Origin of the sequence: Rhizobium sp. IY2, assembly GCF_047532935.1 — a bacterium.
In the GTDB taxonomy this organism is placed as follows: Bacteria; Pseudomonadota; Alphaproteobacteria; order Rhizobiales; family Rhizobiaceae; genus Rhizobium; species Rhizobium anhuiense.
This window is the reverse complement of the sequence record NZ_JBLKNU010000004.1, coordinates 228,260-341,154: the sequence shown is the minus strand read 5'-3', so window position 1 is coordinate 341,154 and position 112,895 is coordinate 228,260. Positions and strand designations below refer to the sequence as shown.

General features: G+C 61.8%; 111 protein-coding genes, 1 tRNA gene and 2 pseudogenes (2 of these 114 running past the window's edge). 61 read left to right on the top strand and 53 right to left on the bottom strand.

Going from position 1 to position 112,895, the window contains the following annotated elements:
• The 10 genes and pseudogenes from ACMUVN_RS17410 to ACMUVN_RS17365 all read left to right on the top strand — a co-directional run.
• Positions 1-199: the 3' end of a GntR family transcriptional regulator gene (locus tag ACMUVN_RS17410; RefSeq protein WP_176707326.1), read on the top strand. 455 nt of this gene lie to the left of the window's left edge; 199 of the gene's 654 nt are visible here — the last part of the coding sequence; its start codon lies off the left edge, out of view; it ends in the stop codon at positions 197-199.
• A 115-nt stretch (positions 200-314) separates the two neighbouring features.
• Positions 315-1,151 (top strand): ABC transporter substrate-binding protein, encoded by an 837-nt coding sequence (locus ACMUVN_RS17405; RefSeq protein WP_414815331.1) that lies wholly within the window; start codon positions 315-317, stop codon positions 1,149-1,151.
• Positions 1,152-1,228: 77 nt separating this feature from the next.
• The gene (locus ACMUVN_RS17400; RefSeq protein ID WP_414815330.1) at positions 1,229-1,921 is read left to right on the top strand and encodes an amino acid ABC transporter permease; all 693 of its coding nucleotides are present in this window, start codon (positions 1,229-1,231) and stop codon (positions 1,919-1,921) included.
• Positions 1,922-1,936: 15 nt separating this feature from the next.
• Complete coding sequence (gene dapA, locus ACMUVN_RS17395; protein WP_414815329.1) at positions 1,937-2,827, top strand: 4-hydroxy-tetrahydrodipicolinate synthase; 891 nt, start codon at positions 1,937-1,939, stop codon at positions 2,825-2,827.
• Between the two features lie 11 nt (positions 2,828-2,838).
• On the top strand, positions 2,839-5,772 hold the full coding sequence (locus ACMUVN_RS17390; protein ID WP_414815328.1) for an FAD-dependent oxidoreductase: 2,934 nt from the start codon (positions 2,839-2,841) through the stop codon (positions 5,770-5,772).
• Positions 5,769-6,497: an amino acid ABC transporter ATP-binding protein gene (locus ACMUVN_RS17385; RefSeq protein ID WP_063473796.1), complete on the top strand. Its 729-nt coding sequence runs from the start codon at positions 5,769-5,771 to the stop codon at positions 6,495-6,497. Before ACMUVN_RS17390 ends, ACMUVN_RS17385 begins: the two co-directional genes overlap by 4 nt.
• A gap of 11 nt (positions 6,498-6,508) precedes the next feature.
• A complete protein-coding gene (gene hydA, locus ACMUVN_RS17380; protein WP_063473797.1) occupies positions 6,509-7,942 on the top strand; it encodes a dihydropyrimidinase in 1,434 nt (477 codons plus the stop codon).
• Positions 7,939-8,352 (top strand): DUF3830 family protein, encoded by a 414-nt coding sequence (locus ACMUVN_RS17375; protein WP_063473798.1) that lies wholly within the window; start codon positions 7,939-7,941, stop codon positions 8,350-8,352. Before hydA ends, ACMUVN_RS17375 begins: the two co-directional genes overlap by 4 nt.
• A 476-nt stretch (positions 8,353-8,828) precedes the next feature.
• Positions 8,829-8,999: pseudogene (locus tag ACMUVN_RS17370) on the top strand (ornithine cyclodeaminase family protein); the annotation flags it as partial.
• Positions 9,000-9,162: 163 nt separating this feature from the next.
• The gene (locus ACMUVN_RS17365) at positions 9,163-10,965 is read left to right on the top strand and encodes an adenine deaminase (RefSeq protein WP_414815327.1); all 1,803 of its coding nucleotides are present in this window, start codon (positions 9,163-9,165) and stop codon (positions 10,963-10,965) included.
• Positions 10,966-11,048: 83 nt separating this feature from the next.
• On the opposite strand, the gene ACMUVN_RS17360 is transcribed toward ACMUVN_RS17365, so the two are convergent.
• From ACMUVN_RS17360 to tsaD, 5 genes are read right to left on the bottom strand one after another with little or no spacing between them, the layout of a single operon-like run.
• Positions 11,049-11,696 (bottom strand): class I SAM-dependent methyltransferase, encoded by a 648-nt coding sequence (locus tag ACMUVN_RS17360; RefSeq protein WP_183905951.1) that lies wholly within the window; start codon positions 11,694-11,696, stop codon positions 11,049-11,051.
• Positions 11,693-12,124 (bottom strand): EVE domain-containing protein, encoded by a 432-nt coding sequence (locus ACMUVN_RS17355; RefSeq protein ID WP_047615609.1) that lies wholly within the window; start codon positions 12,122-12,124, stop codon positions 11,693-11,695. The genes ACMUVN_RS17360 and ACMUVN_RS17355 overlap by 4 nt, the downstream gene beginning before the upstream one ends.
• Before the next feature lie 2 nt (positions 12,125-12,126).
• Entirely contained in the window at positions 12,127-12,420 is a 294-nt protein-coding gene (locus tag ACMUVN_RS17350; RefSeq protein ID WP_132574315.1) for a YciI-like protein, read from the bottom strand.
• A gap of 9 nt (positions 12,421-12,429) precedes the next feature.
• Positions 12,430-13,413, bottom strand: a complete 984-nt coding sequence (locus ACMUVN_RS17345) for an NAD(P)H-dependent glycerol-3-phosphate dehydrogenase (RefSeq protein WP_127431294.1) — start codon at positions 13,411-13,413, stop codon at positions 12,430-12,432.
• The gene (gene tsaD, locus ACMUVN_RS17340; protein ID WP_127431295.1) at positions 13,410-14,507 is read right to left on the bottom strand and encodes a tRNA (adenosine(37)-N6)-threonylcarbamoyltransferase complex transferase subunit TsaD; all 1,098 of its coding nucleotides are present in this window, start codon (positions 14,505-14,507) and stop codon (positions 13,410-13,412) included. The genes ACMUVN_RS17345 and tsaD overlap by 4 nt, the downstream gene beginning before the upstream one ends.
• 72 nt (positions 14,508-14,579) lie before the next feature.
• On the opposite strand from tsaD, the gene hemC reads away from it, so the two are divergent.
• The 6 genes from hemC to ACMUVN_RS17310 all read left to right on the top strand — a co-directional run bounded on the left by hemC (position 14,580) and on the right by ACMUVN_RS17310 (position 20,431).
• Complete coding sequence (hemC, locus tag ACMUVN_RS17335; protein ID WP_097543595.1) at positions 14,580-15,509, top strand: hydroxymethylbilane synthase; 930 nt, start codon at positions 14,580-14,582, stop codon at positions 15,507-15,509.
• Positions 15,510-15,517: 8 nt separating this feature from the next.
• Complete coding sequence (locus ACMUVN_RS17330) at positions 15,518-16,225, top strand: uroporphyrinogen-III synthase (protein ID WP_063473805.1); 708 nt, start codon at positions 15,518-15,520, stop codon at positions 16,223-16,225.
• A 68-nt stretch (positions 16,226-16,293) separates the two neighbouring features.
• Positions 16,294-17,565, top strand: a complete 1,272-nt coding sequence (locus tag ACMUVN_RS17325; RefSeq protein ID WP_414815326.1) for a hypothetical protein — start codon at positions 16,294-16,296, stop codon at positions 17,563-17,565.
• Positions 17,566-17,569: 4 nt separating this feature from the next.
• Positions 17,570-19,186 (top strand): heme biosynthesis protein HemY, encoded by a 1,617-nt coding sequence (locus ACMUVN_RS17320; protein WP_414815325.1) that lies wholly within the window; start codon positions 17,570-17,572, stop codon positions 19,184-19,186.
• A 17-nt stretch (positions 19,187-19,203) separates the two neighbouring features.
• A complete protein-coding gene (locus ACMUVN_RS17315; protein WP_028757788.1) occupies positions 19,204-19,689 on the top strand; it encodes a TerB family tellurite resistance protein in 486 nt (161 codons plus the stop codon).
• Entirely contained in the window at positions 19,658-20,431 is a 774-nt protein-coding gene (locus ACMUVN_RS17310; RefSeq protein ID WP_047615617.1) for a glutamine amidotransferase, read from the top strand. Before ACMUVN_RS17315 ends, ACMUVN_RS17310 begins: the two co-directional genes overlap by 32 nt.
• A gap of 22 nt (positions 20,432-20,453) precedes the next feature.
• Here the strand turns inward: ACMUVN_RS17310 and ACMUVN_RS17305 are convergent, their stop codons facing one another.
• Positions 20,454-21,689: an MFS transporter gene (locus ACMUVN_RS17305; protein WP_097543593.1), complete on the bottom strand. Its 1,236-nt coding sequence runs from the start codon at positions 21,687-21,689 to the stop codon at positions 20,454-20,456.
• 140 nt (positions 21,690-21,829) lie between these two features.
• Here ACMUVN_RS17305 and ACMUVN_RS17300 point away from each other — a divergent pair, with 140 nt between their 5' ends.
• Positions 21,830-22,120, top strand: coding sequence for a YggT family protein (locus ACMUVN_RS17300; RefSeq protein WP_028757791.1), 291 nt, complete (start codon positions 21,830-21,832; stop codon positions 22,118-22,120).
• Positions 22,117-22,428 carry a DUF167 domain-containing protein gene (locus tag ACMUVN_RS17295; RefSeq protein ID WP_028757792.1) on the top strand — a complete coding sequence of 104 codons (312 nt, stop codon included), beginning with the start codon at positions 22,117-22,119 and terminating at the stop codon, positions 22,426-22,428. Before ACMUVN_RS17300 ends, ACMUVN_RS17295 begins: the two co-directional genes overlap by 4 nt.
• Before the next feature lie 4 nt (positions 22,429-22,432).
• Here the strand turns inward: ACMUVN_RS17295 and ppa are convergent, their stop codons facing one another.
• From ppa to ACMUVN_RS17275, 4 genes are all read right to left on the bottom strand, one after another.
• Positions 22,433-22,969, bottom strand: coding sequence for an inorganic diphosphatase (ppa, locus tag ACMUVN_RS17290; RefSeq protein WP_028757793.1), 537 nt, complete (start codon positions 22,967-22,969; stop codon positions 22,433-22,435).
• 182 nt (positions 22,970-23,151) lie between these two features.
• Positions 23,152-23,658 carry a GNAT family N-acetyltransferase gene (locus ACMUVN_RS17285; RefSeq protein WP_047615619.1) on the bottom strand — a complete coding sequence of 169 codons (507 nt, stop codon included), beginning with the start codon at positions 23,656-23,658 and terminating at the stop codon, positions 23,152-23,154.
• A 205-nt stretch (positions 23,659-23,863) separates the two neighbouring features.
• The gene (typA, locus tag ACMUVN_RS17280; RefSeq protein ID WP_018243938.1) at positions 23,864-25,684 is read right to left on the bottom strand and encodes a translational GTPase TypA; all 1,821 of its coding nucleotides are present in this window, start codon (positions 25,682-25,684) and stop codon (positions 23,864-23,866) included.
• Between the two features lie 157 nt (positions 25,685-25,841).
• Entirely contained in the window at positions 25,842-27,929 is a 2,088-nt protein-coding gene (locus tag ACMUVN_RS17275) for a M3 family metallopeptidase (protein ID WP_047615622.1), read from the bottom strand.
• Positions 27,930-28,158: 229 nt separating this feature from the next.
• Between ACMUVN_RS17275 and ACMUVN_RS17270 the strand changes: the two genes are divergently transcribed.
• Complete coding sequence (locus tag ACMUVN_RS17270) at positions 28,159-28,590, top strand: hypothetical protein (protein WP_028757796.1); 432 nt, start codon at positions 28,159-28,161, stop codon at positions 28,588-28,590.
• A gap of 126 nt (positions 28,591-28,716) precedes the next feature.
• Here the strand turns inward: ACMUVN_RS17270 and ACMUVN_RS17265 are convergent, their stop codons facing one another.
• The 3 genes from ACMUVN_RS17265 to ACMUVN_RS17255 form a co-directional block, all read right to left on the bottom strand.
• Positions 28,717-29,358 carry a LysE family translocator gene (locus ACMUVN_RS17265; RefSeq protein WP_028756608.1) on the bottom strand — a complete coding sequence of 214 codons (642 nt, stop codon included), beginning with the start codon at positions 29,356-29,358 and terminating at the stop codon, positions 28,717-28,719.
• A gap of 236 nt (positions 29,359-29,594) precedes the next feature.
• Complete coding sequence (locus ACMUVN_RS17260; RefSeq protein WP_028756607.1) at positions 29,595-30,098, bottom strand: SRPBCC family protein; 504 nt, start codon at positions 30,096-30,098, stop codon at positions 29,595-29,597.
• Positions 30,082-30,438 (bottom strand): ArsR/SmtB family transcription factor, encoded by a 357-nt coding sequence (locus ACMUVN_RS17255; RefSeq protein ID WP_063473810.1) that lies wholly within the window; start codon positions 30,436-30,438, stop codon positions 30,082-30,084. The genes ACMUVN_RS17260 and ACMUVN_RS17255 overlap by 17 nt, the downstream gene beginning before the upstream one ends.
• 315 nt (positions 30,439-30,753) lie before the next feature.
• Here ACMUVN_RS17255 and ACMUVN_RS17250 point away from each other — a divergent pair.
• Positions 30,754-30,831, top strand: a pseudogene (locus ACMUVN_RS17250) (IS3 family transposase); the annotation flags it as partial.
• 67 nt (positions 30,832-30,898) lie between these two features.
• Here ACMUVN_RS17250 and ACMUVN_RS17245 read toward each other — a convergent pair.
• Positions 30,899-32,122 (bottom strand): argininosuccinate synthase, encoded by a 1,224-nt coding sequence (locus tag ACMUVN_RS17245; protein WP_127431305.1) that lies wholly within the window; start codon positions 32,120-32,122, stop codon positions 30,899-30,901.
• A gap of 177 nt (positions 32,123-32,299) precedes the next feature.
• Here ACMUVN_RS17245 and ACMUVN_RS17240 point away from each other — a divergent pair, with 177 nt between their 5' ends.
• A complete protein-coding gene (locus ACMUVN_RS17240; RefSeq protein WP_414815324.1) occupies positions 32,300-33,151 on the top strand; it encodes an SDR family NAD(P)-dependent oxidoreductase in 852 nt (283 codons plus the stop codon).
• Positions 33,152-33,236: 85 nt separating this feature from the next.
• Positions 33,237-33,878, top strand: a complete 642-nt coding sequence (locus ACMUVN_RS17235; protein WP_028756603.1) for a LysE family translocator — start codon at positions 33,237-33,239, stop codon at positions 33,876-33,878.
• 58 nt (positions 33,879-33,936) lie between these two features.
• On the opposite strand, the gene ACMUVN_RS17230 is transcribed toward ACMUVN_RS17235, so the two are convergent.
• The 5 genes from ACMUVN_RS17230 to ACMUVN_RS17210 all read right to left on the bottom strand — a co-directional run bounded on the left by ACMUVN_RS17230 (position 33,937) and on the right by ACMUVN_RS17210 (position 38,860).
• Entirely contained in the window at positions 33,937-34,731 is a 795-nt protein-coding gene (locus ACMUVN_RS17230; RefSeq protein ID WP_028756602.1) for an ABC transporter ATP-binding protein, read from the bottom strand.
• Positions 34,728-35,606: an ABC transporter permease gene (locus ACMUVN_RS17225; protein WP_028756601.1), complete on the bottom strand. Its 879-nt coding sequence runs from the start codon at positions 35,604-35,606 to the stop codon at positions 34,728-34,730. Before ACMUVN_RS17225 ends, ACMUVN_RS17230 begins: the two co-directional genes overlap by 4 nt.
• A 122-nt stretch (positions 35,607-35,728) precedes the next feature.
• Positions 35,729-36,682 (bottom strand): ABC transporter substrate-binding protein, encoded by a 954-nt coding sequence (locus ACMUVN_RS17220; protein ID WP_414815323.1) that lies wholly within the window; start codon positions 36,680-36,682, stop codon positions 35,729-35,731.
• A 93-nt stretch (positions 36,683-36,775) separates the two neighbouring features.
• Positions 36,776-38,002, bottom strand: coding sequence for a 23S rRNA (adenine(2503)-C(2))-methyltransferase RlmN (rlmN, locus tag ACMUVN_RS17215; protein WP_028756599.1), 1,227 nt, complete (start codon positions 38,000-38,002; stop codon positions 36,776-36,778).
• Positions 38,003-38,350: 348 nt separating this feature from the next.
• Entirely contained in the window at positions 38,351-38,860 is a 510-nt protein-coding gene (locus tag ACMUVN_RS17210) for an invasion associated locus B family protein (protein ID WP_414815322.1), read from the bottom strand.
• 336 nt (positions 38,861-39,196) lie between these two features.
• Between ACMUVN_RS17210 and ACMUVN_RS17205 the strand changes: the two genes are divergently transcribed.
• Positions 39,197-39,757 carry a sigma-70 family RNA polymerase sigma factor gene (locus ACMUVN_RS17205; RefSeq protein WP_028756597.1) on the top strand — a complete coding sequence of 187 codons (561 nt, stop codon included), beginning with the start codon at positions 39,197-39,199 and terminating at the stop codon, positions 39,755-39,757.
• A 21-nt stretch (positions 39,758-39,778) separates the two neighbouring features.
• On the opposite strand, the gene ACMUVN_RS17200 is transcribed toward ACMUVN_RS17205, so the two are convergent.
• Together ACMUVN_RS17200 and ACMUVN_RS17195 are read right to left on the bottom strand one after the other, a co-directional pair.
• The gene (locus ACMUVN_RS17200) at positions 39,779-40,171 is read right to left on the bottom strand and encodes a YkvA family protein (protein ID WP_018072065.1); all 393 of its coding nucleotides are present in this window, start codon (positions 40,169-40,171) and stop codon (positions 39,779-39,781) included.
• A 66-nt stretch (positions 40,172-40,237) separates the two neighbouring features.
• Complete coding sequence (locus tag ACMUVN_RS17195) at positions 40,238-40,543, bottom strand: 4a-hydroxytetrahydrobiopterin dehydratase (protein ID WP_028756595.1); 306 nt, start codon at positions 40,541-40,543, stop codon at positions 40,238-40,240.
• A 35-nt stretch (positions 40,544-40,578) separates the two neighbouring features.
• Here ACMUVN_RS17195 and ACMUVN_RS17190 point away from each other — a divergent pair, with 35 nt between their 5' ends.
• A complete protein-coding gene (locus ACMUVN_RS17190; protein ID WP_080759901.1) occupies positions 40,579-41,079 on the top strand; it encodes a low molecular weight protein-tyrosine-phosphatase in 501 nt (166 codons plus the stop codon).
• Here the strand turns inward: ACMUVN_RS17190 and thpR are convergent.
• On the bottom strand, positions 40,986-41,579 hold the full coding sequence (gene thpR / locus ACMUVN_RS17185; protein ID WP_028756593.1) for an RNA 2',3'-cyclic phosphodiesterase: 594 nt from the start codon (positions 41,577-41,579) through the stop codon (positions 40,986-40,988). The two genes, ACMUVN_RS17190 and thpR, sit on opposite strands and share 94 nt — an antisense overlap.
• Positions 41,580-41,647: 68 nt before the next feature.
• Positions 41,648-42,292, bottom strand: a complete 645-nt coding sequence (locus ACMUVN_RS17180; RefSeq protein ID WP_132574341.1) for an arylesterase — start codon at positions 42,290-42,292, stop codon at positions 41,648-41,650.
• A gap of 72 nt (positions 42,293-42,364) precedes the next feature.
• Here ACMUVN_RS17180 and ACMUVN_RS17175 point away from each other — a divergent pair, with 72 nt between their 5' ends.
• From ACMUVN_RS17175 to ACMUVN_RS17160, 4 genes are all read left to right on the top strand, one after another.
• A complete protein-coding gene (locus ACMUVN_RS17175) occupies positions 42,365-43,072 on the top strand; it encodes an ABC transporter ATP-binding protein (RefSeq protein WP_047615632.1) in 708 nt (235 codons plus the stop codon).
• Positions 43,069-45,612 carry an ABC transporter permease gene (locus tag ACMUVN_RS17170; protein ID WP_414815321.1) on the top strand — a complete coding sequence of 848 codons (2,544 nt, stop codon included), beginning with the start codon at positions 43,069-43,071 and terminating at the stop codon, positions 45,610-45,612. The genes ACMUVN_RS17175 and ACMUVN_RS17170 overlap by 4 nt, the downstream gene beginning before the upstream one ends.
• Before the next feature lie 180 nt (positions 45,613-45,792).
• Positions 45,793-46,521, top strand: a complete 729-nt coding sequence (locus ACMUVN_RS17165) for a Bax inhibitor-1/YccA family protein (RefSeq protein WP_028758043.1) — start codon at positions 45,793-45,795, stop codon at positions 46,519-46,521.
• Between the two features lie 107 nt (positions 46,522-46,628).
• Entirely contained in the window at positions 46,629-47,186 is a 558-nt protein-coding gene (locus ACMUVN_RS17160) for an N-acetyltransferase family protein (RefSeq protein WP_414815320.1), read from the top strand.
• 6 nt (positions 47,187-47,192) lie between these two features.
• Here ACMUVN_RS17160 and ACMUVN_RS17155 read toward each other — a convergent pair whose 3' ends face one another.
• The 3 genes from ACMUVN_RS17155 to acnA form a co-directional block, all read right to left on the bottom strand.
• Positions 47,193-47,594, bottom strand: coding sequence for a DUF2794 domain-containing protein (locus ACMUVN_RS17155; RefSeq protein ID WP_003582910.1), 402 nt, complete (start codon positions 47,592-47,594; stop codon positions 47,193-47,195).
• Positions 47,595-47,977: 383 nt separating this feature from the next.
• Positions 47,978-48,718 (bottom strand): DUF1223 domain-containing protein, encoded by a 741-nt coding sequence (locus tag ACMUVN_RS17150; RefSeq protein WP_028756587.1) that lies wholly within the window; start codon positions 48,716-48,718, stop codon positions 47,978-47,980.
• Between the two features lie 324 nt (positions 48,719-49,042).
• A complete protein-coding gene (gene acnA / locus ACMUVN_RS17145) occupies positions 49,043-51,733 on the bottom strand; it encodes an aconitate hydratase AcnA (RefSeq protein WP_168333362.1) in 2,691 nt (896 codons plus the stop codon).
• Between the two features lie 262 nt (positions 51,734-51,995).
• Here acnA and ccmA point away from each other — a divergent pair, with 262 nt between their 5' ends.
• From ccmA to ACMUVN_RS17120, 5 genes are read left to right on the top strand one after another with little or no spacing between them, the layout of a single operon-like run.
• Complete coding sequence (gene ccmA, locus ACMUVN_RS17140) at positions 51,996-52,643, top strand: heme ABC exporter ATP-binding protein CcmA (RefSeq protein ID WP_028756585.1); 648 nt, start codon at positions 51,996-51,998, stop codon at positions 52,641-52,643.
• 52 nt (positions 52,644-52,695) lie between these two features.
• Positions 52,696-53,355: a heme exporter protein CcmB gene (ccmB, locus tag ACMUVN_RS17135; protein ID WP_028756584.1), complete on the top strand. Its 660-nt coding sequence runs from the start codon at positions 52,696-52,698 to the stop codon at positions 53,353-53,355.
• 48 nt (positions 53,356-53,403) lie between these two features.
• Complete coding sequence (locus tag ACMUVN_RS17130; protein WP_028756583.1) at positions 53,404-54,165, top strand: heme ABC transporter permease; 762 nt, start codon at positions 53,404-53,406, stop codon at positions 54,163-54,165.
• Positions 54,166-54,168: 3 nt separating this feature from the next.
• Positions 54,169-54,336 (top strand): heme exporter protein CcmD, encoded by a 168-nt coding sequence (gene ccmD / locus ACMUVN_RS17125; protein ID WP_414815319.1) that lies wholly within the window; start codon positions 54,169-54,171, stop codon positions 54,334-54,336.
• Entirely contained in the window at positions 54,333-54,941 is a 609-nt protein-coding gene (locus ACMUVN_RS17120; RefSeq protein ID WP_028758039.1) for a DsbE family thiol:disulfide interchange protein, read from the top strand. The genes ccmD and ACMUVN_RS17120 overlap by 4 nt, the downstream gene beginning before the upstream one ends.
• Before the next feature lie 12 nt (positions 54,942-54,953).
• Here ACMUVN_RS17120 and ACMUVN_RS17115 read toward each other — a convergent pair whose 3' ends face one another.
• The 6 genes from ACMUVN_RS17115 to ACMUVN_RS17090 all read right to left on the bottom strand — a co-directional run bounded on the left by ACMUVN_RS17115 (position 54,954) and on the right by ACMUVN_RS17090 (position 60,322).
• Entirely contained in the window at positions 54,954-55,541 is a 588-nt protein-coding gene (locus tag ACMUVN_RS17115) for a DUF2585 domain-containing protein (protein ID WP_028756580.1), read from the bottom strand.
• On the bottom strand, positions 55,538-56,182 hold the full coding sequence (locus ACMUVN_RS17110; protein WP_028756579.1) for a septation protein A: 645 nt from the start codon (positions 56,180-56,182) through the stop codon (positions 55,538-55,540). Before ACMUVN_RS17110 ends, ACMUVN_RS17115 begins: the two co-directional genes overlap by 4 nt.
• 78 nt (positions 56,183-56,260) lie before the next feature.
• Positions 56,261-57,826 carry a signal recognition particle-docking protein FtsY gene (ftsY, locus tag ACMUVN_RS17105; RefSeq protein WP_168333363.1) on the bottom strand — a complete coding sequence of 522 codons (1,566 nt, stop codon included), beginning with the start codon at positions 57,824-57,826 and terminating at the stop codon, positions 56,261-56,263.
• Between the two features lie 16 nt (positions 57,827-57,842).
• Positions 57,843-59,117 (bottom strand): tRNA (N(6)-L-threonylcarbamoyladenosine(37)-C(2))-methylthiotransferase MtaB, encoded by a 1,275-nt coding sequence (mtaB, locus tag ACMUVN_RS17100; RefSeq protein WP_414815318.1) that lies wholly within the window; start codon positions 59,115-59,117, stop codon positions 57,843-57,845.
• Positions 59,114-60,019: a diaminopimelate epimerase gene (gene dapF / locus ACMUVN_RS17095; RefSeq protein ID WP_097543581.1), complete on the bottom strand. Its 906-nt coding sequence runs from the start codon at positions 60,017-60,019 to the stop codon at positions 59,114-59,116. The genes mtaB and dapF overlap by 4 nt, the downstream gene beginning before the upstream one ends.
• Positions 60,020-60,097: 78 nt before the next feature.
• The gene (locus ACMUVN_RS17090) at positions 60,098-60,322 is read right to left on the bottom strand and encodes a hypothetical protein (protein ID WP_028756611.1); all 225 of its coding nucleotides are present in this window, start codon (positions 60,320-60,322) and stop codon (positions 60,098-60,100) included.
• Between the two features lie 492 nt (positions 60,323-60,814).
• Here ACMUVN_RS17090 and ffh point away from each other — a divergent pair, with 492 nt between their 5' ends.
• From ffh to ACMUVN_RS17035, 11 genes are all read left to right on the top strand, one after another.
• Positions 60,815-62,398 (top strand): signal recognition particle protein, encoded by a 1,584-nt coding sequence (ffh, locus tag ACMUVN_RS17085; RefSeq protein ID WP_047616053.1) that lies wholly within the window; start codon positions 60,815-60,817, stop codon positions 62,396-62,398.
• Between the two features lie 16 nt (positions 62,399-62,414).
• Positions 62,415-62,735 (top strand): chorismate mutase, encoded by a 321-nt coding sequence (locus ACMUVN_RS17080; protein ID WP_027682490.1) that lies wholly within the window; start codon positions 62,415-62,417, stop codon positions 62,733-62,735.
• A gap of 49 nt (positions 62,736-62,784) precedes the next feature.
• Positions 62,785-63,156, top strand: coding sequence for a 30S ribosomal protein S16 (gene rpsP / locus ACMUVN_RS17075; RefSeq protein ID WP_028756609.1), 372 nt, complete (start codon positions 62,785-62,787; stop codon positions 63,154-63,156).
• A 115-nt stretch (positions 63,157-63,271) separates the two neighbouring features.
• Positions 63,272-63,841 carry a ribosome maturation factor RimM gene (gene rimM, locus ACMUVN_RS17070; RefSeq protein WP_028758033.1) on the top strand — a complete coding sequence of 190 codons (570 nt, stop codon included), beginning with the start codon at positions 63,272-63,274 and terminating at the stop codon, positions 63,839-63,841.
• A 4-nt stretch (positions 63,842-63,845) separates the two neighbouring features.
• Positions 63,846-64,547: a tRNA (guanosine(37)-N1)-methyltransferase TrmD gene (gene trmD, locus ACMUVN_RS17065; RefSeq protein WP_047616055.1), complete on the top strand. Its 702-nt coding sequence runs from the start codon at positions 63,846-63,848 to the stop codon at positions 64,545-64,547.
• Positions 64,548-64,761: 214 nt separating this feature from the next.
• A complete protein-coding gene (gene rplS, locus ACMUVN_RS17060) occupies positions 64,762-65,316 on the top strand; it encodes a 50S ribosomal protein L19 (protein WP_028758031.1) in 555 nt (184 codons plus the stop codon).
• A 163-nt stretch (positions 65,317-65,479) separates the two neighbouring features.
• Positions 65,480-66,277 (top strand): basic amino acid ABC transporter substrate-binding protein, encoded by a 798-nt coding sequence (locus ACMUVN_RS17055; protein ID WP_414815317.1) that lies wholly within the window; start codon positions 65,480-65,482, stop codon positions 66,275-66,277.
• 21 nt (positions 66,278-66,298) lie between these two features.
• Positions 66,299-67,111: an amino acid ABC transporter permease gene (locus tag ACMUVN_RS17050; protein ID WP_414815316.1), complete on the top strand. Its 813-nt coding sequence runs from the start codon at positions 66,299-66,301 to the stop codon at positions 67,109-67,111.
• Complete coding sequence (locus ACMUVN_RS17045) at positions 67,093-67,320, top strand: hypothetical protein (RefSeq protein ID WP_168333341.1); 228 nt, start codon at positions 67,093-67,095, stop codon at positions 67,318-67,320. The genes ACMUVN_RS17050 and ACMUVN_RS17045 overlap by 19 nt, the downstream gene beginning before the upstream one ends.
• 75 nt (positions 67,321-67,395) lie before the next feature.
• Positions 67,396-68,805, top strand: coding sequence for a 3-isopropylmalate dehydratase large subunit (gene leuC, locus ACMUVN_RS17040; RefSeq protein WP_028757783.1), 1,410 nt, complete (start codon positions 67,396-67,398; stop codon positions 68,803-68,805).
• A 312-nt stretch (positions 68,806-69,117) separates the two neighbouring features.
• On the top strand, positions 69,118-69,471 hold the full coding sequence (locus tag ACMUVN_RS17035) for a cell surface protein (protein WP_414815315.1): 354 nt from the start codon (positions 69,118-69,120) through the stop codon (positions 69,469-69,471).
• 81 nt (positions 69,472-69,552) lie between these two features.
• On the opposite strand, the gene ACMUVN_RS17030 is transcribed toward ACMUVN_RS17035, so the two are convergent.
• Positions 69,553-70,383, bottom strand: a complete 831-nt coding sequence (locus tag ACMUVN_RS17030; RefSeq protein ID WP_414815314.1) for an aldo/keto reductase — start codon at positions 70,381-70,383, stop codon at positions 69,553-69,555.
• Between the two features lie 131 nt (positions 70,384-70,514).
• Positions 70,515-71,036: a L,D-transpeptidase family protein gene (locus ACMUVN_RS17025; protein ID WP_047616059.1), complete on the bottom strand. Its 522-nt coding sequence runs from the start codon at positions 71,034-71,036 to the stop codon at positions 70,515-70,517.
• A 166-nt stretch (positions 71,037-71,202) separates the two neighbouring features.
• On the opposite strand from ACMUVN_RS17025, the gene ACMUVN_RS17020 reads away from it, so the two are divergent.
• Entirely contained in the window at positions 71,203-71,886 is a 684-nt protein-coding gene (locus tag ACMUVN_RS17020; RefSeq protein ID WP_003582964.1) for a response regulator transcription factor, read from the top strand.
• Positions 71,887-71,983: 97 nt separating this feature from the next.
• Positions 71,984-72,439: a cyclic nucleotide-binding domain-containing protein gene (locus ACMUVN_RS17015; RefSeq protein WP_028757779.1), complete on the top strand. Its 456-nt coding sequence runs from the start codon at positions 71,984-71,986 to the stop codon at positions 72,437-72,439.
• 33 nt (positions 72,440-72,472) lie between these two features.
• Here the strand turns inward: ACMUVN_RS17015 and ACMUVN_RS17010 are convergent, their stop codons facing one another.
• From ACMUVN_RS17010 to tesB, 6 genes are all read right to left on the bottom strand, one after another.
• A complete protein-coding gene (locus tag ACMUVN_RS17010; RefSeq protein ID WP_028757778.1) occupies positions 72,473-73,276 on the bottom strand; it encodes an exodeoxyribonuclease III in 804 nt (267 codons plus the stop codon).
• A 133-nt stretch (positions 73,277-73,409) separates the two neighbouring features.
• Positions 73,410-74,078: an outer membrane lipoprotein carrier protein LolA gene (locus tag ACMUVN_RS17005; RefSeq protein ID WP_028757777.1), complete on the bottom strand. Its 669-nt coding sequence runs from the start codon at positions 74,076-74,078 to the stop codon at positions 73,410-73,412.
• Positions 74,079-74,217: 139 nt separating this feature from the next.
• Entirely contained in the window at positions 74,218-76,908 is a 2,691-nt protein-coding gene (locus ACMUVN_RS17000; RefSeq protein WP_414815313.1) for a DNA translocase FtsK, read from the bottom strand.
• Positions 76,909-77,188: 280 nt separating this feature from the next.
• The gene (locus tag ACMUVN_RS16995; protein WP_028757775.1) at positions 77,189-78,616 is read right to left on the bottom strand and encodes an ammonium transporter; all 1,428 of its coding nucleotides are present in this window, start codon (positions 78,614-78,616) and stop codon (positions 77,189-77,191) included.
• Positions 78,617-78,643: 27 nt separating this feature from the next.
• A complete protein-coding gene (locus ACMUVN_RS16990) occupies positions 78,644-78,994 on the bottom strand; it encodes a P-II family nitrogen regulator (protein WP_003543684.1) in 351 nt (116 codons plus the stop codon).
• A gap of 210 nt (positions 78,995-79,204) precedes the next feature.
• The gene (gene tesB, locus ACMUVN_RS16985) at positions 79,205-80,089 is read right to left on the bottom strand and encodes an acyl-CoA thioesterase II (RefSeq protein ID WP_097543577.1); all 885 of its coding nucleotides are present in this window, start codon (positions 80,087-80,089) and stop codon (positions 79,205-79,207) included.
• Positions 80,090-80,173: 84 nt separating this feature from the next.
• On the opposite strand from tesB, the gene ACMUVN_RS16980 reads away from it, so the two are divergent.
• Positions 80,174-81,388, top strand: coding sequence for a ubiquinone biosynthesis hydroxylase (locus tag ACMUVN_RS16980; protein WP_097543576.1), 1,215 nt, complete (start codon positions 80,174-80,176; stop codon positions 81,386-81,388).
• 81 nt (positions 81,389-81,469) lie between these two features.
• Here ACMUVN_RS16980 and ACMUVN_RS16975 read toward each other — a convergent pair whose 3' ends face one another.
• The 4 genes from ACMUVN_RS16975 to ACMUVN_RS16960 form a co-directional block, all read right to left on the bottom strand.
• Positions 81,470-81,658, bottom strand: a complete 189-nt coding sequence (locus ACMUVN_RS16975; protein ID WP_003589705.1) for a Trm112 family protein — start codon at positions 81,656-81,658, stop codon at positions 81,470-81,472.
• A 9-nt stretch (positions 81,659-81,667) separates the two neighbouring features.
• The gene (locus tag ACMUVN_RS16970; protein ID WP_025554693.1) at positions 81,668-82,354 is read right to left on the bottom strand and encodes an LON peptidase substrate-binding domain-containing protein; all 687 of its coding nucleotides are present in this window, start codon (positions 82,352-82,354) and stop codon (positions 81,668-81,670) included.
• A gap of 169 nt (positions 82,355-82,523) precedes the next feature.
• On the bottom strand, positions 82,524-83,498 hold the full coding sequence (gene trxA / locus ACMUVN_RS16965; RefSeq protein ID WP_025554691.1) for a thioredoxin: 975 nt from the start codon (positions 83,496-83,498) through the stop codon (positions 82,524-82,526).
• A 160-nt stretch (positions 83,499-83,658) separates the two neighbouring features.
• On the bottom strand, positions 83,659-84,168 hold the full coding sequence (locus ACMUVN_RS16960) for a prolyl-tRNA synthetase associated domain-containing protein (protein WP_414815312.1): 510 nt from the start codon (positions 84,166-84,168) through the stop codon (positions 83,659-83,661).
• Between the two features lie 256 nt (positions 84,169-84,424).
• Between ACMUVN_RS16960 and ACMUVN_RS16955 the strand changes: the two genes are divergently transcribed.
• Positions 84,425-84,499, top strand: a tRNA-Gly gene (locus ACMUVN_RS16955).
• 96 nt (positions 84,500-84,595) lie between these two features.
• Here ACMUVN_RS16955 and ACMUVN_RS16950 read toward each other — a convergent pair.
• The gene (locus ACMUVN_RS16950) at positions 84,596-85,210 is read right to left on the bottom strand and encodes a TetR/AcrR family transcriptional regulator (RefSeq protein WP_414815311.1); all 615 of its coding nucleotides are present in this window, start codon (positions 85,208-85,210) and stop codon (positions 84,596-84,598) included.
• A 96-nt stretch (positions 85,211-85,306) separates the two neighbouring features.
• On the opposite strand from ACMUVN_RS16950, the gene ACMUVN_RS16945 reads away from it, so the two are divergent.
• From ACMUVN_RS16945 to ACMUVN_RS16900, 10 genes are all read left to right on the top strand, one after another.
• Positions 85,307-86,035, top strand: a complete 729-nt coding sequence (locus ACMUVN_RS16945; RefSeq protein ID WP_127431326.1) for an NIPSNAP family protein — start codon at positions 85,307-85,309, stop codon at positions 86,033-86,035.
• A 272-nt stretch (positions 86,036-86,307) separates the two neighbouring features.
• Positions 86,308-87,750, top strand: a complete 1,443-nt coding sequence (locus ACMUVN_RS16940) for a M81 family metallopeptidase (protein WP_414815310.1) — start codon at positions 86,308-86,310, stop codon at positions 87,748-87,750.
• A 210-nt stretch (positions 87,751-87,960) separates the two neighbouring features.
• Positions 87,961-88,692, top strand: a complete 732-nt coding sequence (locus ACMUVN_RS16935; protein WP_414815309.1) for a FadR/GntR family transcriptional regulator — start codon at positions 87,961-87,963, stop codon at positions 88,690-88,692.
• Positions 88,693-88,781: 89 nt separating this feature from the next.
• Positions 88,782-90,290, top strand: a complete 1,509-nt coding sequence (locus ACMUVN_RS16930; RefSeq protein ID WP_414815308.1) for an ABC transporter substrate-binding protein — start codon at positions 88,782-88,784, stop codon at positions 90,288-90,290.
• A 63-nt stretch (positions 90,291-90,353) separates the two neighbouring features.
• The gene (locus tag ACMUVN_RS16925; RefSeq protein WP_047615673.1) at positions 90,354-91,301 is read left to right on the top strand and encodes an ABC transporter permease; all 948 of its coding nucleotides are present in this window, start codon (positions 90,354-90,356) and stop codon (positions 91,299-91,301) included.
• Positions 91,298-92,173 carry an ABC transporter permease gene (locus ACMUVN_RS16920; RefSeq protein ID WP_028757763.1) on the top strand — a complete coding sequence of 292 codons (876 nt, stop codon included), beginning with the start codon at positions 91,298-91,300 and terminating at the stop codon, positions 92,171-92,173. The genes ACMUVN_RS16925 and ACMUVN_RS16920 overlap by 4 nt, the downstream gene beginning before the upstream one ends.
• Positions 92,174-92,194: 21 nt before the next feature.
• Positions 92,195-93,979: a gamma-glutamyltransferase family protein gene (locus ACMUVN_RS16915; protein WP_414815307.1), complete on the top strand. Its 1,785-nt coding sequence runs from the start codon at positions 92,195-92,197 to the stop codon at positions 93,977-93,979.
• A 2-nt stretch (positions 93,980-93,981) separates the two neighbouring features.
• On the top strand, positions 93,982-94,737 hold the full coding sequence (locus tag ACMUVN_RS16910) for a DUF1028 domain-containing protein (protein ID WP_414815306.1): 756 nt from the start codon (positions 93,982-93,984) through the stop codon (positions 94,735-94,737).
• A gap of 24 nt (positions 94,738-94,761) precedes the next feature.
• Complete coding sequence (locus ACMUVN_RS16905; protein WP_063473827.1) at positions 94,762-96,600, top strand: ABC transporter ATP-binding protein; 1,839 nt, start codon at positions 94,762-94,764, stop codon at positions 96,598-96,600.
• A gap of 254 nt (positions 96,601-96,854) precedes the next feature.
• Positions 96,855-98,189, top strand: a complete 1,335-nt coding sequence (locus tag ACMUVN_RS16900) for a glucoamylase family protein (RefSeq protein WP_028757759.1) — start codon at positions 96,855-96,857, stop codon at positions 98,187-98,189.
• 99 nt (positions 98,190-98,288) lie between these two features.
• Here the strand turns inward: ACMUVN_RS16900 and ACMUVN_RS16895 are convergent, their stop codons facing one another.
• From ACMUVN_RS16895 to ACMUVN_RS16870, 6 genes are all read right to left on the bottom strand, one after another.
• Positions 98,289-99,326 carry an ABC transporter ATP-binding protein gene (locus tag ACMUVN_RS16895; RefSeq protein WP_028757758.1) on the bottom strand — a complete coding sequence of 346 codons (1,038 nt, stop codon included), beginning with the start codon at positions 99,324-99,326 and terminating at the stop codon, positions 98,289-98,291.
• Complete coding sequence (locus ACMUVN_RS16890) at positions 99,323-100,990, bottom strand: ABC transporter permease (protein WP_097543571.1); 1,668 nt, start codon at positions 100,988-100,990, stop codon at positions 99,323-99,325. Before ACMUVN_RS16890 ends, ACMUVN_RS16895 begins: the two co-directional genes overlap by 4 nt.
• A 63-nt stretch (positions 100,991-101,053) precedes the next feature.
• Positions 101,054-102,070 carry an iron ABC transporter substrate-binding protein gene (locus ACMUVN_RS16885; protein WP_028757756.1) on the bottom strand — a complete coding sequence of 339 codons (1,017 nt, stop codon included), beginning with the start codon at positions 102,068-102,070 and terminating at the stop codon, positions 101,054-101,056.
• A gap of 202 nt (positions 102,071-102,272) precedes the next feature.
• Positions 102,273-103,811 (bottom strand): aldehyde dehydrogenase family protein, encoded by a 1,539-nt coding sequence (locus ACMUVN_RS16880; RefSeq protein WP_028757755.1) that lies wholly within the window; start codon positions 103,809-103,811, stop codon positions 102,273-102,275.
• Positions 103,812-103,836: 25 nt separating this feature from the next.
• Positions 103,837-105,120 (bottom strand): NAD(P)/FAD-dependent oxidoreductase, encoded by a 1,284-nt coding sequence (locus ACMUVN_RS16875; protein ID WP_063473830.1) that lies wholly within the window; start codon positions 105,118-105,120, stop codon positions 103,837-103,839.
• A gap of 67 nt (positions 105,121-105,187) precedes the next feature.
• Positions 105,188-106,621 carry a VOC family protein gene (locus tag ACMUVN_RS16870; protein WP_168333633.1) on the bottom strand — a complete coding sequence of 478 codons (1,434 nt, stop codon included), beginning with the start codon at positions 106,619-106,621 and terminating at the stop codon, positions 105,188-105,190.
• A gap of 84 nt (positions 106,622-106,705) precedes the next feature.
• Between ACMUVN_RS16870 and ACMUVN_RS16865 the strand changes: the two genes are divergently transcribed.
• The 3 genes from ACMUVN_RS16865 to ACMUVN_RS16855 all read left to right on the top strand — a co-directional run bounded on the left by ACMUVN_RS16865 (position 106,706) and on the right by ACMUVN_RS16855 (position 109,243).
• The gene (locus ACMUVN_RS16865) at positions 106,706-107,614 is read left to right on the top strand and encodes a LysR family transcriptional regulator (protein ID WP_063473832.1); all 909 of its coding nucleotides are present in this window, start codon (positions 106,706-106,708) and stop codon (positions 107,612-107,614) included.
• A gap of 68 nt (positions 107,615-107,682) precedes the next feature.
• Positions 107,683-107,919: an Lrp/AsnC ligand binding domain-containing protein gene (locus tag ACMUVN_RS16860; protein ID WP_003543721.1), complete on the top strand. Its 237-nt coding sequence runs from the start codon at positions 107,683-107,685 to the stop codon at positions 107,917-107,919.
• A gap of 145 nt (positions 107,920-108,064) precedes the next feature.
• A complete protein-coding gene (locus ACMUVN_RS16855; protein ID WP_047616077.1) occupies positions 108,065-109,243 on the top strand; it encodes a glycosyltransferase family 4 protein in 1,179 nt (392 codons plus the stop codon).
• 13 nt (positions 109,244-109,256) lie between these two features.
• Here ACMUVN_RS16855 and ACMUVN_RS16850 read toward each other — a convergent pair whose 3' ends face one another.
• On the bottom strand, positions 109,257-112,568 hold the full coding sequence (locus ACMUVN_RS16850) for an oligosaccharide flippase family protein (RefSeq protein WP_063473909.1): 3,312 nt from the start codon (positions 112,566-112,568) through the stop codon (positions 109,257-109,259).
• A gap of 190 nt (positions 112,569-112,758) precedes the next feature.
• On the bottom strand, positions 112,759-112,895 hold the 3' end of the coding sequence (locus tag ACMUVN_RS16845) for a glycosyltransferase family 4 protein (RefSeq protein ID WP_414815305.1). It continues 1,042 nt past the right edge of the window; 137 of the gene's 1,179 nt are visible here — the last part of the coding sequence; its start codon lies off the right edge, out of view — the gene reads right to left on this strand; it ends in the stop codon at positions 112,759-112,761.

Here is a 112,895-nt window from a genome sequence, read left to right as displayed (position 1 = left end):
TATGGCAACCACGATCGCGGAGATGCGGCGCTACACAACGATCTTCGAGCGACAGCTGCCTGTCGTACGCGCGAAGCCGGGCGTGCGAGAACATCGAGCGATCCTGCTTGCCTTGGCCTCCAGCGATGCCGAGGCGGCTCGCCAAGCCATGACCGATCATCTCGAAGTCGTACGTCAGGGCGTCCTAGCAAACTACTGAATCGATGAATTGAGAATGCACTTGCATCAACGGTGAACTTTTGTATAAAAGTGGGATCCCACTTGAATGCAAGGTTGGGATCCAACGATAAAGAACCGAACTCCAGAGGCTCTCCATGCTCCGTTCACACTTCTCTCGCAGCATTCTTTCCGCGTCCTTCCTGTCGATCACAGCGTCTTTTGCCTTCGCTCAATCCTGCGAACCAAAAGTGGCGGCAGGCGAGTTGATCAAGCCCGGCACGCTCGTCATGTCGACCAATCCAACGCTTCCGCCGCTCCAATTCATCGACTCCACGGGTGATCTGAAGGGCATGCGCATCGACCTCGGCAAAGAGATCGCCAAGCGCCTTTGCCTTGAGCCCGAATATGTCCGCATCGAATTCTCCGCGATGGTTCCGGGCCTGCAGGCTGCCCGCTGGGACATGATCAATACGGGCATTTTCTTCACCGAAGAACGCGCCAAGATCATGCAGATGATCCCCTATGAAGATCAGGCCATCAGCATCTCCGTGGCACCAGATTCGAAGAAAAACGTCGCCGCAAAAGATGATCTTGCCGGCATGACGATCGGTGTCGAAATTGGTGGTTTCGAGGAAACAAAGACACGCCTTCTCGACAAGGAACTGCGTGACGCTGGCAAAGAAGGCTTGACCATCCAGACGTTCGATAATTTCGCCCTGGCCTACCAGGCTCTGCGGGCGGGCCAGGTGCAGGGTGTCGTGTCGATCGACGCCGTCGCCAAGGAGTACGATTCTCGCGGGGACTTCAAACGGGCAATCAGTGGCCTCTACCCCGCTCCGGTTTCTGTCGCATTCAAAAGCCCGGCTTTGGCTGATGCCGTGTCTGCGACGTTGAAAGACATGAAGGCGGATGGATCTCTGAAGGCGCTCTTTGACAAATACGGTCTGCCGATGGTCGCGGGTGACTATTCGGTCAAAGGCCCCGGTCGCTGAACTGATTTCACAGATCGTTTAGAGATGAGGCGGGACGCGACCACGTCGCGCCAAACCTCTCGCAGAAAGTCGTCTTCATGTCGCTTTGGAACTGGTCTGGTTTTTTCGGGTATCTGTTCAACCCCTTTATACTTGGCGGGGTGTTCACGACCGTTTGGCTCACCATCGTCTCGTTGGTTGCGGGGCTTATTCTGGGCTTTGTTCTTGCATTGATGCGGCGATCGTCGCGGCGGGTGCCATACTACATTGCCAAGGCGTATATCTGGCTTTTTCGCGGCACGCCGCTTCTCGTACAGTTGATTGCGATCTATACGGCGCTTCCGCTGTTCGGCATCAAGTTCACCGTCATAGAAGCGGCGTTGCTCGGATTGGCTCTCAACGAGGCAGCTTATCTCGCGGAGATCATTCGCGCCGGTATCGAAGCCGTGCCGGAAGGCCAGACCAGGGCAGCGCGCGCGCTCGGCATGACGGAGCGTCAGATCATGCGCTACATCGTGATGCCGCAAGCCTTCAAAGTGATTGTTCCGCCTCTCGGCAATTCGGTGAACGGTCTCTTGAAAACGACTTCTGTCACCTCCGTCATCTCGGTCGAAGAACTCCTTCGCCGGACTCAGGTTCTCATCCAGGAGCGGTTCATGGTGCTCGAACTGTTTGCTGTCGCGGCGATTTATTACCTCCTCCTCACAACACTCTGGGACTTCTTCCAGAGCCACATCGAAAAGCGTCTCGGTCAAGCCGGATCTCGGCTTTCCATTAACGAGAAGCGCTAGAACCAGGATTTTCAAATGCAGAAGACGTTCCGCGGTGTCTACACCGTGATGATTACGCCCTTGGATCCCAGCGGCGCGGTAGATTTGAAGGGGCTGGCTGCCTTTACCGACTGGCAGGTCAAGGAAGGTATCCATGGCCTGATCCCTCTTGGATCGACGGGTGAGTTTCTATCGCTCAGCGAGGATGAGCGCGATAGTGTGGCGAGGATCGTCATAGAAACTGTCGCGGGACGAGTGCCTGTTCTGATCGGCACGGGAGCGGAAGATACGCGGGAGTCCATTCGCCTTAGCGTCAAGGCCGAGGCAATGGGAGCTGACGGTGTCATGATTATTCCGCCGTTCTATTCCACCCCAACGGATGACGAACTCGTTCATCACTACAAGAGCATTGCGTCTGCCGTGGCCATCCCGATTATGGTCTACAACAATCCCGCGACCGCAAACGTCGACCTGACGCCGGAGTTGGTCAAGCGCATCGCCGAAATCGACGGCTGCGACTATATCAAGGAGTCCACCCTCGAAGTGACACGCGTGCGCGATATCATCCGGCTGGCTGGCGACGATATGACTGTGTTTGGCGGTATTCTCGGGTTTGAGTCTTTCGTTATGGGTGCGCAGGGCTGGGTGGCAGTGGCTTCAAATGTTGCGCCAGGACCGATGGCGCGGATCTTCGAACTTGTTGCAAATGAGAAAAAGTTCGATGAGGCAAGAGAGCTTTACCTCAAATGGTTGCCCGTCATTCAGGCGGTCGGCGGCCAGGCCTATGTCGCAGGAACGAAGTCACTGCTGACCCACATGGGATTTGGCGCAGGCCTGCCGCGGCCGCCGCGCCTACCGTTGCCGCCCGCGCAGGACGCCGCCATGAAGACGCTGGTGGCCGATTTCGGTCTGAGGTTCGGCGCCTGAGGAATTCCATGATGCCCGTCGCTTCCATAAACCAGAGCTTGAGACCCGACGATGCGCGGGTCAGGCTCTCAGTCGACGGTCTGCAGATATTTGCCGAAAAGGGCATGTCTGTTGCCGCTGCCATCGAGGCGACGGGGCGGCATGAATTTTCCCGAGGCATCAAAGGCGAAGGCCGTGGCCTCTTCTGCGGAATGGGTGTCTGTCACGATTGCCTCGTGACGATCGACGGGAAAGTCAGCCAGCGGGCCTGCATGACCATCGTCGGCGAGGACATGCAGGTCCTGCGTCCTGCTGCGCGGCCCGACCTTGCCACTGGTCAGATTGCCGATCTCTGCAGTGTGCCGCATTCCTTAGCGACAAAGACGATGGACGTTCTCATTGTCGGAGCGGGGCCTGCGGGACTGGCCGCAGCTAAGGTCCTTGCTGCGGCCGGCGCCAAGGTGACTGTCATTGATGAACGGCCGTCTGCCGGCGGGCAGTATTTCAAGCAACCCTCGACACGCAGCGCTGCCGAGCGATTGAGTGGCGACGAGCAGGCTTTATCCGGCGCAGCGCTTATAGGGGAAGTGCGCGACCATGGCGTGACATTTCTAACCGCTACAGTGGTGTGGGGTGCCGCACGTGACGACGACGGTTCGCCTATTATCGCCTGCTATGGGTCCGGCCATGCGTTTTACTGCAAGCCGAAAATACTCATCATCGCGACGGGGGCCTACGAACGCCCAACGCCAGTGAGGGGTTGGACACTTCCTGGTGCGATGACAACAGGGGCCGCCCAGACGTTGCTGAGGAGCTATGGAACCGTTCCCGGCCGAAGGATCATCATCGCCGGAAACGGTCCTTTGAATATGCAGGTCGCAAACGAACTTCGAAAGGCGGGAGCCTCCATAGTCGCTTTGCTGGAAGCAGCACCGCCACCGTGGTCTCGGCCTGTCGCAGCCCTCGGCCTTCTGACAACGGATCCCGCTCTCGCCCGTCACGGATTGCGCCAGATATCAACGCTCAGGTCCGCGGGCGTCAAGATAGGCTGGAATAGCGTGCTTACCTCGATCAACGGTTCTCAGTGTGTGGAGAGCGTCACCTTCGCCGGACCAAGCGGTGAGACCAATCTCGAAGCTGACACGGTCCTTATCGGCGGCAATTTCGCATCCTCCAATGAGCTGTCCCGGCTGCTCGGCTGCGGCCATGAGGTCGTCGGCGGCGATCTGCGGGCAGTGCGAGATCTCGACGGTCAGACAACGCTTGCAAACGTGCATGTTGTCGGTGAAGCGGCGCATTTCGGCGGCGCGCATGTTGCGATGGCAGAAGGGCAGATCGCCGCCGCGGCGATTGCGCGAAAACTGGGCCTCCTTGTCCAAACTGACGAAAGCGTGGTGAAAAGGCTTGCCCGCCATCGACGGTTTCAAGAAGCCCTTTGGCAGGTCTTTGCGCCGAAGGACGATGCAGAGACAAAGACGGCAATTCTGCCAGACGATGCATTGATCTGCCGTTGCGAAGGGGTGACTTACGGTGTCTTGAGGACGCTCAGCGCAAATAGTGCGCAGGACATTTCGACATTAAAGCGCCTGTCGCGTGCGGGCATGGGGCGATGTCAGAGCCGCTACTGCGGCAAAGCGATCGCTGACGTCACGAAAGAACGGCACCTCACTGGCGAAACAAGCGGTTTTCTGGCTCCGCAAATGCCACTTCGACCTATTCCGCTGGCGGCGCTTGCGGTCGAAAAGCCGGAATGGGGCGGCCACAAGCGCGCACTTTTGCCGGAAAAACCCCCAGTGGCGAATTCTCAAGCTTTGCCGGTGACGGAACCGTCCACGCTGGTAATCGGCGCAGGCATTGCGGGCCTTTCGACGGCGCTCTTCCTTGCCAGGGAAGGCGAGGACGTTGTGGTGGTGGAGCGCGCTTTTGCGAACTCGCTGGCATCTGGAGGTAATGCAGGAAGCCTTCATGCCCAGTTGCTTTCCTTCGACCACGGTGCCCGTGCCGAAGGTGGCGGCGGAGCGGCCGCTCAAACACTTCCCCTCCAGCGTGATTCAATCGCTCTTTGGGCCGCGCTGCAAAGCGAGCTCGGACAGGATTTCGAGATGAAGGTTACAGGCGGCCTCATGGTGGCCGAAACCAATGACCACATGCGTTTTCTGGCGGAAAAGGTCAGGGTGGAGTGCGCGGCCGGGATCGATTGCCGCTTGATCGGGCAAGAGGAACTGCGCTGCCTGGAGCCTGCTCTGTCTTCTCATTTCGTCGGCGCTGCCTACTGCTCCCAGGAGGGCAAGATCAATCCTCTCGTCGCTACGCAATATATATTGGAGGCGGCACGGCGAGACGGCGCGCAAGTCTTCGAAAATTGCGAGGTCACCGGAATAAGAACCTCGGACGACGGGTTCGAGGTCAAGACATCGAGGGGCATCTTGCGGACAAGACGCATCGTCAATGCAGCCGGAGCCTTCGCTTCAAGGATCGGCGCGATGCTCGGTGTCGACGTGCCGGTCTTTGGTGCTCCGCTGCAGATGGTGGTTACCGAGGCCGCAGCACCTTTGATCTCGTGTCTCGTCGCCCATGCCGACCGCCATTTGACCCTGAAGCAGGCGGCAAACGGGAACTTCATCATCGGCGGTGGCTGGACCGCAGGCCTCGATCCCGTCCATCAACATCCACGCCCGCTGCTGTCGAGCCTTGAGGGGAACCTTTGGGTTGCCCAGCACGTCGTTCCTGCTCTGCGCAAACTTCACGTCATCCGAAGCTGGGCGGCGATGAACATCAACATCGACGGTGCGCCGATCCTCGGCGAACATCCGTCAATGCCGGGGTTCTTCAACGCCGTCACTTCAAACGGCTATACGCTCGGCCCGATCGTCGGCCAGTTAACATCTCGGCTCGTTCTCGGTCGCGAGACCGATAGAGCCTTGCAACCCTTTTCCATCGCGCGTTTCCAGAAAGGCCGGGCATGATTGAGATCACTGGCGTTACCAAATATTATGGACAGTTCGCTGTCCTTAAGAACTGCTCGGTGAACGTCGAACGCGGTGAGGTCGTGGTTGTCTGCGGTCCCTCGGGGTCGGGCAAATCGACATTGATCAAATGCGTCAATGGGCTCGAGCAGTTTCAGGAAGGTTCGATCCGGGTGCATGGTATCGAAGTCGGCGACCCGAAGACCGACCTGCCGAACCTTCGCACGCGGGTAGGTATGGTCTTCCAGAACTTCGAGTTGTTTCCTCATCTGACGATCATCGACAATATCATGCTGGCGCAGAAGATTGTCATTGGCCGCAGCGAAACGGCAGCTCACACCAAGGCCATGGCGCTTCTTGATCGCGTCGGGCTGACGGACCACGCGAAAAAATATCCAAGCCAACTCTCCGGCGGGCAGCAGCAGCGCGTGGCGATCGCGCGGGCGCTCGCGATGGATCCGCTCGCCATGCTCTTCGACGAGCCGACCTCCGCGCTTGATCCAGAGATGATTTCCGAAGTGCTCGACGTCATGACCGGACTGGCAAAGGACGGCATGACGATGATGGTCGTCACCCATGAGATGGGATTTGCCCGCCGGGTGGCGACACGCGTGATTTTCATCGATCAGGGCGAGATCGTCGAGGATCGTCCGAGCGAGGAGTTTTTCGCGGGAAAACACAACCCACGAACCGAAGCCTTCCTTGGCAAAATCCTGCAACACTGAAGGTCAGGCTTGTGAGCAACTACGATCTCATCATTCAGAACGGCACGGTGGCGACTGCTGCGGATGTTTTCCAGGCGGATATCGGCATTAAAGACGGCAAGATTGTCCAGATCGGGCAAAGCCTGTCGGGCGCTGCGCACACGATCGACGCCTCGGGCAAATATGTCCTTCCAGGCGGCATCGACAGCCATGTCCATATCTCCCAGCCTTCGGGCGACGGGATCGAGATGGCGGACGACTTCGAGAGCGGAACGCTGTCGGCGGTGTTCGGCGGCAATACGACCGTCATGCCGTTCTGCCTTCAGGAAAAGGGCAAGTCGCTGCGAGAGGTGCTAACGGCCTATCATGCGCTCGCAGAGGGCCAGTGTTATACCGACGTCAGTTTTCATCTGATCATATCCGACCCGAGCGACGCCGTGCTGGGGCAGGAGTTGCCAGCGCTTGTGGCCGACGGCTATCCGTCGCTGAAGGTTTTCATGACCTATGAGAGCCTGCGCCTTGATGACGCACAGATCCTGAAGACGCTCGATGTCGCGCGACGGACGGGCGCCACCGTCATGGTCCATTGTGAAAACGAGGACGCAATCAGGTTCCTGATCGAAAAACACGAACTGGCGGGCGACGTTGCCCCACGCGCTCATGCCTCCACCCGTCCGGTCGCCGTCGAACGCGAAGCTACGCACCGCGCCCTGACGCTGGCCGAAATCGTGGACGTTCCCGTTGTCATTGTGCATGTCTCGAACGGCGAGGCCATGGAAGAGATCGCTCGCGCAAGGATGAGAGGCGTCAAAGTCGTCGGGGAAACCTGCCCGCAATATCTGACGCTCACCGCCAAGGACCTCGACGGCATGGATTGGGAGGGCGCCAAACTTGTCTGCTCTCCGCCGCCGCGCGATGAAGATGCCCAGAAGGAATGCTGGCGCGGGATCGAGACCGGGGCATTCGAACTCTTTTCATCCGATCATTGTCCATTCCGTTACGACGACCAGCACGGGAAGCTTAATCCCAAAGGTCGCATGAATTTCAGGCACATCCCCAATGGCATTCCAGGCGTCGAAACCCGCCTTCCCATCCTATTTTCGCAAGGGTTCATGGCCGGGCGCATCGATCTGCCGCGCTTTGTCGCCCTGACATCAACGAACCATGCAAAGACCTATGGCCTCTATCCACAAAAGGGAACGATTGCCGTAGGGGCGGATGCAGACATCGCGATCTGGGATCCAACCATCGAGCGGACCATCCGTCATGCGGAACTGCATGATGGCGCAGACTATTCGCCCTACGAGGGGATCGAGATCACCGGCTGGCCGATAACGACAATTGTCGCCGGAAAGCCTGTCGTCGAAAACGGCGTCCTAGTGGGTACTAAGGGCCACGGGCAATATCGGAAAGCCGCGGCGAGACAAATCAACAAACGGTCAAATCTAACAAGAGCGACATCATGAAACTGAAAATTACAGCAGGGCCATTCATCTTCGACGCTGTCCTGGAAACTGCCAGAGCGCCCAAAACCTGTGACGCATTCATCAAGCAGATGCCGTTCGATGGTAAAATCGTGCACGTTCGCTGGTCTGGCGAGGGCGTTTGGATTCCGCTTGGCGACCATGATTTCGGCGTCGGTTATGAGAACCATACGAGCCATCCGGCCCCCGGTCATATCATCCTTTACCCAGGAGGCATTAGCGAAACGGAAATCCTGCTTGCCTATGGAGGTGTCGATTTTTCATCGAAAATGGGCCAACTGGCTGGCAATCATTTCATCACAATCACATCCAATCTCGACCAACTCGCCGAAATAGGGCGCCTCACGCTGTGGGAAGGCGCGCAATCCATTCGATTTGAGGCCGTATCCTAGAGCATGATGCCGAAAAGTGTGGGCGGTTTTCGGATGACATCATGCTCTAACTATCTAATTTAGAACAGGATTCAGATTTTAGGCCGACGCGGCCTAAAATCATCCTGTTCTAGGCGCAATAGCGCGAGACGACAGGGTTGACGCCGGGGTGCCAGCACCGCCTAACGTAGCGGTTGGCACGTTTCCTGCATTCTAGTCTTCGAGATTTCCAAATGGTGGACGAGGCCCGAAATGTCTTTTGATTTTGACTTCGAACTTGCGAAAAGAGCGGCGCAAGAACTGCCTCCGCCGCAGAAGCAGCCAAAACCGCGTAAGATGTCTCTTCTACAGAGACTCATGGCTTCGCCGCCAAGTCCTCCTCGTCCGTCTCTCAGCATTCCGCGCCCATATAGAGGTGGTGATGCGCGATGACGCTGTGATACCCCTGTTGAGCAGATAAGGCGGTGCTGTGCACACGGTTCTATTCCCGTCAAGGCGGTGTCCTTTCCACAGATGTGGTGCGTGCAACACTTGACGAGCTGTGTCGCCGGGATGTTCCAGCGCGGACGTCCAACGACGAGATCACTCTCTACAAGGCAGTCGGAACGGCGTTGGCTGATCTTGCCGCCGCGACGATGGTCTATGAAGCCGCCTTGATTGCCGGCTGACGCCTTCTGGCCCGGGCGATCGCGCATGATCGGAACGCGCCTGTTGCCCGGTTCCAGCAGCCAGGGACCCGCGCCAGAAGCAAGAACTATTCGTGCTTCCCTCCCCCGACGGCGTTCCCTACACTCTGGCCTGTCCTCCCCGAGTCCTGGAAATGAGGTTTTCATGAGCACGCTTACCCGCTTCTCCGTTCAGCCGCTCTCGACCATGACCCGCCGTCTTGCGGATGTCGCCTCAGCTCGTCGCGAACCCGACCTGGTCATCCAGGGCGCGCGCGTCCTGTCTACCTATTCGGAGCGCTTTCTCGACGGACGCGAAATCTGGATTTCGGGGGGCCGCATTGCAGCCGTCAAGCCGGCCGGCAGCTACAGAGGCGGGAGCGCCAAGCTCTACGACGCCAGAGGCGGCATCATCGCCCCCGGCCTGGTCGATCCGCATATCCATATCGAATCCTCGATGGTCACGGCCTGCGCCTATGCGGAAGCGGCACTCCTCAACGGCACGACGACGATCTTCTGCGACAGCCACGAGATCGGCAACGTCATGGACGTCGCCGGCGTCGAGGCCATGCTCGAGGATGCGCGGCAGGCGCCGCTGTCGATCTTCCTGACCGTGCCGAGCACCGTGCCGGCGACGACGCCGGATCTGGAAACAGCCGGCGGCGACCTGACGCCGGACAAGATCGCCGCCCTGTTCGACAAGTGGCCGGAAGCCGTGGCTCTCGGTGAGAAGATGGATTTCGTCCCCGTTGCGATGGGCGACGAGCGCAGCCATGCGATCCTGGCTGCGGCGCTCGAGCGCGGCAGGCCGGTGTCGGGCCATGTCTACGGACGAGAGTTCGTTGCCGCCTATGCCGCATCCGGCGTCACCGACACGCATGAAGCCATCGACCGCGATATTGCCGACGACCTGCTGGAAGCCGGCGTATGGATCTTCCTGCGCGGCGGCCCGCCGACGACTCCCTGGCATTCGCTGCCGCAGGCGATCAAGACGATCACCGAGCTCGGCGCCTCCCACAAGCGCGTCGCCGTCTGCACCGACGACCGTGATGCGGAAGATCTGCTCGCCTTCGGCCTGGACTGGGTGACGCGCGAAGCCGTGAAATACGGCATGAGGCCGGAAGAGGCCTGGGCGATGGGTTCGCTGCACGGCGCGACGCGGTTCGGCATGGAAGGCGAAATCGGCGGTCTGGGCGGCGGGCGCCGGGCCGATCTGGTGCTTCTCAGCGACGACCTTACGCCGGTCAGCACCTGGTATGGTGGCGAACTCGTCGTCGACGGCAAGAAGATCACGCCGATCCTCGATGACGCCCTGTCGAAACCGTACCGCTACCCGGATGCCGCCTACCACACGGTCAAGCTGCCCAAAAATCTCAAGCTGACACCGGACCTGCCGACGGAGACGGTCGTCGCTCATACGATCAAGACGGAGCTGCCCGGCATTACCCTTGGCCATGTCACCGTCACGCTGGAGCCGGCCAATGACTGGCAGGTGCATTTCGACAGGCACGACCTCTGCTTCGTGACGGTGGTGGAGCGCCACGGCAAGTCAGCCGGCAATGTCGCCCACGGACTGCTCAACGGCTTCGGCCTCAGACAAGGCGCGGTCGCATCCTCGGTCGGCCACGACAGCCACAACATCATCGTCGCCGGCACCAATGCCGCCGACATGCAGGTGGCGCTGGACGCGATCGAAGAAAGGCAGGGTGGCGTCTGTGTCGTCATGGACGGCAAGGTGACGGCCATGGTGCCGCTGCCGATCGCCGGGCTTTTGTCCGACCAGCGCGTGCACCAGGTCGCGGACGAAGTAAAGGCCTTGAAGCTCGAATGGGAAAAGGCAGGCTGCACCATCGCCTATATGGGCTTCAACCTCATCCCGTTGTCGGTCATCCCGGAAATCCGGATAACCGACAAGGGCCTGGTGCTGGTGCCGGACATGGTGATTTCGCCGCTCTTCGAAAAGGCTTGACCGGCAAAAACCAGCCGGCGAGTGCTTGCTGGAATGCCAACATAGAATAGCCCGCGTGATCGAAACCTGAATGTCGGCCCGACCTAGGGAGCGAAGCGCCACACCGTCGTCCTCTTGATTTCGCTGTCCTCTAGCGCCCGCGTCACCGGCACCTCGTAAACCGCGCAAAATTCCAGCCGATCCCGCGGCAGGTAACTGCGTCCGGGATCGCCGACCAGCACCGCCTTGCCCTCGGCCGCCAGCATCGCGAACCAGGGAACGAGCGCATCGGCGAAAGCGCGGTCGTAGAAGACGTCGCCGGCAAGCACGATATCCGCATCGACGGCCTGGCCGATCAGATCGGCGCCGGTAAATCCGAGCAAAACGCGATTGGCCTCGGCATTCATCCGGACTGCGGCTTGCGCCCAGGGATCGATATCGCAGGCGGTGACCTTGCGGGCACCGGCCATCACAGCCGCAATGCCGACAAGGCCGGAACCGCTGGCGAAATCGAGCACGCGCTTGCCGCGCACCGTTTCCGGTTGGTCGAGGATGTAGCGCGCCAGTCCCTGACCGCCCGCCCAGGCAAAAGCCCAGAAGGGTGGCGGCAGACCGATCGCCTCCAGCTCCTCCTCCGTCTTCAGCCAGAGTTCATGCGCCTCGCTCGCCAGATAGAGCGAAATCTCCGGCACATGCGGCGGCGGCATCAGGCTGGTATTGGCGCGGATGAAGGCTTCGGGATCGGTCTTCAACGCGGCGGATTGTCCAGCCCGCCCATGCGGCAGACTTCGAGATATTCTTCTTCCGTCACCGGCTGCACCGACAGCCGCATCGAGGTGACGAGCGCCATCTTGGCAAGCTTCTCGCTCGCCTTGACATCCTTCAGCGTCACCGGCTTCGGCATGTCCATGACGGCGCGGATATCGACGCAATCCCACTTCGGATCGCCCTTGGCGGAAGAATCGGGATGGGAGAGGGCGCAGACTTCGACGATGCCGACAATCTCCAGCCCGTCATTGGAATGGTAGAAGAAGCCTTTGTCGCCGATCTGCATCGCTCGCATATTGTTGCGCGCCAGATAGTTGCGGACGCCGGTCCATTCCGTGCCCTTTTCGCCGGCAGCCTTCTGCTGCTCCCAGGACCAGGAGGCGGGTTCGGATTTATAGAGCCAGTGCGCCATGCTCACGCCTCCGGTTTGTTGAAGACCCAGTTGTAGGCCTGGACCTCGACGCTTTCGAACAGTCCGGCCTTGGCGTAAGGGTCGGCATCGGCAAGCGCCCGCGCCGCCTCTTTCGATTCCGCCTCGACGATGATCAGGCTGCCGCAGGGCTTGCCGTCATCGTCGAGAAATGGGCCGGCGATCTTCAGCGTGCCCTCGGCATTCAGCTTGTTCAGATGCTCGATATGCGTCGGACGCGTATCCATGCGCACGTTCAGATGTCCCGGTTTGTCCTTGCAGAGAAGGGCGAAAAGCATGTCTGTCTCCTATTCGGTGGTGATCGGACGCGTCATCAGCTGCTCGATCGCCTCTGATATATCGAGCCTGCCGTCGATGATGGCGGAAACGGCATCGGTGATCGGCATGCTGACCTTCAATTCCGCCGCAAGCCGCGAGGCGACGGAGGCGGCAAACGCGCCTTCCACCAGCGCACCATGCAGGGGATCGGTTTTGTCGCCGCGCCCGAGTGCGATGCCGAAGCGCAGGTTGCGCGATTGATGGCTGGTCGCCGTCAGCACCAGATCGCCGAGGCCGGAAAGCCCGCGCACCGTATCCGCCTGCCCGCCCTTGGCGACGACGAAACGCGACATTTCCGCAAGCCCGCGCGCAATCAGCGCCGCACGCGCGGAATCGCCGATGCCGCGGCCTTCGACGATGCCGCAAGCGATCGCCAGCACGTTCTTGAGCGCGCCGCCGAGCTGCACGCCGATCCGGTCGCTGGAGGCATAGAGCCGGAAGGTCCGGCCTGATATCGCCTGCGCCAGCCGCTCCGCTGTCTCCATGTCGGCTGCCGCAATCGCCATCGCCGTCGGCAGGCCCTTGGCGATATCGGCGGCAAAACCCGGGCCTGAGAGCACGGCGACGGAATGGTCCGGCAGTTCCCGTTCCAGCATGTCGGTCAGAAGATTGCCCGTCGCCCGCTCGATGCCCTTGGCGCAGGTGACGACGACGGCATCTTTGGCAAGATAGGGGCCATATTGCCGCGCCGCATCGGCCTGCGCCTGCGATGGCATCGCAAAAAGCACAATGGAGGCGCCGGTGATTGCATCCGCCTCGGCGGAAAATTCCAGCGTGTCAGGCAGAGAAATGCCGGGCAGCACCGCATCATGCAGCCGCTCGCTCTTCAGATCTTCCATCAGCGCCGGATTGCGCCCGACAAGCGTCACCGCACTGCGCCCGGCAAGGGCGATGACGGCGGCAAGCGCCGTGCCGAAAGCCCCCGATCCAACGACGGCGATGGTCTCGCTCATGCCTTGGCTCCTCTTTTTCCGAAACCGACCAGCCTTTCCGCGTTGGAATCGAGCGGCCAGCGCGACCGCGGCTGTACGTCGAGCGCATCCGGCGCGGCACCCGCTGCCATCCGCTCCAGTCCCGCCCAGGCGATCATCACGGCATTGTCGGTGCAGAGGTGCAGCGGCGGTGCAATAAAACGGAAGCCATTCTTGTCGCACAGCGCCTGCAGCGTGCCGCGCAGTTCGAGATTGGCGGCGACGCCGCCGGCAACGACGAGCGCCGGCTTTTCGCTTGCAGCAGGGAATTCCGTCTTGAACCGCTGCAGGCCGCGGCCGATGCGATCCTTCAGCGTCCGCGAAATCGCCTTCTGGAACGAGGCGCAGATATCCGCCACGTCCTGATCGCTGAGCGGCGCGATATCCTGTGCCGCCTGCCGCACGGCCGTCTTCAAACCGGAGAAGGAGAAATCGAGCCTTGCCTCACCGACCAGCGGCCGCGGAAAATTGAAACGATCGGGATTGCCGTCCCGCGCCATGCGCTCCACCGCCGGTCCGCCGGGATAGGACAGGCCGAGCAGCTTTGCCGTCTTGTCGAAGGCTTCGCCGAGCGCATCGTCGATCGTCGTGCCCCAGCGCTCGTATTGCCCGACGCCGCGCACCAGGATGAGCTGGGTATGGCCGCCGGAGACGAGCAGCATCAGATAGGGAAAGGTGAGCCCGTCCGTCAGCCGCGCCGTCAGCGCATGGCCTTCGAGATGGTTGACCGCATAGAGCGGCTTGCCGGCGGCTCTGGCGATCGCCTTGCCGGTCATCAGCCCCACAAGCAGCCCGCCGATCAGCCCCGGCCCCGAGGTGGCGGCAATGGCGTCGACATCGCCCAGCGACACATTGGCGCGCTTCAGCGCCTCTTCGATCAGCTCGTCCAGCGCCTCGACATGGGCGCGCGCGGCGATCTCCGGCACCACGCCGCCATAGGCGCTGTGCTCGTCGAGCTGCGACAGCACCACGTCCGACAGCACGTTGGAATGCCCCTCCGCATCGCGCTCGACGACGGCGGCGGCGGTCTCGTCGCAGCTTGTTTCGATGCCAAGGATGCGTAGAAAGGGAACCATGAAGCCTGTTCGTTGATTGCGATGGGATGGAAACCCGTTTACGAGAACTCCGGTAACAACGGAATTGAGCGGATGCAAACAAAACCTTTCCGGATCGGCACGCGGGGTAGCCCGCTGGCGCTTGCCCAGGCGCATGAGGCCCGCGACAGGCTGATGGCGGCGCATCATCTGCCCGAAGAAATGTTCGAGATCGTCGTGCTGACGACCAAGGGCGACCGCATCACCGACCGGTCGCTTTCCGAGATTGGCGGCAAGGGCCTCTTCACCGAAGAGCTCGAACAGAAGCTTGCCGCTGGCGAGCTGGATTTCGCCGTGCACTCCGCCAAGGACATGCCGACGCACCTGCCCGAGGGCCTTCATCTTTCCGCCTATCTGCCGCGCGAGGATATCCGCGACGCCGTCATCGGTCGCACCGCGCGCAAACTGATCGACCTGCCGCATGGCGCCACCGTTGGTTCCTCGTCGCTGCGCCGCCAGGCGCTGATCCGCCGCATGCGGCCTGACATTAACGTCATCACCTTCCGCGGCCTAGTGGAAACGCGCCTGCGCAAGCTCGAGGAGGGCCAGGTGGACGCGACCCTGCTGGCACTGGCCGGCCTGAAGCGTCTCGGCAAGGTCGATGTGCTGACCGATATCCTCGATCCCGACACCTTCCCGCCCGCCCCGGCGCAGGGGGCGATCTGCATCGAAAGCCGCATCGGCGATGCCAGGGTCGACGATCTGCTGGCACCGGTCAACGATATCACGACTTTCGACACCGTCTCCTGCGAACGCGCCTTCCTCGCCGCACTCGACGGCTCCTGCCGCACGCCGATCGGTGGTTATGCCATCTGCGAAGGCGACCTGATCCGCTTCTCCGGCCTCATCATCACCCCCGACGGCCGCAGCCAGCATGCCGTGACGACCGACGGCCACCGCCGCGACGCGGCGGCACTCGGCACCCGCGCCGGCCAGGACGTGCGCGCAAGGGCCGGCAGCGCCTTTTTCGACGATTGGCACTGAGGCCGCTGATGCGCGTGCTCGTCACCCGCCCCGCCCATTCGGCGACGAGAACCGCACAACGTTTGCGCGATATGGGCCACGAGCCCTTGCTGCTGCCGCTGCGCCAGCCGGTCCACGACAACACCGCCGCCGTAGCCGCGCTGGCGACCACCAGCGGCGCAATCGCGGTGACCAGCGCCGAAGCGATCAGGGTCGTTTCCGCCCTCGGTGAGCAGCTTCGTCCGCATCTTACCCGCCCGTTTTTCGCGGTCGGGGAGACGACGGCGGGAGAGGCGCGCAGCCTTGGCTTCCGATATGTCGCCGCATCCGCGGGCAACGGCCGCGATCTTGCCGATCTCATCGCGGTGCAGGGAGCCGACGGGTTGCTCTATCTTGCCGGCACCCCGCGCGCCGAAACTTTCGAAGGAAGATTGCGCGAGCTTGGCATCCAATTTTCCGTCGCCGAATGTTATCGCATGCAATCGGCCGTCCCCGATTCTGCCGAGGTCGACGCGATCTTCGCTGACGGTGGCCCGGACGTCATCCTCTTCTATTCCCGCCAGACGGCTGAGGATTTCTTTCGCCTGCCGGAGCCGCGGTCCGCCCTACTGAAGCGCAGCACAATTCGCCTCCTTTGCCTGAGCGAGGCGGTGGCGGGAGCCGTTCCGGCAGTACTTCGAAAAAACGTGACGATTGCGCCGATGCCGGATGAGAGAAGCCTTTTGTCGCTGCTTTGAAGGCTCTAACTGCCCAAATTTGATCTAACCTCTTCCCTTAACTGGGATCACTGTCTAGTTTCGTTGCAATGCAGGATAAAGAGGACCTCATGGTATCGGGAAACCCGCCACGCCATTCGAAGAGCGCCGACGAGCCGGTCACGATCGACCTCGATGCACAGGAATTCGCCTCCGCAGCCGATACCGAAAAGCCGGTAGAGAGCCCAGCCGGTGATGCCGACACTACCGCCGCCACGGACGACGGCCTGACGCCCGAAACCGAAGTTGCCTCGCATGCCGAATATGAAGAAAAGCCTGCGGCGGAGGCGCTTGAGGAGGAACCGGTAGCTTCGGAACCGTCCTACACCCCTCCTCCCGAACAGCCCGCGCCGAAGAGCGCCGGCACCTCCGGTCTCATTGCCGCCGGCATCTTCGGCGGCCTCGTGGCGCTGCTCGGCGCCGGCGCCATCCAGTATGCCGGTTACCTCCCGAGCTCGTCTGCGCCACAGGCGACCTCGCCGGAGACCGCCGAGCTTTCCGGCGAGATCGACGGCCTGAAACAGGCCGTCGCCAACCTTGCCGCCAACCCGGCGAGCACGGATGACGGCGCGCTCGAGAAGCGCGTCGCTGCGCTGGAATCGGCGGCGAAGGCTCCCGCAGCCGGTGCACCGGCCGATTCGGCAAATGTCGAGGCGCTCAACCAGAAGATTGCGGAACTGACCGGCCAGGTCGATCAGCTGCGCGCCACACTTGCCCAGTCTTCCGAACAGCAGACGACGAACGGCGCCGATATATCCAAGCGCCTCGAAGAGGCCGAAAAGAAGCTGAACGAGCCGCGCGAGGACGTCGCCGTCGCCCGGGCGATCGCGGCCGCCGCCCTTAAGGCGGCGATCGATCGCGGCGGTCCGTTTGTGGCCGAACTCGACACTTTCGCCGGCGTCGCGCCCGACGATCCTGCTGTCGCCGACCTCCGCGCCTTTGCCGAGACCGGCATTCCCTCACGCGCCGAACTGGTGGCAGCGGTTCCCGATGTCGCCACCGCGATCGTCGAAGCCGTCAACCAGCCGGATCCGAACCAGAGCTGGTCGGACCGGCTGATGTCGAGCGCCAAGTCGCTGGTGAGCGTTCGCCCCGTCGGCAATATAGAGGGTGAAAGCGTCGAAGCCATTGCTGCCCGCATGGAGGACAAAGTGAAGAGCGGTGACCTGCCCGGCGCTTCCGCCGAATGGAACAATCTGCCCGCCCTCGGCAAGCAGGCGTCGACCGCCTTCAAGCAATCACTCGAAGCGCGCATCCGCGTCGAGGAACTGGTCGGGGGCGCGCTGTCGAAAGCCGTTTCCGGCACCGGCAAGGAAGGATAAGACCATGCTGATCCGCCTTGTCGCCTTCGCCCTCTTCGTGCTGCTTCTCGCCTATGGCTTCTCCTGGCTTGCCGATCGCCCCGGCGATCTCTCGCTGATCTGGGAGGGCCAGATCTACCAGACGAAGCTGATCGTTGCCGCAAGCGCCATCATCGCTCTCATCGCCGCCGTGATGATCGCATGGTGGTTCGTCCGCCTGGTCTGGACTTCGCCGCATTCGGTGACGCGATATTTCCGCGCCCGCAAGCGCGACCGCGGTTATCAGGCGCTGTCCACCGGCCTGATCGCCGCCGGCGCCGGCAATGCCCTGCTTGCCCGCAAGATGGCCGCCCGCTCGCGCGGCCTCATCCGCGCCGATCAGGAACCGCTGATCAACCTGCTCGAAGCTCAGGCCGCCCTGATCGAGGGCCGCCATGACGAGGCGCGCGCCAAGTTCGAGGCCATGGCCAACGATCCCGAGACGCGCGAACTCGGCCTGCGCGGCCTTTATCTCGAAGCCCGCCGTCTCGGGGCCAACGAGGCGGCCCGCCAATATGCTGAAAAGGCGGCCGACAACGCGCCCTATCTGCCTTGGGCCGCCCAGGCGACGCTCGAATATCGCAGCCAGGCCGGCCGCTGGGACGATGCGATCCGCCTGCTCGAACAGCAGAAGGCTGCCCGCGTCGTCGAAAAGGCCGAAGCCAACCGTTTGCACGCCGTCCTGCTGACGGCGCGCGCCGGCGAGAAGCTGGAAAGCAACCCGGCCGGTGCCCGCGACGACGCCCAGCAGGCGCTGAAGCTCGCCGCCGATTTCATTCCGGCAGCTCTCGTCGCTGCAAAGGCGCTGTTCCGCGAAGGCGGCGTGCGCAAAGCCGCCTCGATCCTCGAACAGGCATGGAAATCGGCACCGCATCCGGAGATCGGCCAGGCCTATGTCAGGGCTCGCAGCGGCGATTCCACGCTCGACCGGCTGAAGCGTGCCGAACGGCTGGAAGGGCTGCGCCCGAACAATGTCGAATCCCTTCTCGTCGTCGCGCAGGCGGCACTCGACGCGCAGGAATTCGCCAAGGCGCGCGCCAAGGCGGAAGCGGCGGCACGCATGCAGCCGCGTGAAGCCGCCTTCCTGCTCTTGGCCGACATCGAAGAGGCCGAGACCGGCGACCAGGGCCGCGTGCGCCACTGGCTGGCCCAGGCGCTCAAGGCGCCGCGCGATCCGGCCTGGGTGGCGGATGGTTTCGTCTCCGACAAATGGCTGCCGATATCGCCGGTGACCGGCCGTCTCGACGCCTTCGAATGGAAGGCGCCTTTCGGCCAGATCGAAGGTCCGCTCGAAGACGGTTCGACGCCGGCCTCGATCGAAACAGCTCTGAAGACGCTGCCGCCGCTGCGTGACGTCAGGCCGGAAAGCCCCGTCAACGACCATCGCATCATCGAGCTGGAACGCGCTGCGACGATTGCCGAGGCTGTGCGCCCCACGCCGGCACCAGCGCCGGCAAAATCGAAACCCGTCGAACCGGCCGTGAGCGATAAAGCGCCGGCGCCGAATGAGGCAAAACCTTTCTTTGGCGGGTTGCCGGATGATCCCGGCGTTCGCGATCCCAGGGTGGAACCGGAACCCAAGACACGGCTCCGCCTTTTCTGAAATGGAACGAAAACCGCATGTTCGAACGCTTTCAGGCATTCTTCCAAAAGCTCACCGCCGACCACCCGAAGAAAGGATTTGCCCCTGATGATCCGCGCATCGCAGTGGCAGCGCTCTGCATGCAGGTCATGGAGGCCGACGGTCAGATCAAAGCCAGCGAGAAAAAGCGGCTGCGCAAGCTCCTGAAGGAGCAGTATGCCCTCGACGGCAAGCAGCTCGATGCTCTGATGGCCGCTGGTCTGGAGGCGGAAAGCACCGCCGTCGACTATTATCGCTTCACCGCCGACCTGAAACGCCATCTCAATACCGAGCAACGGCTGGAGCTGATCGGCATCCTCTGGGACATCGTCTATGCCGATGGCGAACGCAGCGAGATGGAAGACCATGTGATCTGGCGTATCGCCGATCTGCTCGGCGTCTCCTCGCGCGAGCGCATCCAGAAGCGGCAAGAGGCCGCCGCCAGGGTGACGGATGTCCAGGTTGCGCAAGATGATGCCGACTGAGCAGAACCCGAACCGCGACGGGCGCCCGATCCTCATCGTCCTGCATCAGGAGCGATCGAGCCCCGGCCGTGTCGGCCAATTGCTCGTCGAAAAGGGCTACCGCCTCGATATTCGTCGCCCGGTTCTCGGCGAGCCGCTTCCGACGACGCTCGAAGACCATGCCGGCGCCGTGGTCTTCGGCGGGCCGATGAGCGCCAATGATCCCGATGACTTCATCAAGAAGGAGATCGACTGGATCGATATTCCGCTGCGGGAAAAACGCCCCTATCTCGGCATCTGCCTCGGCGCGCAGATGCTGGTGCATCATCTCGGCGGCAAGGTGCAGCCGAATGCCGACGGCTCGACGGAGATCGGCTGGTATCCGCTGCACCCGACCGAGAAGGGCCGGTTGCTGATGCACTGGCCGAAGATGGTCTATCATTTCCATCGCGAGGGTTTCGAACTGCCGCGCGGCGCCGACCTGCTGGCCGAAGGCGATGCCTATCCGAACCAGGCCTTCCGCTACGACGGCAACGCCTGGGGCCTGCAGTTCCATGCCGAGCTAACCCGGGTGATGATGCATCGCTGGGTCGTGCATGGCGCCCATCGCTTCATCCTGCCGAACGCCCAGCAGGGCCGCGAACATCTCGAAGGCCGCATGCTGTTCGACGCGCCGCTGAGAGCCTGGCTGACCGAATTCCTCGACATCGTCTTCGAGGGAAAGGCGGCGAAGGCGACGTCTTCTATCGCTCTTCGCGCATAATCGGTTTCGAAATCGATCCCGACTATGCGGTGGGCGCGTCGAGCGTATCGATCTGCCGCAATTTCGGGAAACTCGAAGCCCAGATCGCCGCCACAGCAAGCGTTCCGATCCCGCCGATAACAACCGCCGGCACCGCACCGAAGATCGATGCCATCGTTCCTGCCCTGAATTCCCCGAGTTCGTTTGAAGCACCGACGAAGACCATGTTGACGGCGTTGACCCGGCCGCGCAGATGATCCGGCGTCCAGAGCGCAATCAGGCTCTCGCGCACATAGACCGACACCATGTCGGCCGCCCCCATCAGCGCCAGCGCCGCGATCGAGACCTCGGTGTTGGTCGACACGCCGAAAATGATCGTTCCAAGGCCGAACAGGGCGACGCCGATGAACATGTAGATGCCGGCGCGGTGTTTGAGCGGGTAGGCGGCCAGGAAGATCGCCATGACGATGGCGCCAAGGCCGGGTGCGGCACGCAACAGCCCGAGCCCCCAGGGACCGAGTGTCAGAATATCACGCGCAAAAATCGGCATCAGCGCCGTCGCGCCGCCGAGCAATACGGCGAAGAGATCGAGTGAGATCGCCCCGAGCACCACCCTTTCGGCGCGGATGAAGCTGAAGCCACCGAGGATCATCGCCCAGCTCTTGGTTTCGCCCGTCGTCTTCTGTTCCGGCTTCGGGATCATGTAGAGAAGGGCTGCACCGAGCACGGAAAAGATCACCGCCACACTATAGGCGGTCGTCGCGCTGACGCCGTAGAGCAGGCCGCCGAGCACCGGCCCGGTGATCGCCGCAAGCTGCCAGGACGACGAATTCCAGGCGATCGCATTGGAAAGAGCCTGCTCCGGCACGAGATTGGGCGCCAGCGACTGCACCGCCGGCGACATGAAGGCACGTTCGATGCCGAAGATCAAAAGGACGGCGAAAACAGGCAGAGGTGTAAAGGTGCCCATGATAGTCATGACCAGCAGCGCCAGTGTGCAGAGCGCGCTCACCAGCGAGCAGAGCGCGGCGATCGCCCGGCGATTGTACCGGTCGGCCACCGAGCCGGTGACGAGCATGAGCAGCAGCGACGGCAGGAATTGCACGAGACCGATCAGGCCGAGATAGATCGCCTTGCCTGTCTGGTCGTACATCTGCCAGCCGACGGCAACGCTGACGATCTGCTGCGAGAAGGAAAGCAGGAAGCGCGCGAAGAAAAACCGCGTGTAGGACGAATGCCGAAACGCGGCAAAACGGTCTCCGGTGGGCGCAAACGACATGGATGTTTTCCGAGGAGACGGGCGCCGCAATAGCTGCAGAGCCGCCCGTTAAACATGATTCACCGCGCGTCTCCACACGGCACTTGCTCGTTTAGTCGCCAATGTCTACATGTCTGTCAACAACGAATTTGGAGATGACGATGTTTGCGCTGTTTCAAACCATTGATTTGGCTTTGAATATTTACACCTGGATCCTGATTGGCAGTGCCATTTTTTCCTGGCTCTATGCCTTTAACGTCATCAACTCCAGCAATCAGTTCGTCAATTCGGTCGGCACTTTTCTCTATAACGTCACCGAACCGGCGCTGAAGCCGATCCGCCGCTTTCTGCCGAACCTTGGCGGCATCGACATTTCGCCGATCATCCTGCTGCTGATCATCTTCTTCCTGCGCACCTTGCTGTGGACCACGCTGTACCCGCTGGTCGCTTGAGCCGTCCCTGGCGCCTTTTCGATGACCATCTGCGCCTCGCCGTCCGGCTGACGCCGAATGGCGGGCGTGACGCAATCGATGGCATCGAGGCCGACGGCGAGGGTGAAGCCCTCCTGAAGGCGCGCGTCACATCGGTCCCGGAAAAGGGCAAGGCAAACAAGGCCCTCATCCTGCTGATCGCGCAATCGCTGCGCATTCCCAAATCCAGCGTCAGCTTTGTCTCCGGCGAGACCGCACGCAAAAAAATCCTCCGGATCGACGGCGACCCGGAGGATTTGGCAAGAAAGCTCGAAGCGTTTCTTCGCTGAACGATCAGCCCTTCGTCGTCTTGGCGCGCTCGACGGCTTCGAGGATCAGTTCACCGGCTTCCTTGGAGTCGCCCCAGCCGAAGATTTTCACCCACTTGCCGGGCTCCAGATCCTTGTAGTGCTCGAAGAAGTGCTCGATCTGCTTCAGCGTGATCTCGGGAAGATCGGTGTAGTCCTTCACCTTCTCGTAGCGCAGCGTCAGCTTCGGCGACGGCACGGCGATGATCTTCTCGTCCTTGCCGGAATTGTCTTCCATCTTCAGGACGCCGATCGGGCGGACATTGATGACGCAGCCGGGAACCAGCGGGCGGGTGCTGGCGATCAGCACATCGATCGGGTCGCCGTCTTCCGACAGTGTGTGCGGCACGAAACCATAATTGCCGGGATAGGTCATCGGCGTATAGAGGAAACGATCGACCACCAGCGTGCCGGCTTCCTTGTCCATCTCATACTTGATGGGATGACCGCCGACCGGAACCTCGACGATAACGTTGACGTCCTCAGGTGGATTATTACCGATGGAAATAGCGTCGATGCGCATAGGAAACTCCCGCGAGGTTGAATTTGTTCGCAGCCAGATAATCAGTTTCATGTGGCAACGCAACATCGCACAGCGCCAATGCTTGACTGCAGCGGCGCACATTCACATCAAAAACTTCCGGTAGGAGATAGGCGAAGGCCGACTCTAGCGCCGTGCGTCTTTTCAGACACGCTAGGGATCGATCAGCTCCAGATGAAGCCGATCTTCTTCAATTGCCTGTGGTCGAAACTTTCCATGCCTTCGCAGAAATCGACACCGCCGTGATGGCGGTAGAAGCGGCCGGCAGTCTCGTTTTCCTCGAGGCACCAGACCACCAGCCCGTTGCAGCCCAGCGACTTCAACAGCCGGCGCGCCTCGCCGAACAGCATCCTGCCGAGGCCGATGCCCTGATATTCGGGCCGAAGGTAAAGCTCGTAGATTTCGCCTTCCTGCGGTAAAGCGCGGGCGCGGTTCAGGCCAAGCGTCGCATAGCCGGCGACGGTGCCGGCAACATCGAGAACCAGCAGCGTTGCCGGCCCGCGCGTCGCCTTGCGCCACCAGCTTTCGCCGCGCCGCTCGATCATCTGCGTCAGCGCACGATGCGGAATGATACCCGCATAGGTATGCTGCCAGGCGAGCCTGTGTGTTTCCGATATAGCGCGGGCATCATGCGGCTCGGCCCGCCGGACATCGATCGACAACGTCTTCATAACGTTTACTCTGGTCCCGCCAGAGGCAATTAACCATATGCGATACCGCATTCCGGTCCATTGCCCACAGACTTAACATGTGGACGATGGTCAAAAGTTAACGCTTTTTTAACGATTGTCACAAGATGGAATCGACGCGGCGCACAACAAAAACCCCGGCGCGAGGGCCGGGGTTTTAAGGACTTCTCTAAACTGCGCCAGGCTCTCAGAGGGCCGCCTTCGACTTTTCGAAACGCTTGCGATCGTTTGCGTCGAGATACATCTTGCGCAGACGAATATTCTTCGGCGTCACTTCCATCAGCTCGTCGTCCTGGATCCAGGAGAGTGCGCGATCAAGCGTCATGCGGATCGGCGGCGTCAGCTTCACCGCTTCGTCCTTGCCGGCGGCGCGGATGTTGGTGAGCTGCTTGCCCTTCAGGACGTTGACTTCAAGGTCGTTGTCGCGCGAATGGATGCCGATGATCATGCCGGCATAGACCTTTTCGCCCGGCTCGATGATCATCGGGCCGCGATCTTCCAGGTTGAACATCGCATAGGCGACGGCTTCGCCGGGAGCGTTGGCGAGCAGCACGCCGTTGACGCGGCCACCGATCACACCCTTGTAGGGCTGGTAGTCGTGGAACAGGCGGTTCATGATCGCCGTGCCGCGCGTATCCGTCAGCAGCTCCGACTGGTAGCCGATCAGGCCGCGGGTCGGTGCGTAGAAACGCAGGCGGAGACGGTTGCCGCCCGACGGACGCAACTCGACCATTTCGGCCTTGCGCTCGGACATCTTCTGCACGACGACGCCGGAATGTTCTTCGTCGACGTCGATGACGACCTCTTCGACCGGCTCCAGAAGCTGGCCGCTTTCATCCTTGTGCATCACGACACGCGGACGCGACACGGCAAGCTCGAAGCCTTCGCGACGCATGGTTTCGATGAGGACGGCGAGCTGAAGTTCGCCGCGGCCGGACACGTAGAACGAATCCTTGCCTTCGGCTTCTTCGATCTTCAGGGCGACGTTGCCCTCCGCTTCCTTGAAGAGGCGGTCGCGGATGACGCGGCTCGTCACCTTGTCGCCTTCGGTGCCCGCCAGCGGGCTATCGTTGACGATGAAGGACATGGTGACGGTCGGCGGATCGATCGGCTGCGCCGGCAGCGGTGCTGTGATCGAAGGATCGCAGAAGGTGTCGGCGACCGTGCCCTTGGAAAGGCCGGCGATCGCAATGATATCACCTTGATGCGCTTCTTCGATCGGCTGGCGTTCGATGCCGCGGAAGGCGAGGATCTTGGAAATGCGGCCGGTTTCAATCGTCTTGCCGTCGGCGTGGAGAACCTTCACCGCCTGGTTCGGCTTGATGGAACCGGAATTGATGCGGCCGGTGATGATGCGACCGAGGAAGGGGTTGGCTTCGAGGATCGTGCCGATCATCGTAAACGGACCTTCGTGGACGGTCGGCTCCGGAACATGCTTGAGCACCAGGTCGAGAAGCGGGGTAAGACCCTGATCCTTCGGACCTTCTGGATTGACGTTCATCCAGCCGTCGCGGCCCGAACCGTAGAGGATCGGAAAGTCGAGCTGCTCGTCGGTCGCGTCGAGGTTTGCAAAGAGGTCGAAGACTTCGTTGATGACTTCTTCGTGGCGGCCGTCCGGACGGTCGATCTTGTTGATCGCGACGATCGGGCGAAGGCCGACCTTCAGCGCCTTGCCGACGACGAATTTCGTTTGCGGCATCGGGCCTTCCGAGGCATCGACGAGAACGATCGCGCCATCCACCATCGAGAGAATGCGCTCGACTTCACCGCCGAAGTCGGCGTGGCCGGGGGTGTCGACGATGTTGATGCGGACACCCTTCCATTCCACCGAGGTCGCCTTGGCGAGAATGGTGATGCCGCGTTCCTTTTCGAGATCGTTCGAGTCCATCACGCGTTCAGCGACACGCTGATTTTCGCGGAACGAGCCGGACTGCTTGAGAAGCTCATCCACCAGGGTCGTTTTGCCATGGTCAACGTGCGCGATGATCGCGATATTGCGAAGTGCCATATGTGAAATCTCTGAGGCTGGGGCGCACGCTCTAGAGGACGCGCCTATTAGTTTGGGGCGTCCATACAGTTTTTTTTGCGTTTGCGAAAGGGGGGAACGCGCAAAAGCTGCGGCAAGGCTTTCGCCCCGCCGCATCACAGCGTGTCATCAAATTGTCTTAGGCGTCGCTGCCTGTCAATTCCTCGAAGGTCGAAAGTCCTTTTTTCAGAAGCATCGCATCCGGGCTCGGCAGCTTGCCGCGGAAGGCCTTATAGGCATCCTCTGGATCGACCGAGCCGCCGACGGAATAGATATTCTCCTTGAGCTTGCGCGCCATCTCGCCGTTGAAGGCGTCGCCCGTCTCCTCGAAGGCGGCGAAGGCGTCGGCGTCGAGCACCTCCGACCACATGTAGGAGTAATAGCCGGCCGAATACCCGCCGGAGAAGATGTGCTGGAAGTGCGGCGTTGCGTGGCGCATGACGATAGACTTCGGCATGCCGATCTCGGCCAGCACCTCCGCCTGCACCGCCATCGGGTCCTCGACGGTCGTTCTCGTGTGAAACGCCATATCGACCAACGCCGACGAGGTGAATTCCACGGTATTGAAACCGGCATTGAAGGTTCGCGCGGCCAGCACCTTGTCGAGCAGGGCCTGCGGCATCGGCTCGCCGGTCTCGAAATGCACGGCATAGCGCTTCAGGATAGCGGGCACCGTCAGCCAGTGCTCATAAAGCTGCGACGGCAGCTCGACGAAATCGCGCGAAACACTGGTGCCGGAAACGGAAGGGTAGGTAACATTCGACAGCATGCCGTGCAGCGCGTGGCCGAATTCGTGGAACAGTGTGCGCGCGTCGTCGAGCGACAGCAGCGCCGGCTTGCCTTCCGCCGGCTTGGCGAAGTTGCAGACATTATAGATGATCGGCAATTCGCCGTGGCGGCCGTTCTTCAGCTCAAGCCGGTGCTGCGATTGCAATGAGCTCATCCAGGCGCCGGAACGTTTCGAGCTGCGGGCGAAATAATCGCCGAGGAACAGGGCGACCAGCCGGTCCTCGCGGTCCCTGATTTCGAACACCCTGACGTCAGGATGATAGGCGGCCACACCCTTCTTCTCGACGGCGCGGATGCCGAACAGCCGCCCGGCCACATCGAAGCAGGCCTCGATGATCTTCTCGAGCTGCAGATAGGGCTTGAGTTCGGCCTCGGAGAAATCGAACTTTTGCGTCCGGATCTTTTCGGCATAGTGGCGCCAGTCCCAGGGCATCACCTCATGGTTCCGGCCCTCGTCTGATATCAGCGCCGCGATATCGGCCTCCTCCTCGCCGGCGCGTTTCACCGCCCGCGCCCAGACGGCTTTGAGCAGGCCGTTCACCGCCTCCGCCGTCTTCGCCATCGTGTTGTCGAGCTTCAGCTCGGCGAAATTGCCGTAGCCGAGCAGCGTCGCCACCTGATGGCGCAGCGCCAGCGTTTCCTTGATGACGGCGCGGTTGTCCGTCTCCCCGTCATTTTCGCCGCGCGCCACCCACGCCTTGAAAGCCTGCTCGCGCAGATCGCGGCGCTCCGAAAAGGTGAGGAACGGCTCGATGATCGAGCGTGACAGCGTCACCGCATATTTGCCCTCTTCGCCGCGTTCGCGCGCGGCCGCCGCCATCGCGTCGCGAAGGAATTCCGGCAGCCCGGCGAGCTCGGCGCCGTCGGAAAGCAGCAGTGCCCAGGCCTTCTCGTCGGCCAGCACGTTCTGGCCGAATTGCGTCCCGAGGCCGGCAAGCTTTTCGTTGATCGCGGCGAGCTTCTCCTGCTCGGCCTTGTCAAGCTTGGCGCCCGACTTGACGAAGCCTTTCCAATGGCGTTCCAGCACGCGCGTCTGTTCGAGCGTCAGGCCAAGGCTCTCGCGTCTCTCCCAGAGCGTATCGATGCGGGCAAAAAGCGCAGCATTCATCCCGATCTTGGAATAGTGGCGCGACATTTTCGGCGAGATCTCCCGCTCCAGCGCCTGGATCACATCATTGGTATGGGCGCCCGCCTTGTTCCAGAACAACGCCGAAACGCGCGACAGTGCGTCGCCGGCAATCTCCAGCGCCACGACTGTATTGTCGAATGTCGGCGCATCGCCGTTTCCGGCGATCTCGTCGATCTCCCTTTCATGCGCAGCAAGGGCGGCTTCGAAGGCGGCGGCAAAGTCGCCGTCATCAACGGCATCGAAGCGCGGCAGGCCGTGAAGACCGTCCCAGCTTACCAGCGCCGGATTGAAATCATGTGGAGAAGGCATTGGAAAATTCCTTTTTGGCATGCAGGTGGATCGTCAACATAGGAGAGCAACCATGGAATTGGTATGTTGGCGGGGAAGACCTTTTGCCTCGTCCACCAAATCTGGCGAACGCCTGCCAAATCCGGTGGACAAAAGTTGACGCGTGACAATTAACCAATCGTTAACGATTGACGCGAATCACGCGCAAGCGCTAGTTTTCAGGTGTTCTTCTTGTAAGGGGACATGCGCCATGGAAATTTTTTCTGTGCGGTCTTCTCAGAGTTTGCTATTTAAAAACAATCCTAATAACGCAAAAAGTTCGAAGACCTCTGATATTCAAATCGAGACCAAAGCTCCGGCCCCGGCCTCGTTCCAGATCGAAGACAATGTTGACGAAGGGCCTGATTTTACCGCGGTCAGCCCTGGAGAGTTGCGCAACTACGCGCGCCAGAGTTTCGACAGCGGCCTGATCGATCAGAACACCTATGCCGCGATCTCCGAGCCGCTGCCGATGCATGCGATCGATCCGCTCGGCAACGTCATCGATCTCTCCAGCGTCACCGACGGCACCAGCTTCAATTTCCTCGATTATTACAAGAACCAGCTCCAGGTCGCCATGTCGATCGGTGATCCCAACGAGGTTCAGACGCTGAAATCGATCGTCAATTTCCTGGACGGCTGATCAGAGCATGATGCCTGTTCTAGAGCAATTCCAGGAAAAGTCCGAAGCGGTTTTCCGTCCGGAATTGCGTAAAAACAAAAGGATAGAGCGGTTCTGCGTTTCCGTTAAAAGCTGAACCGCTCTAGGTCAGGCCTTGCGCCAGCCGAGCAGGCCGGGTGTGGCATGCCAGAGCGCCTGGGCTGCAAATCCCATGAAGAGTACGCCGGAGCAGCGCACGATCAGCCGCTCATGGGCGCGGTAGAAGCGGCGGACCGCGCCTGCGCCGATGACGCCGATCAGGATGATATCGGCAGTCACGAAACCGACGAACGATACGCCGAGAAGCACCGGCAACGCCTCGAAATCGAGCGCGCCGGCCGAGCCTGCGACCAGCGCCGTGAAGGTCGCGAGCGCCACCGGATAACCCTTCGGATTGGTGACGCCGAAGATCAGACCGCGGCGAAACGGCCGCTCGACCACAACAAGCGCCTGCCCCTCCGCTTTCGGCTTGGCATTGATGGCGCTCCAGCCGATCCAGGCGAGGTAGAAACCGCAGGCAAGTCCGAGCAGGTCGAAGACGAAGGTTCCGATCGTCTTGGCCCCGACGATCGCGATCAGCGCCAGCGACGACCAGATGAGATCCCCGACCAGATGCCCCATCATGAAGAAGGCGCCGGCCTTCCGGCCCTGCCCGGCGCCGATGCCGAGCAGTTGCAGGAAAGCCGGTCCCGGAATGAGCACGTAGAAGAGCGCCGCCAGAAAGGCGCCGAAGAGCAAGGACTGCGTCATGGAAATGCTCCGGAGGATGATAACGGCAGACTAAGCGATCACAGCCATCCGTCAAGGGTGGTGCACCGCCGTGAAAAATGGATCAGGTAGCAAAGGCGACCAGAGGCGGCTTTCGACACGAAGCGGACATCTCATCGTTGAAGGATGCGGCTGCTTTGCGCCCTGCTCCCGCCGGAAAGGCCGGTGGAGTCACTTCCCAAGAGCAGAGTCCCGCGAGGCGAGTTTCCCGACCCGCGCTACTCGCCCAAGCTGGAAAGCAATTCGTCGAGCTGCTCCAACTGCTCCGGCAATGCGACCGCCGAGCCCTGTAGTGCCTCCTCTAGCGCCTCCTTGGACGGGTAGACTTCGTGGAAAATCAGCAGCGTCTTCCCGCCCTGGTCCTCGAAGGTCACGGTCGTGACCGCGCCCTCTTCGCCTTCGTCGTTGGTCCAGACGATGCGCTCGTTCGGCACCACCTCAAGATACTTGCCGTAGAAGGCCATGGTGTCCGCACCGCCGGCGCCGAATTCCAGCCGATATTTGCCGCCGGTACGGACGTCCATATCGCACGATACGAGCGAAACGCCGGATGCCGATTTTGGCACCCACCAGCGCTGGAACAGCTCGGGCTGGCTCCACGCCCTGTAAACCGTGCTTGGCGGCGCATTGAATGTCCGCGTTACGACGAGTTCGCGATCCCCTCTGCGCTCGACTGACGTGCGGTTCTGTGCACCACCTTCACCGTCAACTTGCTGATTCATCGCTTCCATCCTGTTTCATTTCGCTGATGATTTCGTCCAATGCTTCGAAGCGGGCCTCGAAGAGCTTGCGATGCGCCTCGATCCAATCGGCCTCCGCCTTGAGACCGCGTTTCCCAAGCTTGCAGGTTCTCACCCGTCCGACCTTCTGCGTGACGACGAGCCCCGCCCGCTCGAGGACCTGGATGTGCTTTTTCATGCCGGTCAGCGTCATCTGGAACTTATCCGCGAGACTGGTGATCGACTCGTCCGCTCGGCCAAGCTGATGGATGATCCCGCGGCGGGTCGCATCGGACAGCGCCGCAAACGAGCGATCGAGGCAATGACTTGGATACTGAACCATGTAGTTCAGTATATAACCTGCTCGCGCAGGAAGCGCAAGCCTCCCGAACTCTTCCCTGCCGTCGACCGGTCATTCGAGGTCATGCACCGCGGCGGCGGCAGCAATAATCGTCTGCTGCGGCTCGATACCGTTGAAGAAGGCTCTCATCCCGCGCGTCGTCGGATGAAAAACGGCCGGAGGCCTGCGCCTCCTCAGCGACGGGCAGGGGCGCTGGCCGGATCAGCTTAGCGAGTTTACGCAGGCTCTTCCGCTGACGCCGTGAGGGCACGTAGGTGTCGGTTTTTGCGATGTCGCGGGCCACGTCCCGGCGGCTTCGAGCGCATCAAGTTGAAACTCAAAGGGCTGAGCCCTGTCCAGTACAGAACTCAGCCCTTAAATCTAACCAGCCCTTAATCCGTCCAACTTATTGGGATCAGTTCAATGACGGCTGACTCGTATCCGGCTCGAAAATGAACCTTGATCACTTCATGAGATTGCGCTTGCCGAGCGTGCGCAGGCGCAGCGCATTGAGCTTGATGAAACCGGCCGCATCCTTCTGGTCGTAGGCACCCTGATCGTCCTCGAACGTGACAAGCTTGTCGGAATAGAGCGACTTCGGGCTCTCGCGGCCGATGACCATGACATTGCCCTTGTAGAGCTTCAGCGTCACTTCGCCTTCGACATGCTCCTGGCTCTTGTCGATCAGCGCCTGCAGCATTTCGCGCTCCGGCGAGAACCAGAAGCCGTAATAGATCAGCTCGGCGTAGCGCGGCATGATCTCGTCCTTGAGATGGGCAGCACCCCGGTCGAGCGTGATCGATTCGATGGCGCGATGCGCCGAGAGCAGGATCGTGCCACCTGGCGTTTCGTAGACGCCGCGCGACTTCATGCCGACGAAGCGGTTCTCGACGAGGTCGAGACGGCCGATGCCGTTGTCGCGGCCGTAATTGTTGAGCGTCGCGAGCAGCGTTGCCGGCGACATCTCGACACCGTTGATCGAGACCGCATCGCCCTTGCGGAATCCGACCTTGATGGTGGTCGCCTTGTCGGGCGCAGCCTCAGGCGAGATCGTGCGCATATGCACATATTCCGGCGCCTCCTGGGCGGGGTCCTCGAGAACCTTGCCCTCGGAAGAGGAATGCAGAAGGTTGGCGTCGACGGAGAACGGCGCTTCGCCCTTCTTGTCCTTGGCAACCGGGATCTGATGCTGTTCGGCAAAGGCCAGCAGGTCGGTGCGGCTCTTGAAGGCCCAGTCGCGCCACGGCGCGATGATCTTGATGTCGGGGTTCAGGGCATAGGCGGACAGTTCGAAACGAACCTGGTCGTTGCCCTTGCCGGTGGCGCCGTGGGCGATCGCATCCGCGCCCGTCTTGCGGGCGATGTCGATCAGATGCTTGGAAATCAAAGGACGGGCGATCGAGGTGCCGAGCAGATAGACGCCCTCATAGACGGCATTGGCGCGGAACATCGGGAAGACGAAATCGCGCACGAATTCCTCGCGCACGTCCTCGATGTAGATCTCCTTGATGCCGAGCATCTCGGCCTTCTTGCGCGCCGGCTCCAGCTCTTCGCCCTGGCCGAGATCGGCGGTGAAGGTGACGACTTCGGCGCCGAGTTCCGTCTGCAGCCACTTCAGGATGATCGAGGTGTCGAGGCCGCCGGAATAGGCGAGCACGACTTTCTTCACGTCTTTGTATGATGCCATGATGATGAGGTCCGTTGCATAATAGGCCGGCGAAAACCCGGTATCGCGGCACTTTTAGCGAGATTGGCGCGTGACGCAAGGCCAAGTGCGACAGCGACCGTGCCGATACCGTTTGACAGCGCGAAAGCGGAGCCCATATTCGCCAGCGTCCGCAAATGCTCGAGGAGAGGCTGCCCCGTGACGAATATTCAAGACATTTTCAAGAAGTCCAATGTTGCCGTCATCACCGGCGGCGCTTCCGGCATCGGCCTTGCCGCGGCGAAATATTTCGCCGCACGCGGCATGAGCGTCGCCATCGCCGATCTCGGCGGCGACCGGCTGGCCGCCGCCGCCGACGAACTCAAGGCCATTGCCGGCGAGGAAAATGTGATGGCGGTCGAGACCGACGTCGCCGTCAAGGAATCCCTGGAAGCGCTCGAACGCGCCGTGCTCCAGCGTTTCGGCCGTGTGCATGTGCTGATGAACAATGCCGGCATCGGCCCGGAAACCTCGATCTTCAGCCCGCAGGCGAACTGGGACCATATCTTCGCCGTCAACCTGATGGGCGTGATCAACGGTACTCGCACCTTTGGCCCGAAGATGCTGTCGCATGGCGAGCCCGGCCTCATCATCAACACCGGCTCCAAGCAGGGCATCACCACGCCGCCCGGCAACCCCGCCTACAACATCTCCAAGGCGGGTGTGAAGGTCTTCACCGAAGCATTGCAGCATGAGCTTCGCAATACCGAAGGCGGAAAGATCTCCGCCCATCTTCTGATCCCCGGCTTCGTCTTCACCGGCCTCACCAAGGGCGACCGCGCGGAAAAACCGGCCGCCGCCTGGACACCGGAGCAGACGGTCGATTTCATGGTCGAAAGCCTCGAACGCGGTGATTTCTATATTCTCTGCCCCGACAATGACGTGGCGCGTCCGCTCGACGAACGCCGGATGGCCTGGGCCGCCGGCGACATCATCGAGAACCGTCCGCCGCTGTCGCGCTGGCACAAGGACTACGCCGACAAATTCAAAGCCTTCCTCGAACAGAAGTGATCGGCGCCATCATCAGGTTTGATTGGTAATTTTCCGAAAGCCGGGTAAGAGATCGTCAGGTCTTTCCCGGCTTTCAGAGAGTGCCATGGATTTCCTGCCCAGCCTACCGACCCTTCTCGCCTTTGCCGCCGCGACGCTGCTGCTCGCGGCGACCCCGGGCCCCGACATGACGCTGTCGATCAGCCGTGCGCTCGCCCAGGGCAAGAAGGCAGCCCTCTTCGTCGTCGTCGGGACCAGCCTCGGCATCGTCGTCCACACCATGCTCGTGGCTTTCGGCATTTCGGCGCTGATCACCGCCTCGCCGACCGCTTTCCTGATCCTGAAGACCGGCGGCGCCGCCTATCTGTTCTGGCTGGCGGTGCAGGCGATCCGCTTCGGCTCCAAGCTTACGGTCGCCAAGGTCGAGGAGCAGAAGGGTACGGCACTTTCCAACATCTCGTCGGGCTTCTGGGTCAATCTCCTGAACCCCAAGGTCATCATCTTCTTCATGACCTTCCTGCCGCAATTCGTCAGCGCCGGCGATCCGGCCGTCACGCACAAGCTGCTTTTCCTCGGGCTTTGCTTCATCCTGATCGGCATGCCGGTCAATGCCAGCGTGGTCTTTGCCGCCGACTGGCTGGCCTCATGGCTGCAGAGCAACAAGAAAGTGCTGCGTGGCATGGACTATACCTTCGCGGGCGTCTTCTCGATCTTCGCCGCCAAGATCCTGCTCACCCAGGCGAAATAATCAGCGGTCGGGTACCGAACCGCCGCTGTCGCCTCAGCCGATCTGCACGCTGTCAGTGTTAGCCGATCAGCAGCGCATCGTCATCCAACGTCTGGCCGCGCATCTTGCGGAACATGGCGATCAGGTCCTCGACCTGCAGGTTCTTCCTGTTGTCGCCCGCGACATCGAGAACGATCTCGCCGCCATGCAGCATGATCGTGCGGTGGCCGTAATCCAGCGCCTGGCGCATGGAATGCGTCACCATCATCGTCGTCAGCTTGCGTTCGGCGACGATCTTCTGCGTGAGGTTCATCACGAACTCAGCCATGCCGGGGTCGAGTGCCGCCGTATGTTCGTCGAGCAGCAGCACTTCCGATCCCGCAAGCGTCGCCATGACGAGCGAAACGGCCTGCCGTTGGCCACCGGAGAGAAGATCCATGCGGTCCTTCAGCCGGTTCTCCAGCCCAAGATTGAGCTCGGCGATCCGTTCCTTGAAATAGTCGCGCCTGTTTCCGCCGAGCGCCGATGCCAGCCCGCGCTTCTCGCCGCGCCGGGCAGCCAGAGCAAGGTTCTCCTCGATCGACAATGCGCCGCAGCTTCCCGTCAGCGGATCCTGGAAGACACGCGCCACCAGGCCGGCGCGCGCCGCCGTCGACTTGCGCGTCACGTCGCTCTTGCCGATCAGCACCTGCCCTTCGCTCGGAATGACGTCGCCGGCGAGCACGCCGAGCAGCGTCGATTTGCCGGCGCCGTTCGAACCGATGACGGTGACGAAGGAGCCTTGCTCGATGGTCAGGCTGACGCCGTTCAGCGCCTGTTTCTGCAGCGGCGTGCCGCGTCCGAAAACGACTTTGATGTCCTTGACGCTGATCACGATGCGGCACCTCCGCGAAGACGGGGAAGGATGAGCGCCACGGTCACCAGCACGGCGGTCACGAAATTGAGATCGGACGCCTGCAGACCGATGACGTCGCTGGAAAGCGCCAACTGAATCGCGATGCGATAGAGGATCGAACCGAGCACGCAGCCGACGAGCGCGATCAGCAACCCGCGCCGCCCAAGCAGCGTCTCGCCGATGATGACGGCGGCAAGCCCGACGACGATCGTGCCGACGCCCGAGGTGACGTCGGCAAAGCCGTTCGTCTGGGCAAACAGCGCGCCGCCGAGCGCCACCAGCGCATTGGAGATCGCCATGCCGAGATAGATCTGTCGGCTGGTATCGACGCCCTGGGCGCGGGCCATCCGCGCATTGGCGCCGGTCGCCCGCATGGCAAGCCCGGCATCGCTTTCCAGGAAACGCCAGACCAGGATAAGAGCGACGACGACCAGAACCCCTACAAAGAGCGGCCGCACGTAGAAATCGCGAAGGCCATGGCCGAAGAACGGGCTGATCATCGTATCGGCATTGATGAGCGCGACATTGGGTTTGCCCATCACCCTCAGATTGACGGAAAACAGCGCGATCATCGTCAGGATCGAGGCCAGCAGGTTGAGGATCTTGAAGCGCACATTGAGCAGCGCCGTCACCATGCCCGCCGCGGCCCCGGCCGCCATGGCGATCAGTGCCGCAAGCCAGGCATTGACGCCGGCAATGATCAGCACGGCCGTGACCGCCGCGCCAAGCGGAAAGGAGCCATCGACCGTCAGGTCGGGAAAGTCGAGAACGCGAAAGGCGAGATAGACGCCGAGAGCGACGAAAGAATAGACCAGGCCGAGCTCGACGGCCCCCCAGAATGCGATTTGGCTCAAGGCTTTCAGCCCCTTTTGATTTCTGTTTCGCCCGTCGCGAAACCGCAGCTTTTTAATACGAAGAGCCGCCCCCGTGCAAACAGGAGCGGCTGTATCCAACTAAACGTTGAAGGGACGGCCGATTATTCAATGACCTTGTTGGCGCGGGAAAGCACGCTCTCAGGCAGGGTGACGCCCATCTTCTGAGCCGCGGCCTTGTTGACGACGAGATCACTGCCGGCAGCCGTCTTGACGGCGATATCGCCAGGGTTTTCGCCCTTCAGCACGTGCACGACGATCTCGCCGGTCTGCTTGCCGACATCGTAATAGTTGAAGCCGAGGGCAGCGATCGAGCCGCGCGAAACCGAATCCGTATCGGCGGTGAAGAGCGGCAGCTTGCTCTCTTCGGCCACCGCGACGGCGCCTTCGAGCGCGGAGATGATGGTGTTGTCGGTCGGAATATAGATCGCATCGGCGCGGCCGACGAGGGCGCGCGCCGCACCCTGAACCTCGGCCGACTTGGTGGCGGCTGATTCCACCACCTTCAGGCCGGCCTTTTCGGCCTCGGCCTGCAGGACGGCGAGCAGCGAAACGGAATTCGCCTCGCCGGAATTGTAGAGATAGCCGATGGTTTTCACATCAGGCAGGATTTCCTTGATCAGCGCCAGATGCTCGGCGACCGGCGACATGTCGGAAAGACCGGTGACATTGCCGCCGGGCTTGTCCATGTTCTTGACGAGTTGGGCGCCAAGCGGATCGGAGACAGCCGTGAAGACGACGGGAATGTCACGCGTCGAAGAGACGACCGCCTGGGCCGAGGGCGTCGAAATCGGAACGATGACATTGGGCTCGTCGCCGGCAAACTGGCGGGCGATCTGGGCTGCCGTCGCCGGATTGCCCTGCGCCGATTCGAACACGAATTTCAGGTTCTCGCCCTCTTTATAGCCCGCGGCCGTCAGCGCATCGAGAACGCCCTTGCGCGCTGCATCCAGCGCCGGATGTTCGACGATCGCCGTCACGGCGACGGTCACGTCATCAGCCTTTGCGGGCAGGGAAAGCGCCAAACTGGCGGCGAGAGCGAGCAGAACCGAACGCATGGGTATCCTCCTGAATGATTTTGGCGGCACTATTAGGAAAAGCGCATGCTTAAATCAATGCAGGAGAATTGTAGCGAGGATCAAACTTGCTGATCAGTCGTCGGCGCCGTGATTGGCGATCATCATCGCTTCGAAGGCCAGGCGTTCGGTCTTGCGCATGCGTTCGGATTCCGATTTCAGCTGGCCGCAGGCGGCAAGAATGTCGCGGCCGCGCGGCGTGCGGATCGGCGAAGCATAACCTGCCGAGTTGATGAAATCGGCGAATTTCTCGATCTGCTCCCAGTCCGAACACTGGTAGTTGGTGCCGGGCCAGGGATTGAACGGGATGAGGTTGATCTTTGCCGGCACGCCCTTCAAGAGCTTGATCAGCCCCTTGGCGTCTTCCAGGCTATCGTTGACGTCCTTCAGCATCACATATTCGAAGGTGATGCGCCGTGCGTTCGAAAGACCGGGATAGGCCCGGCAGGCTTCGATCAGTTCCTTCAGCGGGTACTTCTTGTTGATCGGCACCAGAATGTCGCGCAGGTCGTCGCGCACCGCATGCAGCGAGATTGCCAGCATGACGCCGATTTCTTCGCCGGTGCGGAAGATCTCCGGCACGACGCCGGAGGTGGACAACGTCACCCGGCGCCTGGACAGCGACAGGCCGTCGCCATCCGTGGCGATCAGCAATGCCTGCTTGACGGCATCGAAGTTATAGAGCGGCTCGCCCATGCCCATCATGACGATGTTGCTGACCTTGCGGCCCTCGGCAGGCATGATCGTACCCTGCGGCGCTTCACGATCCGGGAAGTCTCCAAGCCGGTCGCGGGCAAGCAGCAGCTGGGAAAGAATTTCCTCCGCCGTCAGGTTGCGCACCAGACGCTGCGTGCCGGTATGACAGAAGGAACAGGTGAGCGTGCAGCCGACCTGGCTGGAGATACAGAGCGTGCCGCGGCCCTCTTCCGGAATGTAGACGGCCTCGATCTCGACGGGACGTCCGGCGCCGCGGGCGGGAAAGCGCAGCAGCCATTTGCGCGTGCCGTCGTTGGAGACCTGCTCCTCGACGATCTCGGGACGTGCGATGGTGAAATGCTGCTTCAGCATCTCGCGCATGTCCTTGGCGACATTGGTCATATGGTCGAAATCGGAGACGCCGCGCACATAGATCCAGTTCCAGAGCTGCGAGACGCGCATCTTGATCTGCTTCTCGGCCACCCCTTTTTCCCGCAGTGCCGCCGCCATCTCTTCGCGCGATATGCCGATCAACGACGGCTTCTCGAGGCTGGCGGACGTGCGCGCCTGCGGCTTGGTCACATCTATCGCATCCATGACGGACATAGGCATTCATCCCGAATTCGAACACGTAACCGCCCCGCAAGCCCTGCGAACTTCAGGGCAAAGCCGGAAGACTGGCGGGTGCATGACGGCACATTGGCAGAAATTGAATGGCGGAACGGCGACTGAAATCGCGATCTGTCCGCTGTTGCGCGGCCTTTAGCATCATTTTGCCCGCGCGTCACTATCAAGCATGTCGCGCAAAACTGTGCAGCGGTTTTGCGACGACGACATGCTGAAATCAAAGACCTAAAGCGCGGCAGGCAGATCTGAAAGATCGCCGCGCTTTGGATGGAAACGACGAAGGCCGGCGCAAGGCCGGCCCTGGAAGCTCTGCGAACAAAAAAACGCTTATTTGCAGGTTTCGATCTGCTTCAGCGCAGCCGAGATACCCGAGAGCGAATAGCTGTAGGAGGTGCCGGTGCCCTTGCGCGAAACGGCATTCACCGTCATCGAATGACCCGTTTTCATCGCCGCGACGAGGGCTGGCTCCTGGGCAGCATTCTCGACCCAGCCGGCCTTGTCCTTGGTGAACATCACGAAGGTCTTGTTGTCGATGACCACGTTGATCTTTGAATTTTCCTTCACCGTATAGCCCATCATGGCCTGCGGCTCATAGGAGATGTTCTGGCCGGGGCGCTGCGAGACGATGAAGAAATTGTCACCGTGATCGACGCTTGCCGGCTGCTTTGCCGTCGGAACGGACAACACGTAGCACACGGTGCTCCTGCCCGACTTGTAGGAATAGGCGCCCCATGCCTGGAACTGCTGGATGCGGTTCGGCGCGGCCTGCTGCGCTTCCGCAACTCCGGCCATGGTCAGGGTGAGTGCGAGAGCGGATACGATACTTTTTACAAACATGGATTCCTGCCGGTTCTTGCGATTCAAGGCCCGAAGCGATCATAGCGGGCGCCGCATAATCACGATCTGCTTTATTTTGACTTAATTCAGGTTACCAAATGGTCAACAATAGCTGCGATTTGTATCTGCCTGTGTCATTTCAGCTCGAGTGTCAATTTTCGCACCTTTGACGGTATAGGCCGCGACATCGTGCCCCGATGGCACTGGCCGTCCGTTCGGGTGAATTTAAGACACAAAGATTCAGGCAAGAGTTTGACCTTTCCCAAATCCGTTGTACCTCATTAAGACTTGGAAATCCGGGACGAAATTATTGCCGCAGGGGGCTTGTGAGGAGACATGGATGCCGAGGAAAGACAGCGTTTCGCTGCCCTCGCCAAGGCCGTCGCGGACGATCGCGACCAGCAGGCCTTTTCCATCCTGTTCGACTATTTCGCACCCCGCCTGAAGGCCTGGCTGATGCGCCAGAAGATGACACCAGGCGAGGCCGAGGAACTGGTCCAGGAGATCATGATCGTGCTCTGGCACAAGGCGGATCTCTATGATGCCACGCGATCTTCGCTCTCAACCTGGCTTTTCCGCATTGCCCGCAACCGCCGCATCGACATGCAACGCCGCGCCAATACCCGCATCTTCGACGAGACCGACCCGGCCCTGCAGCCGCCCGCCGATATCGGCGCGGAGGAAATTATCGCCAATGACGATCGCGACGCCAGGATACGCGCCGCCGTCGGGCAGTTGCCGGAGGAACAGCGCGACATGCTGCGCGCCGCCTTCTTCCTCGGCCAATCGCATTCGGAGATCGCCGAATCAACCGGGCTGCCGCTCGGTACGGTGAAGTCGCGCATCCGGCTTGCCTTTGGCAAGCTCCGCAAGGTGCTGGAACGCGAAATCGCCTGACTCTTTAATTTAGAACGGGATTCAGATCGTCTTCATCGCTTCTTCCGGCCGGTCGGCAAGAACGCGGTCGGCCGCTTCGTAATGGCCCGGCCTTATATGGCCACGCACCATAGCGAAGGCGGCCGAAAGCACGGCGATGTCGTCGGAAAAGCCGATGACGGCGAAAACATCCGGGATCATGTCGATCGGCATGACAAAATAGGCGAGCGCCGCGAGCAGCACGCCGCGCACCTTCGTCGGCGTCTGCGGATCGAGCGCGCAATAGAAACCGGCAACCACATCGCGCGAGAACGGGATCTGCCGCACGGCCCGCCGGAAGGTCGGCCAGAATTTCTGCCTTACGGTCTTCTCGCGCCGGCTCTGGGTGTCCTCGTCGCCCGGCAACAGGATTTCCCCGAATTTAACCTCGTCCATCCCTGCATCCCTTTCGTCCAAGCGAACATATGGTGATGGCGGACCGGCTTTCAATCGGCCCCGCTGTCAAACGATACGGCGCGCCGCAGCCTTCTCCATGGCTTTGGCGAGCTTGAAATCCAGCTCCGTCAGTCCGCCGGCATCATGTGTGTTCAGCGTCACCTCCACCCTAGAATAGACGTTGAACCATTCGGGATGATGATTGAGCTTCTCGGCCGCAAGTGCTGCCTCCGTCATGAACCCGAAAGCCTCGATGAAATTTGCGAACTTGTACGTCTTCGAGATCGAAGAACCCGCATCATTGAGCGCCCAGCCTGCAAGTCCGGCCAGTTGCGCCTCGGCCGCCGTCCGTTCCAGTCTTTCCATTTTCATGCCATGGTCCTCTTCTCTGTCCGACAGGTTTACCGATGAAACGCATCAGCATCCTCTTCGTTTGCATGGGCAATATATGCCGTTCTCCGCTCGCGGAAGGAATTTTTGGCCATCTCGTCGCCGAAGCGGGTTTGACCGGCGATTTTACCATCGATTCCGCCGGCACCGGCGGCTGGCATGAAGGCGAGCCACCCGACCGGCGTTCGATCGCCGCTGCGAAAAACCACGGCATCGACATATCGGGGCAACGCGCCCGCCGCATCCAATCGAGGGATTTCAGGGATTTCGATCTGATCCTCGCCATGGACCGCGACAATGTGGCGGCGCTCGAAAAAAGCGCGCCGCATGGGGCGAATATCCGCCTTTTCGGGGATGCCGCGCTCGGAACCGGAGAGGATATCCCCGATCCCTATTATGGCGGCCCGGGCGGCTTCGAGCTGGTCTACACCAGGCTCTTGGCCGGCTGCAGCAGCCTGCTCGATACGCTGGGCGTCGAACGGGCCTCATGCAGCGGGAACACTTCCTCGGTGAGGTAGGGCCCGCCGCCGACCGATTCGCGCGACGAAAGCAGCACGAAGCGCGGCGCGGTGAAAGTTGCGGTGTGGAAGTTGCCGCGTCCCGCCAGATATTGCACGACATCGTCGAGCCGCGAGGATTTGAGCCGCGCCAGCGTCACATGCGGCATGAACTTGCGGGGATCGGGCGGCAGGCCGATTCGCTGGCAGATGCGCTCGATCTCGCCCTGCAGGGCGTACATCTCAGGCGATTGCGAAACGCCGGCCCAGACCGAATGCGGTTTCTTCGAGCCGAAGGAACCGATTCCTTCGAGCCGGAACTGGAATTCCGGCCGATCGATCCGGTCGAGGCGTTCAACGATTTCATCGGCCGTGCGGCCGTCGACATCACCGATGAAACGCAGGGTGATGTGGTAATTCTCCACATCGATCCATCGTGCTCCGGGGAGGCCACCGCGCAGCAATGAAAGGCTCATCGCCGCATTGCGCGGAATTTCGAGGGCGGTAAACAGTCTCGGCATCACGAGCACTCCCCGAATCTTTTGCAGGTGCTCACACGGAATCACGCAATCAACAACCGCGCAAGCCCCTATTTCTTCACAGAAGAAATCGTTTCGACGAAATTTGTGACAGCAGGCTCCATCTTTTCGACCATGACGTCGATGCCTTTCGCATTTGGATGCATGCCGTCTTCAAGCTTCAGCCCGGCCTCCAGCGCGACGCCGTCGAGGAAGAAGGCATAGAGCGGAAGCCCATGTTTTTCCGAAAGTTTCTGGTAGATCGGGTTGAATCGTGCGGCATAGTCCGCCCCCATGTTCGGCGGCGCCATCATGCCGGCGAGCAGCACGGCAATCCCCCGCTCTTTTAGCCGGGTAATCATCTGATCGAGATTCTTCTCGCTCTCCTCGGGCGGGATGCCGCGCAGCGCATCATTGGCGCCGAGCTCCAGAATGACCCCGTCGGTGCCGTCGGGCACCGACCAGTCGATGCGCGCAAGGCCCGCTGCCGTCGTATCGCCGGAGACCCCGGCATTGGCGACGGTGATGTCGAGCCCCTTCGCCTTCAGGGCTGCCTGCAGCTTTTCCGGAAAGCCGTCGCCGGCCGGCAATTGATAGCCCGCCATCAAACTGTCCCCAAAACCGACGAGGTTGATCGTCCGGGCATTGGCCGCAGCGGCAAAGATCAGCGAGACGGCAATGACGGTGAATTGAAGGGCGGCAACTTTAAATCTCATTCTGGCTTCCCTAGATTGGCGAAGTGCCGTTATGCGGCCATTCTGTTGGGGATTTATATAGGGCGATTTCTGTTGGCAAAAACCATTATCGAGTTGAAGAGCGCCGATCTGACCCTTGGCAGCGCAGCCGCCTCCGTTCACGTGCTGAAGGGCATCGATCTCGATGTCGCGGCCGGCGAATCCGTCGGCATCGTCGGCCCTTCCGGCTCCGGCAAATCCACCCTGCTGATGGTGCTTGCCGGGCTGGAGAAACTCGACAGCGGCGAGATCAATATCAACGACACGCCGCTCCATAGTCTCAGCGAGGATGAGGTCGCCGATTTCCGCGGCCGCAACATCGGCATCGTCTTCCAGTCCTTCCACCTGATCGCCAACATGACGGCGCTGGAAAACGTCGCCGTGCCGCTCGAGCTCGCCAATGTCCGCAACGCCTTCGAGATCGCCCATCGCGAGCTGAAATCGGTCGGCCTCGGTGAACGGCTGAACCACTATCCCGGCCAGCTTTCCGGCGGCGAGCAGCAGCGCGTGGCGATCGCCAGGGCGCTCGCCCCCTCGCCCGCCCTGCTGATCGCCGACGAACCCACAGGCAATCTCGACACCGAGACCGGCCGCCAGATCGCCGACCTTCTGTTCTCCAAGCAGACCGAACGCGGCATGACCCTGCTTCTCGTCACCCACGACGTCGCGCTGGCAAACCGCTGCTCACGCCAGATCCGCGTCCGCTCCGGCAGGATCGAGGGCGACAGCGCCGCCCGCCACAGCGAGGCGGCGATCGCATGAGAATGATCACCCCGCGCGTCTCGCTTGCTTTTCGTCTGGCGCTCCGCGAGTTGCGCGGCGGCATCCGCGGCTTCTACATTTTCCTTGCCTGCATCGCGCTCGGCACCGGCGCGATTGCCGCCGTCAATTCCGTCTCGCAGTCGATCACCGATACGATCGCCTCGCAGGGGCAGGAGCTGCTGGCCGGCGACGTCCGCTTCGAACTCAACAACCGCGAAGCCACGCCTCAGGAGTTGGGTTTCCTCGAAAGCCTCGGCACAGTTTCGGTTTCAACGGGCCTGCGCTCGATGGCCCGCAAGCCTGACGGCTCCGATCAGGCGCTGGTCGAGGTCAAGGCCGTCGATGAGGGCTACCCGCTCTACGGCAGGTTCGTGGCCGAACCGGATTATCCGCTTGCAGCGCTGCTTTCGGGCCAAGGCGGCACCTATGGTGCGGTGGCAGCGCCCCTGCTTCTCGATCGTCTCGGGCTTGCAGTCGGCGACGAACTGCTGCTCGGCAACGTCAAGCTCAGCATCACCGGCACGGTGAAAACCGAGCCGGATGCGCTGTCGGAAGGCTTCGGTTTCGCGCCGCGTCTGCTCGTCAGCCGCCAGGCGCTCCAGGCCTCCGGGCTGATCCAGACGGGAAGCCTGGTCGAACATGCCTACAAGATCCGGCTGGAAGACAAGGGCGCGATGTCGGGCATCCAGGCGCGCGCCTCCAAGGAATTCCCCTCCGCCGGCTGGGCGATCCGCACCAGCGATCGCGCAGCGCCCTCGCTCACCGAAAACATTACCCGCTTCTCGCAGTTCCTGACGCTGGTCGGTCTCACCGCGCTGATCGTCGGCGGCGTCGGCGTGGCCAATGCCGTGCGCGCCTTCCTCGATGCCAAGCGGACGACCATCGCCACGTTCAAATGTCTCGGCGCCCCGGCCCAGGTCGTCGTCCTGATCTATCTTTTCCAGATCGCCATCATCGCCCTCGGCGGCATCCTCATCGGCCTCGTCATCGGCGCGTTGTCGCCGATCTTCGCCGCGCAGTTCCTGGCGCAATTCCTGCCGGTCTCCACGATGCCGACCCTCTATCCCGGCGCCCTGCTGCTCGCCACGCTCTTCGGTATCCTGACGACGCTGGCCTTCGCCATCCTGCCGCTCGGCCATGCCCGCGAAGTGCCGGCGACCGCCCTCTTCCGCGAGCAGGGCTTCGAGGCCCGCCGCCTGCCCTCTTGGCCCTACATCCTGCTTGCCGCTGTCTTCATGGCCGCTCTTGCCGGCCTTGCCATCCTGACCGCCTATGACCGTTTCATCGCCGTCGTCTTCGTCGGTGCGATCGTCTTCGCCTTCGTCGTCCTGCGCCTCGTCGCAGCAGCGATCGCCTGGCTCGCGCGCCGCAGCCCGCGCGTCAATTCACCCGCCTTGCGGCTGGCGATCGGCAATATCCACCGCCCCGGCGCACTGACGCCCTCGGTCGTGCTGTCGCTTGGCCTCGGACTGGCATTGCTGGTGACGCTGACCTTGATCGACGGCAACCTGCGCCAGCAGCTGACCGGCCGCATGAACGAGGGCGCACCGAACTTTTTCTTCGTCGATATCCAGAGCGCCGAGGTCGGCGCATTCCGCGATCTCGTCCAGGCGCAGGCGCCGCAGGGCAAGCTCGTCGAAGTGCCGATGTTGCGCGGCCGGATCGTCGCCTTCAACGGCGAGGACGTCAGCAAACTGACCGTGCCGGCGGCCGGCCGCTGGGTGCTGAACGGCGATCGCGGCATCACCTATGCCGAGACCCTGCCGGAGAACGCCGCCCTCACCGAAGGCAGCTGGTGGGACAAGGATTACAGCGGCGAGCCGCTCGTTTCCTTCTCCTCGGAAGAGGCGCATGAGCTCGGCCTGAAGATCGGCGATACCGTCACCGTCAACGTGCTCGGCCGCAACATCACGGCGAAGATCGCCAATCTGCGCCGCGTCGAATGGGAATCGCTGTCGATCAATTTCGTCATGGTCTTCTCGCCGAACACATTTCGCGGCGCTCCGCATGCCTGGCTGGCGACGCTGACGGATCCCTCGTCGACGCCCGCCGAAGATGCGGCAATCCTGAAATCAGTCACCAACACCTATCCGACGATCACCAGCGTGCGGGTCAAGGACGCGATCGATATCGTCAACCAGCTGGTCGCGCAGCTGGCGACCGCGATCCGCGCCGCCGCCTCTGTCGCCCTCATCGCCTCGATCCTCGTCCTTGCCGGGGCGCTTGCTGCCGGAAACCGGGCGCGCACCCACGACGCGGTGGTGCTGAAGACGCTCGGCGCCACGCGCGCCATGCTGATCCGCGCCTTCAGCTACGAATATCTGATCCTTGGGCTTGCGACCGCGATCTTCGCGCTGATCGCCGGCAGCGTCGCCGCCTGGTTCATCGTCGCCCGCATCATGCGTCTGCCGTCAACCTTTCTGCCCGACGTGGCGGGGTTGACGCTTGTGACCGCGCTCGTCCTCACCGTCGGCATCGGCCTGATCGGCACTTGGCGCATACTTGGGCAAAAGGCGGCCCCCGTTTTGCGCGAGCTTTGACCGGGCAGCGGCACTCAAACCCTTCACCTTACGGCGATTTAACCGGCCGAGCCTCTGCAAGCCTCTTGTTTGCAATGGGCGAAAGCCTCATATTATCCGCAGGCATGCTGGAGCTCCGCAGCGGCGCCCGGGTCGAAAACCCCGACACCGTATTTCCATCGGAGCTTGTAAGAGGAAACTATGGCTGATCTCCGTAACTATCAAAGCCGCGCTCAGACCGGCGAGATGATTGATCAAGGCCTGCGCGCTTATATGCTCAAGGTCTACAACCTGATGGCGCTGGGTCTGGCGATCACCGGTGTGGCCGCATATCTGTCGTTCCAATTCGCCTTCGCCAATGGCGAGCTGACCGCTTTCGGTCAGGCGATCTATGTGAGCCCGCTGAAGTGGGTGGTCATTCTGGCGCCGCTGGCTCTGGTGTTCTTCCTGAGCTTCCGGATTCATACCATGACGGTGGCCGCCGCCCAGACGACCTTTGCAGTCTACGCCGCGCTCGTCGGCCTGTCGCTCTCGTCGATCTTTCTGATCTACACCGGCCAGAGCGTCGTTCAGACCTTCTTCGTCACCGCCGCCTCCTTCGGCGCGCTGTCGCTTTACGGCTACACGACGAAGCGTGACCTGTCGGCGATGGGCTCGTTCCTGATCATGGGTCTGTTCGGCCTGATCATCGCTTCGCTGGTCAACATCTTCCTGGCTTCGTCGGCTGTGCAGTTCGCGATCTCCGTGCTCGGCGTTCTGATCTTCGCAGGCCTCACCGCCTACGATACGCAGCGGATCAAGGAACTGTACCTGGAAGCCGATGACGTTGCCGTGGCCGGCCGCAAGGCGATCATGGGTGCGCTGACGCTCTATCTCGACTTCATCAACCTCTTTATGTTCCTGCTGCAGTTCATGGGCAACCGTAAATAAGCAGGGCAGACTGAGATCGAAAAGGCGGCTTCGGCCGCCTTTTTTGTTGCGCAGGCTTTCGCGGAGTGGTCTTAGGAAACCTTACTTTTCCCGATGGATGCCGCCGAATGTCATTCCGCCTGCGCGATGCCTCCCAAGCCGATATCCCCGCCATTGCCGATATCTATCGCGAATCCGTCCTCAACGGCGTCGCGAGCTACGAGATCGTGCCGCCTTCCGAGGCCGAGATGGCGCTGCGTTTTTCGACGATCGTCAGCCAGCAATATCCCTATATCGCGGCCATCGGCACGGACGGAACCCTGCTCGGCTACGCCTATGCTTCGGCCTTTCGCACGCGTCCAGCCTATCGCTGGATGGTCGAGGACTCCATCTACCTCGCGCCTGAGGCCCGCGGCCGGGGCGTCGGCAAGGCGTTGCTTGCCGAGCTGATCGAGCGCTGCACCGGCCTCGGCTTTCGGCAGATGACTGCCGTCATCGGCGGCGCCAACCCCGCCTCTATCGCGCTTCACCGGAAGGCCGGCTTCGAGGAGATCGGTCTGATGCGGGGCACCGGCTACAAGCACGGCCGCTGGCTGGATACGATGTTGATGCAGCGCAGCCTCGGCGAGGGGATGGCGACCGATCCGGATCCGTCCGCCTATCCCGGCACGCTGTTTACCGGTTGATGCGGCTTATTTGTCGACGAGCTTCAGGGCCTTGTCGAACACCTTCAGCACCTGGTTCAGCTCGTGACCGCGCTTCAGGATCGTGCCGTGGACGTTGATGACGGAATAGGCGCCCTGCTTGGCGGCGAGCTTCGGGTTTTTCTCGATGCGGAAGAGCGGCATTTCGCCGGAACGCTTGAAGACGGAAAAGACCGCCCTGTCCTTCAGGTGATCAATGGCGTAGTCGCGCCATTCACCGTCACCGACCATGCGGCCGTAGATCCAGAGGATCGCGTCCAGTTCGCGCCGGTGGAAGGTCACCGGAAGCGGGTCCTTGCTTTGCTTGTATTCCCTGAGATCGACGACGACTGAGGAACTATTGTCGACGGAGCGGCTTTCGCCGTGTCGCAAATCCGGCTGATCTGTCATCAGTCTCCCAAGGCCTCCGCATGTGACAGGAGAGTGACAGTTTGCCCGAGCCGCCGCAAATTGCAAGAGCGCCAGCCGTCACATTCGGCCGCACGACAACGCCGCTTGTCTCTCGGGCAAAGACGCTGCGGCACTTTGAATCTGCGCATCATGCCTTCTAAAAGTTGGGTCCGAATTCGGAAAGCATGATGCCCTGGATAGGCTCACGCTTTCTCCGCAGCGCCGCATTTCAGTCAAAACAGCGCCTCATTTGCAGGAGATTTATGAATTCCAGTTTGGCGCCAGCGCGCCAAAGGGCCCGGCGGAGCGTATCGACCTTAACCCCAGCCCCGAATACGCTCGGCCGGGCCGCCCCAGCACTTCATCCACAACCGGATGAAATCTCAGATATTTTTGCCAGCCATGACAACGGTCGCGCCGAGGATCGCAGCCGGATCGCCGTCTGCGGTCGCCGATTGCAGCAGGATCGCGCAGCCCTCGAGCTGCGGCCGCTGCAACACGCTGGCCGGCAGCGTCAGACTGGTTGCCTTGCCGTCCCACATGCCGATGGTTTCGACATTGGTGACGCTGTGCAGGTAGGAAAGCTTCCGGCCGCTGTTCTCGCCCTTTTCGACGTCGATGGTCTTTTCCTTGTCGAAATAGACCATCACGACATTGGCCTTGCCCTGTCCCGCACCGATCTTGATCTCCAGCTCGTCGCCGCGCATCGCGGCGTTGATCGGAACGGTCAGCCCGTTGCCTTCGCTGCTGTAGGTGTCGATCTTGCTGTTGATACCGTTGAGATCGGCGCCGGCCAGATGGCCGCGTCCGTTGACGATCGCCTGCGGCGTGTAGACGTTGCTGCGGCCCATCGTTCTGGCATAGCCATATTGCCGTTCGGTGTTTTCCTTGGAGCTCAGCGTATCGGCCCAGCCGAGATAATTCCAGTAATCGACATGATAGGCGAGCGCGATAACATCGCCCTGATTCACCAGCGTGCGGAAAGCCGCATCAGCCGGAGGACAGGAGGAGCAGCCCTGCGCCGTGAAGAGTTCAACGACACCTTTCGGCGTGCCGTCTTCGGCCTGCAGCGGGCCTGACAGAACAACGCCAGCGATCAGCGGAATCAAAAAACGGGGGGACATTCACCTGCACCTCTTTTTCAGCGCCGACAGCATGTTGGAACCGCAGGCCCTGACATATGAACGTACGAATAATCCTTCCGGGTCCAAACGAAAAGTCACGAACGGGTGAGACGGAGCTCCACCGGAACTTGCGGAAAACAAATCATCGTGAGCCCGTCCGAATACTGTCGCCACACAGAAAAGCCGCCGGAAACTGCTCTCCGGCGGCCATTATCAATCAAGTCTCCTAAATCCGGATGAATCTGAATCCGGATTTACATCAAAGAAGAAGAGCATGATGTCGTCCGAAAACCGCTCACACTTTTCGGCATCATGCTCTGAAAATCAGGCAGCGAGATCGCGCAGAACCGTCTGCAGGATGCCGCCATTGTTGAGGTAGATCACCTCGTCGAGCGTATCGACACGCGACAGCAGCGGAACCTCCTTCACGGTGCCGTCGCCATAGGTGATCTTGGCGATCTTCTTCTCGCGCGGCTTGATCTTTTCCAGACCTTCGATGGTGACGAGTTCATCACCCTTGAGGCCGAGGCTCTGCCAGGTCGTGCCCTCTTCGAAGACGAAGGGAATGATACCCATGCCGACTAGGTTCGAACGATGGATGCGCTCGAAGGACTGGGCGATCACCGCCTTGACGCCGAGCAGGTTGGTGCCCTTGGCAGCCCAGTCGCGCGAAGAGCCGTTGCCATATTCGACACCGGCGAAGATGACCAGCGGCACGCCTTCCTGCTTGTACTGCATCGCCGCGTCGTAGATCGAGGTTTCGTCCTTCGACGGATAGTGGATGGTGTAACCGCCTTCCTTGCCGTTCGGGCCGAGCATGTGGTTGCGGATGCGGATATTGGCAAAGGTGCCGCGCATCATCACTTCATGGTTGCCGCGGCGCGTGCCGTACTGATTGAAGTCGGCAACGGCGACGTCGTGACCGAGCAGATAGGCGCCTGCCGGCGATGCCGCCTTGATCGAACCGGCCGGCGAGATGTGGTCGGTGGTGATCTTGTCGCCGAACAGGCCAAGCACGCGGGCGCCCTTGATGTCGGAAACGCCGGTGCCCTTCTTGCCCATGCCGACGAAGTAAGGCGGGTTCTGGACATAGGTCGAATTGTCGTCCCAGGCATAGGTCTGGCCCGGCGGAACCTGGACGGCTTGCCAGTTGACGTCGCCCTTGAAGACGTCGGCATATTTGCTTTCGTAGAGTTCGCGCGTCACGTATTTCAGGATGAACTCCTGGACCTCCTTCGAGGTCGGCCAGATGTCCTTCAGGTAAACGGGATTACCGTTCTGGTCCTCGCCGATCGGCTCCTTGGTCAGATCCTTCTGCACTGTACCGGCCAGCGCATAAGCGACGACGAGCGGCGGAGAGGCCAGATAGTTCGCCTGTACGTCGGGCGAGATACGGCCTTCGAAGTTGCGGTTGCCGGAGAGAACGCCGGAAACGATGAGGCCCTTGTCGTTGATCGTCTTCGAGATCGGCGCCGGCAGCGGACCGGAATTGCCGATGCAGGTGGTGCAGCCGAAGCCGACGAGGTTGAAGCCGAGCTTGTCGAGGTCGGCCTGCAGGCCCGACTTGGCGAGATATTCGCCGACGACCTGGCTTCCCGGTGCCAGCGAGGTCTTCACCCACGGCTTCGTCTTCAGGCCCTTGGCAACAGCGTTGCGGGCAAGCAGGCCGGCAGCGATCAGGACCGACGGATTGGAGGTGTTGGTGCAGGAGGTGATGGCAGCGATCGCCACGTCGCCATGGCCGAGATCGAAATCCGTGCCTTCGACGGCATAGCGGTTCGAAAGCTGACCGGGCTTCTTGTAGTCCGTGTCCATCGAGCCGGCGAAACCGGAAGCGATGTTCTCCAGCGAAATGCGGCCTTCCGGACGCTTCGGGCCGGCCATCGACGGCACGACGTCGCCGAGATCGAGTTCCAGCGTGTCGGTGAAGACGAGTTCGGAGCCGTCGCCCTCGCGCCACATGCCCTGCGCCTTCGAATAGGCTTCGACGAGCGCGATACGGTCCTTGGTGCGGCCGGACATGTTGAGATAGTTGATCGTCTCGCCGTCGACCGGGAAGAAGCCGCAGGTGGCGCCGTATTCCGGGCCCATATTGCCGATCGTCGCACGGTCGGCGAGCGGCATGTTGTCCATGCCCGGGCCGAAGAATTCGACGAACTTCGAAACGACGCCCTTCTTGCGCAGCATCTGCACGACGGTGAGAACGAGGTCGGTCGCGGTGACGCCTTCCTTGAGCTTGCCGGTCAGCTTGAAGCCGATGACCTCAGGCAGCAGCATCGAGACCGGCTGGCCGAGCATCGCCGCTTCCGCTTCGATACCGCCCACACCCCAGCCGAGAACACCGAGACCGTTGATCATCGTCGTGTGGCTGTCGGTGCCGACGCAAGTATCGGGATAGGCGATCGTCTCGCCGTCCTCTTCCTTGGTCCAGACGGTCTGACCGAGATATTCGAGATTGACCTGATGACAGATACCGGTGCCGGGAGGCACGACGCGGAAGTTCTTGAAGGCCTGCTGGCCCCACTTCAGGAAGCGGTAGCGCTCGCCGTTGCGCTGGTATTCCAGCTCGACGTTACGGGCGAAAGCCTGCGGCGTTCCGAATTCGTCGACGATGACGGAGTGGTCGATGACGAGATCGACGGGAACGAGCGGGTTGATCTTCTCGGGATCGCCGCCGAGCGACACCATCGCGTCGCGCATCGCGGCAAGATCGACGACGGCGGGAACGCCGGTGAAGTCCTGCATCAGCACGCGCGCCGGGCGATAGGCGATTTCGTTTTCGACCGCACCCTTGTTGTTCAGCCATTCGGCGACGGCCAGGATGTGCTGCTTGGTGACAGACTGGCCGTCTTCGAAGCGCAGCAGGTTTTCGAGCAGCACTTTCATCGAATAGGGAAGCTTCGACACGCCGGCCAGACCGTTTGCCTCAGCCTTGGGCAGGCTGTAATAGACATAGTCCTTCCCGTTCACGGAAAGCGTGGAACGACAATTGAAACTGTCAAGAGATTTAGACACGAGAGACCCCGTTTCTGATAGCCAACACAGTCGTGCGAACGCCTATGCACTTAATGCACATCAGGATGCGGGTACGGCCATTTCCGCTGTCCGCACGTGGAACAGACGCTCCAAGTTCGGCGCAAGGATGAAATTCACGCCGACCGCTGGCGTGGTTGCAGGTCTTATAGATAATTTCCTAAAAACTTGCCATACCCGAAAACAGTCAAAATCGGACATTTTTTGACCCCGCCGCAAGCCGAAACCAAGAAAGAGCCGACGCATGCATTTCACCGCCGAAAATCTGGCTGCAAGGCGCGGTGAGGATCTGATTTTCGTAAACATTTCCTTTCACTTGGCGGCCGGCGAGGCGCTTGTCCTCACGGGAAGAAATGGATCGGGAAAATCCACATTGCTGCGCGTCGCCGCCGGCCTCCTGAGACCGGAAAAAGGCACTGTCATCTTCCGCGACGAAAAGGGCGGGGAAGACCGCCATCCGGGCGAGGTCAGTCACTACCTTGGTCATCGAAACGCAATGAAGAATGAACTTACGGTTGCAGAAAACCTCGACTTCTGGCGCGCCTTTCTCGGCAATCCAGGCGGTGCTGCCGGCCTCTCCGTCGAGGACGCCGCCGACGCCGTCGGCCTTTCGGGAATCACCCATCTTCCCTTCGGTTATCTCTCCGCCGGCCAGCAGCGCCGGATGGCCTTCGCCAAGCTGCTCGTCGCCCACCGCCCCATCTGGATCCTCGACGAACCCACAGCGGCGCTCGATGCCAGCGCTGACCGGCTGTTTGCCGAATTGATTGCCGCACATCTGACCAAGGGGGGCATCGTGCTGGCGGCAACACATCAGCCGCTGGGGGTGGAGAATGCGCGGGAATTGAAGATGACGGGCTTTGCCGGCGTGGATGCGGGGGTATGGGGGTGATGTTTCTCGACGTGGGTGCCTCATCCATCGCACATGCAGAAAGCCGCCGCGCATGACCGCCCTCTTCCTTCGCGACCTGAAACTTTCCATCCGCGCCGGCGGCGGTGCGCTGATCGGCGTGCTGTTCTTCCTGACCATCGTCGCCGTCATCCCTTTCGGCGTCGGTCCCGATCTCAAGCTGCTGTCGCGCATCGGTCCCGCCATCGTCTGGATCGGCGCACTGCTTGCCGCCCTGCTCGGCCTCGACCGCCTGTTTCAGGCCGAGCGCGATGACGGATCGCTCGACCTGATGCTGATGCAGGAAACACCGCTTGTCCTCACCGTGCTGGTTAAATGCGTCGCCCACTGGACGGCCACCAGCCTGCCGCTCGTCATCGCCTCGCCGCTGCTCGGCCTGTTCATGAATATGGATGAGACGGCGATTGCTGCCACCATGCTGACGCTGCTCGTCGGATCGCCCGCCATCACCTTCATCGGCGCGGTCGGTGCCGCCGTCGCCGTGGCGCTGCCCCGCGGCGGCCTGCTGGTCTCGATCCTCGTGCTGCCGCTGACCATTCCGGTGCTGATCTTCGGCGTCAGCGCCGCCTATGCCGCGGTCGAGGATCCCGCCCCGTTCCTGCCGCCCTTCCTCATCCTGATTGCGCTGACGCTCTTCTTCGCCGTCATCGGTCCGGCCGCCGCCGCCCTGGCGCTGCGAAACACAGCGGATTGATGGGCCATTCGATTGCGGGAAAAGCCGGATCAAGGTATGGAAGCGGACATGAGCGAAACGAGCCTTGCCATCAGCAAATTCAGCGATCTCGCCAACCCGACACGGTTTCTGGCGCTGGCGGCGCGCGCCATTCCATGGCTGGCCGGCATCACCGCCCTCTGTTTTATCGTCGGCCTCTATCTGAGCTTCGCCACCGAAGGCGACTACCAGCAGGGCGAGACCGTCCGCATCATGTATGTGCATGTGCCCTCGGCCTGGCTTTCGATGATGTGCTATACGATCATGAGCGTCTCGGCGATCGGCACGCTAGTCTGGCGCCATCCGCTGGCCGATGTCTCTGCCAAGGCTGCAGCCCCGCTCGGCGCCGCCTTCACCCTGCTCGCCCTCGTCACCGGCTCGCTGTGGGGCAAGCCGATGTGGGGGACCTGGTGGGTCTGGGATGCTCGGCTGACCTCCGTCTTCGTTCTCTTCCTGATGTATCTCGGGCTGATTGCGCTCGGGCGCGCCATCGACGACCCGTCGAAGGCCGCACGCGTCAGCGCCGTGCTCATCCTCGTCGGCTTCGTCAACATCCCGATCATCAAATTCTCGGTCGAGTGGTGGAACACCTTGCACCAGTCGGCAAGCGTGCTGCGCCTCGACGGCCCGGCGATCGATCCGGAATTCCTGCGGCCGCTCTTCATCATGGCGATCGCTTTCACGCTGCTCTTCTTCACGCTGCATATCATGGCGATGAGGAACGAGATCTGGCGCCGCCGCATCGCCGCCCAGCGCCGCCTTGCCGCCCGCATGGCCAGCCGGGAGGAATAGACCGTGACGCATGCCTTCTACGTCTACGCCTCCTATGGCTTCGCAGCTCTGGTGACGGTCGCCGTCACGGTCTGGACCTGGGCCGACGGTCGCGCCCGCCGCCGGGAACTTGCTGCCCTCGAGGCCGCCGGTATCCGCCGCCGCTCGGCGCGTGTAAGGGATGGCGAATGAGCGACACGCCGGAAAAGACGACCGACAGGCCACGGGCGCTTGGTCGCTACACCTTGGCGCTTCTGCCGCTGATCGTCTTCGGCGGCATTGCGGCCACCGCCGCCAAGATGCTCTACGACCAGGATTTCCATGGCAAGAACATCACCGAAATCCCCTCCGCCCTGATCGGTACCAAGGCACCGGCGCTGAACCTTCCGCCGCTCGACGGCGCCAACCTGCCGGCGCTGACCGATGCCGCCATCAAGGGCAAGCTGACCCTCGTCAACGTCTTCGCCTCCTGGTGCCTCCCCTGCCGGGACGAACACCCCGTCTTGAAAGAACTGGCGAAGGACGGGCGGCTGAACATCGTCGCCATCAACTACAAGGATCAGAGCGACAACGCCCTGCGTTTCCTCGGCGAGCTCGGCAACCCCTACAAGGCAATCGGCATCGATCCGAATGGCAAGGCGGCGATCGACTGGGGCGTCTACGGCATTCCGGAAAGCTACCTGGTCGGCCCCGACGGGACGATCCTCTACAAGCGTGTCGGCCCCTTCGACGATACCAGCCTGAAGGAAGGGCTGTTTCCAGCGATGGAGAAGGCGCTCGGCAAGCCCGCTTCGTAGCGGGGTCTATCCTTACACCCCGCCTTGCCAGACCTTGATCGCCTCGACCGGCCAGATCAGCATGACAACGTTGAGCGTCAGGTTGTCGCGGATCATGTAGCCGGTGAAAATCTCGAAGAAGATGGCGATCGCCACCGTCAGCGCCACCGGCGCGCGCCGCGCGAAGAAGAAGCCGATGCACATGAAGACGGTGTCCATCGCCGAATTCAGGATGCTGTCGCCGTAATAATCGAGCGCGATCGTCGCGGTGCGGTAGCGGTCGATGATGAGCGGCGAATTCTCGAGCAGCTCCCAGCCGGATTCGATCAACAGCGCCAGCAGCAGCCTTGCCGCCAGCGGCTTGCCGCGCAGCAGGAGATGCGCGAGCCCGTAGAACAGGAAGCCGTGGATGATATGCGACGGTGTGTACCAATCCGACAGATGCTGCGAATTGCCGCTGGTATTGACCCCACCCTCCCAGAGCTTGACGTAACCGCAGGCGCAGATCGGCACGCGGCCCATCATATATTCAGCGGCGATCTGAATGATCAGCACCGCAAGGCAGGCGACAAACCAGAAGGTCTGGTGCTTTACGCGATATTCGGCCTCTGCAGCGCTCACTTTTCGCCGTCCGTTTCCAGGTTGACGCTATGCTTCAGCACCAGCGGCATCTGCGCCAGCGTGAAGATGATGGTGATCGGCATCGTGCCCCAGACCTTGAAGGCGACCCAAGTATCGTCCGAAAAATTGCGCCAGACGACTTCGTTCAGCACGGCGAGGAAGAGAAAGAAGATGCCCCACCGGATGGTCAGCTTGCGCCAGCCTTCGGCATCGAGCTGGAAGGCGGCGTTGAAGACATAACCGAGCAGCGACCTGCCGAAGGCCAGCCCGCCGAGCAGCGCCACTCCGAAAAGCGCGTTGACGATGGTCGGCTTCATCTTGATGAAGGTCTCGTTCTGCAGCCAGATCGACAGCGAGCCGAAGATGACGACGACGATGCCGGATACGAAGGGCATGATCGGCAGATGGCCGAGCACGATCTTCGAAACGATCAGCGAGAGGATCGTCGCCGCCATGAAGAGCCCGGTCGCGACGAACAGCGGTCCGCCGAGTTCGGAAAGAGCGGGAAACTTCTCTACCAGCCACTGGCCGCGCAGATTGGCGAAGAAGAAGATCATCAGCGGCCCGAGTTCCAGCGCCAGTTTCAGCAGCGGATGATGCCGGTCGGCGGCGCTCGGGGTGATATCGCTCTCTGTGCTCATGCGTTCTTCAAACCTGTTTTTCCTGGGAATCTGTTTCCCGGCCGTGCCCTGCAGGCTTTCGGCGGCATATCTGTGGCATCATTGCCCAAGTCCGGCAATGGCATGGGCAAAATCCTCGGCCTCGAACGGCTCCAGATCCTCGACACCCTCGCCGACGCCGATGAAATAGACCGGCAGCTTATGCTTGGCGGAGATGGCGACGAGAATGCCGCCGCGCGCCGTGCCGTCGAGCTTGGTCATGATCAGCCCGTTGACGCCGGCGACGTTGCGGAAGATCTCGACCTGGCTCAGCGCATTCTGCCCCGTCGTGGCGTCGAGCGTCTGCAGCACGGTGTGCGGCGCATCGGGATCGAGCTTGCCGAGCACGCGCACGATCTTCTCGAGCTCGGCCATCAGCTCGGCCTTGTTCTGCAGGCGGCCGGCGGTATCGACGATCAGCACGTCGCATTTTTTTGCCTTTGCCTGTTCGAAGGCGTCATAGGCGAGGCCTGCGGCATCGGCCCCGAGCTTGGTGCCGATGAATTCGGATTTCGTCCGGTCGGCCCAGATTTTCAGCTGTTCGATTGCCGCCGCACGGAAAGTATCGCCGGCAGCCAGCATCACCTTCAGCCCGGCGCCTGAAAGCTTCGCCGCAAGCTTGCCGATCGTCGTCGTCTTGCCGGTGCCGTTCACGCCGACAACGAGGATGACATGCGGCTTGTGCGAAAGGTCGAGCTGCAGCGGCTTGGCGACCGGCTTCAGGACCTTGGCAATTTCGGACGCCATGATGCGGCTGACATCCTCACCGGTGACATCCTTGCCATAACGCTCGGAAGCGAGCGTATCGGTGACGCGCATCGCGGTCTCGACGCCGAGATCGGCCTGGATCAGCAGGTCTTCGAGATCCTGCAGCGTCTCGTCATCGAGCTTGCGCTTGGTGAAGAGCGCAGTGATCTGGCTGGACAGCTGCGAGGAGGTGCGCGCAAGACCGTTGCGCAGGCGCTGGAACCAGCTGAGCCTCGGTTGCGGGACAATCGGCTCCGGCTCGACGACCTTCGGACCGGTGGCAAAGCCTTTTGGGAGGATGGGAGAGCCGGTCTCCGGTTCTGCCGCGGGGTTTTCCCCTTCCGTCCTGCCGGGAATCTCCCCCACAGGGGAGGAGATCGGCTGAACGGAGATGTCTTGCTCTACGTCGGTCTCAGGTGAAATCTCTTCGGGAAGCACTTCGGCGATCTCTTCGATCGAAGCCGGCGCGTCAGTCTCCGGATGATCTCCTCCCTTGTCGGGGAGATATCCCGAAGGGACTGAGGGGGGGGCTTCCGCAACGTTGCCGGCGGCCGGCCGGGTTTCCGTCTCCGCTTCCGCGGCCGCCTCGGCTTCCAGCAATGACAGCGGCACGACACCCATATCGCTCAATTGGTCGGCGGCGGGCAGGATTGCGGATTCGTCATCATCTTCAGCAACCGGCGCATCCACTGCGCCCTCGTCGATATCGGCAGCCGGCCCGCCGGCCGTATCCATTTCCTCGGCCAGCACCGGATCGTCAGCAACCGGCAGATCTTCGTCGCGCGAACGCGGCTCCAGCTCCCTTTCCACGGCCGCAGGCACAGCTTCTTCAGCCGGCTTGCCGAAGGTGAAGACCTTTTTGATGAAACTGAGCGCCATGGGGATTCCGTGAAAGTCAGGCCGCGGCGGCGGCCGTCAATTGCATGTCGAGATGCTTGCCATTGTGGCCGGTGATCGTGACCGGCACAAGTTCGCCGGGACGAAGGCCGGGCGCGGCAACCAGCGTGAAGTTCTCCGTATGCGCCAGGCCGTTGTTTTCAACAAGCAGCCATTGCCGGGTTCCGATCATCCGATCGAGATGGGACTGATGCAGCATATGTCCAGCGGCGCGCAGCCTGGCGGCGCGATCCTTGACCAGCGAGCGGTCGAGTTGCGGCACGCGGGCAGCCGGCGTGCCGAGACGCGGGCTGTAGGGGAAGACGTGCAGATGGGCGATATCAGCCTCTTGCGCCAGCCGCACGGCATTGTCGAACATCTCTTCGGTTTCGGTGGGAAAGCCGGCGATCATATCGGCGCCGAAGCTCATCTCGGGTCGGAGGCGGCGCGCCTCCTCGATGAAACGCAGCGCGTCGGCGCGTAAATGCCGCCGCTTCATGCGCTTCAGGATCATGTCGTCGCCATGCTGCAGCGACAGATGCAGATGCGGCATGAAACGCGGCTCGTCGGCAATCAGATCCATCAGGTGGGCATCGGCCTCGATGCTGTCGATCGAGGAAAGCCTGAGGCGGCGGATATCGGGGAGCTGCTTCAGCAGTATCTTGGCCAGGAGGCCGAGCGTCGGGGCGCCGGGCAGATCGCCGCCATAGCTGGTGGCGTCGACGCCGGTCAGCACGATCTCGCGATAACCACCGGCGACGAGATTGCGGGCCTGGTCGACGACGGCGCCCATCGGCACGGAGCGGGAATTGCCGCGGCCATAGGGAATGATGCAGAAGGTGCAGCGGTGATCGCAGCCGTTCTGCACCTGGATGAAGGCGCGCACATGGCCGTCGATATGCCGGACCATCTGCGGCGCCGTCGCCTTGACGCTCATGATGTCGTTGACGCGGAGCTTCTCTTCGGCCGAGACGCCGAAATCCGGCAGGCTGCGATAGGAGGCGCTGGTCAGCTTCTCCTCATTGCCGAGCACGGCATCGACCTCCGCCATGTCGGCAAAGGCCTGCTTTTCCGTCTGCGCGGCGCAGCCGGTGACGATGATACGGGCATGCGGATTGTCGCGCCGTGCCCGTCGGATCGCCTGGCGGGCCTGGCGCACGGCCTCGCCGGTGACGGCACAGGTATTGACCAGGATGGCATTGTTGAGCCCGGCCTTTTCAGCCTGCGCCTTCATCACTTCGGATTCATATGTGTTGAGGCGGCAGCCGAAGGTAATGACCTCGATGCCGCTCACTGCGCCTCCGCCTCTCGGGTATCATCGCGCGACCAGAGACCCGTCGAAGGATCGAGCCTGCCCGACCATTCCCATTCGGCCGGGCCGGTCATGATGACGTGATCGTCGCGCTCGCGCCATTCGATGGAAAGCGTGGCCGGCGGCTTGGCGCTTGCCACATTGATCGTCACCTTGCGGCCGGTGCGGCCGGTGCGCGCAGCACTGACGGCAGCCGAACAGGCGGCCGAGCCGCAGGCGAGCGTCAGTCCCGCGCCCCGCTCCCAAGTGCGCGTCGTCAGGGATGTCGGCGAGGTCACCTGCGCCAGCGTGATATTGGCGCGCTCGGGAAACATCGGATGATTTTCGAGCAGCGGTCCGAAACGGGCAAGATCATAGGACATCACGTCCCTGTCGACCCAGAAGATCGCATGCGGATTGCCCATCGACATCGCCGATGGCGAATGCAGCACCGGATTGTCGATCGGGCCGATCTGCAGTTCGATGCGGCTGGTGTCGTGGAATTCTTCCGCCAGCGGAATCCTGTCCCAATCAAAGACCGGCCGGCCCATATCGACCGAGATCGTCCCGTCCTCATGCTCGACGGCATTGAGGATGCCGGCGACCGTCTGGAAGGTGAAGACCTTCCGGCCGGTTTCGGCGGCAAGCGCCTGCACGACGCAACGTGTACCGTTGCCGCAGGCCTGCGCCTTCGAACCATCGGAATTCAGGATATCGATGAAGGCATCGGTGCCCTCGGCCTTCGGATCATGGATCGCCATGATCTGGTCGAACTCGGTCTGTGGATCCGCATTGAGCGCGATCGCCGCCGCCGGCGTCACCTTATCCGGCCGGCCGCGCATGTCGACGACCAGGATCTTGTTGCCAAGTCCGTTCATCCTCGCGAATTCGACCGTTGCACTCATGGTATCGTTCCGTCTGTCCTTCCGGTGTATATGGCGGAAATGCGAGGGAATTACCAGTGGGTGAGTGCTGGGCAGGCGTTACCGCTGCACACCGTCGCGATCGAAGGACGCGGCATGGGCTTCGACGATCGCTGCGGTGATGACCTTCCTCAACTCGTAGACCAGCGAGCGGGACCGTTTGCGATCCAGATCCTGTGCCGCCTTCGCAAGATTCAAGCCTTCGTTCAGAACAATATGATGAGCCCGCGCCAGCGCCCAGCTCTCAATATCAGGATCTATCATTCGATATCTCCGCCGATTCATTCGGCATCAAGGATATTCACGAATCATTTTACAGGAGGCACTTAAGTAGAAAATAGAATCATAAGCGGAATATTTTGCAACTGGCCCGCCCAGGGAATTTAGGCCGACAAGCGGAATTTTTGCCGGCAAAATCGGAAGAACCAAGCGGAATGCGCAATGCTATACACAAGTCGACTTGAACATGTACTTTCATGCCCTGTCCGCCGGCACATCCGCCGCGCCCACGTCAAACAGCCTTTGAAAAGCCGCCACGCGGTCATTTGTCCGCATTCACCTTGACTTTCGCGCAGCTTTCCTGTTTATCGCGCCCAATCCGCGACGAGCCGCATGACTCCGAGCCGCCGACCGGGACCCTGAGATCCCGGAGGTCAACACCCGACAGCGCGATGCGCCCTCGGGTGCTTTTTGGCTTTGCGTCTTGTTTTCGTCAAGGAAAAGCACGACGTTTCCGGGCATATCCCAACCCGCCCGAAACGTATCAAGGAAGAGCCGATGTTTGAAAACCTCCAGGACCGTCTTGGATCCATTCTGAATGGACTGACAGGCCGTGGCGCGCTTTCGGAAGCCGATGTTTCCGCAGCGCTGCGCGAGGTTCGCCGTGCGTTGCTGGAGGCCGACGTCGCGCTCGACGTCGTGCGTTCCTTCACTGACCGCGTGCGAGAAAAGGCCGTCGGCGCCGAGATCTTGAAGTCGATCAAGCCCGGCCAGATGGTCGTCAAGATCGTGCATGACGAACTGATCGAGATGCTGGGCGGCGAAGGGGTCGGCATCGACCTGCATGCGCCCGCCCCCGTCGTCGTCATGATGGTCGGCCTACAGGGCTCCGGCAAGACGACGACGACGGCGAAGATCGCCAATCGCCTGTCGACGCGCGAGAAGAAGAAGGTGCTGATGGCATCGCTCGACACGCGCCGTCCGGCAGCTCAGGAGCAGCTTCGCCAGCTCGGCGCCCAGGCCAATATCGATACGCTGCCCATCATTTCAGGCCAGTCGCCGACGGATATCGCCGCGCGCGCCGTGCAGGCGGCGAGACTCGGCGGCCATGACGTCGTCATCCTCGATACCGCCGGCCGCACGCATATCGACGAGCCCTTGATGGTCGAGATGGCCGACATCAAGAAGCGCTCGAACCCGCATGAAATCCTGCTGGTCGCCGACAGCCTCACCGGCCAGGACGCCGTCAACCTCGCCCGCAATTTCGACGAACGCGTCGGCATCACCGGTCTGGTGCTGACCCGTATGGACGGCGATGGCCGCGGTGGTGCGGCCCTTTCGATGCGCGCCGTCACCGGCAAGCCGATCAAGCTGATCGGCGTCGGCGAGAAGATGAGCGAGCTGGAGGAATTTCATCCCCGCCGCATCGCCGACCGCATCCTCGGCATGGGCGACATCGTCTCGCTCGTCGAGCGCGCGGCCGAGAATATCGACGCCGAGAAGGCGGCCGCCATGGCCGCCAAGATGGCCAAGGGCAAGTTCGACCTCGACGACCTCGCCGATCAGCTGCGCCAGATGCAGAAGATGGGTGGCATGGGCGGCATCATGGGCATGATGCCCGGCATGGCCGGCATGAAGGACAAGATGGCCGCAGCCGGCCTCGACGACAAGCTGTTCGGCCGCCAGATCGCCATCATCCAGTCGATGACCAAGGCCGAGCGCGCCAATCCCGACCTGCTCAAGCATTCGCGCAAGAAGCGCATCGCCGCCGGTTCCGGCACCGATGCCGCCGCCATCAACAAGCTTCTGAAGATGCACCGCCAGATGGCGGACATGATGAAGATGATGGGCGGCAAGGGCAAAGGCGGCATGATGAAGCAGATGATGGGCGGACTTGCCGGCAAGATGGGGCTGGGCGGCCTAGGCGGCATGGGTGGCGGCATGCCCGATCTCTCGAATATCGATCCCCGGCAGCTCGAGGCCTTGCAGAAGCAGGCGGAAGCGGCGGGGCTTGGAAAACCGGGTGGGGGTATGCCCGGTCTCGGCGGTCTGCCGGGTGGTTTGCCAGGCCTCGGCGGCGCCAAGCTGCCGGGCCTTGGCGGTGGTTTCCCGGGATTGCCCGGATTGCCGAAGAAGAAGTGAAAGGATCGCTTGCCCCATGATTGATCCAAACGTCAAAGCCCAGCTCGCGAGCTACCGTCAGTCGATCGACAACATCGATGCCGCTCTCGTGCACATGCTGGCCGAACGCTTCCGCTGCACCAAAGAGGTCGGCGTGCTGAAGGCCAAATATAATCTGCCGCCGGCCGACCCGGCGCGCGAGGAATACCAGATCGAACGCCTTCGCCAGCTGGCGAAAACCGCCAATCTGGATCCGGATTTCGCTGAGAAGTTCCTGAACTTCGTCATCAAGGAAGTCATCCGGCATCATGAGCAGATCGCTGCGGATCACGCTGAACAGAGCGCTGCAGCCCGATAACCCGTACCACCGAACCAGGTGGTCAAGAAAAGCCTAAGGAGTAAAGAACATGGCACTGAAAATTCGTCTCGCCCGCGGTGGCTCCAAGAAGCGCCCGTACTACCACGTCGTTCTCGCCGATGCGCGCAGCCCGCGTGACGGCCGCTTCCTGGAAAACCTCGGTTCCTGGAACCCGATGCTTGCCAAGGACGACGAGAAGCGCGTTCAGCTGAACGCCGAGCGCATCAAGCACTGGATCGAAAACGGCGCCCAGCCGACCGACCGTGTTCTGCGCTTCCTCGATGAAGCCGGCGTTGCCAAGCGCGAAACCAAGAATAACCCGATCAAGGCAAAGCCGGGCAAGCGCGCCCAGGAGCGCGCCGCCGAAAAGGCTCAGAAGGTTGCCGACGCAGCTGCTGCTGCTGCCGACGCCGCGGAATAATCGGGACTTCCCTCGATCGAGCGGGCGGCATGGCGACATGCCGCCCGTTTTCGTTTCCAATCCTGCGCACTTCGTTTATGAGAAACCTGTCTTTCGGCTTCACATGAAGGAACCCATGACAAAGCTTGAAAACCCCGTTCTGATGGCGACGATCGGTGGCGCGCAAGGCCTCCGGGGCGAGGTGCGCGCCAAGGCCTATACGGCCGATCCCAGCGCGCTTGGCGACTACGGCCATCTCCACAGCATGGACGGCCGCAGTTTCGAAGTCCTCGAAATCCGCGAGACCAAGAATGTCGTCGTCGTCCGTTTCCGCGGCGTCAACGACCGCAATGCCGCCGAGGCGCTGAACGGACTTGAACTCTATATCGAACGCGACAACCTGCCGGACGAGGAGCTGGAGGACGACGAGTTCTACTATGCCGATCTCGAAGGGCTTGAAGCACTAGATGACAAGGGTGTCAGCTACGGCACGGTCACCGGCGTCTTCGATTTCGGCGCCGGCGATCTCCTGGAGCTCAAAGGCCCGGGCAAGCGCCCGGTGCTGATCCCCTTCTCCGAAGCCTCGGTGCTGGAGATCGATCTCGAGGCCGGCACGCTGCTGATCGATCCGCTGGCGGCGGGACTGGTCGACGACCCGGAGGAGCTTTCGAAATTCACCGCGGACAAGCCGAAAAAGAAGAAATGACGCCATGGCTTTCCGGGCGAGCGTGCTGACACTTTATCCGGAAATGTTTCCGGGACATCTGGGCTTCTCGCTCGCCGGCAAGGCGATGGAGCGCGGGCAATGGTCGCTGGACGCGGTGCAGATCCGCGATTTCGCCACCGACAAACACCGCAGCGTCGACGACACCCCGGCCGGCGGTGGCGCCGGCATGGTGCTGAAACCCGACGTTCTCGCCCGTGCGATCGACAGCACCTCGGAAAACGATACCCGTCCGCGGCTGCTGATGAGCCCGCGCGGCCGGCCGCTGACACAGGAGCGCGTGCGCGCGCTCGCGGCAGGCGACGGCGTCATCATCGTCTGCGGCCGATTCGAGGGCGTCGACCAGCGGGTGATCGAGGCGCGTGGACTGGAAGAGGTCTCGATCGGCGACTATGTGCTGTCAGGCGGCGAGCCGGCCGCATTGATCGTCCTCGATGCGATCATCCGCATCCTGCCAGGCGTCATGGGCAACGATCTTTCCGGCCTGCACGAAAGCTTCGAAGGCGGACTGCTGGAACATCCCCATTATACCCGGCCGCAGGAGTGGGAAGGCCGCGAAATTCCCTCCGTCCTCACCTCGGGCAACCACGGCGCCATCGAGAAATGGCGGCGCGAGCAGGCGGTCCAGCTGACGCGGGAGCGGCGGCCGGATCTGCTCGAAGCGGCCAGAAACGAGAAAAACGGCTGATTTCGCAGCCCTTTTCACAAAAATGTCCGCCAAGGGATGACAAGCCCTGACCTTTCGTGTATTGGCGCACGCGGAAATGGGGTTTATCCCCGTCTGCCAGCAAACAAAGAATGGCGAATCCGCTCCCGCCCTTGACGGGCAAAGTCCTGAGGACAATTCCGAAGGATCAGTGTCGAGCGCTCTGGCTGTTTCAGAAGAACCAAAGGTTAAGACGATGAACATCATTCAGCAGCTTGAGGCCGAACAGGCCGCCAAGATCGAAGCCAAGCGCACGCTTCCCGAATTTTCCCCGGGCGACACCGTCCGCGTCAACGTCAAGGTCACGGAAGGCAACCGTACCCGCGTTCAGGCCTATGAAGGCGTCTGCATCGCCCGCTCCGGCGGCGGCCTGCAGGAAAACTTCACGGTCCGCAAGATCTCCTACGGCGAAGGCGTCGAGCGCGTATTCCCGGTCTACTCGCCGATGATCGAAAGCGTCGACGTCGTTCGCCGCGGCAAGGTCCGTCGCGCCAAGCTCTATTACCTGCGCGACCGTCGCGGCAAGTCTGCCCGTATCGTTGAAGACACCGGCGTCCGCGCCCGCAAGCTCAACGACGCCGAGCGCGCCGCCATTGCCGAGGAAAAGGCACGCATCGAAGCTGAAAAGGTTGCAGCAGCCCAGGCGCTCGCCGCCGAGAAGGCAGCAGCAGAAGCTGCGGAAGCCAAGGCGGCAGCTGAAAAGGCCGCCGCAGAAGCAGCAGCCGCTGCAGCGGAACCGGCAGCAGAATAAGATCTGGCCACGCAAAATTCTTTGCTTGAAGCAAAATTCTTCGCTTGGAAAGGCGGCCTTCGGGTCGCCTTTTCTATTTTTTGTTTGGTCACGCAGCCGGCGGCCTTGCCTCGGGCCTATCTTCCGTGACAGTTTTTGCCGTTCAATTTTTAGGAACCATTCAATGTTGTTTCGTCGTACCGTTCTTGCGAGCTTCGCCGCCCTTGCTCTTGCCCCCTTGGCCGCATCGGCCGCCGAACTGCCTGATCTCGGCGGCAAGAGTGTCGTCGTCGTGACCGAGAATGCCTATCCGCCGCTGCAATTCGTCGATCCGAAATCGGGCAAGGCGATCGGCTGGGAATATGATGCGATGAACGAGATCGCCAAGCGGCTGAATTTCAAGGTCGAATACCAGAACACCAGCTGGGACGCGATGATCCAGGCAGTGTCCGACGGCCAGTACAACATCGGCATGACCGGCATCACCATCAAGGAAGAGCGCAAGCAGAAGGTGGATTTCTCCGACCCCTATATGCGCTCGCAGCAGTTCATGCTGGTGCGCGGCGACGAGAAGCGTTTCACCGATGCCAAGTCCTTCGGCGAATTCAAGGATGGCCTGGTCGGCGCGCAGCCCGGCACCACGCCCTTCTACACCGCTGTCTATGAAGTGCTGGATGGCAACGAGCAGAACCCGCGCATCAAGCTCTTCGAAACCTTCGGCGCCACCGTTCAGGCATTGAAGGCCGGCGACGTCGACGTCGTGCTGACCGATGGCACCGCCGGCAAAGGATATGTCGATGCTTCAGGCGGCGCCCTGAAGCTGATCGGCGAGCCGCTCGGCACCGAGGATTTCGGCTTCATCTTCCCGAAGGGGTCCGATCTCGTCGCCCCCGTCAACGCCGCCATTTCAGCACTCAAGGCCGACGGCACGCTGGATGGGCTGAACAAGAAGTGGTTCCTCGACTACAAGATGGGCGAATGATGCCGAGCAGCCGCTAGACGAATGGCCCTGCAAACATCTTCCCACAGACCCGTCAAGGACGACTATCCCTGGTGGCTGGTCGCGCTCGTCGCGATCGGCATCGTCCTTGCCGTTGTCATCATCACCAACGATATCTATGCCCAGGTCTTTCGCACCGTCGTCAACGGTGTCGGCATCACCGTCTTCGTGACGCTGGTCGCCTTCGTGCTCGCCACCGTGCTCGGCCTCGGCATCTGCCTGCTCGGCATGGCCGACAGCCCGGTGTTGCGCCAGATCGCACGGTTCTACATCGAGATCATCCGCGGCATCCCAATCCTCGTGCTGCTGTTCTATGTCGCCTTCGTCGGTGCGCCGGCACTGGTCGCAGCCTATAATATCCTGATTTCGCCGCTGGTGACGTCAGGCATGGCCGAGCCCATCCTGGTGCGCGATCTCTCACTGATGTGGCGGGCGGTCATCGCGCTGACGATCGGTTATTCCTCCTTCATCGCCGAGATCTTTCGGGCCGGTTTCCAGTCGGTCGATATCGGCCAGATCGAGGCGGCCAAGGCGCTCGGTCTCTCGCGCTACCGGCGTTTCCGCTCCGTCGTCTTTCCGCAGGCGATCCGGGTGATCTTCCCGCCGCTCTCCAACGATTTCGTTTCGATGGTCAAGGACAGCTCGCTCGTCTCCGTGCTCGGTGTCGCCGACATCACCCAGATGGGCAAGGTCTATGCCGCCGGCTCCTTCCGCTTCTTCGAGACCTATTCGATCGTCACCTATATCTACCTGATCCTGACGATCGGCCTGTCGCTGGCGCTGCGGCGGACGGAGAAGTGGCTGAAATCGCGGTGAATGCTTCAACAGCGGCCACAGCGCGGAGAGGCTCAGAGCGCCTCCTGATGATTCAAATTGAAGCCGCCGCGAAAAATCGCTATATGCAGGCGATGGAATCCAAGTTCAGATGCATTGGCGCGCATATTTTCGTGCTGCAGGACCATTATCGCCTGCCGGCGCGGTTTTTTGCCTGCGTGTCCGGTGCGCTCAACAGCCGACTTCGTTGATCGAATGACGGCCGGCGGAGCCTGATCTGCCATTTCTCGATTTTCCAAAAGCTTTAGAAAAACGGACTTAACGCCATGAGCGCACCGCGTACCCTCTACGACAAGATCTGGGACGATCATCTGGTCGACGAACAGGCAGACGGCACCTGTCTTCTCTACATCGACCGCCACCTGGTCCACGAAGTGACCTCGCCGCAGGCGTTCGAAGGCCTGCGCATGACCGGCCGCAAGGTCCGCGCGCCGGAAAAGACGCTCGCCGTCGTCGACCATAACGTTCCGACCTCGCCCGATCGCCATCTCGGCATCAAGAACGAGGAAAGCCGCATCCAGGTGGAGGCGCTCGCCACCAACGCCGCCGAATTCGGCGTCGAATATTATTCGGCAAGCGACAAGCGCCAGGGCATCGTCCACATCGTCGGCCCGGAACAGGGCTTCACCCTGCCCGGCATGACCATCGTCTGCGGCGACAGCCACACCTCGACGCACGGCGCCTTCGGTGCGCTGGCGCACGGCATCGGCACCTCCGAGGTCGAGCATGTTCTGGCGACCCAGACGCTGATCCAGAAGAAGGCAAAGAACATGCTGGTGCGTGTCGACGGCCTGCTTCCGCCGCACGTCACCGCCAAGGACATCATCCTCGCCATCATCGGCGAGATCGGCACTGCCGGCGGCACCGGCCACGTCATCGAATTTGCCGGCGAAGCGATCCGCGCGCTGTCGATGGAAGGCCGCATGACCATCTGCAACATGACGATCGAAGGCGGCGCCCGCGCCGGCCTCATCGCGCCTGACGAAAAGACCTTCGAATACATCAAGGGCAAGCCGCGCGCGCCGAAGGGCGAGGCGCTGGAACAGGCGATCGCTTATTGGAAGACGCTGCAGACCGACGAAGGCGCTCACTATGACCGCGTCGTCGTGCTCGACGCCGCCAGCCTGCCGCCGATCGTCTCCTGGGGCTCCTCGCCCGAGGACGTCATCTCCGTCCAGGGCATCGTTCCGAACCCCGACGATATCCAGGACGAAACCAAACGCACCTCCAAGTGGCGCGCGCTCGACTATATGGGCCTGAAGCCGGGCACGAAGATGACCGACATCACGCTCGACCGCGTCTTCATCGGCTCCTGCACCAACGGCCGTATCGAGGATCTGCGCGAAGTCGCCAAGGTCGTCGAAGGCAAGACGGTTGCCCCGACCGTCGACGCGATGATCGTTCCGGGCTCAGGCCTCGTCAAGGAACAGGCGGAAGCCGAAGGTCTCGACAAGATCTTCAAGGCCGCCGGTTTCGACTGGCGCGAGCCGGGCTGCTCCATGTGCCTTGCCATGAACGACGACCGTCTGAAGCCGGGCGAGCGCTGCGCTTCGACCTCGAACCGCAACTTCGAAGGCCGTCAAGGCTTCAAAGGCCGCACGCATCTCGTCTCGCCGGCAATGGCAGCGGCCGCCGCGATCGCCGGGCACTTCGTCGATATCCGCGAGTGGAACTGATCCGTCAAAACGGATGACAGTCCGAAGCCCCCGATGCCTCCTGAAGGCATCGGGGGCTTCGCATTTTATGGTACCCTGTCTCATCGGGCGATGCCCCATATCCGTGTCAGTGCATGACCCGAGTTCCCGATTTCACCCGTTCGGGCAATCGACATCGAAGAATGCCTGTGGCTTCATCGACATGGCGCTTTCAGGCGCAACTCGCGCGACGTTCGACAGGCACCGCTTTCGGGCGTCCGTTACCGGCCTCGGCGATCAACTGGCCTGGCTGCACCAGGAAAGCTCCGCGTTGTGTGATCTGGGAGAATAGCCATGAGACCGAAAATGGCAGGACGCCTGCCGCGAACCATCCTGGGCTTATTCGTATCGCTGGCATCGATCGATGTCGCTGCTGCCGCGCCGATCCATCCGACACCGCCGCCGGTGATCTCTTCCGCCCTGCTGCAACAGGTCGCGCAAAGCAAGATACCGTCCCTCAACGGGTATCGCGGCTACAGCAGCGCCCGGGCTGGCTATATCAGGAGCTCGAACGGCTACTGGTATCCCGCGCGCGCTTTCAATGCTTCGGACGAATATACCGGCTCGATCGGACGGCCGCAGCGCCTGAACAATGCCTGCAACTTCGGTTTTACCCCGACCAACGGCTCGTCCAAATGTAATTATTGATGCGACCGCCATACAAAGGCCGCCGCGGGCGATCTCTCCCGGGGCGGCCGCTGATTGGCTTAGCAATGATTGGGACGGCGATCAGAAGGTTGCTGTGTGCGGATCCGGTCCCATGCGGGCGTCGGCGCTGTCGAGCTTGGCGATCGCCGCCATGTCATCGGCATCGAGCTTGAAGTCGAACACCTTAAAATTCTCCTCGATGCGCGATGGCGTCACCGATTTCGGGATGACGACGAGGCCGGTGTCGATGTGCCAGCGGATGATCACCTGGGCCGGCGTCTTCTGATGCTTTTTGGCGATCTCGCCGATCACGGCGTTCGAGATGAACTTGCCCTGGCCGAGTGGGCTCCAGGATTCGGTGACGATGTTAAGTTTCTGATGAGCCTCCTGCGCCGCCTTCTGCTGGAAGTCGGGGTGCAGCTCGATCTGGTTGATGACGGGAACGACGCCGGTTTCGCCGATGATGCGCTCCAGATGTTCGGGATAGAAATTCGACACGCCGATCGAACGGGCGCGGCCCTCTTCCCGGATGCGCACGAAAGCTTTCCAGGTCTCGGTATAAAGACCGCGATGCGGCGACGGCCAGTGGATGAGATAGAGATCGACATACTCCGAACCGAACTTCTTCAGGCTGCCGTCGAAGGCGCGCAGCGCATTGTCGTAGCCCTGGTCGGTATTCCTGAGCTTGGTGGTGACGAAGATGTCCTTGCGGTCGAGGCCGGAGGAGCGAATGCCTTCGCCGACGCCCTCTTCATTGTCGTAGCCGGAAGCCGTATCGATATGGCGGTAGCCTGCGGCGATCGCCGTCCGCACCGTCGGAGCGGCGATCTCCTGCGGCGTCTGCCAGACACCGAGGCCGACCTGGGGAATGGAATGTCCGTCATGGAAAGTGATGATGGGTTGAGCGGTCACACTATGTCTCCGGGAGTTTGAAGAATTGGACGAGGCATGAATTGCGTCCGCACCTGCGGGCGTCCCGGAACGCATTTCAGCCGGAGCGTTCGGTCACCGAAAGCATATAGGCGGCCGCATCCGGAAGACAATCAGACGACCCGGACAATCGTTCCCTTTCGAAGGTGCGGCAGCAGGCGGCGCATGTCGCGCAGGCTCACCGCGACGCAGCCGGCCGTCGGCTCGTAGCCTGGCCGGATCAGATGGAAGAAGATCGCCGAGCCGCGATTGCGCGCACGCGAGGAAATGTTCCAGTCCATCACCAGGCAGATATCGTAGAGCCCGTCGCTGCGCCGCATCTCTTCATGACTTGCGCCGAACGGCGCCTTGACGAGACGGTTGTAGCTGGCATTGCCGGACTGATCGCACCAGAGCATGTCGGCACGGATGCGGTGGATGGGAAGCGGCGTGACGAGCCGGCCGTTCCGCTCGCCCCGCCGGAAGCCTGATATCAGCCTCATCGAGGCGATCGGCGTGGCGCCGTCGCCCTCGCGTTTCATCACGGTACGCCCCGAGCGGCCGATCGCGGCAGGCACAGTGATCGCGCCAAGCCGGACGATCGCCCGGCTCTTACGCCCCGGCGCAGGGCGCACCACGATCGTCGATGGCGTCATGCCCCGTCCCTGCCTTGTTTTTTCCATTTTTCTCGCATGTCTTGCATTGTCTGGGGCTTTGATTGAAATCATATGAAAACCTGCGCGGCAACAGCCTGCGCCCGATCCTTGCCAAACCAGGAATTTGGCGTAGGACTAGGGGACTTAACATGAGGAAAGCAAGGGCATGACCGCACGCACCATTCTTCTGGTGGATGACGACGATGACCTTCGTCAGACCCTGACGGAGCAATTGTCGCTGTATGAGGAATTTTCGGTTTTGCAGGAAGCCAACGCCGGCAAGGGTGTTGCGACCGCCCGCTCAACACCGGTCGATCTGCTGATCATGGATGTCGGCCTGCCCGATATGGACGGCCGCGAGGCGGTGAAACTGCTGCGCAAGGGCGGCTTCAAGGCGCCGATCATCATGCTGACCGGCCACGATACCGATTCGGACACGATCCTCGGCCTCGAAGCCGGCGCCAACGACTATGTCACCAAGCCCTTCCGTTTCGCCGTTCTGCTCGCGCGTATCCGGGTGCAACTGCGCCAGCACGAGCAGAGCGAGGATGCGACCTTCACCGTCGGCCCCTACCTCTTCAAGCCGAGCCAGAAGTTGCTCACCACCGACAATGGTCAGAAGATCCGGCTGACGGAAAAGGAAGCGGCGATCATCCGCTATCTCTACCGTGCCGAACAGAAGGTGGTCACCCGCGACGTGCTTCTCGAGGAAGTCTGGGGCTATAATTCCGGCGTAACGACGCATACGCTGGAAACCCACGTCTACCGCCTGCGCCAGAAGATCGAGCGCGACCCCTCCAATGCCGAAATCCTCGTCACGGAAAACGGCGGCTACAAGATCATACCCTAGAGCATTTCCGTTTTCTCCGAATCACCGAAATGCTCTATCTCTGCGTTTCACGCAATTCCGGACGCAAAATCGCTCCGTACTAAGGCGAAAAGCCCGCATGGCGCTGACCGACGATATCAACCTGCTCGCGCAGCTTCCTCTGTTCAAGGACATGAACGAGGATCAGCTGCGGTTGATCGCCTTCGGCGCCGACCGGCGCATGATCGCTGCCGGCCAGATGCTGTTTCGCCAGGGCTCGCCCGCCGAGAGCGCCTACGTCATCCTCAGCGGTAGCCTGGAACTGAGCGCGACGAGCAGCGACGGCATGCAGAGGACAGAGGGGGTCGCCGGTCCCGGAACGCTGGTTTCCGAGCTGGCGCTGGTCACCTTGGTGGAGCGCAAGTTCACCGCTATCGCCCGCGAAGACACCAGCATCATCCGCATCACCCGTGCCCTCTTCCACCGGCTGATCGAGGAATATCCGGACGCAGCCCGACTGATCGAGAACCGCATCCGCGACAATCTCGCCGAACTTGCGGCAAAGGCCGCAAGTCAGTTCTACCGCTTCAGCTAAGACTGATAGAGACAGCGCGTCCGAAAGGACGCGCTAGAAATCGAAATGCGCCGTCACCGGCACGTGGTCGGAGGGCCGGTCCCAGCCGCGCGCCTCCTTCAGGATCTCGATCCGCTTCAGATGCGGCCCGAGATCCGATGACGACCAGATATGGTCGAGACGGCGGCCGCGATCGGCGGCTTCCCAGTCCTTGGCGCGGTAGCTCCACCAGGTGTAGAGCTTCTCGCTGGCCGGCACATGCTGGCGCATCAGATCGAGCCAGGCGCCGCGCTTCATCACCTCGAGCAGCCCCTCGGTTTCGACCGGCGTATGGCTGACGATCTTCAGAAGCTGCTTGTGCGACCAGACGTCGTGCTCCAGCGGCGCGATATTGAGGTCGCCGACGAGGATGGCCGACGTATTGGCCTCGCCATTGGCTTTCAGCAGCTTCATCTCCTCGATGAAATCGAGCTTGTGACCGAATTTCGGATTGATCGTCCGATCGGGCTCGTCGCCGCCGGCCGGGACGTAGAAATTGTGCAGCCGGACGCGGCGATTGCCGTGCTCGAAGATCGCCGAGATGTGGCGGGCATCGCCGACGCCGCAATAATCCTGGCGGTGATCCTCGGTCAGCGGAATGCGCGAAGCGATCGCCACGCCGTGATAGCCCTTCTGACCGTGGATGATGATGTGGTTATAGCCCATCGCCCGCAGCGGTGCCGCCGGAAACAGCTCGTTCGTCACCTTGGTTTCCTGCAGGCACAGGATATCAGGCCTGTGCTTGAGGACGAGTTGCTCGACGATCGGCATGCGCAGCCGCACCGAGTTGATGTTCCAGGTGGTGATCGAAAAACCCATGCCCGATGTCCTCTCGCGTCCAATGCCCGCGTGTCGGCCGAGCTGCAGCTCGACGCGACGCGCTTTCATGAAAGGGCTTTAGAATAAACGCGGACGCGAGGGAACCGGCCGCGTGCGAAAGCAACCGAAAAGCTCAGTCGCGCGACTGAGGCGTGCCTGGGATGCTCTCATACGGCACGCGGAAGACGCGATCATCGAACTGCATGCCCGTCTTGACGTTGAAGATCATCACCGAGGTGTCCTTGCCCTGATTGTCGGTGATCGTCCATTGACGCAGGTCGTAGGTCTTCGGGTCGAACATCATGGTGATGGTCGAGTTTCCAAACACCGTATTGTTGCCGAGCGCAATCGTCGTCAGGTCCGACTCTTCCTTCACGCCCTTCACCATGCCGGCCGACAGGTCGATGCGCTGCGCCAGGAGCAGGCTGAGCGGGGTCTTGGAGAGCGGATAGAGATCCCAGGTCTTGAGCTTCGTATTGCCGATGGCGACGTTCTTGCCGTCGGCGATCACCCGCATCGGCGACGGGTCGTCATAGTTGAAGCGCAGCTTGCCTGGGCGCTGGATGAAGAACTTCCCGCCGGTCTGCTCGCCGCGCGGGCCGAACTGCACGAATTCGCCCTGCATCGTCGTGACGCCGGAAAAATGGTCGGCGATCGCCTGCGCGGTGCCGGAGGCGGGAGCCGCCGCCTGAGCGTAAGCGCCGAGGGGAATGGCGCTCGCCACCGCAGCGACGGCAAAGGCGCCGAGCAGATCGCGGCGCGTTACCGTCAGGCCGGAGAGGAAGGTATCGGAGTGACTCATCTAAATCTCCTTTATGCGATCTGCATGCTGCCGAAAGGCGGCGTCTTCAAGGCATTGCGATCGGCCTGCGAGAGGTAACGGCTTCGATGCTGTCAGGTTTCCGCAAAAGCGGCTGCATCGGAAATATATGGCTGTTCTGTCAGCGGTCGAGGATGTCGCCTTCGGTGGGAACGAGAATCTCGCGTTTGCCGGCATGGTTGGCCGGTCCGATGATGCCTTCCTTCTCCATGCGCTCGACGAGCGAGGCGGCGCGGTTGTAGCCGATGCCGAGTCGGCGCTGGACGTAGGAGGTCGAGGCCTTGCCGTCGCGTAGCACGATGGCGACCGCCTGGTCGTAGGGATCTTCCGAATCGGACAGGTTGGAGGTGCCGGCCGGACCGCCGCCACCGCCGCCGTAATCGCCGTCGTCATCGTCATCGGCAGTGATCGCGTCGAGATATTGCGGCGAGCCCTGGGTCTTCAAGTAGGAGACGATCTCTTCCACCTCGACATCCGAAACGAACGGGCCGTGCACGCGCTGGATACGCCCGCCGCCCGCCATATAAAGCATGTCGCCCATGCCGAGCAGCTGCTCGGCGCCCTGTTCGCCGAGAATGGTGCGGCTGTCGATCTTCGAGGTCACCTGGAAGGAAATGCGGGTCGGGAAGTTTGCCTTGATCGTGCCCGTGATGACATCGACCGATGGGCGCTGTGTGGCCATGATCACGTGGATGCCGGCGGCGCGCGCCATCTGCGCCAGCCGCTGCACGGCGCCTTCGATGTCCTTGCCGGCGACCATCATCAGGTCAGCCATCTCGTCGATGATGACGACGATATAGGGCATCGGCCTGAGATCGAATTCTTCGGTCTCGTACATCGCCTCGCCGGTATGGCGATCGAAGCCGGTCTGCACCGTGCGCGAGATCGCCTCGCCCTTCGACAGCGCCTGCTCGACGCGGGTGTTGAAGCCGTCGATGTTGCGCACGCCGATCTTCGACATCTTCTTGTAGCGCTCTTCCATCTCGCGCACGGTCCATTTGAGCGCGACGACGGCCTTCTTCGGATCGGTGACGACAGGCGAAAGCAGATGCGGGATGCCGTCATAGACGGACAGTTCGAGCATCTTCGGGTCGATCATGATCAGCCGGCATTGTTCCGGCGTCATGCGGTAGAGCAGGGACAGGATCATCGTATTGATGGCGACCGACTTGCCCGAGCCGGTGGTGCCGGCAACAAGCAGATGCGGCATCTTGGCGAGGTCGGCGATGACGGCTTCGCCGCCGATCGTCTTGCCCAGCGCCATGGCGAGCTTCGCCTTGCTGCCTTCGAAATCCCGGGAGGCGATGAGTTCGCGCAGATAGACGGTCTCGCGCGTCTGGTTGGGCAATTCGATGCCGATCGCGTTGCGGCCGGGCACGACGGCGACACGGGCGGCAATGGCGCTCATCGAGCGGGCGATATCGTCGGCAAGGCCGATGACCCGCGACGACTTGATGCCGGGCGCCGGCTCCAGTTCGTAGAGTGTTACGACAGGGCCGGGGCGGACATGGATGATGTCGCCCTTGACGCCGAAATCTTCGAGCACGCCTTCGAGCATGCGGGCATTCTGCTCCAGCGCGTCGGCCGAGAGCGTGGAATCGCGCACGACATTCTTGGGTTCGGCGAGCAGATGCATCGAGGGAAGCTGGAAACCCTCGGGACGGATGAACGAGCCCTGTGCCTCGCGCTCGATGCGGGCGCTGGGCTTCGGACGCGCCACCACGGGAACGACGCGCGGTTCCGGCTTGCCGGCGGGTTTTGCCGGGGCGCGGATCATCCAGTCGTCGTCATCGTCGTCGGGCAGGATATCGGCCGGGCGCGGCGGCATGTCGGCATCGAAGGGCAGATCGTCGTCATCATCGTCGTCATCGATGGAGAGCGACGGCGCAGAGCCGATGCGGCGCGGTGATGCCGCCCTTGCCCCCATCGATGGCTCCATCGACGGTTCCATACGCTCGCCGCGGACGGTTGGCGCCTTGGCGCGCACGGGTTCGTTCAGCGTGCCGAACTCGTCATCGTTGAAATCATAGGGTGATTCGTAATCACCCTGGCGCCGCTTGCGCGGCCCCATGCCGAAGAGCCGGCGCAGCCGGCCCTGGCTCATGTACCAGGCATGCGTCATGGCGCCGCTGAAAGCCACCCAGCGGGACTCGTCGTCCTCCTCGTCCTCGTCTCCGACGACGCGGGCCTTGCTACGCGTTTCGACGTAATCCTCCTCGATTTCCTCGTCGACGTCGCTGCGGCCGACAAGGCCCGATGCAAAGAGCATCAGCCAGGCGGTCGGCGCAGCGAAGATGCAGCCGACGACCATGGCGAAGGTGCCTGTGGGATAGGTGCCGACGAAAAGTGCGGGAAAACGCAGGATCATATCGCCGACGACACCGCCGATGCCGTTCGGGATCGGCCAGGTAAGCGGCGGCGGAAAACAGCCGAGGACGGCGCAGGAAAGCACCGAACCGCCGAACCAGGCGCCGGCACGGGCGGGAATACGGCTGAAGCGACGGCCCGAGATCAGCGTCAGCGCCCAGGCGACGATCGGCAGCATCGAAACGACGCTGGCAAGGCCGAGGAACTGCATGACGATATCGGCAAAGGCCGCACCGCTATAACCGAGAATATTCGTCGGCAGGTTGGCGGTCGCGTAGGAATAGCTCGGATCCGCGACATTCCATGTCGCCAGCGCCGCGACGCAGAACGCCAGCAGCAGAAAGATCGCAAAGCCGATGAGCGCCTGGATCTGCCGCAGCATGAATGCCGAGAAGGAGAACCGATCCGGACGGCCATCCATTGCCGGCGACGTGCTTCTTGCCATGTGTCTAACCCGTCCAATGCCTGAGGACACGCGAATCGCTGAAGCTTCGTCGTGCCAAAATGCGTCCGCTCTACCTAATCAGAGCCGGGTTAAAGCGATGTTAACCATGCATGCCTGGACGACAATTCCGGACAGGGAAATGAAAAAGACCCGAACCTTGGAAGGTTCGGGCCAAATGCGGTCTATGGCAGCTTTTGCGGGTCTAACCCGGAAAAGCTCTAGATAGGCCGCGACGGGCCATTCAGCGGCGCCCTTTTGCCGGGCGCCGCAAACCCTGTGATCAGGAAGAGTGGTAGGCGGCTTCGCCGTGGGTCGAAAGGTCGAGACCTTCGCGCTCGGCTTCGACGGTGACGCGCAGGCCGATGACGACGTCGACGATCTTGTAGAGGATCGCCGAACCGATACCCGACCACAGCAGCGTCGTCAGCACGCCCTTGGCCTGGTTCAAGACCTGGGTTGCCGTACCGGCATAGGAGGCTGCGAAATCGGCTGTCGAATAATCGACGATGCCTGCACCGCCGAGCGCCGGGTTGACGAGGATACCGGTGCCGAGAGCGCCGATGATGCCGCCGACGCAATGGACGCCGAAGACATCGAGGCTGTCATCGTAGTTGAACTTGTTCTTTACGACGTCGACGAAGAAGTAGCAGACCGGCGAAACGATGAGGCCGAGAACGATCGAACCCATCGGGCCGGCAAAGCCTGCCGCCGGGGTGATGGCGACGAGACCGGCGACGGCGCCGGAAGCACCACCGAGCATGGAAGCCTTGCCGCGGGTGAGGGTTTCGACGATGCACCAGGACACAGCGGCGGCAGCCGTTGCGACGAAGGTGTTGATAAAGGCAAGCGAGGCATAGGAATTGGCTTCGAGGTTGGAGCCGGCATTGAAGCCGAACCAGCCGACCCAGAGCAGCGAGGCGCCGACCATGGTCAGCGTCATCGAATGCGGAGCCATGATTTCCTTCTTATAGCCCGTGCGCTTGCCGAGCATGATGGCGCCGACGAGGCCCGCGATACCGGCATTGATGTGAACGACCGTGCCGCCGGCAAAGTCGATTGCGCCATAGGAGAAGATCAGGCCGGCTGGCGACGTGTAGGAGCTCGGACCACCCCAGAACCAGACCATGTGCGCCATCGGGAAGTAGATGAAGGTGACCCAAAGCACGACGAAGAGCATGACGGCCGAGAACTTGATGCGCTCGGCGAATGCGCCGACGATCAGGCCGGGCGTGATGCAGGCGAAGGTCATCTGGAATACGATGAAGGTGTATTCCGGAATGGCGACGCCCTTCGAGAAGGTTTCGACGAGCGACGTGGTGTTGACGCCGGCCAGGAACGCCTTGGAGAAGCCGCCGACGAAGCTGTTCAGCGAGCCGCCATCGGTGAAGGCGAGCGAATAGCCGTAGGTCACCCAGATCAGCGCCACGACGGCGGTGATCATGAAGACCTGCATCAGCACGGAGAGCATGTTCTTGGCGCGGACGAGACCGCCGTAGAAAAGCGCAAGGCCGGGGATGGTCATCAGCAGGACGAGCGCCGAGGAGACGAGCATCCAGGTATTGTCACCCTTGTCCATGGTGAGAGCAGGAGCGGCAGCAGCGGCAGCGGCTGGCGCAGCCTCCTGCGCAAAAGCCACAGCCGGCGCCAGAAGGGCAGCCGTTGCTGCGCAAGTCAGCGCAAAGGCGGAAGAAAACTTCGAAAGTGACATTGGAAAAAGCTCCTTGATCTGCCGTTCTTACAGCGCTTCTGAATCGGTTTCGCCCGTACGGATGCGCACGGCATGGTCGATCGAATAGACGAAAATCTTGCCGTCGCCGATCTGACCGGTCTTGGCCGATGCCGCGATGGCTTCGACCGCCCTGTCGACGAGTTCCGATGCAACGGCGATTTCGATCTTGAGCTTCGGCAGGAAGCTGACCGCATATTCGGTGCCGCGATAGATTTCGGTATGTCCCTTCTGGCGCCCGTAGCCCTTCACTTCGGTCACGGTCAGCCCCTGAATACCGATCGCCGTAAGAGCTTCGCGGACCTCATCGAGCTTGAACGGCTTGATAATGGCCATCACAATTTTCATCTGGTTTCCCATCCTTCGTTATCCTCGGCGCGGAGCCGACTCTCCTTGCCGCTGACGTTCCTGAACAGCGACCGGCGATATACATTCAAGGGGCGTGCCAGATTCGAGGCAACTTATAAGTTATTGAAAAATAAAGATTATAATAAGGAATGCCAATAAACAGGCAATTGACCGGCCAATAAGCGCACAAATAATGCGCAAATTTACAAATATGCACATTATTTATTCATTTGCCTTTTTCCGAATCAGACCTTCCTGCGCGACGGAGGCGATCAGCTCACCCGTTCGGGTAAACAGACAGCCCCGGGTCAACCCCCTGGCGCCCGAAGCCGACGGGCTATCCTGCGTATAGAGCAGCCAGTCGTCGAGCTTGCAGGGTCGGTGGAACCACATGGAATGATCGAGGCTCGCCACCTGCAGGCTCTGGTCGAAGATGGACGTGCCGTGCGCATAGAGCGACGTATCGAGCAGCGTCATATCCGAGAGATAAGCAAGCACCGCCGCCTGATAGAGTCGGTCGTCGGGAACCGGGCCGGTGGCGCGCACCCAGACATCCTGCTTCGGATCGAGCTTCTTGTCGGAAAAATAATGCGTCAGCGAGACCGGGCGGATCTCGATCGGCCGCTCGCGCTGCCAGTATTTTCGGATCGCCTCCGGCGCATGCGCAAGATATTCTTCCTTGATCTGCTGTTCGCCGAGCAGCGCTTCGGGCATCTCGACCTCGGGCATTGCGATCTGGTGCTCGAAGCCCGGCTCCTCCACCTGGAAGGAGGCCGACAGCGCAAAGATCGCCTTGCCGTGCTGGATGGCGACGACACGCCGCGTGTTGAAGCTCGATCCGTCGCGGATGCGCTCCGCCTGGTAGACGATCGGCACCGAGGGATCGCCGGGGCGCATGAAATAAGCATGCAGCGAATGGACGAAACGCTCGCCTTCGATGGTGCGCTGCGCCGCCATCAGCGCCTGGCCGATCACCTGCCCCCCGAAGACCCGCTGCCAGCCGACCTTGGGACTGCGGCCGCGGAAGATATCGACCTCGATCGGCTCCAGGTCGAGCGTCGAAAGCAACGTCTCCATCGCCGAAGGTCCTGATGTCTCGCGCGTCATTTTCTATGTCTCCCGGCGGTAGGAAGTGAAGTTGCGATGATCTATATAGATCACATCTGAGGCACAAAGTACGGGAGCGGCGCGATGCTGGACATGCTGGTTGTGGGCGGGGGTTATGTCGGCCTGTCCGCTGCTGTCGCGGTCAAACAGGCAGCACCCCATCTGAATGTCGCGGTCGTCGAGGCGGCTCCCGCGCATGTCTGGAAAAACGATACACGCGCCTCCGCCATCATCGCGGCGGCGGCAAAGATGCTCGAGGTCTTCGGCATCTGGGACGAGATCGAGCCGGAGGCCCAGCCGATCACCAAAATGATCGTCACCGACTCCAGGACTTCTGATCCGGTGCGCCCGGTTTTTCTGACCTTCGACGGCGAAGTCGCCGAAGGCCGGCCCTTCGCCCACATGATCCCGAATGTCGCAATGGTCGCAGCGCTGCGCGGCGCCTGCGAGCGGCTCGGCATCGACATCCGCCACGGGCTCGGCGCCATCGAGCTGAAGACCCACGACACCCATGCCACCGTCACGCTTTCGGACGGCAGCGCGCTGGAGACCCGGCTGCTGGTTGCCTGCGACGGCGTGCGCTCGACGTTGCGCGATCTCGCCGGCATCAGGACCGTCACCTGGGACTACGGCCAGTCCGGCATCGTCGCGACCGTCGAACACGAGCGGCCGCATGACGGATGCGCCGAGGAGCATTTTCTGCCGGCCGGCCCCTTCGCCATCCTGCCGCTGAAGAACAACCGCTCCTCTCTCGTCTGGACGGAGCGGACGCCGGATGCCAACCGGCTGGTCGCCGCCGACGATCTGATCTTCGAGGAAGAGCTCGAACGCCGCTTCGGCCACAAACTTGGGAGCTTGAAAGTCATCGGCGACAAGCGTGCCTTCCCGCTCGGCCTCACCCTGGCGCGCTCCTTCGTCGCGCCGCGTTTTGCGCTGGCCGGCGACGCCGCCCACGGCATCCATCCGATCTCGGGCCAAGGCCTCAATCTCGGCTTCAAGGATGTGGCGGCACTTGCCGAAACCATTGTCGACGCCGATCGCCTCGGCCTCGACATCGGCTCGATCAACATCCTCGAACGCTACCAGACCTGGCGGCGCTTCGACACGTTCCGCATGGGCGTGACCACCGACGTGCTGAACCGGCTCTTTTCCAACGATGCAACGCCGATCCGCATCGCCCGCGACGTCGGCCTCGGTCTGGTCGACCGGCTGCCGCGCCTCAAATCCTTCTTCATCGGCCAGGCGGCCGGGACGACGGCAAAGGACAATCCGCGCCTTCTGGCCGGCGAGATGATTTGACGTTTGTTTTTACGCAATTGCCGGCAAAAGCGCTTCGCGCCATGCCCGAGAAACCGCTTCGCACTTTTTCCTGGAATTGCTTTATTCGTCGAGGCGGCGGGCTTCGGACACCAGCATGATCGGAATGCCGTCGCGGATCGGGTAGGCCAGCCGCGCCTTTTCCGAGACAAGCTCATTGTGCTCGCGATCATAGGAAAGCCGCCCTTTGGAGAGCGGACAGACCAGGAGATCGAGCAGCTTCGGATCGACACGGCTGAGTTTTTCGTCCATGGCTGAAGTCTACTGCAGAACCGTGTCGGAGTCACCGAAGACACGCGCCAGCACGATTTCGGTAATGGCGATCAGCGTCTCGGCCCGCGTCTTCAGGTCGGGCGCCTCGAGCAGCGCCTGTTTTTCCGCCGGCCCGAAGGGCGACATCATCGCGAGGGAATTGACAAGCGTCAGATTGCTCGCCCGCTCGACGCTCTCCCAGTCGGCCTCCAGCTTGTTGGCATCGAGATAGGCCTTGAAGGCGGTCAGAAGCGCAGCGCGGTCGACCGCGTCCTCCTCGTTCGCGGCCGAGAGATCGGCGATGAACGGGGCGATCCGGAAGGTGCGGAAGGGATCGCTGGTGGCTTTCTCCTCCAAGAGCCGGAAGCGGCAGACACCGGTCAGTGAAACGATATAGCGCCCGTCGCCGGTCTCGGCGAAGGAGGTGATGCGGCCGAGGCAGCCGACAGCGGCAAGATTGGGCTCGCCGCCCTTGTCCTCGTGCTCGCCGAGCGCCGGCTGCACCATGCCGATCAGCCGGTTTCCGGTCAGTGCCGCATCCAGCATCGCCAGATAGCGCGGCTCGAAAATGTTGAGGGGGAGCTGCCCGGCCGGCAGGAGAAGGGCGCCGGTCAGGGGGAAGACGGCGATTGAATCAGGCAGATCGCCCGGCTTCAGGTATCTGGCATTCCCGACTTGCATGAAACCGTCCCGCATTCTTGTAACGGGCATGCCCGTTCTGACGAGAATGTGGTGCCCCCGTCCGAAAACGCAAGGGCAGATACTCGAAACTTAGCGCTAACCCCAAAAATCGGGGTCGATATTGCCCGGCGCGTCCTGCCGGACACGCCGCGCTCCAAAGCAATTCCAGGAAAGCCGAGCCGCCCTAGGAGAACAGCATCGCCGAAAGCTTGCGGCGGGCGGCAACCGTCGCCGGATCCTTGAAGCCCCAGACCTCGAAGAACTGCAGCAGCTGCCGACGGGCGCCATCATCATCGAAGGCACGATCCTTGCGCATGATCAGAAGCAGATGTTCGGCCGCTTCGTCGCGCCGGCCTTCGACATTGAGGATCTTGGCGAGCTTCAGCCGCGCCGCGTGATCATCGGGATTGGCGGCAAGGTCGCGTTCGAGCGCAACGGGATCGCCAAGCTTGCGGGCCTCCTCGATCTGTTCGAGCTTCTTCAGCACCGCCTGGATGCCGGCATCTTTCGACAGCTCTTCCGGCAGCTCGGTCAACACCTGGCGCGCCCGCTCATGCTGGTTTGCGGCGATCATGCATTCGGCCATGCCGGCGAGCGCCTTGGCATTTTCGGGATCGGCCTGCATGACGGCGCCATAGAGCTGGGCGGCTTCGTCGATATTGCCGGCGGCAAGCAGTTCTGCCGCTTCCGCAAGCACGGCTTCGATCTCGGCCGCCTCATCGGCGCCGGCCGGACCGGCGATGCGGTCGATGAACTGCTGGATCTGGCTTTCCGGCACCGCACCCATGAAGCCGTCGGCCGGACGGCCGTTGACGAAGGCGATGACGGCCGGGATCGACTGGATGCCGAGCTGGCCGGCGATCGAGGGATGATCGTCGATATTCATCTTGACCAGCCGGACCCGGCCCTTGGCTTCGTTGATCACCTTTTCCAGGACCGGCGTCAGCTGTTTGCACGGACCGCACCAGGGCGCCCAGAAATCGACCAGCACCGGTTGCTTGCGCGATTCCTCGATGACGTCCTTGCCGAAATTCGCGGTCGTCGTTTCCGTGATGTAGCTGCCGGCCGCAGCTGCGGGTGCCGTTGCTGCGCCGAAGCTTGTCGTCGCCGTCATCTGATTTCCGAAGGAACCGTTATAGGGGTTGTCGCTGCCGCTCATAGGTATCTCCCGCCGCGCCGATCCTGCCGGCGTCTTTGCCAAAGCATGTCGCGCAAAACTGTGGTGCGGTTTTACGACAAGGACATGCGCAAAACCAAAGACTAAAGCGCCGCAAGCCAATCTGAAAGATCACGACGCGCTTTAGCGCTAAAATCGTATGTCAGGACGTCACTTTCAAGACAAGCGGCTTGTGCCCGGTCGCCTCCATGAAACGGATAAGATCGCTGCTCGCAATCGAGGTCGTCGCATCGTTGGACAGCGGATGGCAGTTGACGATCTCTTCGCGCATCAGATCGGCATCGAGCACGAAGGTGACATTCTCCGCGGTATCGTTGATAGCGCCGAACGCGGTGACGGCCCCGGGAATGACGCCGAGATATTCCATCAGCTTTTCCGCCCTGCCGAAGGAAACCCGGCCGGACCCGCCGATCAGATTGTGCACCTGTTTGAGGTCGACCTCGGCATTTTCCTCCACGGTCAGCATAAAATACCTGTCCTTCTTGTCCTTGATGAAGAGGTTCTTGGTGTGACCGCCGGGGATCTCGTCACGAAGGGCAACCGATTCGGCGACGGTGAAAACCGGCGCATGATCGACAGTCTTATGGGCAATGCCGAGCCCGTCGAGGAAGGCAAACAATTCGTCTCTTGTCTTGGGGGTATTTTCGGACATCGGGCAATCCATTCGGCGGAATAACAAAATCGAGGCGCCCTGCTTAAGTCCGTCCACATCGTTTGGCAATCTTCGGAACCGACGCTCTACCCCCACATTTGCGGCCTTTCCGCCCGTCCTCCTCTGACACCAGAATTTTTTCTTCGCTTCTCCGTCATTTCCCTGTTGCATTTGAAAACCCGTTAGGCCATATAGCGCCCGTCGCCACGAGGCGGCGCCCACGGTCCAACAACTACCCCGGACCGATGTGGATTGAGCGGGTGTAGCTCAGGGGTAGAGCACAACCTTGCCAAGGTTGGGGTCGAGGGTTCGAATCCCTTCGCCCGCTCCAGTTTCTTCCTTGTCAGGTCAGGCACATGCGATCTCAGCGTCTTTGACGAGATCTACTTGCGACTTTTACCAATCCTTCCGAGAAGAATGTCCGCCGTCAACGCAGGCGATATTTCGCCGCGAGCAACGCCGCCAGTTCCATGCGGCAATCGATCAGTGGGCTGACATCCTGTCGTGCCTTTGCCATCGCCATGGCGCCGGAATAGGCTGCGATGACAAGCGTTGCGAGGCTGTGCGGATTGAGCTCGCTCGCGTGTTTTTCCTCCGCGTCTCTCGCAAACTTGGCGGACAGTGCCTCGTGCCAGACGCCGAATACGGCGCTGACAACCTCGCGCATCTCCGAGTCATGATGGGAGACGTCCATTGCCATGTTGTTGAGCGGGCAACCGGAGACCCGGCCGTTATGAATCAGTTCATTGATGATGTTCTCAAAGATCAAGTCTATGGCGGCCGGCACATCTGCACTTGTGTGGAGCGGCGCGATCCATGTTTGCCGAACGGCTTCAGCCACGCGATCGCGAATGACCGCAAGTCCGAGGTCGCGCTTGGCCGGAAAATGATGCGCCATGGCACCACCGGATACTGAAGCCCTTTCGCGCAATTCCAGCATGCCGGTTGCGAGATAACCCTGGGTAACGAAGGCGTCGTAGGCGGCATCAATGATCCGGCGACGTACGCCTTCGGGATCATTGGTTCTTTTGTTTTCGGTCATGGTTTCTCAACTCGTCCTGCGCGCACATTAGCACCTTGACATAACAGGTCAATTGTCCTGTTATGAATACAGGACAATTGACCTGTTGAGGAAGCCATGAATCCGCATTCCGTATTCGAACTTCGCCGTTATCGCCTTCTCCCGGAAGGCAGAGAATCATTGATCGATCTGTTTGACAGGGAATTTGTTGAACCTCAGGAGGCCCTGGGCATGCGCGTCGAAGGGGAGTTCCGCGATCTTGACGATCCTGATTCCTTTGTGTGGGTTCGCTCTTTCAAGGATATGGAAACTCGAACGGAGGCTCTCGCATCCTTTTATTCAAGCCCGACCTGGAAAGAACATGGGCCGGCAGCCAACGCGACGATGCTCAATTCGGATAATGTCCTGCTCTTGAAGCCGGCGGTAGGCGTCCATCCGTTCGTGCATAATCTGCCAAGGGACAAGGAGGTGAGCCGCTCCAAGGTGCAGGGTCTTATCAGGCTGAATATCTGCTCGCTCGCCCCTGGGACAGAGGAGGATTTTGCCAGGTTTTTCCGCGACGATGCACTCCCGGCCATGCGGGATGCTGGTGCGCGCATCGATGCTCTGTTTGTGACGGAGCGAAGTAAGAACGATTTTCCCAGGCTGCCGGTTCGCGAGGGAGAAACCGTATTTGTCTGGTTTGAATGTCACGAAGATCAAGACCGTGCCACCGACTACGAGCGCCGCTTGCGGCGCAGTCTCATCTGGGGACGCGAGATTTATCCACGGATGGACAGCCAGTGCTGGCGTAGGATCGAGGTCTCCCACTTGACGCCGACTCCGCGGTCGCTTTGCGCTTGGTAAGCGACGTTACCAACTCGTCTACACAAAAAATGTCCGCCTCGGCTGCTTTCGGATAGTCTACCAGGCCGATCTGGATCGATTTTGTAATTTATTGCCGTTGATCGATTCATTTTGCGAACTATCATCGATCAGATAGCGACGGCGCGTCTTCGGATCAAAACCCTTTATGTTCAGTTCATCGCAGCGCGAGCTTCTGCGGATCATCGATCAGGGGACGCCGCCAGCATCGCCGCCCATAACGTCCTGATTGCTCCCAACTCCTGAGGTATCCCATGCGCATCGCCGTCGGTGGCATTCATATCGAATGCAGCACATACAATCCCGTCCTGAACGAGGAGAAGGATTTTCGCGTGCTGCGCGGCGCGGCGCTGCTGGAAGCGCCGTATTTCGCCTTCCTCAGGGATTACGATGCCGAGTTCCTGCCGACGATCCATGCGCGCGCCATTGCCGGCGGCCCGGTTTCGCGCGCCACCTACGAGGCCTTCAAGGGCGAATTCCTCGAGCGGTTGAAGCCGTTGCTGCCGCTTGACGGTCTCTATCTCGCCATGCATGGCGCCATGTATGTCGAAGGCATGGAGGATGCCGAAGGCGACTGGATCAGTGCGGCGCGTGCGCTGGTCGGCGAGGATTGCACGGTTTCGGCCAGCTATGACCTGCACGGCAACGTCACGCAGCGCATCATCGATGCGCTCGACATCTATTCCACCTATCGCACTGCGCCGCATATCGATGTCGAGGAGACGATGCGCCGCTCGGTCTTCATGCTGGTCAAGAGCCTGAAGACCGGCGAGAGGCCGATCGTTCTCTGGGCGCCGATCCCGGTGGTGCTGCCCGGCGAGCGCACCAGCACCGTCGATGAGCCGGCGAAAAGCCTCTATGACATGCTGCCTGGGATCGATGCGATCGACGGCGTCTGGGATGCATCGCTGATGGTCGGTTATGTCTGGGCCGATGAACCGCGCGCCACCGCCGCTGCCATCATGACTGGCACCGACCGCACCGTGCTGGAGCGCGAGGCCAAACGCCTCGCCAAGGCCTATTGGGACGTGCGCGAAGACTTCGTCTTCGGCTGCGAGACCGGCTCGCTCGAGGAATGCGTCGCGAGAGCAATCGCAAGCCCGACCGCCCCTGTCGTGCTGGCCGAATCCGGCGACAACCCCACAGGTGGCGGCGTCGGGGACCGGGCCGACGTGCTGGCCGAGCTGATCGCCAGGGGCGCCACCGGCGTCGTCTTCGCCGGCATCGCCGACAAGGCGGCGACCGAGGCCTGTTATGCCGCCGGCATCGGTGCGGAACTGGAGCTCAGCGTCGGCGCCTCGCTCGACACCAAGGGCAGCAAATCGGTCACCGCCTGCTTCACCGTCAAATTCCTCCACGAAACATCGGATGCCGCCGACCGTCAGGCGGTGGTTTCGGTCAGTGGCATCGATCTTGTGCTTTCCGCAAAGCGCCGGCCCTATCACAACATCGTCGATTTCACCCGGCTCGGCCTCGACCCGCATCGGGCGAAGATCATCGTCGTCAAATCGGGCTATCTCTCTCCGGAACTGGCGCCGATCGCCAATCCGAACCTGATGGCGCTATCGACGGGTGTCGTCGACCAGTTCGTCGAGCGCCTGCCGCGGCTGCGCAAGCAGCATCCGACCTACCCGTTCGACAAGGATTTTGACTTCGAACCGCAGGTCTTCATCTCCGCACGTTCACGGCAGGCCTGAAGTTCGCCTGAACCAATTGCGTTTTCCTGGATGATATTGTCGATCGCGGCACCGCCCTGTCGCCACGAGCGACTGCTTTTCCGCATCGCGGCAATGGCCGTGTTTGAGCAAAAAATGGGCATACTTCGATTTGCACAAAAAAGCGCTTGACGGTCGGGGCGATTTGGTTTGCACTGAACCAATAGAAAATTGGTACGGACCATTTAGCGAATGCCGATGGATGAGACGCAGGGCAATTCGAATTATGCGCTGGAGAAGCTGCGGGCCCTCCTGCAGTCCGACAGTCTCGACGCCGACGGCAAGCTGCCGACCGAGCGCGCCCTTTCGGAAATGCTTGGCGTCGGCCGTCGCGCCGTCCGCCGCGCCCTCGAAGTGCTGGAGGCCGAGGGCCGCATCTGGCGCCGCCAGGGCTCCGGCACCTATGCCGGCCCGCGCCCCGACGGCTGGAGCGATCATGTCGGCTCCATCGTCGCCGGCACCGATCTCATGGAAGTCATGGAAGTGCGCCTGCGCATCGAGCCGCAGCTCGCCCAGCTTGCCGCCATGCGCGCCAAGGCCGCCGAAATCGAGCGCATGTATGATCTGGTGAAGAAGATCTACGAAAGCACCGATGCCGACGGGCGCGAACTCTGGGACGGGGCGCTGCACCGCCAGATTGCCCAATGCGCCGGCAACGGTTTCTTCCTCACCATCTTCGACGTCATCAACCGGGTGCGGCAGGACGAGGCCTGGCAGACGATCCGCGAGCGCGCCCGCAGCGCCAGCCGGACGCGGTCCGTCACCTTCGGCCAGCACACGGCGATCGTCGATGCCATCGCCGCCCATGATCCTGCCAGGGCGGGCGAAGCCATGCGCCAGCATCTGCTGACGCTGCAGGAAAGCCTCATCCGCATCACCTCGCTCGATCACAGCGAAACGGAGGTCGACAAGACCCTCGCCTGAACAGGGAGGTGAGCAGAGAAAAAAGCAGAGCGGGCCATAACCGCCGGTTGGAAGCAAAAACCAAGCAAAATAGAACAGAGGAGAATGGAATGAAGATCGCCAAATTGCTGACCGCCACCGTTGCCGGCGCCCTGTTTGCGCTTCCTGCCTTCGCCGTCGACCTGAAGATCGGCCTGCAGGACGATGCCGACGTGCTCGATCCCGCGCAGTCGCGCACCTTCGTCGGCCGCATCGTCTATACTGCGATGTGCGACAAGCTGGTCGACGTCTCACCGGACCTGAAGATCGTGCCGCAGCTTGCCACCGAATGGAGCTGGTCGGCCGACGGCAAAGAACTGACCATGAAGCTGCGCCAAGGCGTCAAGTTCCATGACGAGACCCCGTTCAACGCCGAAGCCGTCGTCGCCACCATCGAGCGCAACATCACCCTGCCGGAATCACGCCGCAAGAGCGAGCTGAGTTCGGTCGCAAAGGTCGAGGCGACAAGCGAATACGAGGTCAAGTTCACCCTCAAGGCGCCTGACGTCACCCTTCTTGCCCAGCTTTCCGACCGCGCCGGCATGATCGTCTCGCCGAAGGCCGCCAAGGAACTCGGCGCCAAGTTCGGTGATCACCCGGTCTGCGCCGGACCGTTCAAGTTCGTCGAGCGCGTCCAGCAGGATCGCATCGTGCTCGAAAAGTTCCAGGACTACTGGAACAAGGACAAGATCTTCATCGACAAGCTCACCTATCTGCCGATCCCGGATACGACGGTGCGCCTCGCCAATCTGCGGTCCGGCGATCTCGACATGATCGAGCGCCTGGCGGCGACCGACGCTGAAGCCGTGAAGGCGGATTCGAGCCTGGTCTATGCCGACGCCGTCGGCACCGGCTACATGGCGCTCTATACCAATATCGGCAATGGTGCGCGTGCCGACAATCCTTTCGGCAAGGACAAGCGCCTGCGCCAGGCCTTCTCGCTTGCGATCGACCGCGATGCCGTCAACCAGATCGTCTATGAAGGCACGGCGGTTGCCGGCAACCAGCCCTTCCCGCCAAGCAGCCCGTGGTTCGACAAGGATATTCCCGTCCCCGCCCGCGATCTCGACAAGGCCAAGGCCCTGATCAAGGAAGCCGGCTTCGACCGCGTGCCGATCGAGCTACAGATCCCGAACAATCCGGTTGCCATGCAGATGATGCAGATCATCCAGTCGATGGTCGGCGAAGCCGGCTTCGACGTCAGCCTGAAATCGACGGAATTCGCCACGCTGCTGAGTGAGCAGACGGCCGGCAACTATCAGCTCAGCCGTTCCGACTGGTCCGGTCGTGTCGATCCCGATGGCAACATCCATCAGTTCATCACCTGCAAGGGTGGCATCAACGACACGAAATACTGCAATCCCGAGGTGGACAAGCTGCTGAACGAAGCCCGTGCCTCGACCGACGATGCCGTGCGCAAGGAGAAGTATGATGCCGCCGCCGTCATCCTGAACGACGATCTGCCGATCATCTATCTCGGCCACCAGTCCTGGATCTGGGCGCTGCACAAGAACATCACCGGCTTCACTCCCTCGCCGGATGGCATGATCCGCCTCGTCGGCGTCAAGAAAGCCGGCTGACCAGAAGCCGATCATGCGGCGGAAACCCTCCGCCGCATGATCCCAGTCGTGTCAGGATCGCCCATGTACACTTACATCGCCAAACGGCTCTTGGTCGCCATACCGACGCTTTTGATCATTTCGATCTTCGTCTTCTCGCTGCAGAAGTTGCTGCCCGGTGATCCGATCCTCGCCATGGCTGGTGAGGAACGTGACCCGCAGGTTCTCGAATTCCTGCGCGAGAAATACCGGCTGAACGATCCCGTGCCCTATCAATATGTCCATTGGCTGGGTGCGGCCCTTCAGGGCGATCTTGGCATCTCGCTGCGCACCAACCAGCCGGTTCTGCAGCTCGTCGGCGAAAAACTGCCGGTCACCATCCAGCTCGCCATCATGTCGATGATCTTCGCCTTTGCGATCGGCGTGCCGATGGGCATCCTGGCGGCCGTCAAGAAGAACACGATGATCGACTATATCGCCAACATCATCGCGCTGACCGGTCTGTCGATCCCGAATTTCTGGCTCGGCATCATGCTGATCCTGCTGGTCTCGGTCAATCTCGGCTGGCTGCCGGCATCCGGCTACGAACCCTTCTTCAGCAATCCGCTGCGTTCGCTGGAAACCATGCTGATGCCCTCCTTCGTGCTCGGCAACGCGCTGGCCGCGACCCTGATGCGGCACACTCGCTCGGCAATGCTCAGTGTGCTCAGCGCCGATTACATCCGCACCGCCCGCGCCAAGGGCCTGCCGGAAAGCACCGTCGTGCTCGAACACAGTTTTCGCAATGCGGTGCTGCCGATCGTGACGCTGACCGCCCTGCTTTTCGGCGAACTACTCGCCGGCGCCGTGCTGACCGAGCAGATCTTCACCATTCCGGGTTTTGGAAAGCTCATCGTCGACGCCGTCTTCAACCGCGACTACGCCGTCGTCCAGGGCGTCGTGATCTGCACCGCGATCGGCTTCATTCTGATGAACCTCCTGGCCGACATTCTCTATGTCCTGCTCAACCCGCGCATGAGGGCCGCCCTATGACCGCGATCGGAGAGACGGGCATTCCGGCCGCGATCGACCGCACGCCGAGTCGCGCCTGGCGCAAGCTGAAGGCTAACAAGGGCGCCCTCGTCGGCCTTGTTATCATCGCCTTTTTCGCGATCCTCGCGGTTGCCGCCCCCCTCCTTCCAATTCCCGATCCGAACGCCACAAGCTGGTCGGCGATCCGCAAGGCCCCGTCCGCCGCCCATTGGCTCGGCACCGACGACATCGGCCGCGACATTCTTTCCCGGATGATCTGGGGCGCGCAGGCCTCGCTGATGGCAGGCGTCTTCTCGGTGGCAATCGCCGTTATCATCGGCGTGCCCTTCGGCCTTGTCTCCGGTTATTTCGGCGGCTGGATCGACATGGTGATCTCCCGCATCACCGAAGCCTTTCTCGCCATGCCTTTCCTCATCACCGCGATCGCGCTTGCAGCCTTTCTCGGTCCGAGCCTGACCAATGCGATGATCGCCATCGGCCTTTCGGCCATGCCCGTCTTCGTGCGGCTGACGCGCGGCCAGGTGCTCTCGGTCAAGACCGAGGAATATGTCGAGGGCGCCCGCTCGATCGGCCTCCGGTCCTCGAGCATCATCACCCGCTATATCCTGCCGAATGTCTTTGCACCGATCCTCGTGCAGGCGACGTTGACCGTCGCCACCGCGATCATCGCCGAGGCGAGCCTCTCCTTCCTCGGCCTCGGACAGCAGCCGCCGGCCCCGAGCTGGGGCTCGATGCTGAATGTCGCCAAGAACTTCCTCTCCCAGGCGCCATGGATGGCGATGTGGCCGGGTGCCGCGATCTTCCTCGTCGTCATCGGTTTCAATCTTTTAGGCGATGGCCTGCGCGATGCGCTCGATCCGCGCGAAGCATGATCTCTTGGAAGGACATTTGATATGACCGCATTCACAACCCGTCCAGAAATCCTCGGCACTTTCGGCGTCGTCACCTCCACGCACTGGATCGCCTCGGCGGTCGGCATGAGCATTCTCGAAAAGGGCGGCAATGCCTTCGACGCGGCGGTGGCGACGGGCTTCGTGCTGCAGGTTGTCGAGCCGCATCTTTGCGGTCCGGGCGGTGATCTGCCGGCGGTGATCTATTCGAAGAAGAAGGACAAGGTCGAGGTCATCTGCGCGCAAGGCCCCGCACCCGCCGGCGCAACGATCGAACACTATACGGCGGAAGGCCTGAGCCTGATCCCCGGCGACGGGCTGCTTGCGACCGTCATCCCCGGCTCCTTCGATGGCTGGATGCTGATGCTGCGCGACTACGGCTCGATGAGCGTGCGCGATGTGCTGGAACCGGCGATCTATTACGCCGAGCGCGGTCATCCGATGCTGCCGCGCGTCTCCGCCACCATCAACGGGCTCGCCGCCTTCTTCGAGAAGGAATGGCCGACCTCCTACGAGACCTGGTTGCCGAATGGCAGCGTCCCCGAAGCGCATGCGAATTTCAGGAATCCGGTGCTTGCCGAAACCTGGAAGCGCATCATCGCCGAGGCCGAGGCGAAAAGCGGGCGGGAAGCGCAGGTCGAGGCGGCCCGCGACGCCTTCTATCGCGGCTTCGTCGCCGAGAAGATCGACGACTACCTCAAAACCGCCGAGGTGATGGATGCGAGCGGCAACCGCCACAAGGGCGTACTGACCGCGACCGACATGGCAAACTGGTCGGCAACGATCGAGGAGCCGCTGACCTATGATTATCATGGCTGGACGATCGCCAAGATCGGTCCCTGGGGCCAGGGTCCGGTCTTCCTGCAGACCCTGTCGATCCTCAAAGGCTTCGATCTCGCCGCGATGAACCCCACCGGCGCCGATTTCGTCCATACCGTCGTCGAGGCGATGAAGCTCGCTTTCGCCGATCGCGAAGTCTATTACGGCGATCCTGATTTCTCGGAAATCCCCGTCGCGCACCTGCTGTCGGAGACCTATGCCGCCGAGCGCCGCAAGCTGGTCGGCGCAGACGCCTCCTTCGATCTTCGCCCCGGCATCGTGCCTGGCTTCGAGGCGCAGCATGATCTGACGATGACGATGCTCGGCGCGGATTCCAAGACCGGCGCCGTCTACGAGCCGACTATGGCGCATCTTTCCGAAAAGCGCGGCGACACCGTGCATATCGACGTGATCGATCGCGACGGCAACATGGTCTCCGTCACGCCGTCCGGCGGCTGGCTGCAATCCTCGCCGACCGTGCCCGGCCTCGGCTTCTGCCTCAATTCCCGCGCCCAGATGTTCTGGCTGAAACCAGGCCTGCCGACCTCGCTTGCCCCCGGCAAACGGCCGCGCACGACGCTGACGCCGTCGCTCGGCCTTTATGAGGGCCGCCCGACGCTGGCCTTCGGCACACCCGGCGGCGACCAGCAGGAGCAGTGGCAGCTCTCCTTCTTCCTGCGCTACGCCCATCACAAGCTGAACCTGCAGGCGGCGATCGACCAGCCGCTGTTCCACACCTCGCATTTTCCAGGCTCCTTCTATCCGCGCACCCGCGAACCCGGCAGCCTGATGGCGGAAGCGAATTTTGGCCCCGACGTCCTTGATGCCCTGCGCCGCAAGGGCCACAAGCTGACGGTCGCCGATGTCTGGACGATCGGCCGGCTGACTGCCGCAAGACGCGATGCCGATGGGCTGTTGCGTGCCGCAGCCACCCCGCGCCTGATGCAGGCCTATGCGGTCGGGAGATAGACATGACCTGGTCAATCGTCGCCCGTGACCCTTTGACCGGTCATCTCGGCATTGCCGTCGCGACCCGCTTCTTCGCCGTCGGCGCTCTCGTGCCGCATATTCGCGGCGGCATCGGCGCCGTTGCGACCCAGGCCTTTGTCAGCCCGCTTTACGGCGTCGACGGCCTGTCGCTGCTGGCCGCCGGCAGGGCGCCCGAGGAAATCATCGCCGAACTGACCGGGCGTGACGCCGGCCGTAATCAGCGGCAACTGCACCTCATCGATGCGAAGGGACGCAACGCCGCCTTCACCGGCGCCGCATGCATCGACTGGGCGGGACATCTGATCGATGAAAACGTCTCGGTTGCCGGCAACATGCTCGCGGGACCTGACGTCGTCACCAAAACGCTTGCCACCTACAACAAGGCGCTGGACAAGCCCTTGGCCGAACGCCTGCTCTTGGCGATGCAGGCAGGCGAAGATGCCGGCGGCGACAAGCGCGGCAGGCAGTCCGCCGCCCTCGTCATCCACCGCGATCAGGATTATCCGTGGATGAGTATCCGCGCCGACGATCATCCCGATCCGCTCGGCGAACTTGTCCGCCTCCATGCAGTGGCCAGTGAACGCTACCTGCATGTCGCGGAGACAATGGCGACGCGGCAAAATCCGAACGGCATGACCGACAGGCGCGAGATCGATGAAAAGATCGCGACGCTGGAAGCGGCCCGCATCGCGGCAGGCAGGCCCTCCGCCTCCTTCGCCACGCCTTTGAAGACGTAACCCAGAGAAAACCAAGGGAACGACATGAGTGATGTTTCTTCAGCACCCGCCTCTCCTGTTCTCTCCGTCCGGAACCTGACGACCTCCTTCCTCGTCGATGGTGACTGGAAGCCGGTGGTGCGTGATGTCTCCTTCGATGTCATGCCAGGCGAGACGGTGGCAATCGTCGGCGAAAGCGGCTCGGGCAAGAGCGTCACCTCCCTTTCGATCATGCGGTTGCTTGCCAAGGGATCGAGCCGCATCGATGGCGCCGTCACCTTGAACGGCAAGGATGTACTCGCCCTTTCGGAAAAGGAGATGCGCCGGGTGCGCGGCAACGACGCCGCCATGATCTTCCAGGAGCCGATGACGTCCCTCAACCCGATCTTCACCATCGGCCGCCAGATCTCCGAAGCGCTCACCTGCCATGGCGAGATCGGCAAGGCGGAGGCGCGGGCCGAAACCGTCCGCCTGCTGGAAAAGGTCCGCATCCCCAACGCCGCCGCGCGCTTCGACGAATTTCCGCACCAGTTCTCAGGCGGCATGCGCCAGCGGGTGATGATCGCCATGGCGCTCGCCAGCCGGCCGAAATTGCTGATCGCCGACGAGCCGACGACGGCGCTCGATGTGACGATCCAGGGCCAGATCCTCGATCTGATCAAGATGCTGCAGGAAGAAGAGGGCATGTCCGTGCTCTTCATCACCCACGACATGGGTGTCGTCGCCGAAATCGCTGACCGCACCATCGTCATGTATCGCGGCGAGTCGGTGGAAACCGGCACGACCGACGATATCTTCCATCGCGGCCGGCATCCCTATACCCGCGCTTTGCTCTCCGCCGTGCCACGCCTCGGCTCGATGGCCGACCGGAAGTGGCCGCTGCGTTTTCCCGTCGTCGACACCACGACCGGCGAACGCCGCGAGCCGATCGAGGTGGCCGATACCGTCGACCGCCGCCGGACGCCGATCCTTGAAGTCAAGAACCTCGTTACCCGTTTCGATATCCGCGGCGGGCTGCTCGGCCGCAAGACGGGCGCGATCCACGCGGTCGAGGACGTCTCCTTCGATCTCTTCCAGGGCGAGACATTATCGCTCGTCGGCGAATCCGGCTGCGGCAAATCGACCACCGGTCGCTCGATCACCCGCCTCGTCCAGCCGAACGGCGGCAGTGTCAGCCTCGACGGCTATGACGTGCTGAGCCTTGACGCGGTCAGCCTCAGACGGATGCGCCGCAGCATCCAGATGATCTTTCAGGACCCCTTCGCCAGCCTCAATCCGCGCATGACCGTCGGCGCCGCCGTCGCCGAACCGATTACCGAACACCGCCTCGGCACAGGTGCCCAGGCCCGCGACAAGGCGGCCGATCTTCTCGAACGCGTCGGGCTTAAACCCGACATGATGAAACGCTATCCGCACGAATTCTCCGGCGGCCAGCGCCAGCGCATCTGCATCGCCCGCGCGCTCGCGCTCGATCCGAAGGTCATCGTCGCCGACGAAAGCGTTTCGGCCCTCGATGTCTCGATCAAGGCACAGGTCTGCAATCTGCTGATGGACCTGCAGCAAAGCCTCAACCTCGCTTTCCTGTTCATTTCCCACGATATGGCGGTGGTCGAACGTGTCAGTCATCGGGTCGCGGTGATGTATCTCGGCGAAATCGTCGAGATCGGCCCGCGCGCGGAATTGTTCAGCAACCCGCAGCACGCCTACACGAAGAAGCTGATGGCAGCCGTCCCCGTGCCCGATCCCTCACGTCGCGGCATCAAGCGCAACCTCGGAACCGACGAGCTCAACAGCCCCGTTCGCCCGGTTGGCTACGTCACGCCGCCACGCCGATACCGGGAAGTGACGGCAGGCCATCTGGTGCGGGTCGATGAAGCCGCGTGAGCGTGCAAAACCCACTCTTTAAGCATCTGAAAAACAAGTATTGCGGGAAAATAACCCGTGCCGGTGGCGCGCGGGCCACCCTTTTTGCTGCACCGCTTATATGACTTTTGCTAGATATTATTTCATCGATAATTCTTAACGACCGATTCCACCGATTTGTGTTCTCTTATCCCTACGAATCAAAAAGGTTTGATTTGCCCGGGGACGGCCACCATGTTGAAGCATGGGGCGATGCAACAGTTGGGTAGGAGCCTATGCTGCAACGGATCGAAGACATTGATGCAGCGCTCGTCGACAGGCTGCAGCATTCGGCGTTCAAGTACTTCCTGAAATATTCCAATCCCGAAAACGGCTTGGTGGCGGACACCTCGATCGGCGGCGTGCCGGCGAGCATCGCGGCCGTCGGCTTTGCGCTGTCCTCCTATCCCGTCGGTGTTGAGCGTTGCTGGATCAGCCGCGAGGAAGCAGCCGAGCGCACGGTCAATACGCTGCGTTTCTTCGCCGAGGCGCGCCAGGGCGAGGAGCGCCACGCGACCGGTCACCGCGGCTTCTTCTACCACTTCCTGCATATGGATACCGGTCATCGCGCCTGGAACAGCGAACTTTCGACCATCGATACCGCCCTGCTTGTCGCCGGCATTCTCACGGCTGCGCAATATTTCGATCGCGAAGACGACGAAACGGAGACTGAAATCCGTGAACTCGCGACCTTCATCTATGAGCGCGTCGACTGGCGCTGGGCGCTGAACAAGGGCGACACGATTGCCATGGGTTGGAAGCCCTCTTCCGGCTTCCTGCGCTGGCGCTATCACGGTTTCGACGAGGCGATCATCCTCTACACGCTGGCGCTTGCCTCGCCGACGCACCCCATCCCGCAATCAAGCTACGACGCCTTCACGTCAAGCTATTCCTGGATGCTGCATGGCGAGCAGTCCTATCTCTATGCCGGGCCGCTCTTCATCCACCTCTTCTCGCATGCCTGGATCGATTTCCGCACCATCCAGGACAAGCCGATGGCGGAGCGGAACTGGGATTATTTCCGCAACACGCAGGTGATGATCAACGTCCAGCGCGACTATGCCGAACGCAATCCCGGGCAGTTCGTCGGCTATAACAGGAATATTTGGGGATTCTCCGCCTGTGACGGTCCGCCGCCGACACGGCGCATGCGCGGCGGTCGCCAGCCGAAGGTTCTGGGTTATGCCGCGCGCGGCGCTCCGCTTGGCCCGGATGACGGCACGATCGCACCCTGGGCAGCCCTTGCCTGCCTGCCCTACGACAAGCAGGCCGCTCTCGACGGCACCAAGGCGCTTCTGACCACCTATCCGAACCTGCTCTTGGAAGGCGGCTTTCCCGGCGGCTTCAATCCCACGGTCAAGACCAAGCGCCCGGAAGGCTGGGTCGACGACCGCACCGTCGGCATTGATCAAGGTCTTGTCGTCATGACCGTCGAGAACGAGCGCTCCGACTTCATCTGGAAGCTGATGCGGCAATCGCCGGTCATCCGCCTCGGGCTCGAGCGCGCCGGCTTTACCGGCGGCTGGCTCGAAGGCATCGAGCCGGCAGATGTAGTGCGCAAGTTCGGCTAGCGCATAAGCCCGGAAATCGAAATGGATTTCCGGAAAGAACGACACGAAAACGAAAAATGATAGAGCCCGCGCGTCCAACAGGAGGTGCGGGCTCTTGGTTTAGTTCTCGAAGACATGCGCCTTGCCGGCGATATCGAGGCGAACGAGATCGCCTCGCGCCGGAAGCGCAACGCTCGAAGTCTTGATCAGGATCGGCGGCAGCGCAACGCCGTCGAGCGAAACGGCAACGGTGCAGACGGCGCCGCCGAATTCCACCTCAACGACACGCCCGCCATAGTCGCGATCGCTCTCATCGGCAACGACGCGGATCTGCTCGGGTCGCAGCATGATCTCCGCCTTGCCTTGACGACTGCCCTCGACGGCCACGCGGCCAAGGGCGCAATCGGCAAGGCCGTTGCGGATGATGGCGGGAAGCAGCACGGCATCGCCGAGGAACAGCGCCGTCTCACGGTCGCGCGGATGCAGATACAATGATTGCGGCGATCCGGCCTGGATCAGCCGTCCCTCCCTGAGCACCGCCACCTGATCGGCAAAGGTCAGCGCCTCTTCCTGATCATGCGTAACGAGAATGGTCGTAATGCCGGCCGCCTGCAGCACGCGCGCCACCGCCTTGCGCATGTTTTCCCGCAGGCCGGTATCGAGTGCCGAGAAAGGTTCGTCGAGCAGCATCAGCCGCGGCTTGCGGCCAAGCGCGCGGGCGAGCGCCACACGCTGCTGCTGCCCGCCGGAAAGCTGATGCGGGCGCCGCGCCAGCATCCCGCGGTCGAGTTCGACCATGTCGAGCAGCTCGAGGATGCGTTTCTCGCGATCGGCCGCGCCGCGTTCGAACCCGAAGCCGATATTCTCGGCAACGCTTAAGTGCGGAAACAGCGCGCCGTCCTGCGAGACGATGCCGATGCCGCGCTTGTGCGCCGGGACCGCCGCCGGACCGTCCGCAAGCAGGTCGCCATCCAGCGTCACCCGGCCGACATCGGGTTGCTCGAAACCGGCAATGATGCGCAGCAGCGTCGTCTTGCCGGAGCCGGACGGGCCGACGACGGCGGTGCGGCTGCCCGCCGAGACGTCGAGCGAAATATCCTTCAGCGCCTGGACGGGACCGTAGCGCTTGCTGATGTTCTCGATCGTAAGCAGCGTCATTGGCCGGCAGTCCGTTTCGATTGAGTATAGAGCATAAGGGTGAGCGGCAGCGACAGCACGACCATCATGAAGGCGTAAGGAGCAGCCGAGACATAATCGATCTCGCTGGTCAACGACCAGAATTTCGTCGCCAGCGTATCGACGCCGTTGGGCGACAGCATCAGTGTCGCCGTCAGTTCATTGGTAATGCCGAGTGCAGCCAGCGCGACGCTGGCGGCCGCTCCCGGTGCCGCAAGGCGCATGGTGATCTGCCGCACCGCCTGGCCCGGGGTGCGGCCGAGGCCCATCGCAGCGCGTTCCAGCTCCACCGGCGCCTGGGCGATGCTGGCGCGCAGCCCGACCATGGCGCGCGGCAGGAAAAGCAACACATAGGCGACGAGCAGCGTTGCGAAGGTTTGATAGAGCGGCAGCACGAGGCGCACGGTGATCGTGACCAGCGCCAGCGCCACGACGACGCCCGGCAGCGAGCCAACATAATAATGGCAGGCCTCGAGCACGCGCTGGAGGCGGCCGGGTGCCCGCACCGAAAGCCAGGCCATCGGCGCTGCGGCGATCGTCGCCAGCACGCCGCCGACAATGGCAAGTACGATCGTCTGCAGAAAAGCGCTGCCGACTTCGATGCGCCAGATATCGGTGCCGCCGAGATAGAGCCAGCGGCCAAGCGTCACCAGCGGCACGCCGAGCGTCAGTATTGCGAGGATGAAAGGCAGCAAGACGGCCGGCACCACGAACCAGCCGAGCCGGCGGCGGTCCGCCGGACGCGGCGAGCCGGAGCCGACGCGGGCGTAACGTTCGTTGCCGCGCACCAGCACCTCGAAGCCGAGCAGAAAAAGACAGCAGGCGACAAGCACGCCGCCGAGCATGTTGGACGCCGGGCTGTTGTAGGAAGACTGGAACTGGTCGACGATCGCCGTCGCGAAAGTGTCGAACCGGATCATGACGAACAGGCCGTATTCCGAAAGCAGATGCAACGCGATCAGCAGCGAGCCGCCGCAGATGGCAAGCCTGAGCTGCGGCAGCACGGCGCGGAAGAAGACCCGCCAGGGATTGAGGCCCAGCGAGGCCGCGGCATCTTCGATGGCCGGATCGAGACGGCGCAATGCGGCGGCGACCGGCAGGTAGAGGAACGGATAATAGGCGAGCACCGAGACGAAAACGCCGCTCTGCAGGCCGCGCATGCCGGGAATGAGGCTGACCCAGGCATAGCTGTGGACGAAGGCGGGCACGGCGAGCGGAGCGATCGCCAGCCAGGCCCAGAGCCGCGCCAAAGGAATGTCCGTCCGTTCGGTCAGCCAGGCGAGCGTCACCGCAAGCGCGATCGACAGCGGGATGGTGATCGATTCCAGGAGAATCGTATTGACGAGGAGTTCGCCGACACGCGGCCGGAAGACCAGGGCCTTCACCGTTTCCCAGCCGACATCATAGGTGACCCAGCCGATGAAGCCGAGCGGCACAAGACTGAGGATCGCGACCACCGTTGCAAGCAGGATCACGGAAGCGTGCGGCATGCGTCCGCGCGGCAACACCATGCGCGCGGCCCTTAGCGCGACCGGCGCCTCGTTGCCGGATGCGAGCAATCTGTTGTCCTGCAGCAAGGCCGATGCCTTTACACGCTGAAAAAGGAAGGCAACCGCCTTTGAAGGACGGTTGCCGGATATCGTCATGCCCTAAGGTTTTCTTGAGCCAAAAGCAACAGTTTTGGCCGAGGCAAGCCTGCGGCAGAAAAGTTAGATCAGGCCGGCGGCGGTCATCAGCTCCACGACCTTCTTGCTGTCGAGGGTGGAAGCTTCGACCTTCGGAGCATTGAGGTCGGCAAGCGGAGTGAGCTTGTCGTTGGAGGGCGCATCCTTGCCGATGGCATATTCATAAGAGGTGCCGTCCTTGAGAATTGCCTGGCCAGCCTTGCTGGTGAGGAACTTCAGGAAAGCCTGGGCTTCCTTCATGTGCTGCGTGGACTTCAGGACGCCGCCGCCCGAAACGCTGACGAAAGCGCCCGGATCCTGGTTCTTGAAATAGTGCATGCCGACATTCTTGCTGTTCTCGCCGGTTTTGGCCTGATCGCCGAACCAGTAATAATGATAGATGACCGCACCTTCGACTTCGCCGGCGTTGACAGCCTTCATGGCGACGCTGTTGCCCTTATAGGGCGTGGCGTTTTCCTTGAGACCCTTCAGCCAGTCGGCGGTCGACTGCTCGCCCTTCAACTGCAGCAGGGCAGCAACGATGGCCTGGAAGTCGGCGCCGGCGGGTGCCGCACCCCAGCGGCCCTTCCAGGCCGGATCTGCGAGGTCGAGCAACGACTTCGGCAGCTTGTCTTCGGTGAGCTTCGTCTTGTCGTAGGCAAAGACCGTGGTGCGGGCGGCAATGCCGGTCCACATGCCGTCAGCCGGGCGATACTGCTCCGGAACCTGATCCAGCGTTTCCTTTTCGATGGGGGCAAACAGGCCCGCGCCATCGACCAGCGTCATTGCCGGCGAATTCTCGGTCAGGAATACGTCCGCCGGCGAGGCATCGCCTTCCTGGATGATCTGGTTGGCGAATTGCATGTCGCTGCCCTGGCGCATGGTGACCTTGATGCCGGTCTCCTTGGTGAAGGCATCGATCCATTCGCGGCCGAGGCTTTCGTGCTGGGCATTGTAAACGACGAGACCTTCGTCCTGCGCATTGGCGCTGCCTGCAAGCGCGGTGGCGGAGAGAAGCGAAGCGGCGAGCGCGAGGGAAAAGCGGTTAAGAGCAATGTTCATGATGGCCTCCGTAGCAATGTCACCCGAGCTCTCCAAGGGCGATGAGAGGCGTATATTTTTCCTGACTACCAATTTCAAGTTTCGCTTGGCCGGAAAAGTCATCACAATATCTTGACTAAATATTTCATATTACAGGGGAATAAATCTCGATTTGGCCAAAAAGGCGGCACTCCCCGAGCGCCGCCCCTTCTTTGCAGCTGGCTTATTCGACGTCGAACTTGACGCCCTGCGCCAGCGGCAGCGTTCTGCCGTAGTTGATGGTGTTGGTGGAGCGGCGCATATAGGCCTTCCAGGCATCCGAGCCGGATTCACGGCCGCCGCCGGTTTCCTTCTCGCCGCCGAAGGCGCCGCCGATCTCGGCACCGGATGGCCCGAGATTGACGTTGGCGATGCCGCAATCCGAACCGCGGGCCGAGACGAAGGTTTCGGCCTCGCGCATGTCATTGGTGAAGATCGACGACGACAGTCCCTGCGGCACGGCATTGTGCAGCGCCAGCACGGCGTCGAAGTCGCTGTATTTCATCACATAGAGGATCGGCGCGAAAGTCTCGTGCTCGACCGGTCCGGTCTGATCCGGCATTTCGACAAGCGCCGGGCGAACGTAGAAGGCGTCAGCCGAGCCATTGTCGACGCGTTCGCCGCCGGTCACCTTGCCGCCGGCCGATTTGGCCTCACCCAGCGCTGCCTGCATCTTCTCGAAAGCCTGGCCGTCGATCAGCGGTCCGACCAGCGTACCGCTTTCCAACGGATTGCCGATGGTGACGGAGCCATAGGCCTTCTGCAGACGCGGCACCAGCTGGTCGTAGACGCTGTCATGGACGAAGAGACGGCGCAGCGTCGTGCAGCGCTGTCCGGCCGTGCCCATGGCGGAGAATGCGACGCCGCGCAGCGTCAGGTCGAGGTCGGCCGACGGGCAGACGATCGCCGCGTTGTTGCCGCCGAGTTCGAGAATGGCGCGGGCAAAACGCTGCGACAGGCGCGGACCGACGGCGCGGCCCATGGCCGTCGAGCCGGTGGCGGAAACCAGCGGGATCTTCGGATGATCGACCAGCACTTCGCCGACCTCGCGGCCGCCGATGATCAGCGTCGACAGATTGGCCGGTGCGGTACCGCCCTCGGCGACGAAACGCTTCAGCGCCTTTTCGAACAGTGCCTGTACGGCAAGCGCCGTCAACGGCGTCTTTTCCGAAGGCTTCCAGACGGTGGAATTGCCGCAGACCATCGCCAGCGCGGCATTCCACGACCAGACGGCAACCGGGAAGTTGAAGGCCGAGATGATGCCGATCACCCCGAGCGGATGCCAGCTCTCCATCATCCGGTGCTCGGAGCGTTCGGTGGCGATCGTCAGGCCGTAGAGCTGACGGGAAAGGCCGACCGCGAAATCGCAGATGTCGATCATCTCCTGCACTTCGCCCAGACCTTCCGAAGTGATCTTGCCGACCTCGATCGAAACGAGACGGCCGAGCGCCGCCTTGGAGGCGCGCAGTTCCTCGCCGAGCAGGCGGACCAGTTCGCCGCGCTTCGGCGCCGGCACGGCACGCCATTCGAGGAAGGCCTGGTGCGCCGCTTCGATCGCCGCCTTCGTTTCGGAAACGGAATGTTCCCTGAGTTTGCCGATTTCCTTGCCGGTGACCGGCGAGGTGACGGAAAGCGTGCCGCCGTGATAGCGGCCGGCATCGACGCCGAGTTCGGCAAGCAGCTTGGCAGTTTCGGTGGCGAGATCGAGGACGGCGATGGTCATTGTCGTGTTTCCAATCTTATAATTCTCAGAAGCGGGCATCGGCGAAATGGGCGACCTGAGCGCCGGCTTCGTACCATATTTCCTTGAGTGCACGAAAGCTCGGCTCGGTGGGCGACGTCAGCGGCAGCGGCAGATCGGCTTCCGGAAGCCGGCCGAGGATATGCTCCGCCAGCGTACGGCCGAAGACCGTACCGGGGGCAATGCCCCGGCCATTGTAGCCCGAAAAGCCGATGACACCAGGCGCGAATTTGTGGAAGCGCGGCAGCGCATTGTCGGTCATGCCGATCTGGCCATACCATTCACACTCGAATTCGACATCACCGATAATGGGGAAGAGCCGCTTCAATGCGCGCTTGGCCCAGCCCTTGTGTACGGCAAGTCCGGTATTGCGTAGCGCCCCGACACTGCCGAAAACGAGGCGGCCGGCCTGGTCCATGCGGAAGGAGGAGAGGATTTCCTTGGTATCCCATGCGCCTTCCCGCCCGGGCAGGATCGACTGGCGCAGATTATGGCCGAGCGGCACGGTGGCGAAATTGAAATAGGGCAGATGCACCTGTTCGTTGCGCACCTGCTCCCATGGGCCGGTGCTGTAGGCATCCGTCGCGACGATGATCCATTCGGCGCTGACTTCGCCGCTTGCCGTCTTCACGGTCCAGCTTCTGCCATTGCGTTCCGTTGAAACGACCGGGCTGGACGTATGAACGGCGACGCCAGCCTTGACGGCGGCATGGGCAAGGCCGCGTGCATAGGCAAGCGGCTGCAGGGTACCGGCGCGTTTGTCGAGCAGCGAACCGGTATAGGCATCGCTGCCGATGCGTTTGGCCGTTTCCGCCGCATCGAGCAGCGTCACGGCTGCGCCGCGGGCGGCCCATTGCGCGGCGCGATTCTCGATCTCCTTCAGCCCGTTTTCGCCGACCGCGCAATGCAGCGTGCCATTGCGTTCGAGTTCGCAGGCAATCTGATGCTTGTCGATCAACTCCATGACGAGCTTCGGCGCGTTGCCGAGCAGATCGAGCAGACGTTCGCCATGCACCGGACCGAGCACGCCGGGCAGATCGTTGGGCATCACCCACATGCCGGCATTGATCAGGCCGACATTGCGGCCGGCGCCGCCGAAGCCGATCTCCTTCGCCTCCAGCAGCACCACCTTCGACCCGGCTTCGGCAAGATGCAGCGCGGAAGAGAGGCCGGTGTAGCCGCCGCCGACAATGACGACATCGGCCGATACGGCGCCTTCGAGCGACGAGGTCGCCGGCGGTTCGGGTGCGGTCTTTTCCCAAAGTCCGTGGGAGCGCGGATCATTCAGCATGGCTCAGTCCGATCGGATCGAAATCGCGCTACTTTAGTGCATAAAACCAAGACTTGAAGCGGCCCTTTCAGGCAACGGTCTTCAGCAGCAAGCCGGCGAGACCGAGCGCCTCCATCGCTGCATCCAGCGATGCCGCCTGACGTTCGGCATAAAGCGCCAGCTCGTCCTGAACGGTCGCACCCAGGGCCGCCTCGAAGGCGTCGCGGTTCGAGCGGGTTGCGTAGTTCTGCTGCTGATCGGTGCCGAGGTTAGACTGGAAGATTCCGGCTGCGCTGACGGGCAGGAAGTCTTCATAGACGATCGGGGCAAAGGCGAGATAACCCTTGGCGATCAGCGCCTCCGGATCATTCGGCAGCGTGCCGCCGGCCGCGGCGGCAATGCCCGCAGGCGTCGCGGAATAGCGGAAGAAGGCCAGACCTTGCCCGCGCAACTCGTCCCAGCTGTCCGGCAGCGCCTTGAAACGCTCGGCAAGTTCCTGGTCGTAGGCACCGGCCTTGGCGCCACCGGCGCCCACCTGCACCTCGCCGCGAACCGAGGCGAGCAGCCGGTCGTAGAGCGCCCGGCCCTTCGCCGTCAGCGCCACGCCGCGCTGTTCGATCTCGCCGAAACGCGCGGTATGCGTTCCTCGAACCGCGCCGTCGTCATCACCGGAAAAGGCGATCGTTTCTTCGAGCGCCTTGAAGCTCGTCTGCCGCAGCAGGATATCGCAATTGCGGCGCGGCGGCCCTTCGATGACGGCCTTCGGCGTGATGCCGCGCTCCGGCATGCGGGCCTGGACCGCGTCGATATCGAGCGTGCGCGGCGTCAGGTGGTTGATATGCGGTCCCTTGAAGCTGACGACGTCGGCGATCAGCCGATGGGCGTCATGCAGCCGCTTGTAGGTTTCGGCGCTGACCGTCGCTTCGCCATGCCAGCGGAAGGTTTCAAGCGCCTCGGCGACGAACTCCGTCGCTTCCGCCTCGGTCAAGCCGCCGTTTCGCTCGTGGCGCTCGATCAGCGCGACGGCGCGCGGCGTATAGATCCGCCGCTGAGCCAAGATGGTTTCGGCTTCGCCACGCAGCTTCTCGTCCTCGATCAGCTCCAATCGCAGCAACGAGGTGAAGACCCGGAATGGATTGACGTTGAGCGCCGCCTCGTCGATCGGCCGAAAGCTGGTGGAATGAACCGGCACGCCGGCGACCGAGAGATCGTAGTAGCCGACCGGCTGCATGCCCATGACCGCAAACAGCCGGCGGATGGTGAAAAGCTCCTCTGCCGTGCCGAGCCGGATGGCGCCGTGGCGCTCGACATCGATGCGCTCCAGCTCGCCGGCTTGGGCCAGGCGCTGGCGCAGATCGGGATCGTTTTCGAGGCAGCCGGCATTCACGTCCGCCACCAGTTCGATCAACGTGCCGTATTGCGGCACCTCGGCCCGGTACATCTGCGACATCGCCTCGGTGAACAGCGATCGGATGCGGTCTGTGGAAACGAAGGCTTGCGGCATCGGGAAACTCCGGATCATTCCGTTTTTGCAGGATGAGTCTCTTTACACGCGTGACAAAGCCGAAAATATCGCTATTTCGGAAATAGCCCATTCTGAAATGGAATGACCATGCTGACATCTCGACGTTTTCTGCCATCGATTTCGCATCTTGCCGCCTTCGAGGCGGTTGCCCGCACCGGCAGCGTGACGGCAGCGGCGCGCGAACTCGATCTGACGCAGAGCGCCGTCAGCCGCCAGGTGAGCGCGCTGGAGGAGCAGCTTGGCGTCGAGCTCTTCCTGCGCGAACGCCAGACCATGCGGCTGACGCTTGCCGGCGACGGATATGCCCGCGAAATCCGCGAAGCGCTGCGGCGCATATCGAGCGCTTCGCTGAATCTGCGCGCCAATCCGCATGGCGGCACGCTCAATCTCGCCATCCTGCCGACCTTCGGCACGCGTTGGCTGGCGCCGCGCCTCGGGCGCTTCCTCGCCGCCAATCCCGGCGTGACCATCAATCTGGTGACCCGGCTTTCGCCCTTCGATTTCCGCCTCGATTCAATCGACGCCGCCATCCATTTCGGTCATCCCCACTGGCCGGGCGCCGAACTCGTCTTCCTGATGTCCGAGCACACAGTGCCGGCCTGCAGCCCTGATTTTCTGGAGCGATACGCGATCAAGACGCCGGAGGATCTGCTTGCCGTTCCGCTTCTGCATTTGACGACGCGCCCTGACGCCTGGGAGCAATGGTTTGCCGGCAACGGCGTTTCCTTCGAAAACGTCCACGGTATGCTCTTCGACCAATTCGCCACCGCCGCGCAGGCGGCGATCGCCGGCCTCGGCATCGCCCTGCTGCCGACATTCCTGATGCAGGAGGAGGTCAGGCGCGGCGATCTCGTCGCCGCTGTCGACCGTGAAATGGAAAGCCGCGAGCGCTATTATCTCGCCTTTCCCAGAGAGCGCGCCGACTATGCGCCGCTTGCGGCCTTTCGCGACTGGATCGTCGCGGAAGCCGCCGCCAATCCGGCTGCGTGACGAACGGCTTGCATCGGCATGGCGCTTTCGACCATTATGCCGGCCAAACAACTTTGCAGGAAATCTCCATGAAGCCGATCTTCGTCCAGCTCCAATGCGCACCCGGCAAGACCTATGATGTCGCCGACGCCATCTACCAGACCGAACTGGTCTCGGAGCTCTATTCCACAAGCGGCGACTACGACCTGCTGCTGAAGGTCTATATCGAGGAAGGCCAGGATATCGGCAAGTTCATCAACGACAACATCGCCAATATTCCCGGCATCGTCCGTTCGCTGACGACACTGACGTTCAAGGCCTTCTGAAAGCCCATCAGATACGGTTAACCTTTTTCGCGAAGAATCGCCCTCTCAACAGGCCGCTTAAACCGCGCCTTAACGCCGGGCATATCTGGTCGTTGCTAGTATAAGCCCGCGTCAACACGGGCCGGCGGGCAGCGATAGGTGAAAAATGGCGATCGTCGAGGCAGATAGGGTGCGCGAGAACCCGCAGTTGGGAGAGGCCCCGCTGATCGTCCATGTCGTGCGCCAGTTCCTGCCCAATCGCGGCGGTCTGGAAGACGTGGTCGCCAATCTCGGCCGCCAGACCGTGCGCCGCGGCTATCGCGTCCGCGTCGTCACGCTCGATTCGCTCTTCACTGCGCCGCAGGACAAGCTGCCGCCTCGCGAAAATATCGACGGCATCGAGGTGGTGCGCATCCCCTGGTCGGGCAGCAGCCGTTATCCGCTGGCGCCTGAGGTTTTCCGCCATCTCGGCGATGCCGATCTCGTGCATGTCCATGCCATCGACTTCTTCTTCGATGCGCTCGCCTGGGGCCGGCTGCTGCATCGCAAGCCGATGATCGTCACCACCCATGGCGGCTTCTTCCACACGCAGAAATACGCGGCGATCAAGAAGATCTGGTTCCGGACGCTGACCCGCGCTTCGGCGATGGCCTACCGCCGCGTCGTCTGCTGCAGCGCCTCCGACCTCAGGCAATTTTCCGAGATCGTGCCCGATAGCCTGCTGATCGAAAACGGCGCCGATATCGGTAAGTTCGCCGACATCGCTTCGCGCCGGCCAAAGCGCCGCATCGTCACGATCGGCCGCTTCTCGGTGAACAAGCGGCTCGACCATCTGCTCGATGCGATGGCCGCGCTGACGACCCGCGACCCCGAATGGCATCTAGACATCGTCGGGGCCGAATCCGACCTGAACCGGGCCGATGTCGAAGCCGCGATCGAAAGCCGCAGCCTTTCCGGCCGCGTTACCCTGCATGTATCACCCGACAACGGCGCCATCCGGCGTATCATCACCGAGGCCTCGCTCTTTGCCTCCGCCTCGGAATATGAAGGTTTCGGCCTGGTGGCGCTGGAGGCGATGAGCGCCGGTCTCCTCCCGGTGCTGAACGCCAACGATGCCTTTGCGACGCTTGCCGACCGGCATCCTGTTATCGCGCTTGCCGACTTCACCAATGCCCAGACCGCGGCGACAGTGATCGAAACGGCCTATGAAGACCTTTCGCGCCAACCGGACGCCGTGCGCGCCGGGCTTCTCGACGCCGCGCGCGGCTATTCCTGGGATATCGTGGCCGGACGTTATATCGATCTCTACAGATCGCTGGATGTCGTCGCCGCGGAAAACATCTGAGCTGCAATTCCGGTCATGCTCTGGCGAGACGGATGATCTCGTCGAGCACGAATTTGCGCGATTGTGGCGGCGTCAGATTGTGATCGGCATCCGGCAGCATCAGCAACCGCACGTTCGGATAGCGCGAAAGCCGACCGCCGCGCGGCCCGAAGTGGAAATAGACGTGGTCGAGCCCGACATCGCCCTCGCTGTAGATCAGCGTCAGCGGCACCTTGCGCTTGCCGAACAGCGCAAAGGAGTGCCGGACCTCGCGGGCGATATGGCGCCGGTCGGGAAGCAGCTCGAGCAGCGGCGCGATCCACGGCGATAGCCGGCGGCCGGCGGCGATGACGATATTCTGCAGGGCCGCAACGACGTCCACCTGGCCGCGCAACAGCCGCTTCAGCGTGTCGAGCCGCGCCATGCGCTGGCCGTAGTCGTCAAGGCTGCGTGGAACGGAGACGACATGCTCCCTACGCACCGGCATCTTCGGATCCCAGTAATAGACGAAGGGATTGATCGACACGACAGCCTTCAAGCGCTCGTCGGCGACGCCGGCCCGGAAGGCGACGTAACCGCCGCTGCATCGGCCGGCGACCATCACGGGACCGGCGACCACACTTTCGAGCAGATCGAGCGAGGCGACCGCATCCGCCGTCTGCGTATCCGAATAGAGCACCTGTTCCGGTGCATCCGGCCGCGGCGGGCTGTCACCGACATTGGCGGAATCGAAGCGCAGCGAAACGACGCCCTGGCGGGCAAGCGCGCGCGCCATATCCACCGTCGTCCGTCCCCAGCCGGCATGCCGGTCATAGGCTGTCGACAGGAAGAGCACGGCATTGCCCTTGATCTCACCGAGTGGCCGGCTGACGACGCCGATCAGATGATTGTGGCTGCCGAAACGCACCGGCGTTTCGGCAAAACCCTCGCCGGCAAGCGGCGGATTCTCGATCACATCAGGCGAATGCGCCGCAGATGTCTCCGTCGTCGTCGCCTCCAGCCAGGTCGTCAGCAGCTCGACGACAGCCATCGGCGTCTTGGCAAACAGCGGATTGGTGGCGAGCTCGTCATAGCCTTCGAAAGCCTTCTGCTCGACATCGGCGCCAAGCGCCTTCAGCGCATCGGCAAAACCGGTATCCTCGGCCTTCGCGGGACGTTCGAGGATCAGATAGCGGGAGGCTGCGAGCCCCTGTGGCGAGGCGATGGTAAGCTTGCCGAGCTCGGCGGCAATCTCTTCGGGCATGACGAGCCCGGCGATCTGCACCTTCGCGGTTTGAACATGTTCCTTGCCGAGGCCGAGATCGGCATCGATGATCTTCGACCACATGTTGAGTTCGCGCAGATAGGCCCGGCCGCTCAGCACCGGCGCCAGCATGACGAGGCTGTCGACGCCTTCGATCGAGGAACCGATGCGATGGGCAAGCGTTGCGCCGAGGCCCTGTGCGATGAGGATGATACGGTCGCAGCCGCTCAGCGATTTCAGCTTGACGGCGGCGGCACGAATCGAATTTTCCCAGGTTTCCAGCCGTGCTGGCAGCGCATCGAAATCGAGCGCATCGCCGGTGCCGCGATAGTCGAAGCGCAGGCTCGGCACGCCGATATCGGCGAAATGCTCGGCCGCGACGCGGAAGAATTTGCGGCTGCACATCTCCTCGAACCCCCAGGGGCTGACGAAAAGCACGGCGGCCGAACGTTTCTTCACGAGAGGATTCTCCGGCATGAACAGCCCGATCGTGCCGTCGAAGACGACGGGCAGGGCAGCACTGCGTCCCGCGCCCTCGGCTGGTTCGAGCGAGAATTCGCCGGGCGCGACCTTGGCGCGATCGGGATCGCCGGGAAGCCGCGGCGCGATGAAATTGATCGCGTGGCCGAACGGCCGGCGCAGCAGGGACGGCATCTTGTCGAGAATGGAGTGCATGACGTCGACATCCTCGCCCGGCACGGCGCGCAGCACGCGCAGTGCCGCGAAATAGCAGAACGCACCGGCAATGATCGCGCCGACGAGACCGGCCGGACCCCCGACGAATTCCAGCACCGAAATCGCTCCGCAAGCACACAGCACGGAGGCGAGCGTCACCTTCGTCAGGCTTGCGTAGAGACCCGATAGTTGGGATCCGAATCCTGTCTGTCTGATCATCATCACCGACATCGCAACGAAGACGAGGATGCGCACGAGTGCGGCACCCTCGGCGGCAAGCCTAGGTACGATCAGTAAACAACCCGCTACCATCAGTAGGCCACCTATGACACTGATATTCAGGCGGGAGCGGGCCCTGTCCATCGACAGCAAATAGAGGCTGAGGATCTGCATGAAGGTATAGGCGGGCGCGACCAGCGCAAGCAGCGCCACCACCGTCCCACTGCGGCGGAACGCTTCGCCGAACACCACGATCACCAGTTCGCTGGAGATCGCCGCAAGCCCGAGGCTCATCGGCAGCACGATATAGGCCATGGAGCGGGTGACGGCGGCGAAGACCTCGACCGGCAATGTCGAGTCGTCGCTGTTATGCCGCCGCTCGGAATAATAGGGCAGCAGGCTGCCGGTCATCTGGATCGGCAACTGCAGCGCAATATTGGCGATCGACAGGCCGACGGCATAATAGCCGACCATCTCCACCGACCAGAACTGCTGCAGGAAGAGCAGTTCGAGCCGGTTGAGGAAGATGGAATCGATGATGAACTGGATCGACAGGATGGCGGAGGAGGAGGCGAGATATTTGAGCGAGACCCCGCACCAGTCGCGCCGCGCAAGAAGGATCGGCAGCGTAGCGAAAAACAACACGAGCTGGCCGAGCGCATAACCGACGAGGACGCCTTCGACGCCATAGAGAACGGCGCCGACGGCAACGCCGGCAAGCTGCACGATCGAAACGGCGACCGTCAGCCGGAAGAAGGCGCCGAGTTTCTTCTCGCCGATCAGGTAGAATTTGACGAAGGAACCGATCGCCTGGACGAAAAACAGCACGCCCGTGACCAGAGCGACGGATGGCGCGGTCTCCGCCCAGTGCATCTTTTCCGAGGTCAGGAAGAACAGCGCATAGAGCGCCAGCAGCGCGACGGTCGAGAACATCATGAAGCTGACGAGGATCGCGGCAAACCCCCGCCGGCGGCGTGTATCGTAGCCCTCCGCCGAAAGCTGCGGCAAGGTCTTCAGCAGCGTGATGCTGGAACCGAGTTCGGCGATCGAGGCGCCCGTGACCACCAGCCACAGCGAGAAAGCGACGATGCCGTTGGCTTCCGGCCCGAGCAGCCGCGCAGTTATGATCGAGGAAACGAAGCCCGTCAGAAGCAGCAGCATGCCTGCCGCCGCATTCATCACCGAGTTTGCGATAATACCCTTCGACATCCATCCATCCGTCAGCATCGGCCTAAAGCGCGTCACGATCTTCAGATCGCTTCTCGCACTTTAGGTTTTTGTTTTTACCCATGTCGTTATCGCAAAACCGCTGCACACTTTTGCGCGCCATGCTCTAAAGTCGCATACCCGCCATCTCTAATGCGAAAATGTTAAAATAAAGCGGAGTGACGACCTCACCTTAGCTGGCTTGCATCGCCGACAGCCTCTGGAGCGCCTTCTCATAGCTGTTCTCTGCGAGGTATCTCAGCAGGAACTCCCGCGCCTTCTCGGCCTTCTCTCGTGCACGCTGGGGCGCGAGGAAGATGTCCCGCAAGT

Coding starts and splice junctions, on each gene's coding strand:
- ACMUVN_RS17405 (WP_414815331.1), top strand. CDS start 315: ATGCTCCGTTCACACTTCTCTCGCAGCATTCTTTCCGCGTCCTTCCTG.
- ACMUVN_RS17400 (WP_414815330.1), top strand. CDS start 1,229: ATGTCGCTTTGGAACTGGTCTGGTTTTTTCGGGTATCTGTTCAACCCC.
- dapA (WP_414815329.1), top strand. CDS start 1,937: ATGCAGAAGACGTTCCGCGGTGTCTACACCGTGATGATTACGCCCTTG.
- ACMUVN_RS17390 (WP_414815328.1), top strand. CDS start 2,839: ATGCCCGTCGCTTCCATAAACCAGAGCTTGAGACCCGACGATGCGCGG.
- ACMUVN_RS17385 (WP_063473796.1), top strand. CDS start 5,769: ATGATTGAGATCACTGGCGTTACCAAATATTATGGACAGTTCGCTGTC.
- ACMUVN_RS17375 (WP_063473798.1), top strand. CDS start 7,939: ATGAAACTGAAAATTACAGCAGGGCCATTCATCTTCGACGCTGTCCTG.
- ACMUVN_RS17365 (WP_414815327.1), top strand. CDS start 9,163: ATGAGCACGCTTACCCGCTTCTCCGTTCAGCCGCTCTCGACCATGACC.
- ACMUVN_RS17355 (WP_047615609.1), bottom strand. CDS start 12,124: ATGGCGCACTGGCTCTATAAATCCGAACCCGCCTCCTGGTCCTGGGAG.
- ACMUVN_RS17350 (WP_132574315.1), bottom strand. CDS start 12,420: ATGCTTTTCGCCCTTCTCTGCAAGGACAAACCGGGACATCTGAACGTG.
- ACMUVN_RS17345 (WP_127431294.1), bottom strand. CDS start 13,413: ATGAGCGAGACCATCGCCGTCGTTGGATCGGGGGCTTTCGGCACGGCG.
- tsaD (WP_127431295.1), bottom strand. CDS start 14,507: ATGGTTCCCTTTCTACGCATCCTTGGCATCGAAACAAGCTGCGACGAG.
- hemC (WP_097543595.1), top strand. CDS start 14,580: ATGCAAACAAAACCTTTCCGGATCGGCACGCGGGGTAGCCCGCTGGCG.
- ACMUVN_RS17330 (WP_063473805.1), top strand. CDS start 15,518: ATGCGCGTGCTCGTCACCCGCCCCGCCCATTCGGCGACGAGAACCGCA.
- ACMUVN_RS17325 (WP_414815326.1), top strand. CDS start 16,294: ATGCAGGATAAAGAGGACCTCATGGTATCGGGAAACCCGCCACGCCAT.
- ACMUVN_RS17320 (WP_414815325.1), top strand. CDS start 17,570: ATGCTGATCCGCCTTGTCGCCTTCGCCCTCTTCGTGCTGCTTCTCGCC.
- ACMUVN_RS17315 (WP_028757788.1), top strand. CDS start 19,204: ATGTTCGAACGCTTTCAGGCATTCTTCCAAAAGCTCACCGCCGACCAC.
- ACMUVN_RS17310 (WP_047615617.1), top strand. CDS start 19,658: ATGTCCAGGTTGCGCAAGATGATGCCGACTGAGCAGAACCCGAACCGC.
- ACMUVN_RS17305 (WP_097543593.1), bottom strand. CDS start 21,689: ATGTCGTTTGCGCCCACCGGAGACCGTTTTGCCGCGTTTCGGCATTCG.
- ACMUVN_RS17300 (WP_028757791.1), top strand. CDS start 21,830: ATGTTTGCGCTGTTTCAAACCATTGATTTGGCTTTGAATATTTACACC.
- ppa (WP_028757793.1), bottom strand. CDS start 22,969: ATGCGCATCGACGCTATTTCCATCGGTAATAATCCACCTGAGGACGTC.
- ACMUVN_RS17285 (WP_047615619.1), bottom strand. CDS start 23,658: ATGAAGACGTTGTCGATCGATGTCCGGCGGGCCGAGCCGCATGATGCC.
- typA (WP_018243938.1), bottom strand. CDS start 25,684: ATGGCACTTCGCAATATCGCGATCATCGCGCACGTTGACCATGGCAAA.
- ACMUVN_RS17275 (WP_047615622.1), bottom strand. CDS start 27,929: ATGCCTTCTCCACATGATTTCAATCCGGCGCTGGTAAGCTGGGACGGT.
- ACMUVN_RS17270 (WP_028757796.1), top strand. CDS start 28,159: ATGGAAATTTTTTCTGTGCGGTCTTCTCAGAGTTTGCTATTTAAAAAC.
- ACMUVN_RS17265 (WP_028756608.1), bottom strand. CDS start 29,358: ATGACGCAGTCCTTGCTCTTCGGCGCCTTTCTGGCGGCGCTCTTCTAC.
- ACMUVN_RS17260 (WP_028756607.1), bottom strand. CDS start 30,098: ATGAATCAGCAAGTTGACGGTGAAGGTGGTGCACAGAACCGCACGTCA.
- ACMUVN_RS17255 (WP_063473810.1), bottom strand. CDS start 30,438: ATGGTTCAGTATCCAAGTCATTGCCTCGATCGCTCGTTTGCGGCGCTG.
- ACMUVN_RS17245 (WP_127431305.1), bottom strand. CDS start 32,122: ATGGCATCATACAAAGACGTGAAGAAAGTCGTGCTCGCCTATTCCGGC.
- ACMUVN_RS17235 (WP_028756603.1), top strand. CDS start 33,237: ATGGATTTCCTGCCCAGCCTACCGACCCTTCTCGCCTTTGCCGCCGCG.
- ACMUVN_RS17220 (WP_414815323.1), bottom strand. CDS start 36,682: ATGCGTTCGGTTCTGCTCGCTCTCGCCGCCAGTTTGGCGCTTTCCCTG.
- rlmN (WP_028756599.1), bottom strand. CDS start 38,002: ATGTCCGTCATGGATGCGATAGATGTGACCAAGCCGCAGGCGCGCACG.
- ACMUVN_RS17210 (WP_414815322.1), bottom strand. CDS start 38,860: ATGTTTGTAAAAAGTATCGTATCCGCTCTCGCACTCACCCTGACCATG.
- ACMUVN_RS17205 (WP_028756597.1), top strand. CDS start 39,197: ATGGATGCCGAGGAAAGACAGCGTTTCGCTGCCCTCGCCAAGGCCGTC.
- ACMUVN_RS17200 (WP_018072065.1), bottom strand. CDS start 40,171: ATGGACGAGGTTAAATTCGGGGAAATCCTGTTGCCGGGCGACGAGGAC.
- ACMUVN_RS17195 (WP_028756595.1), bottom strand. CDS start 40,543: ATGAAAATGGAAAGACTGGAACGGACGGCGGCCGAGGCGCAACTGGCC.
- ACMUVN_RS17190 (WP_080759901.1), top strand. CDS start 40,579: ATGAAACGCATCAGCATCCTCTTCGTTTGCATGGGCAATATATGCCGT.
- thpR (WP_028756593.1), bottom strand. CDS start 41,579: ATGCCGAGACTGTTTACCGCCCTCGAAATTCCGCGCAATGCGGCGATG.
- ACMUVN_RS17180 (WP_132574341.1), bottom strand. CDS start 42,292: ATGAGATTTAAAGTTGCCGCCCTTCAATTCACCGTCATTGCCGTCTCG.
- ACMUVN_RS17170 (WP_414815321.1), top strand. CDS start 43,069: ATGAGAATGATCACCCCGCGCGTCTCGCTTGCTTTTCGTCTGGCGCTC.
- ACMUVN_RS17165 (WP_028758043.1), top strand. CDS start 45,793: ATGGCTGATCTCCGTAACTATCAAAGCCGCGCTCAGACCGGCGAGATG.
- ACMUVN_RS17160 (WP_414815320.1), top strand. CDS start 46,629: ATGTCATTCCGCCTGCGCGATGCCTCCCAAGCCGATATCCCCGCCATT.
- ACMUVN_RS17155 (WP_003582910.1), bottom strand. CDS start 47,594: ATGACAGATCAGCCGGATTTGCGACACGGCGAAAGCCGCTCCGTCGAC.
- ACMUVN_RS17150 (WP_028756587.1), bottom strand. CDS start 48,718: ATGTCCCCCCGTTTTTTGATTCCGCTGATCGCTGGCGTTGTTCTGTCA.
- ccmA (WP_028756585.1), top strand. CDS start 51,996: ATGCATTTCACCGCCGAAAATCTGGCTGCAAGGCGCGGTGAGGATCTG.
- ccmB (WP_028756584.1), top strand. CDS start 52,696: ATGACCGCCCTCTTCCTTCGCGACCTGAAACTTTCCATCCGCGCCGGC.
- ACMUVN_RS17130 (WP_028756583.1), top strand. CDS start 53,404: ATGAGCGAAACGAGCCTTGCCATCAGCAAATTCAGCGATCTCGCCAAC.
- ACMUVN_RS17120 (WP_028758039.1), top strand. CDS start 54,333: ATGAGCGACACGCCGGAAAAGACGACCGACAGGCCACGGGCGCTTGGT.
- ACMUVN_RS17110 (WP_028756579.1), bottom strand. CDS start 56,182: ATGAGCACAGAGAGCGATATCACCCCGAGCGCCGCCGACCGGCATCAT.
- ftsY (WP_168333363.1), bottom strand. CDS start 57,826: ATGGCGCTCAGTTTCATCAAAAAGGTCTTCACCTTCGGCAAGCCGGCT.
- dapF (WP_097543581.1), bottom strand. CDS start 60,019: ATGAGTGCAACGGTCGAATTCGCGAGGATGAACGGACTTGGCAACAAG.
- ACMUVN_RS17090 (WP_028756611.1), bottom strand. CDS start 60,322: ATGAATCGGCGGAGATATCGAATGATAGATCCTGATATTGAGAGCTGG.
- ffh (WP_047616053.1), top strand. CDS start 60,815: ATGTTTGAAAACCTCCAGGACCGTCTTGGATCCATTCTGAATGGACTG.
- ACMUVN_RS17080 (WP_027682490.1), top strand. CDS start 62,415: ATGATTGATCCAAACGTCAAAGCCCAGCTCGCGAGCTACCGTCAGTCG.
- rpsP (WP_028756609.1), top strand. CDS start 62,785: ATGGCACTGAAAATTCGTCTCGCCCGCGGTGGCTCCAAGAAGCGCCCG.
- rimM (WP_028758033.1), top strand. CDS start 63,272: ATGACAAAGCTTGAAAACCCCGTTCTGATGGCGACGATCGGTGGCGCG.
- trmD (WP_047616055.1), top strand. CDS start 63,846: ATGGCTTTCCGGGCGAGCGTGCTGACACTTTATCCGGAAATGTTTCCG.
- rplS (WP_028758031.1), top strand. CDS start 64,762: ATGAACATCATTCAGCAGCTTGAGGCCGAACAGGCCGCCAAGATCGAA.
- ACMUVN_RS17055 (WP_414815317.1), top strand. CDS start 65,480: ATGTTGTTTCGTCGTACCGTTCTTGCGAGCTTCGCCGCCCTTGCTCTT.
- ACMUVN_RS17050 (WP_414815316.1), top strand. CDS start 66,299: ATGGCCCTGCAAACATCTTCCCACAGACCCGTCAAGGACGACTATCCC.
- leuC (WP_028757783.1), top strand. CDS start 67,396: ATGAGCGCACCGCGTACCCTCTACGACAAGATCTGGGACGATCATCTG.
- ACMUVN_RS17035 (WP_414815315.1), top strand. CDS start 69,118: ATGAGACCGAAAATGGCAGGACGCCTGCCGCGAACCATCCTGGGCTTA.
- ACMUVN_RS17025 (WP_047616059.1), bottom strand. CDS start 71,036: ATGACGCCATCGACGATCGTGGTGCGCCCTGCGCCGGGGCGTAAGAGC.
- ACMUVN_RS17020 (WP_003582964.1), top strand. CDS start 71,203: ATGACCGCACGCACCATTCTTCTGGTGGATGACGACGATGACCTTCGT.
- ACMUVN_RS17015 (WP_028757779.1), top strand. CDS start 71,984: ATGGCGCTGACCGACGATATCAACCTGCTCGCGCAGCTTCCTCTGTTC.
- ACMUVN_RS17010 (WP_028757778.1), bottom strand. CDS start 73,276: ATGGGTTTTTCGATCACCACCTGGAACATCAACTCGGTGCGGCTGCGC.
- ACMUVN_RS17005 (WP_028757777.1), bottom strand. CDS start 74,078: ATGAGTCACTCCGATACCTTCCTCTCCGGCCTGACGGTAACGCGCCGC.
- ACMUVN_RS17000 (WP_414815313.1), bottom strand. CDS start 76,908: ATGGCAAGAAGCACGTCGCCGGCAATGGATGGCCGTCCGGATCGGTTC.
- ACMUVN_RS16995 (WP_028757775.1), bottom strand. CDS start 78,616: ATGTCACTTTCGAAGTTTTCTTCCGCCTTTGCGCTGACTTGCGCAGCA.
- ACMUVN_RS16990 (WP_003543684.1), bottom strand. CDS start 78,994: ATGGGAAACCAGATGAAAATTGTGATGGCCATTATCAAGCCGTTCAAG.
- tesB (WP_097543577.1), bottom strand. CDS start 80,089: ATGACGCGCGAGACATCAGGACCTTCGGCGATGGAGACGTTGCTTTCG.
- ACMUVN_RS16980 (WP_097543576.1), top strand. CDS start 80,174: ATGCTGGACATGCTGGTTGTGGGCGGGGGTTATGTCGGCCTGTCCGCT.
- ACMUVN_RS16975 (WP_003589705.1), bottom strand. CDS start 81,658: ATGGACGAAAAACTCAGCCGTGTCGATCCGAAGCTGCTCGATCTCCTG.
- ACMUVN_RS16970 (WP_025554693.1), bottom strand. CDS start 82,354: ATGCGGGACGGTTTCATGCAAGTCGGGAATGCCAGATACCTGAAGCCG.
- trxA (WP_025554691.1), bottom strand. CDS start 83,498: ATGAGCGGCAGCGACAACCCCTATAACGGTTCCTTCGGAAATCAGATG.
- ACMUVN_RS16960 (WP_414815312.1), bottom strand. CDS start 84,168: ATGTCCGAAAATACCCCCAAGACAAGAGACGAATTGTTTGCCTTCCTC.
- ACMUVN_RS16950 (WP_414815311.1), bottom strand. CDS start 85,210: ATGACCGAAAACAAAAGAACCAATGATCCCGAAGGCGTACGTCGCCGG.
- ACMUVN_RS16945 (WP_127431326.1), top strand. CDS start 85,307: ATGAATCCGCATTCCGTATTCGAACTTCGCCGTTATCGCCTTCTCCCG.
- ACMUVN_RS16940 (WP_414815310.1), top strand. CDS start 86,308: ATGCGCATCGCCGTCGGTGGCATTCATATCGAATGCAGCACATACAAT.
- ACMUVN_RS16935 (WP_414815309.1), top strand. CDS start 87,961: ATGCCGATGGATGAGACGCAGGGCAATTCGAATTATGCGCTGGAGAAG.
- ACMUVN_RS16930 (WP_414815308.1), top strand. CDS start 88,782: ATGAAGATCGCCAAATTGCTGACCGCCACCGTTGCCGGCGCCCTGTTT.
- ACMUVN_RS16925 (WP_047615673.1), top strand. CDS start 90,354: ATGTACACTTACATCGCCAAACGGCTCTTGGTCGCCATACCGACGCTT.
- ACMUVN_RS16920 (WP_028757763.1), top strand. CDS start 91,298: ATGACCGCGATCGGAGAGACGGGCATTCCGGCCGCGATCGACCGCACG.
- ACMUVN_RS16915 (WP_414815307.1), top strand. CDS start 92,195: ATGACCGCATTCACAACCCGTCCAGAAATCCTCGGCACTTTCGGCGTC.
- ACMUVN_RS16910 (WP_414815306.1), top strand. CDS start 93,982: ATGACCTGGTCAATCGTCGCCCGTGACCCTTTGACCGGTCATCTCGGC.
- ACMUVN_RS16905 (WP_063473827.1), top strand. CDS start 94,762: ATGAGTGATGTTTCTTCAGCACCCGCCTCTCCTGTTCTCTCCGTCCGG.
- ACMUVN_RS16900 (WP_028757759.1), top strand. CDS start 96,855: ATGCTGCAACGGATCGAAGACATTGATGCAGCGCTCGTCGACAGGCTG.
- ACMUVN_RS16895 (WP_028757758.1), bottom strand. CDS start 99,326: ATGACGCTGCTTACGATCGAGAACATCAGCAAGCGCTACGGTCCCGTC.
- ACMUVN_RS16890 (WP_097543571.1), bottom strand. CDS start 100,990: ATGACGATATCCGGCAACCGTCCTTCAAAGGCGGTTGCCTTCCTTTTT.
- ACMUVN_RS16885 (WP_028757756.1), bottom strand. CDS start 102,070: ATGAACATTGCTCTTAACCGCTTTTCCCTCGCGCTCGCCGCTTCGCTT.
- ACMUVN_RS16880 (WP_028757755.1), bottom strand. CDS start 103,811: ATGACCATCGCCGTCCTCGATCTCGCCACCGAAACTGCCAAGCTGCTT.
- ACMUVN_RS16875 (WP_063473830.1), bottom strand. CDS start 105,120: ATGCTGAATGATCCGCGCTCCCACGGACTTTGGGAAAAGACCGCACCC.
- ACMUVN_RS16870 (WP_168333633.1), bottom strand. CDS start 106,621: ATGATCCGGAGTTTCCCGATGCCGCAAGCCTTCGTTTCCACAGACCGC.
- ACMUVN_RS16865 (WP_063473832.1), top strand. CDS start 106,706: ATGACCATGCTGACATCTCGACGTTTTCTGCCATCGATTTCGCATCTT.
- ACMUVN_RS16860 (WP_003543721.1), top strand. CDS start 107,683: ATGAAGCCGATCTTCGTCCAGCTCCAATGCGCACCCGGCAAGACCTAT.
- ACMUVN_RS16855 (WP_047616077.1), top strand. CDS start 108,065: ATGGCGATCGTCGAGGCAGATAGGGTGCGCGAGAACCCGCAGTTGGGA.
- ACMUVN_RS16850 (WP_063473909.1), bottom strand. CDS start 112,568: ATGTCGAAGGGTATTATCGCAAACTCGGTGATGAATGCGGCGGCAGGC.